Consider the following 112,633-nt stretch of genomic DNA (forward strand, 5'->3'; position numbering starts at 1 on the left):
CAACCTGAAAGGTGTCGGGCGTATTTATCAGCAGACGTTCGTTGATACGTACTCGAAAGTGGCTCACTGTAAGCTTTACGTCACCAAAACACCGATTACTGCGGCCGCCAGTTCATTCTCGCGTACTGAGGAGGTCATCTGTTGCTGTTGTTTACTGCGCCAGTTGTAGAGCCAGGATTCATACAGGCTGAGTTCACGGGCGGCGGCAGCAACACCGATGCGTTCAGCGAGTTTCAGGGCTTCATCGCGGAATTCGGGCGTGTACTGTTTACGGGCCGTTTTGCTGGTTGATGCTGGTTTTGTCATGAGTAATCACCTCTGGTTGAGAGTTTACTCACTTAGTTGCGTGTCCACTAATGGTGGGGAGGATCATATAACTCATTGTAGGCAGTAATTTTATATAAAAATTATTACTGAAAAAACTCACTATTAACAGGGGGAAGCCCTATTCCAGTAATATGATTGTCCAAAACAATCATGACGTGCTGCTACTGAAAGTATAGTCTTTCTATATATTCAATAAGAGTAAATGCATATGTCGGAGATGGAGTGCAATGTTCTGACATGGGGTTGTTATTTAATTTAATGGTAAAGAGTTCCTGCTCTGATCTTTGGTTTTTGTTATCAAACATTAAAAATTACCCATAACGATAAAATATATTAATGTCAGGTTCAAGGCGTAGCCGTGTGGCAGTATATGAGCGTTAGCTCATAAGGTAAATATATTTTCCAAAAAGAATGGAAAGCAAAAAAAATAAATTCGTACTGAATGATGAGGTAAATTTTATTTTCTTAAAATAAAAATTGCATATATTAACTATCACGAAAATAAAGTGATAATAAAAATAGCCGCAGGGCAAGCAGTGTTAGGTTCTGGAGTGACCGTAGTGGGATAACAAACTACCAATTTTTCTTCATTAGTGAAAGCATGTTGAAAGAAGAATCCACTTCTTTTAGGTGGTGGAGAAGTCAAAACTAAATGTATGTCCAAGTCAGAAGCAACTGTTAAGATCGTTAGTGTCGGGTATGCACAAGTTGAAGTGATCTGGTATGTGGATAGCTCATAGACTATACAAACCCCTGAAATTTATGTGAGAATGTATGCTCAAATAAACATCATAAGTAAAGGGAAGTTATGACAGAAAAAATTCATTTCTACGCACCAGCATCACACGACTACATAAGCCCTACGCTGCTTTGGTCAGTAGCCCGTATGACAATCAATCATGATGGTGCTAAGTGGTTAGAAACTCAGTGGGTTGGTGATCGAGACTTTCAGGGGGTAGCCCTTTATACCTCTGTTCTGGATGCAGCAATAGCGGCAGAAGTGCTAAATCAGAGTGATACACATTCAGAATGGAAAGTTTATCCACTTTCTGATTTAAACATCACTGAAATGATGATTTCAATGAAAGCCCATCAGAAAGAAGAATACAATGTCATGATTGTATTTGGATACTCAATAGACGATTTCAGAAATCTTGAATTCTATACTGATCTTTATCATAGCCTGCAATTCCCTGATTCATTCCCTATCAGCGAAGGATTAGACCCTGTAAATAATAAAGTAATTCTCAATTTTGGCACATCTAATTTTGAGTATATAAATGACTATTGGCACGAAGAATTTACAAGCTATTGTGAATATATCGAAGTTGTCAATGCGCAGCCTTTCGATTACATCAAAGAACATGCTCATCACGCTGTAGAATCTGCACAAGTAACCAGAACTCCTGTTGCGGGTTCCAAATCCCAATTCTGTGTTAGCACATACTCAATAGAAAAACAGATGTGGATCGTGTCTTCATCAGCTATTCACGGAACTAAACCAGCTAACAATCTTCATTAAGGATAATATATGGCAACTGGTCATTTTTTACGTATAGGTGACAAGACAACATGTGGCGGAACCATACTTTCAGGCTCCCCAAATCACAGCTTTGGAGGGATTGCGACTGCGAGAAATGGTGATTCTGTATCATGTGGCAAAGATGGGAAAACTTATCATATAGCGGGTGGCATTCCTACTTACACAATTCACGGAGTTTCAGCAGCAGGTACTTTGCATAGTCGTAGTACCTGCCCCTGTAACGCAAATTTCATTTCTTCGTTTCCAAATGCTTCCTATTGGGTCGAGGAAAAGAAAGCAGCTAAGGCTACTACTGTAGTTGCCGCTGCCCCTGCTCCTTTGGTAGCTCCCGTACCAGATAAAGTAGAAGAACCTATACAACATGCTCAGACAGCTAAAAAGCCTCATCAAAAGAAACGTGAACCAGTAGATGCTGGTTTTTGTGTCCTGCCTTATGGTGCTGAAACTGGAGCTTATGAAAGATTCTTATTTGAAGGTAGTTCACCAGCAGGGACAAAAGAACTTTATCGTTCTTTGAATGGAGATAGTAAGGAATATAAAGCGGGTTCTATCATGCTTCTTGTTGATCCAGAGAAACAAGACAGTGATCAGATCGCTCATATGCAAGCAGCCAAACAACGCATTGATACAGCGTTAGAGCCTCTTACTCATAAAGAAGCTAACTTTCTGCATACCCACTATGCAACTATAGCTAACTTCTCTAGCATCGCTGATAAAGGAATTGGCCTTGCTGCTGATCCAGTAGGAAAGTATTTCGAGAACATAGAAAGGATTCTCAAAGAGATTCAAGAAACATATAAAAACACCTATATGACAAGAGGTGCTTTGATTGGTGAGCAGTTCTATGTAAAACGTGCTCAACTGTTTAAGGAACTTGATCGAGAATTAAAAGTAGGCTTCCTTAATAAAGCTATGAAATTTGGTGAATACACTAAAATAAAAAATGCTCTTGGCCTGTCTACTAGTTCTATTACTCATAAATGGAATGAAACAGGGATCAAGGATATTGAAGGTTATGCAACTCACTTAGAACGATCCGCTAAATATGTTAAAGCAATGCGATACACTGGTTATGTGGGAATAGGTTTTAGTGCCCTTCACTCAATGAATGAAATAAATGAGGCTTGTTCTGTTGGTCGAGAAGCTGAATGTACGCAGAAAAAATATACTGAAATAAGTAGCTTTGTTGGTGGTACTGGTGGAGGTATCCTTGCAGGTGGTATAGCTGTTCCACTATGTATAGCTATTGGTGTTGGAACTGCTGGCGTAGGTGGTTTAGCATGTGCTGTTATAGCAGGTGGCACATTAGGTTACGTAGGGGGTGAGGCTGGCGGTTGGGGTGGAGAAAAAGTAGGAAGCACTCTTTATAATGTTATCGAAGGTTCGAAATGAAATCGATAGACATGATCATATTATGCTTAGCTGCAACATTTGTAGCTTCACTAGCATTTTATCTTATCTATGGTAAATTTACAGAGCGTAAATTCGATCTCATTGCTGATAAGTTCAAAAAACAGTTTGGGTATACGCCTTTTTCTATGACTGTTGGTAAAGGTGGTAGTTTTTTCTTTTGGGGGTATAAGGAATCTTTTCTTATGAGCGCTCTTATCTTCCCTAAGTTCCCAGCAACAAAAAGGACACTGAAAGAAGAAGAAATTTCATTCTTTAAAAATCTAAAGACTAATGAGATCTCTTGGTTCTATATAAAATACACAGCTTTGATTATAGGGTTGATAAGTTTTATTAGCTTATTGATCATCCTTAAAATGCAATCAAATTAACTAAAAAGTAGCTCTTATGGTAATCCCCCCATTTTTAACGGAGGTGATAAGTAGAATCAGGCCATGCGTTGAATATGCTGCATCGGCGTGAAGCCATTCAGTGCCATATTCGGACGTTCATGATTATAAAACCATTGCCACTGCGTGGCATAGCCCTGCAATTCGTCCAGTGAGTTAAACAGGTGCTGGCCCAGCCAGTCATAACGTACCGTCCGGTTATATCGCTCAATCCAGGCATTCTGTTGAGGTTTGCCAGGCTGAATAAAACGAAGCGTTATATTCTGCTTAGCTGCCCATGACATCAGTACCTTGCTGGTATATTCTGGCCCGTTATCGCATCGTATTTCTGCCGGTTTACCTTTCCATTCAATGAGTTGCTCGAGAGTCTTCACTACACGATTTTCTGGCAGGGAAAAATCCACTTCAATCGCCAGTGCTTCACGATTAAAGTCATCAATGACATTCAGTAAACGGACGGAGCGACCATCTGATAGCTGATCATGCATGAAGTCCATCGACCAGCATTCGTTGCGACTTTCTGGCACCGTCAGCGGTTCAGGTTTATCCCGTTTCAGTCTTTTTTTCGGCTTTATTCGCATGTTCAGCGACAGTTCACAGTAAATTCGGTACACCCTTTTGTGGTTGAAGCGGAAGCCTTTTACGTTGCGCAGGTACAAAAAGCACAGACCAAACCCCCAGTTGCGCTGACTGCCAGTGATGCGGAGCAGCCAGTCGGCAATGACCTCATTTTCCTCATTCAGTTGAGGCTGATAGCGATAGCAACTTTCGCTGACAACAAACAACTGGCAGGCAAAACTTATGCTGATATTCCGGCTCCTGACTGCATCCTGCGCCATCTGCTTTCGACTCGATGGCTTCACCACTTTTTTGCCATGGCTTCCTGAATGATTTCGGCTTTGAGGCGCTCCTCCGCATACATTTTTTTGAGGCGGCGGTTTTCATCTTCCAGTTCTTTCAGACGGGTCATCATGGAGGCATCCATCCCGCCAAAACGCGAACGCCACTTATAGAAACTGGCATTGCTCATGCCATGTTCACGACATAGTTCAGCCACCGGAGTTCCGGACTCAGCTTGCTTCAGAATGGACATGATCTGGCTGTCGGTAAAACGTGACTTTTTCATAGAGATCTCCCCGGTTCAGATTACGAGAAAATTCTACTTATAAACACACCAGTTTTTCGGGGGGATTACCTCAGGGCGTGAAGCGGACATTCATTGTAGCGTTGAAAAAAGTGCTGTTTTTGCATATAGCACCTGTTAACTTGAATCATGATGAAAACACACTCTGTATTATTCTATTCAATGATTATTATCACCTGTCTGATTCAGGTGGGATAACATTCGCCATTTTCCCGCCGGTAAGGCGGACCTTACCGGCAATAATCCAGTGAGGTACACAATGGGCACCGATACAGTAACAAGATTAGGAAAACCCACTCTGCATCTTGTATGTGGGAAGATAGCATCAGGTAAATCCACATTATCAGCGAAACTCGGTAACGCGCCGGGAACCATAATTGTATCTGAGGATCAATGGCTTGCTGCACTCTATTCAGATGCGTTGTATTCAGTGGCGGATTATGTGCAGTGTTCGCTAAAGCTAAAAGGCGCCATGAAACCCCACCTGGTGTCATTGCTCAAAGCGGGTTTATCAGTAGTTCTGGATTTCCCGGCAAACACGCGAACAAACCGCGAATGGATGATGAGTATCATTAAGGAATCAGGTGCCAGTCATCTCCTGCATTTTCTGAGAGTGTCTGATGAAGTATGTAAAGCCCGATTACGCGCCCGTAACGAAGAAGGTACGCACGATTTTGCAGCTACAGACCAACAATTTGAGGTCATAACGAGTTATTTCTCTGCGCCAGCACCTGACGAAGGATTTGATGTTATTGAATACAAATAAATTTCTTGTCTGTTTCTAAGCTGCCCCGCTGGCGGCTTTAGATTCGAATGACAATACCTGACACAAAGCGGACTGGTATCATCATTCGTGCAACTCGCTTTTAATAGCGCCACTTGCGCCTCGTTGACAAAATAAAGAAATGCGCTTTATTTAAGGCCGGAGATTACCGGCGCGGGATTTTATTGCAGCAATGAGGCCGGTGTGCTGCGTTGTCTTTTATATTCTTATCGGTAAAGCGAAAATACCCCATTTTCACCCGGTTCCATGCACTGGCGGCAAACTGAGCGCCAAGACGGTCAAGCACCTTTTCTACCGCATCCACACTGCATTGCGCGGCATCATAAACAAAAGTTAAGCTTGCAGAGGCTGACGAGTATTCCACTGTTTCCATACCCGCTAATTGCCGGATTTCACTAACCAGTGCGTCGGCCTGATCTTCGCTCACACCGGAAAGCTTCAATTTACGGGTGACCCGGTTAACATCATTAGCACCAGACTGGTGAGTAATACTGCTCATTTATACCTCTTGCGTTATTTAAGCCCACACGCTGGGATGCCCCCGGCCTGAAGCACATGGGCTTACACCAAAAAACGCGGTTAACCAATGCCGCCAGTATACAAGTGTATGGCTATTATCACACATAGCAGATGATGACAAAACCTGTGCCGTCCTGACACAGCACAGGTTCGTAATGCACAACCGTTTGATTACAATTACAGCCAGACGTACAGCCTCAAAGCCATCGCCCACAAACACCAGGGGCATGCTGCGCTCCTGCTTGCCATACATCCTGCCAGCATTTATTCACTTCCTTCAACCAGTACCAGCGTACCCGTTGCCGCATGGGTACGAAGTACTTTCGCCGCCTGATATTCGGGGCTGTAATAAAAGCGTTTTGCTTCAACAAAAGAGTCAAACTCAAAAATGACATGCTTCTCGTGGCCCTCACCTTCAAGATTTTGATACTGACCGGACCACGCAATAATTTTCGGATTAAAATCTTTCATCGCCTGACCCGCAGCTTTTGCATATTCTTCGTATGCTTGCGGGTCAGATATGGTGACATGAGCAATTAAATAACCTTTTGGCATGATATCTGTTTCCTGTTAACTCGTTGTTTTTTATTCCACAAATCGTAACGTGAAATGAGATTAGGTTGGTGTAACGGAATGAAAAGGCTCAGGAAACCGGCTGGCATCCTGGTGTTCAATCATCCACCCCGGGTAGTAAGGCGGTAACGCGCTTACATTATTAAGCTGGCGAAGTTCGTCCTCAGTGAGTTCAATTTTTGTTGCCCCGAGGTTATCCAGGAGTTGTTCAATTCGTTTAACCCCGAGGATGACACTGGTAACATGTGGTCTTGACAGTACCCATGCCAGTGCTACCTGGCTCACCGTGGCGTTGCGGGTTTCAGCAATCGCCCGCATTTGGTCAATGCAGCGCCAGACGCTATCCTGCGCAACCGGCGGAAAATCAAAATGGCTACGTCTGCCCTTTCCACTGGCTGAAGTATTCGGGGCATACTTGCCAGATAATAAACCTCCGGCAAGAGGCGACCAGACGAGCAGACCCAACCGTTCTTCAGCCACCAGCGGAATCAGCTCGCGTTCAATATCCCTTCCTGCGATAGAGTAATAAGCCTGCAAAGTTTCAAAGCGTGTGGCGTGAAGTGCCTCACTCAGTCCCAGGGCTTTGCCGATTTTGCCTGACGCCCAGTTTGAAACCCCGACATAGCGAATCAGTCCCTGGCGGGTAAGATCGTCCAGTGCGCGCAGTGTCTCTTCAACAGGTGTCAGCGGATCACTGGCGTGAATTTGATAGAGATCGATATAATCAGTCTGAAGCCTCTCCAGGCTTCTTTGAACAGAATCCATAATATGACCACGAGATGCTCCCTGATCATTCGGATGGTTCCCCATCAAGCCCCCGGTTTTTGTCGCGAGGATAATCTCACTGCGTTTTACCCCAAGATCGTTCAATGACTGACCAATCAGCCGCTCTGACTCACCATAAGAGTAAATATCAGCTGTATCGATAAAATTGATACCCGCAACCAACGCCTGTTCAATCAGTCTGCTTGCGTCCTTTTGCCCAATAGTTCCAATTCCCGCCCATATACCAGCATCAGCATTTCCCCCCAATGTCATGGTGCCCAGACACAGTTCAGAGACAAATATCCCCGTTCGCCCCAGTTGCTTATATTTCATTGTGCCTCCCGGTTAACCATCCCGATAATCCCAGTGACAGGCATGCCTCCACGGTGTTACCTGTACTGAGAACTTGAAGCACAAGTCTATTGAGTTAAAATAAATGTATAAACGATTGAAATTTAAACTAACTGTTTCCAAAAAGGGGAACAATGAAAAATCTGAACGCGCTGCTTTTGTTTACTAAAGTGGTGGAAATGGCGAGTTTCACCCGCGCAGCTGAAAGCACTGGAACACAGAAAGGGCGGGTTTCTGCGGTCATTCGTGAACTGGAACAAAGCGTGGGTGTTGCACTGTTGCACCGGACCACCCGCAGTGTGCAGTTGACAGAAGATGGACGGCTATTTTATTCCCGTGCACTGGACTTATTGGCTGAGGCAGAAGAATTACAGAACATGTTTGCCTCAAACGGCGCACCTGTACGCGGTAAATTACGTATTGATATGCCAACGGAACTGGCGAAAAGTATTGTAATACCGGCTTTACCGGAATTTCTGTCGGCGCACCCGGCAGTCGAACTCGAGCTATCCAGCACTGATCGCAGTGTCAACCTTGTTCAGGAAGGCTTTGATTGCGTTATCCGTCTTGGCCCCATAATGGATGAAACGCTGGTTGCCCGAAAACTGGGACAACTACGCATGATCAATGCTGCAAGTCCATCCTACCTGAAACGTTTTGGTACCCCGCACACACTGAAGGACCTGGTTGAACAAGGTCATCAAATAGTCCACTACACACGCTCACTGGGCTCCAAACCAACTGGCTGGGAATACCCGAATGGTGAAGGTTATGCCTTGCTTGCGCTACCAGGAGCTGTTCAAGTCAATAGTGTACAAACTTATCATGAAGCAGGGCTGGCAGGGATTGGACTGATTCAGGCAGGGTATTCAGCATTGGCTCCTTATATTGAATGTGGGGCATTAGTGGAAATACTTCCGGACAAGCCTCCTGAACCCCTCACCGCTTTCGTTGTTGTGGCGCACAGGCGCAACCTTTCTCCGCGCGTGCGAACTTTCATTCGCTGGCTTGAAAGTATCCTGGCACCCTACTTTACTTAATCCGCCTGACTGTGAGAGGCAGTACGCGCACCGGGTTTACAACCCGTTACCACACTGGATTGCATTAATCGCCTATGGTATCAACCGGTATCAGCCATACTAAAAAGGCATTGTTGCTATAACGGGAATTCATGGTGTGATCCATAGCACAAAAGCTTTTTTAATTGTATGATGAATGCATTCATTCAGGGGTTACTTAAATGCGCCATACATTGCTTATCATCTGGCAATATTGCCGGGCTTTCTTCTTTATTTATGCCTGCCTGTATGCCGGGCAGTTTATTGCCACACTGCTTCCTATTACAATTCCAGGCTCGATTATTGGCATGCTGTTGCTGTTCCTGCTGCTCTCATTACAAATCCTGCCTGCCCAGTGGGTAAAGCCTGGCTGCCACTTATTCATTCGTTACATGGCATTGCTGTTCGTACCCATTGGGGTGGGTGTCATGCAGTATTTCGACTTGCTGCGTACCCAGTTCGGCCCCATCGTGGTGTCATGTACTATCAGCACAATCGTTGTTCTGGTCGTTGTCAGTTGGACCTCTCACCTGGTTCACGGAGAACGTAAAGTTGTTGGCCAGAAAGAGGTTAAAGAGAAATGAGTGATATTTGGTGGTCATTGCCACTAACTCTGGTGGTTTTCTTTGCAGCACGCAAGCTTGGCACTGTGGTTAAAACGCCACTGCTGAACCCTCTGCTGGTTTCCATGGTGGTGATTATTCCGTTTCTTCTGCTCACGGGAATCAAATACCAGCACTATTTTCAGGGCAGCAAAATGCTGAACGACTGGCTGCAACCGGCTGTCGTAGCGCTGGCATTTCCACTATACGAGCAGCTTCACCAAATTCGCGCCCGCTGGAAATCCATTATTTCTATCTGCTTTATTGGCAGCATGGTGGCAATGATAACCGGCACCAGCATTGCACTATTAATGGGTGCCACGCCGCAAATCGCAGCCTCTATATTGCCTAAATCTGTCACCACCCCTATTGCGATGGCAGTTGGCGGAAGTATTGGCGGGCTGCCGGCAATCAGCGCGGTGTGTGTTATCTATGTCGGTATTTTAGGTGCAGTTTTTGGTCACACCCTGTTGAATGCCATGCACATTACCACCAAAGCTTCCCGTGGGCTCTCCATGGGAACAGCTTCCCATGCGTTAGGCACAGCACGCTGCGCCGAACTGGATTTTCAGGAAGGCGCATTCAGCTCACTGGCACTGGTTATCTGCGGGATTATCACCTCGTTGGTTGCTCCGTTTCTCTTTCCGGTTATTCTGGCGGTTTTAAGGTAAATTTGCGCACAATCTCGAAAATACGCAACACCATTAGCAAGTTGCATTAATAATTAGAGTTAGATCACATATTCAGATTAGTGAGAACCGTACACTACGGTTCCATTAACCTGATACAAGGCATCATGTTATGCATCCCCGTTTTGTTTCAGCCTTTGAAGCTCTGCCTGTAACTCTTCGTGCTTCCCTGCAATCTATTTTGGACGATAGCGCCTTTCCAGCCATGTTGACTCCGGAGCAAACACAGCACCTGCAACAACAAACCGGTATGGATAAGAACGCCCTGGCCTTTGCATTGTTGCCTTTAGCAGCAGCCTGCGCCTGGACAGGTATTTCGCATTTCAATGTAGGTGCGATCGTTCAGGGTGCCAGTGGAGCACTGTGGTTTGGGGCAAATATGGAGTTTCCTGGCAGTTGCATGCAACAAACCATTCATGCTGAACAAAGCGCCATAAGCCATGCCTGGATGGGTGGTGAGCAGACCTTAACCGGGATAACCGTCAACTATACACCTTGTGGGCACTGCCGCCAGTTTATGAATGAACTCAATAGTGGGTTGTCGCTGGAAATTCATTTACCAGAACGAGCACCAGCAAAACTGGGTCATTACTTGCCGGATGCCTTTGGGCCGAAAGATCTCGCTATCACTACGCTTCTGCTGGATAACGAGAACCATGGGTTCCCGGTTAAAGGACCGGCACTGGAACAAGCTGCCATCTGTGCGGCCAATCGCAGCCATTGCCCTTATAGTCAGTCTCCTGGCGGGGTAGCATTGCAAACCCATGACGGCAATATCTTCGCCGGAAGCTATGCCGAGAACGCAGCATTTAACCCCTCTCTACCTCCATTGCAGGTCGCCCTGAACCTGTTACGCTTGCGTGGCTACGGAGCTGAAGATATCGCTTGCGCAGCAATAGCGGAGCGTACCAATGGGCAGATAAGCCACCATGACAGTACTGTCTCACTGCTGAATACTCTGGGCTGCCAGAAGATAACCAGCGTAACATTAGCCTGATAATGCGAGCAACCCGTGCTTAAAATAACTGCAATCAGGCGGCGACAGCTTGCTCTTCACGGGGTGGTCAAGTAGCCTTGAAAGCACTTTAATCGCAAGCCGAGCGTTACTAATTATGTTTAAGCGTCTGTTATACAGTCTGTTAGTCCTGACAGGGTTAATGCTGATAACGGCGCTTGCCCTCGATCGCTGGATAAGCTGGCAGACAGCTCCCTACGTATATGATGAAATCCAGGACCTGCCTTACCGCCAGGTGGGGGTGGTGCTGGGTACGGCCAAGTATTACCGTACCGGCGTTATTAACCAGTATTACCGCTACCGTATTCAGGGTGCACTCAATGCTTACAACAGTGGTAAAGTAAACTACCTGTTGTTAAGTGGCGACAACGCATTAACCAGCTATAACGAACCGATGACCATGCGCAAAGACTTAATTGCCGCAGGGGTGGATCCGGCGGATATCGTGCTGGATTACGCAGGGTTTCGGACACTGGATTCCATAGTGCGTACCCGCAAAGTATTTGATACCAACGATTTTATTATTATCACCCAGCGTTTTCACTGCGAGCGCGCATTGTTTATTGCGCTGCATATGGGAATTCAGGCACAGTGCTATGCGGTTCCTTCTCCGAAAAATATGTGGTCGGTTCGCTTCAGGGAGTTCGGTGCCCGGCTGGGCGCACTGGCCGATTTGTTTATTTTTAAACGTGAACCGCATTTCCTGGGGCCATTAGTGCCCATTCCTGCGGCACATGTTGTTTCCGATGACAATCAGGGCTACCCTGCGGTGACGCCCGAGCAATTGCTTGAACTGCAAAAGAAAACCAGTGGGCCAGAAAAGAAAGCGGCTGACACACCGTAGAGTAAGGCAGCTTCACTGACCTGTTCAGGTTTTTCCTCCCCTAACCCGTCCACCAGCAACCAGGCAAAAAAAACCGCACCGGTGTATCCGGCACGGTTTTAGTCTGCAGAAACAACTTATTTTTTGCGGGTGTATTTCAGTGAATCCAGCGCCACAGCAAAGATAATGATGCTGCCTTTAATAATGTACTGCCAGTATGGGTTGATACCGATATAGGTCAGACCGTAGTTAATCACAGTAAAGATGATTACCCCGGTTACCACACCAATCACGGTTCCAACACCGCCACTGAACGAGACCCCTCCCACCACACAAGCCGCGATGGCGTCCAGTTCGTACATAAAGCCCAGGTTGTTGGTTGCCGAACCAATACGCCCGGCTTCCAGCATCCCACCAAAGGCGTAAAACACACCAGATAAGGCGTAGATCATCAACAGGTTCAGGCCAACATTCACCCCGGATACTTTCGCCGCTTCAGGGTTGCCGCCGATGGCAAAAATGTTTTTACCAAAGCGTGTTTTGTTCCACAGGATCCAGACAAAAATACTGGCTATCACCGCGTAGAAGGTAATGTACGACAACCGGAACGAGCCCATTTGTACAAACCCCTGCGTGAAGGTGGAGAATTTTTGTGCAAACCCAGAAATAGGTGATGCACCGACAAAATCGTAATACAGGGAGTTGATCCCGTAGACGATAATCATCGTACCCAGAGTGGTGATAAACGGGGTCACATTAAGGTAAGCAATGATAATCCCGTTCACCAGGCCAATCACCGCACCTATGACACACACAATCAGGATAACCATTGGAATAGACATGGTTTCCATGTGTGGGAAAACCTTGTTGACGTTCCCCATGGACTGAAGCAATGTGGCCGCAATCACTGCCGCCAGACCAACCTGACGCCCGGCTGACAAGTCAGTTCCCTGGGTGACAATCAACCCTGCCACACCCAGTGCAATGATAATACGCACCGATGACTGAGTCAGAATATTACTCAGGTTGAGCAAGCTTAAAAAAGTTGGATCCTGGAAAATAATGATAGCCAGTAAGACAAACAGTACGACGTAAATACCGCCGTCTTTCAGGTAAGTAAACAAGCTTTTCTTATTTAACGCACTCATGAGAAGCCCCTGAGATTAAAGATGCAAAGACGCAAGACGCAATATTTCGTTCTGCGTGGCGGTTTTAGTGTCAACAATGCCGGAAACGAGCCCATTGCTCATAACCAGAATTCTGTCGGTTATTCCCAGTAACTCCGGCATTTCGGAGGAAATAATAATTATTCCCTTTCCTTTTTTCGCCAGTTCAGCTATTAGCTGGTAGATTTCAAACTTAGCCCCGACATCAATTCCACGCGTCGGTTCATCCAGCATCAATATTTCAGGTTGAGTCAACAACCAACGGCCGATAATTACTTTTTGTTGGTTACCCCCAGACAACGAGCCAATTTGGGTTTTATGGCCGGGAGTTTTAACCCGCATGGCATCGATTACCCATTGGGTATCACTTTTCATGCGTGAATTATCCAATAAACCAACTTTATTTTTGTAGCGTTTAATATTGGAAATAAGCGAGTTAAAACCAATATCCAGATACGCATAAATACCGGTTGAGCGGCGTTCTTCGGTCACCAGCGCAAAACCATTATTAATAGCTTCATTCGCAGTATGGTTATTAATGGGCTTGCCATGTAACTTAATGGTCCCGGATGACTTCTCACGAATACCAAATAATGTTTCGACAATATCGGTACGTTTTGCACCTACCAACCCCGCAATACCCAGAATTTCACCCTGATGTAGATCAAAAGAAATATCGCGAATTGAAGGCTGACGCAAGGAGGTCAAATTGCGAACTTCCAAAATCACTTCGCCCGGTGAGTTTTCACGTTCAGGGAAACGTTGGCTTAAAGAACGCCCCACCATCATGGCAATGATTTTATCCATATCCAGCCCTTCAAGGGACTGAGTGGCAATCCACTGCCCATCACGCAGGATGGTTATCTCATCACATAGCTGGAAAATTTCTTCCATCTTATGAGAGATATAAACAATTCCGCACCCGCGCTCTTTCAGCTTACGAATAATGGTAAACAGGTGGTTAACTTCTTTTTCTGTCAGCGACGAAGTAGGCTCGTCCATAATGACAATTTTAGCATCATAGGAAAATGCCTTGGCGATTTCGATCATTTGCATTTGCGAAACAGATAACGTACCCACCCGTGCTTTGGGGTCAATATCAATATCCAGTTCTTCAAAAATCGCTTTGGTATCCTGGTACATTTTATCCTGATCGACAAAAATACCTTTGGTGGGATAACGCCCCAGCCACATATTGTCCATGACTGAGCGTTGTGACACCAGGTTCAACTCCTGGTGAACCATAGAAATCCCATTTTCCAGAGCTTCTTTTGCGGAATGAAATTCAATTTCTTTCCCTTGAAAAAGAATACTTCCACTGTCCTTCTTGTAAATACCAAACAGGCATTTTAATAATGTTGATTTCCCTGCACCATTCTCTCCCATCAGAGCATGAATAGAGTGAGGGCGAACTTTCAGGTTCACATTATCCAGCGCTTTAACGCCAGGAAATGATTTATTAATGTTAGACATTTCTAACAAAAACTCACCTGACGGCTGTATGTTATTGCTGACCATAGTCATCACCTGGCTACATCCCACGAATAATCACAGTATCAGATTTAGCTCAATCTGGTTTACTGGTAATTATTTTGAGTAAAGTATTTGTTGCTCATTATGTTGTAATAACAGGTGCAGTATTTTACCTGCACCTGTTATTCCCCTTACAAGTCACGCCGTACTTCGGTAGCCGGACTATTCAGGGCAAACAATATCGAAATAAAATTACTTACCTTCAAATTTCGATAAGTTATCTTTATCTACGCCAACATAAGGAACACGAACAATTTTATCGACAATCTTCCAACTGGTGCCAGCGGCAGGTGCTTTACCTTCAGCCAGGTTACGGGCTAAATCAAAGGTCGCTTTCGCCTGGTTGTTGGCATCGTTCAGCACGGTACCTGCCATCGCGCCGGATTTAATCAGCGCCATCGCTTCTGGTAATGCATCCACACCAAAGACCGGAATTGATGACTTATTGTGAGCTTTGAGCGCTTCGATAGCCCCCATGGCCATCGCATCGTTGTTCGCAATAACCACTTCAATCTTATTGGCATTTGGGCCAGATAACCAGGCATCCATTTTGTCTTTTGCCTGCGCGGTATCCCACATTGCAGTATCCAGTGCCAGCTGCTGTGTTTTCAGGCCTTTATCATGCAGGGTTTTCACCACATAAGTAGTACGTGCTTCAGCATCCGGATGCCCTGGCTCACCTTTAAGCAATACATACTGAATCACGCCATCTTTGTTCAGATCCCAGGATGGGTTCGCCGCCCAGTGCTTGGCGATCAGTTCGCCCTGAATAACGCCGGCTTCTTTTGAGTCAGTCCCTACATAATAGGCTTTGTCATAGCTGTCCAGCGCCTTACGTGAAGGTTCCTTGTTAAAGAAAACAATCGGCACATTCTGCGAACGGGCTTTCATGATCACAGTACCTGCGGCTGCCGGGTCAACCAGGTTAATTGCCAGCGCTTTTACGCCTTTCGCCAGCAAGACATCAATCTGGTCATTCTGTTTAGACTGGTCGTTCTGCGAGTCGTTCATCAGCAACTGAACATCAGGCGCATCCTTGCCATCCTTTTCAATTGCTTTGCGAACTTCTGACATAAAGTTATCATCATATTTGTAGATGGTGACGCCAATACGGGTTGCTGCGTGCGCAGCTGCGCCAAACAACATGCTTGCCATTACAGCTGACAGAGTAAGCACCTTCTTATTCATGGTATCTCCGGTTTTGCAGGGTAACGATAAAAATCAGTCAGGCGGGATATTTGTAATCAAAATGTTACATCACGCCGACTTTTCGGGAAAAAGTTAACGCATCCATGTGATATAACATTCCGTTACTGCATTTTTATGAGCGCTCAGAGGGCTTTTATACCGTAACCACCCATCCGCAGTTACATTATGTTTCACCCTCTAAAACACCGCCATAATAGTAACCGGAATGTTAAGTTACTGTGAATTTACTCACAGATTGAAACCGGTTACATCAAACTCTTTATAAAAGAAGTGATCTGGCACACACTTTACTGGCTGGGTGAAACAGAATGACGGCGAACCAGTGTTGGCATAAAGCAGTGGGTTTCTGACTGGTCAAGTGTGCCCGCAGCGCCGCGTAGTGCCAGTTCAGTTGCTGTACGGGCCATAGAAGCAATAGGGTAACGAACCGTAGTGAGTTGAGGGTCGGTATAGCGTGCGACGGGAATGTCATCAAAACCAATCACGGATACCTGTTGCGGAATATGAAAGCCATTATCTTTCAGGGCTGTCATCGCCCCGGCGGCCATACTGTCGTTATAAGCAAAAATCGCACTCAATTGTTGGTTGCTGCCAAGGAGTTCCACCATGGCCGCTTCCCCTCCCTGTAAATCGGGGGTACCACGGGCAACCCAATTTTCCCGTGCGGAAATCCCTTGTTCTTCCAGCGCCATAGCCCAGCCCTGGCGGCGTTGTGTATCGTCGTCAATGCCGTGGCTGGAACTAAGATAACCAATACGCTCATGCCCCTGCGCTATCAGCATTCGGGTCGCCATTAATGCACCGGATACGTTATCCAGGCCGACACAACGGTGCTCATAACCAGGTAAAATTCGGTTAATCAACACCATGCCCGGCACTTGTTCCATAAACAATGCCATTTCCTGGTCAGATAACGCTTTAGCATGAACGATCAGCGCATTGCAGCGCTGGCGGATTAATACTTCAATTGCGTGCCGTTCTTTCTCTGCTTCATGGTAACTGTTACCCACCAACACATATTTGTTATGCGCCTGGGCAACACCATCCACAGCTTTAACCAGTGCACCAAAAAACGGGTCAGAAACATCCATGACCACCACACCAATGGTATCACTGACCTGAGTTGCCAGTGCCTGTGCGTTGGCATTTGGCCTGTAGCCAAGTTGCGTCACTGCTTTCATGACTGCATCACGGGTATCAGGGCTCACCAGCGCACTGTTATTGAGAACGCGTGAAACTGTGGCAACGGAAACACCCGCGTAACGGGCTACATCGCGAATCGTGACCATGCAAATCATCCAGGCAGAGGTTTTTAAATTGTTGTCGCCGCGTTACCTGCAGCGTGGCGGTTATTTTGTCAGCGAGCGGGTTAACGCAGCGTGAGGAAAATCACAGGGATGAAAGCGGTTACAGCAGATATGTTAATGATTGTGATCTGGATCGTTATCTGGTTGTAGATGAAGCAGGTGAACCGGTAGCCAGAGCGGTCAATTTGCGCCACAACCACTCCAGCGGCCCCTGACGAAAAAAGTGTAACCAGCAAACTGACAACACAAGGTTAACCAGCCACACCGCAGGCACAAAGGCCAGCAGTTGTAACCGGCTGAAATGCATAAACAGCCCTGCCCGTTCAAACAGGGTAGTACAAATAACTGTTTGCAGCAGGTAATTCGTCAGAGCCATTCGCCCAACACAGGCGATAGCTATTGTGATACGCCAGGAAGCCATTGTGCGCCAGTAGCCAAAGATAAGTGCGGCATAACCAATGGACTGCAGTGGGGCGCTTAATTCCCGCGGCGACTGTAACAAAAATGCGCACCACCGGTACTGCCAGCCTAAATACCATTGTGCATACACAGCAGGCGCATTAATTAACAACCCCAGCCCCACCAGAATGACACCGGTACGCCGGTAATGAGACTGGCTGAAGCGCCCACGTAACCAGCCACTGCGCATCAGTGCAGCCCCCAGCAGCATCATTCCCGCCAGTTGCCAGCCATATTGTGCGCCAATGGCCAGTAGATTTGAGGACAACAAACTCAGGCGGTTATCAACAGCTTCCATCCCACCTTTTAATTTCCAGTAGGCCTCATATTGCAGGGGAGCGGCTTCTGGCACCCAGGAACGGCTGGTGTGATCACCAGAAATCAACCCAAGAACCAGCAATACACCCAGACCAATTAAATAGAGCACAATGCCAGTATTAAACAGCGCCTTAACACCACTGGCGTCGCGAATCATTCTCCAGCACACCAGCCCAACCAGTCCGTAAGCCAGAAGAATATCGCCATCCCATAAAAATACTGCATGGCAAAACCCCAGCATGACCAGCAAAGTCAGCCGCGACTGGATCCAGCGTTTACCACGCGGCAACAACATTTGCAGCCCTGCGCCAAACAACAAGGCAAATAGCGTAAGGAATTTAACCTGGGCGAAAAGATCGAGTATGGCCCATGTCCAGGCATCACTTAATGAAACACTGCCTGACCAGGCGGGATTAAGATAAGCGGCCTTGGGTAAACCAAAAGCCACTATATTGAGAAGCAGGATGCCCAGAATGGCAACGCCGCGAATAAAATCGAGCGTAAGGTTTCTTTCCATTGCATCCTGCCTGGCAGTTAAATTCAGTTATGGTGACGCACTGCGCGTAAAAACTCCTGCCGGGTATTCTGGCTCGATTTGAATAACCCGCCCAACGATGTGGTGGTGGTCGCGCTGGTTGCATCGCGAATACCGCGTGCTTTTACACAATAATGCACAGCATCGATGGATACAGCGACATTACTTGTTCCCAACAAAGTTTGCAGTGCTACTAATATTTGCTGAGTCAGACGTTCCTGAACCTGTGGCCGCTGAGCAAAGAACTGCACTATACGGTTAATTTTTGACAAACCAATCACCGCATCTTTTGGAATATAAGCGACGGTAGCTTTGCCATCAATAGTAACGAAATGGTGTTCACAGGTACTGGTGAGCGTAATATCACGTACTGTCACCATTTCATCCACTTTCATTTTATTTTCAATGACAGTGATTTTAGGGAAATTAGCGTAATCCAGACCAGAAAAGATCTCATCAACATACATTTTGGCAATGCGATGTGGCGTTTCCATCAGGCTGTCATCACTCAAATCCAGATTCATGAGTTGCATGATGCCTGCCATATGTTCGGCAATGCGTGCTTTGCGAGTTTCGTTATCCAGTTGCTCGGCAGGTTGGCGTAACGGTGTTTCCAGTCCTCTGGCAACCAGAGCATCGTGGACCTGGGCGGCTTCTTTACTGAGTGATGGCATCAAATTTCTCCTGCAGGTGTCTCATTCCTTACCCTGCGTGGGGTAAAGTTTGTGCTCATTTTGCGGCACTGCGCATGTTTAATCCAGTACCATAAAGGATTATTGTTGAAATAGGTGTAGCCATGCACCAGAAAAAACAATGCCGTTATTGGCTGGCGGAATGAAAGAAAAATGGATATTGCACTGCCTGTATCCATATTCAAATGTCAGAACCCGCGTAATAATAAAGCCAGCGCAAGCGCTGGCTTCAGGCTGATTACCAGGCTCATATCTGCACAATAACCAAAAGGGTTACACTTCCAGTGAGGTAGTCAGGCCGTCGATAACCACCTGAGGTGTGCCACGCGAGCAGCGCTCAATACGCCCTTTTACTCCATAGACTTCCGCCAGGCTCTCAGCCGTAATCACTGTTGCCGGTTCCCCGCTGGCAACCAGGTTGCCGTTTTTCAGCATCAGCACATGTTCGCCATGGCGCAGGGCAATATTAATATCATGCACCACGACTACCGTTATCATATTGCGCTTGCGGGTTTCACGGGCTACCAAATCCATTACGTGGAACTGGTAATTAAGATCAAGTGCACTGAGCGGTTCATCAAGCAACAATAATTCCGGGCGGCGGATCAGTGACTGTGCCAAACCAACCAGTTGCTTTTGCCCACCAGAAAGTTGGTCCAGGTAGCTCATTGCCAGATGTGAAATGCCCAGTTGATCGAGCAGGTTCATTACTTCCTGCTCATGAGATGCATTGGCATGGCCGCCAGACGCACGCTGCGCAACAATTATTGATTCCAGAACGTGCAGGTGAACGCCCGCAGGTAAACTTTGCGGTAAATAAACTACTTTCTCTGCCCGTTTCGCAAAAGGCAGCGCCATCAGGTCTTCACCGTCCAGCTCTAACTGGCCCTGCGCTTTATTCAGACCGGCCAGCGAACGCATCAGCGTGGATTTACCACAGCCATTGGGGCCAAGTAACACAGTGATTTTCCCACGGGGTAACGGCCCAACATTCAGATCGCTGATAATCTGGCGTTTCGGGTAACCGGCATGAAAATTGCGAATAACTAAACCACTCATTATACGCTCCCCCGGTGGCGCAGAATAATACTCAGGAAGAAAGGCACCCCTACCAGAGATGTCACGATCCCCACCGGGATGATGACGCCAGGAATGATATTCTTGGAAGCAACAGATGCCATCGACAACACCAGCGCGCCAATCAACACACTACCCGGCAAGTAAAAACGGTGGTCTTCACCAAATGTCAGGCGGGCAATATGTGGCGCGACAAGGCCGATAAACCCAATCGGGCCCACAAACGCCACAGATAGCGCAGACAGGATACTGATACGCAGTAAGGTTGCCAGGCGCAGGCGGCGTACATCGATACCGAAGCTGACTGCACGGTCTTCTCCCAGGCGCAGTGCGGTGAGTTTCCATGAGCTCATCATCGAAAGTGGCAAAATAACTGCAAATGCCAGCGCCAGCACACCCAGTTTGTCCCAGGAGGCTCTGGCCAGGCTGCCCATGGTCCAGAAAACCAGTCCCTGCAACGTATCTTCGCTGGCAACAAACTGCAACATAGAAACCAGCGCATTAAAGGTAAACACCAGCGCAATCCCAAACAGCACCACACCTGATGTCGCAACTTGTGTCCAGCGGGTGATGGCATCAAGCAGCAAGGCTGCGATTAACGCGAAAACAAAAGCATTAGCCGAGATAAACCACTGGTCAGGCACGCCGGGTATACCAATACCCAGGACAATAGCCAGTGCGGCACCAAATGCCGCAGCAGAAGAGACACCGAGAGTAAACGGGCTGGCAAGCGGGTTATTGAGAATGGTCTGCATCTCCGCCCCGGCGAGGCCCAGCGCCATACCCACCATTACCGCCATAAGTGCATAAGGCAGACGGATATCCCAGACTATCACCCGGGTTCCCGGGTTAGCACTGGACGGGTCAATCAGCGTATGCCACAACGTACCCAGCGATAAACCTGAAGGGCCAAGAGTAAAATCCAGCAACAGCGACGCGAGAATGGCAAGAACAATCACGCCAAGTAACCAGTAACGGTGGTACAACACCTTCTGGTAACGGCCCATCACGTTATTGGCAGATGATGATTGCGATGTTGATTGTGACATTGATTCGGAGGTTACACTCATTACATCTAAACCTTTACGGCGTCATGCTAATCATTAATTTCCCTCTGGCTCATGCCATCAGGTTCTCAGGTTAAACGCCTGCACAGGCAACAACTATTCACGCTGGCCACACGCCAGCTACAACGAAACAGAATGTTGAAACCAGGACAGGCACTGTCCAGGGTACGTCCGTAGGTGTCTGTACGATGTCTTGCTGTAAACAAAGGCTCACTGCGAGACCACCAGGCAAAAATAAATATGGCCACGGGCATATATCGAGCGCCAACGATAAGGCAAATGATAATTCTTATCAATTCTATAGTTAGAAAAACTTCATTTTTTACACGCGCAGCCGTTATAAATCAACGTATACATGTAAAAACAACACATAGTGTGTAAGTTTTCCCTGACCGGGAACAAAATTACAGCAGTTGCGCTGCCCCCTCTGCCAGCACAGAGCAAATTGCGCACCGTGCCAGCCACACTGTTTTCTCTCACCACCATCACCCGGCGCCCGCAGGGGGCACGGCCCGCCAGGCACGCCTCAACGATTTAGAGGCCACCCAAACCCACCCGTTTGTAAGTCAGCAGCAAAAAATAAATAAAGACATACCGGGCACAAATCCTCCAGCCACTCAGCACCACAAAAAAAACAGCTACTTGCAGCGGGGACAGTTCGCGTAAGACCGGTGAACCGCAGAAAGGAAGACAAGGTTATTCCGCCCGGACGGCGGAATAAGGCGAAACGAGGCATGGATGCCGAGTCGAGCCGGCCGCAGGCTGACTGCCCGGAGGTGAACGCAGTGCGCAGCACCGGTCGCCCGCGAAAACGGGGATTGCAAAGGGGGCGAGCCCCCTTTAGCCCGTTCACTGGTTGTGCAGCCACATTAACCACTTAACTTCAGGTGAACGGAACTTTCACATCAGTCCAGGTGAACGGAAACAGCCACACTGCAAGTGAACGAAACAGTCACCGCAGTAACAGTAATCTGCCAGTACTGAGCAAATTGCGCGCCGTGTCAGCCACACTGCTTCCTCTCACCCACTGCGCCCGGCGCCCGCAGGGGGCACTGGCCCCCTGCACCCCCTTTTGTGGCCAGCAAAATCGCCGCTTCGCGGACATTCGGCTTACCCCGGCGGCCTGTTCGGGTACCGCTCCGGGTCGGCTTCCTGCCTCCCGTCGCTCTGCCTGCGTCCTGCAGGCAGCCCCGGCCCGCCAGGCACGCCTCAACGATTTAGAGGCCACCCAAACCCACCTGTTTGTAAGCCAGAAGCCGCAGCAAAAACACACAAAGACATACCAGGCACAAATCCCACAACCACACCAGACAACACAAAAAAACCCCGCTACTTGCAGCGAGGGTTGTGTCGCGTAAGACCGGTGAACCGCAGAAAGGAAGACAAGGTTATTCCGCCCGGACGGCGGAATAAGGCGAAACGAGGCATGGATGCCGAGTCGAGCCGGCCGCAGGCTGACTGCCCGGAGGTGAACGCAGTGCGCAGCACCGGTCGCCCGCGAAAACGGGGATTGCAAAGGGGGCGAGCCCCCTTTAGCCCGTTCACTGGTTGTGCAGCCACATTAACCACTTAACTTCAGGTGAACGGAATCTTCACACCAGTCCAGGTGAACGGAAACAACTACACTTAAGGTGACCAGAACAACCACAAACAAACCATCACTTCTTAACCGTATCCGGAAACTCCATCTCCCCATACTTCACAAACCGCGTCCCTTTCACCAACTTGTAACCCAACCAAATCACCAGGAACAACGGAATACCAATATAGGTGGCAGCAACACTCATCCAGTCAATTTTGTCAGCTAAAAATGCCTGGTAATTCTGACCAAGTGTAATAATCAGGCAAAGCACAAACGCAAAGATAGGCCCCAATGGGAAAAAACCAGAGAGGTATGGCAAGTCACTCAGGCTATGGCCCTGATGCACATAACCACGGCGGAAACGGTAGTGACTGATGGCAATCCCCAGCCAGGCGATAAACCCCGTCATCCCGGAGGTGTTCAGCAACCAGAGATACACAGTCTGGTTACCGAACTTAGAGGTCAGGAAGCACAACCCGGCAACCACAGTCGTTGCCACCAGCGCATAGCGAGGTACACCACCTTTAGACAGGCGCGCAAAAATGCGTGGTGCTTTACCGTCACAGGCCAGGGTGTAAAGCATACGTGTGGAAGCGTACATACCGGAATTCCCCGCCGACAGTACCGCAGTCAGAATCACTGCGTTCATTACCGCCGCTGCGGACAACAAACCGGCATGCTGGAAAACCAGGGTAAACGGGCTCACGCTGATATCCGTGACATCATTACGCAGCAGGCTCGGGTCGGTATAAGGGATTATCAGGCTGATAATCAGAATAGCCAGAATATAGAACAACAGAATACGCCAGAACACCTGTCGCACTGCACGCGGGATATTTTTCGCCGGGTCTTCAGATTCACCGGCAGCGATACCGATAAGCTCAGTGCCCTGGAAAGAGAACCCGACAATCATGGCCACACCAATCATTGCCGAGAAACCACCCGCAAAAGGCGCATCGCCAACAGACCAGTTAGCCCAACCAACAGGCGTGGAGCCTTTGAAAATACCAATAATCATCAAAACACCGACAACGATAAACACAATGACCGTTGCGACCTTAATTAACGAGAACCAGTATTCTGCTTCACCAAAGCCTTTTACCGAAATGAAGTTGAGCAGGAACATAATCCCCAGGAACAGCGCACTCCAGATCCAACCAGGCGTTCCCGGGAACCAGTAGCTCATGACTAACTGCGAAGCCACCAGGTCAACAGCGATAGTCACCGCCCAGTTGTACCAATAGTTCCACCCCAGGGCAAAACCAAAGCCTTCTTCAACATAGTTTTGGCCGTAGGTTGCAAACGAACCGGAAACTGGCATGAAGGCGGCCAGTTCCCCAAGGCTGGTCATCAGGAAGTAGACCATCAAGCCAATCAGTGCGTAGGAAAGTAATGCTCCCCCCGGACCGGCCTGGGAAATCGTTGCACCAGAAGCAACAAATAACCCGGTACCAATCGAACCGCCAATCGCGATCATCGTCAGGTGGCGCGCCTTTAATTCGCGTCGTAGTTCAGGCGCTTGTGTTGTGTTTACTTCGGAAACCATAAAAAAATGTTGCCTGTCTAAAAAATGAGGCGCGATTGTAGCAGACCAACAGACCAGGAAGCGGGACAAAATAGCGGTTATAAGAGACCTTCATAATCCATGCCGGATTATTAGCAAAGGCGAAGATATAAAGGTCTCTGGCGTGACTAATATGTAAACAAACAGTATAAAATTAGTTCAATCCACGTACCGAAGCGATAAACTGCTGTAACTCTGGTGTTTCAGGCTGGGCGAAAAATGTCTTACTGTCACCTTGTTCCCACACCTTACCCTGGTGCATAAACACCACCCGATCCCCCACTTCACGCGCAAAATTCATTTCATGAGTGACCAGAATCAACGTCATACCTTCGGCCGCCAGTTGTTCCAGTACTTTAAGCACTTCACCAACTAGTTCCGGGTCAAGTGCGGAGGTAATTTCATCACACAGTAATACTTTCGGGTTCATTGCCAGTGCACGGGCAATTGCCACACGCTGTTGCTGCCCACCAGACAAATTCGCTGGCAGGTAATCTATGCGTTCACCCAGCCCCACTTTATTGAGCATTTCGATGCCCAGCTCACGGCATTCTGCAGCAGATTTTTTCAGCACCCGCCGCGGAGCCAGCATCACGTTCTCCAGCGCCGTCATATGGGGAAACAGATTAAAACTCTGAAACACCATTCCTACAGAGCGGCTGATTTCTCGCGCCTGAGATTCACGGTCAGTGATGGTCATTCCTCCCAGCTTAATGCTGCCATCCTGGTAACCTTCCAGCCCGTTCATACAACGCAGTAACGTGCTTTTCCCCGAGCCACTGCGGCCAATGATGGAAACAACCTCGCCCATTTCAATGTCCAGGCTAACGCCTTTGAGCACATGGTTGTCGCCATAGTATTTCTGAACATCATTAATGGTGATGAGCGGCATGGAATTTTTTCTCCAGATAACGACTGTAACGCGACAACGGGTAGCACAGCAGGAAATACCCCAGAGCCACCAGCCCAAACACTTTAAAAGGGGCGAATGTCGCATTATTAAGAATGGTGCCGGCTTTCGTCAGTTCAACGAAGCCAATAATTGAAGCCAGTGCAGTACCTTTAATGACCTGTACCGAGAACCCCACAGTTGGCGCAATGGCGATACGTACAGCCTGAGGGGTTACCACTCGCCACAATGTTTGACCAAAACTGAGCCCCAGGCAACGGCTTGCTTCCCACTGCCCTTTGGGCAAAGAACGAATACTCCCGTACCAAATATCCAGCAAATACGCGCTGGTAAACAGCGTTAACGCCAGTGTTGCCGCAGTCCAGGCACTGACATCAATGCCGAACAGCCCCAGCCCAAAGAAAGCCAGAAACAACTGCATCAACAATGGAGTGCCCTGAAACAACGCGACATAGCCGGTTACCAGGCGTTTCGGCCACACCCAGCGGCCCATACGTACCAGTAACAAAGGCAGCGTAACCAGTGTGCCGCATACAAAAGCTATCAGTGAAAGCATGATGGTCCAGCGCGCTGCCAGCAGCAGGTTGCGGACAATATCCCAGTCAGTGAAATTTGTCACAGGCCGTCACTCCCCAACCATTTTCGCCCGGCAACCAACAATACCTGGCGCATTGCCAGTGACAGCAACAGGTAAAGGATCGTGGTTACTACATAAACTTCAAAACTTAAAAATGTACGTGACTGAATCAGGTTGGCCTGGAAAGTCAGTTCTTCATAAGACACTTGCGATACCACGGAGGAACCGAGCATCACAATAACGCACTGGCTGACCAGAGCCGGAAAAACCCGCTTGAGCGATGGCGGTAAAATCACGCGTAAGAATGTTTGCCCACGGCTCAGCCCCAGTACACGCGCGGCTTCCCACTGCCCTTTCGGGGTAACCTGAATACCTGCCCGGATAATTTCCGTACTGTAGGCCCCAAGGTTAACTATCATGGCTATCAACGCCGCCTGCCCGGCATTCAAACGTAACCCCAAACTCGGCAAACCAAATACAATGAAAAACAGTTGCACTACAAAGGGCGTATTACGGATCAATTCCACATATCCGCCCCAGATGTGGCTCAGAACACTGGCTTTCCCACTGCGCAGCGCCGCGCCGGTTACCCCGACCGCAATCCCGCCTAATGTTGCCCAAAACGTCAGTACTATGGTGGTCCACAGGCCAGCCAGTAAGGCTGGCCAGAATGGCAACAGGGCGGCAAAATCAAGCTGCGTTGTCATTCGTTAACTCCTCAGGCACCCAGGTTCGCCGGTAACGGCGCTTTCATCCATTTTTCTGACAATTTGTTCAGCGTGCCGTCTTTGCGGGCCTGGTCAATCAGGCTGTTAACTTTGTCTTTGAGTGCCGGTTCTTCTTTTTTCATGCCGATATAGCACGGTGAGTCTTTCAGCATAAACTTCGCCACTGGCGCATGTCCCGGATCCTTACGGGCGATGGCTGCCACCACAACATTACCGGTTGCCAGATACTGCACCTGGCCGGATAACCATGCTGAAATAGTCGTGTTGTTGTCTTCGTAACGTTTCACCTGTGCGTCTTTCGGTGCAACGTCACTGAGCACCATATCTTCAACAGCACCACGGGTTACGCCCACACTTTTACCGCTCAGTGCGGCAGCATCCGGCAGCGTGGTGTCTTTCGGGCCAAATACGCCAAGGAAGAAAGGTGCATAAGCTTTGCTGAAGTCGATCACTTTTTCGCGTTCTGCATTTTTCCCCAGACTGGAAATCACTAAATCCACTTTATCGGTTTGCAGATAAGGCACACGGTTGGCACTGGTTACCGGCACCAGCTTCAGTTTCAGTTTCATCGCTGTAGCCAGATACTGCGCCATATCGATATCGTAACCTTCCGGTTGCAGATCAGTACCGACTGAGCCAAAAGGAGGAAAATCCTGGGGAACTGCAACACGTAACACGCCGCGTTTTTCGATGTCCTGTAATTGGTCAGCCATTGCCTGACCTGCCTGCACCACTAACAGTACCGCCCCAGCGAGGGACAACAGCCATTTTTTCCGCAACATCACTCACCTCATTCAAAGGATATGAAACAAAAGATTCTTGATATTGTGATTTGCAACTAATGTGCCAACGCAGCAGAAATAAAAAAAAGCCGCTTTTTTGCGGCATGTACTATAGTAAACAGGGGATTTAGGAAGTTAACAAAGTTGCACTGCATCACAATCACTCACCATAACAGCGCCATCGCACCATTTTGGCGCAACTATTTTTCGCAATAGGCCAAAAAACGGCTCAGTGCACTGGATAAGTGCTTTTGCCGGTGATGGATACGCCACAGTGTTCTGATAAGGGGAGGTAACGGGACGGCAACCCGTGCCAGAGTGCGGTTTTCCAGCTGTTCAGCAATCACCCGCCGGGACAAACAACTAATCCCCAGACCGTGGCGTACCGCGTGTTTAATTGCTTCGGAATTGCCAAGCTCCATTTCAAGGTTGAATTGCGGTAAATGAGCCAGCAGCAAATAATCCACAATTTCCCGGGTGCCGGACCCTTTTTCACGCAGGATCCACGGGGCGGCGGACAGCATTTCCAGGGTAACCGGCCCCTGGCACAACGGAGATTGTGGGGCAGCAAAGACAACCAGTTCGTCTTCAATCCAGGGTTCCGCCACAATGTCCGGGCTATGGCACGGCCCTTCAATCAGGCCGATATCGACACGAAAATCGGCAATAGCGTTAATGACGTCCTGACTATTACCCACACTCATTTCCAATGGCAGGTTTGGGTGGTCTTTGCGGTAATGGGCAATCACCTGCGGCAAAATATAATTACCTATGGTGCTACTGGCATAAACCCGGATGGCGCCTTTATCTTCCTGAAACAATTGTTCCACATCGCGGGCCTGATCCAGCAGTGACACCACGCGTGGGAACAACAGGCGCCCATGTTCATTAACCACCAGCCGTTTACCCACGCGGTCAAACAGTTTTACGCCCAGTTGCCCTTCCAGGTCAGTCAACGCGGCACTTACGGCCGATTGCGATAACGCCAGCATTTGTGAAGCCTGTGTTGTGGAACCACTTTTCAATACTTCCGCAAACACTTCCAGCTGCCGCAATGTGATATGCATGTTGTGTCTCACCCACCGTAATCTACCAGTTATTTCGATTAGTTATAAATATATAATCAATTTTATTTTTAAGCCAGCCACCCGTAGGATCGCTACATCGAAACTAAGGGGGTGACATGAGCACACTAACTATCAGCCAGCGTAAAAAGCACGGCGTAACGCACTTCATTCCCGGCCTGTTACTGACCGGGGTTATTACAGGATTTGCTCTGTGGGCAGGCAGTTTTCCGCGTGTTGCTGGTGCGGGCCTGAGCGCACTCACGCTGGCTATTCTGGTGGGCATGGTCATTGGCAACACACTCTACCCTTCTCTTAGCAGGCCCTGCGATGGTGGCGTACTGTTTGCCAAACAACACCTGTTACGCCTGGGAATAATTTTGTATGGTTTCCGCCTGACATTCACCCAAATAGCCGATGTCGGTGCCAGTGGGATCATTATTGATATTCTGACACTGAGCAGTACTTTCTTGATGGCCTGTTGGCTTGGTCAGCGTGTCTTTGGTCTGGATAAGCACACCTCCTGGCTAATCGGTGCCGGAAGCAGCATTTGTGGCGCGGCGGCAGTATTAGCCACGGAACCGGTAGTCAAAGCCGAGGCCAGCAAAGTCACGGTGGCAGTCGCTACGGTGGTTATCTTTGGTACCCTGGCAATTTTTATCTACCCGATGCTTTATCCGCTACTACAGCATGTGTTCAACGAAAGTACTTTTGGGATCTATATTGGCTCAACGGTACATGAAGTGGCACAAGTTGTTGCCGCTGGTCATGGTGTCAGCCCGGTAACTGAAAATGCGGCGGTCATTACCAAAATGATTCGCGTAATGCTGCTGGCTCCTTTCCTGTTACTGCTGGCCTCACGGGTTAAGCAACTGGCACCGGCGGGTGAAGCCCATGGCAAAATCACCATTCCGTGGTTCGCGATTATTTTTATCCTGGTGGCGATTTTTAACAGCTTTCACCTGCTGCCTGCTGTAGTGGTTAAATCACTGGTAACGCTTGATACTGTCCTGTTAGCCATGGCAATGGCGGCTCTGGGGCTGACAACACATGTCAGCGCACTGAAAAAAGCGGGTGTACGCCCACTGTTAATGGCGCTGGTATTGTTTGGCTGGCTGATTGTTGGCGGCGGACTGATTAACGTAGCGGTTCACCACCTGCTCTGAGACAGGACCTGCAATCTCTGGGTTAACCCGCTATGATAGAACGCTTGTTAATAGTGGGTTAACCAGGAAAGTCATGATGAAATATGTGGGAGCGCATGTCAGCGCGTCAGGTGGTGTGGAAAATGCGGTTGTCAGAGCCAGCGAACTCGATGCCACCGCTTTTGCCTTGTTTACCAAGAACCAGCGCCAGTGGCGTGCCGCACCATTAAGCACGGAATCCATCGATAATTTCAAAACTGCCTGTGAAGAATACCACTTTACCCCAGGGCAAATTCTGCCTCACGACAGTTACCTGATTAACCTGGGGCACCCGGTTGAAGAAGCTCTGGAAAAATCCCGTAATGCCTTTGTTGATGAGCTGCAACGCTGTGAACAACTGGGGCTGACATTACTTAACTTCCACCCCGGCAGCCACCTGTTGCAAATTTCTGAAGACGACTGTCTTGCGCGTATTGCAGAATCAATCAATCGGGCGCTGGATGTCACCACAGGCGTTACCGCGGTTATCGAAAATACAGCGGGCCAGGGCAGTAACCTCGGATTTCGTTTCGAGCACCTGGCTGCCATCATTGATGGCGTTGAAGACAAATCCCGTGTGGGTGTCTGTATTGATACCTGCCATGCTTTTGCTGCGGGCTATGACCTGCGCAGTGAAGAAGCCTGCCAGAAAACCTTTGAAGACTTTGAACGCATTGTTGGCTTCCAGTATTTACGCGGTATGCACCTGAATGATGCGAAAAGTGAGTTTGGCAGCCGGGTGGACCGCCACCACAGTCTGGGTGAAGGCAACATCGGGCATACGGCTTTTAGCTGGATCATGCGTGACCCTCGTTTCGATAATATCCCGTTAATCCTTGAAACGGTGAACCCGGATATTTGGGCGGAAGAGATAGCCTGGTTAAAAGCACAACAGCATTCGGCTAATGCAGCATAAATGATCCACTCCCCGGCCCGGCCCCGGCTGCAGGGCCGACGCCTTTTCCCTGGCACTTCCTGCCTTATTAAACAGACTGCCACGCCCATCAAAGAAAACCATTAACTCACTAATTTATAATGTAAAATCAAAAAATCATACTATTTCACATACTGACCAGGCGTAAAACACCTGGTAGTCCTCTCAAATAAACTGCCCTTACGTGTGCCCGTAAAGGCAAAAAGCCCCGGCAACAGATGTTGTCGGGGCTGTTATTCTCAATACAAACTGACCGAATTATCCTGGTGTGGCGCCGGTCATGTTGCATTAACTGTCATCAGGCCGCTGTTTTTACCAGCTCACTTTCAGGGCGTTTAATAACTGCGTACACCAGACCAGTCAGCAACGTACCGGCAATAATCGACATCAGGTAACCCAGAACCGGTGTAATCGCCCCTGGAATCAGCAGTACGAACAAACCACCATGCGGAGCCATCAGCTGTGCACCAATCGCCATTGAGATAGCACCTGTCAGCGCACCGCCAGCGATACAGCAAGGGATGACACGGATAGGATCACGGGCAGCGAACGGGATAGCACCTTCACTGATAAAGCACAGGCCAAGTATCAATGCTGCTTTACCACCTTCCTGCTGCGCTTTATCGAATTTATTGCGCGCAACCAGGGTAGCCAGGCCCATTGCCAGCGGCGGAACCATACCCGCAGCCATAATTGCAGCCATCGGACCATAGGTTTGGGTACTGAGCAGGCCTACGCCGAATGCATAAGCCGCTTTGTTAACCGGCCCACCCATATCGGTACACATCATGCCGCCCAGGATAGCCCCTAACAGAATTGCATTAGCGGTACCCATAGTTTTCAGCCAGTGAGTCAGCCCGTCCAGCAGGTGTGCCACCGGCGTACCGATGATATAAATCATCGCCAGACCAACAATCAGGCTGGAAAACAACGGAATGATCAGGATTGGCTTCAGGGCTTCCATGCTCGGTGGCAATTTCACTTTCGTGCTGATTGCTTTTGCCACATAACCGGCCAGGAAGCCTGCAATGATCCCGCCAATAAAGCCAGAACCCCCGCTGACAGCCAGCATACCGCCGATAAGGCCAGGCGTCAGGCCAGGACGATCAGCAATGGAGAACGCGATGTACCCGGCCAGAACAGGCACCATCAACGCGAAGGCTGAACCACCACCAATTTTCATCAGTGCTGCAGCCAGAGTGCCTTCCTCTTTAAATGCCTGAATACCAAACACAAAAGACAGAGCGATAAGCAACCCACCGGCCACTACCATCGGCAGCATGTAAGATACGCCAGTCAGCAGGTGGCGATATGGCCCACCAGACTCTTTCTTCGCTCCGGTTTCCGATGCTGCCAGGGAACCTGAAGGTTGGTAAGGTGTGGCTTCGTTTACTGCTTTATCCAGCTCTGATGCCGTTTTCTTGAGTGCCAGACCAGTGGATGTCCGGTACATCGGTTTGCCAGCGAACTTCGCCAGGTCCACTTCGATATCGGCAGCCACTATCACCAGGTCAGCCTGAGCCACTTCTTCTGGTGTAATAGCATTACCGGCACCAACGGAACCACGGGTTTCAACTTTAACCCACCAGCCACGTTTTTTCGCTTCGGTTTCAATGGCTTCAGCCGCCATAAAGGTGTGAGCCACACCCGTCGGGCAGGCGGTTACCGCCACCACGCGTTTAACACCACCGGCTACCGGTGTTGCTGCAGCCACTGCAGGCGCAGTGTAAACAACTGCTTTTTCCTTTGCTTCGTTCAGGAACAACTCGGGGTGCTGTACTGCACGGTCAATATTGCCTAAAAAGACTTTTTTTCCGTTCAGCGCTGTGTCGGGCTTAATCTCAGTACCAACTACCACAGCCATTTCCGCTTCATTGGGATTATCAATAATCTCCAAATTTGCTTTTTTTGCTGCGGCAGCCACCAGGGTCTTCGCGAGGTAGCAACGGGCCTGGCCTAAGCCTGGGTCGATAATCAGCAGCGTTTTCATTATGTGCCTCTCCTGCTGTTAATTTACGGGTTTAAGGTCGACTCGCGCCATCATCGCGGCCAACTGGGTACGATCGGTAATACCCACATTACTCTGGCTCACAGCCAGTGCAGCCACCGCTGTCGCCAGGCGTAATGTGTGTTCACTGGACTCACGCATCAGCAGGCCATAAATCAGCCCACCGACCATTGAATCCCCCGCGCCAACTGTGCTGACAACTTCACAGGCAGGCGGTTTGGCGATCCATTCGCCGGATGCGTTAACCCACAACGCGCCTTCTGCTCCCAGAGAAATCACCACATGAGCGATACCCTGTTCACGCAAGGCATGTGCAGCTTCAATCACATCCTTAAGGGTGGGTAACGAATGCCCCGCCCAAATCTCCAACTCACGGCGGTTAGGTTTAACCAACCATGGCGCTGCTTTCAGCCCGGCATTTAATGCTTCACGACTACTGTCGAAAATAATGCACGGACATTCACTACGCAGGCGGGTCATCCAGTCCGTAAAGGCTTCCGGGCTGACACCTGCTGGCAGGCTGCCACTGACACACACCATATCGAACTGCCCAAGCCAGCTCAGGGAGTCGCTCACGAAACGCTCCCAGTCTGCTGGTGTCACTTCAAAGCCGGAGAAGTTTAAATCAGTCACTTCACCGTCTTTTTCTGTCAGTTTTACGTTAATGCGTGTACGGCCATTCACTACCTGAAAACGGTTAGCAATACCGAGCTCACTGAATAACTGTTGAAATCCGTCCTGGTTTTCTTTGCCGAGAAACCCCCCGACAGTCACGTCGATCCCGAGGTCTTTGAGCACTTTTGCGACGTTGATGCCTTTACCCGCAGCGTGCAAACCAGTCGTACGCACGAGGTTAACTTCGCCGCGCTCGATATCTGCGCAGTAACCTACCAGGTCATAAGCCGGGTTGAGAGTAATAGTGGCGACACGTCTGCTCATGCTGCGCCCTCCCCAAGACCTGCAGCAATAGCTTCACCAACCGCTGCCAGAGCCTGTTCGGCGTCATCACCCTGAGCAGTGAAACGCAGGCGATGCCCTTGTTTAACACCCAAGGCAACCACTTTCATCAGGCTGCGACCATTGGCTGGCTTTCCTGAGCCATCAAGGTTGGTGACTGTAATGTCACTGGTAAACTGTTTGATGGTGTTTACCAGCACTGTACCCGGGCGGGCATGCAGACCATGTTCATTTCGCACCACAAATTCAGCACTGAGTACATCTTCCGGTAATGCCGCATCACTGGTCAGTACGGCCAGCAATGTCGCAGCATCTGCTTTTACCAGGCTCTCAGCCTTCTGGTTGATAAGCAAGTCACTCAGGCGGTTCAGCACCTGCAGTGGCTGATCATCTGCAACGGCTACGGTCAGCAATAAGCCCACTGGCAGGCCATCTTCTTCAACGCTCTGAGCCGGGCGAGCAATGGCAACGGCGCTTGAAAGGTTGCCATCTGTGCTATCGTTCAGCCAAATGCCTTGCCCTAAATAGAGGGGTTTACCGGCAACAGCCTGGGCCACAAAGCTGGCATCTGCGGCACCAGCAGCTTTCAGGCGGCCAGCATTCAATGCCTGCAGAGTCACCAAATCTGTTGCATTCACATCCAACGACAGGGTGTCGTTATCCAGTTTCAAGTCTGCGGCCTGGGTTTCGCCCATCAAAATCGCCCGCAACGCTTCGGCCGTTTTGGCATTTTTGAGTTGTTCAGCAACACTGTCGTCGCTCAGCACATGAGTCAGTTGGCGTAGCAAACCGAGATGTTCATCTGAACTGGCTGCAATACCAATTGCCACATACGCAACCTGGTCGTCTCCCCAACGAATCCCTTCCGGAAACTGAAAAACCTGAACACCGGTTTTCAGTACCTGATCACGGGTATCCGTTGTCCCGTGAGGAATAGCGATACCGTTACCTAAGAACGTGGACGTTTGTTGTTCACGCGCCAGCATACCTTTGAGGTAGCCATCAGCAACATTACCAGCCTGAACCAGTGCACCAGCAACAAGGCGAATAGCCTCTTCTTTATTTGCGGCTGCCGCACCGGGGTGAATATCGTGGACAGATAGTTGAAACATGAATAATTTCTCCCGCTGAAAGTGAATCGTTTCAGCTCTTACTTGAAGAATCGCGCTGCAACATTTGGATTAAGTCCAAAGGTCAGCGCTGAAACGTTTCAAGGAGTCTGATACTACTGAACGCCTTAAGCAAGTTTTCGGCAAAATCTGATGTTTAAAATTAGAGGTTCCGCACATTTCAGCAATTAGCATCGGGAAGTTGCTGAACACATCACAATTCCTCCTCAATTGTTCAGCTCTGACTTCAGCAATGGCTCACGGGAACGCCGGATCCTGTTGTTTCTCCAACGTAACATGCTGGTTTTACATTATTTTTGGTATTGGTAGCGCTATGGCTGTCTATTTGGGTAAAAGGCGCGTAAACTCCGCGGGTTTCTTCTCCATCAATACCTGTGATACCCATGTACAACCAACCCGCTACGACACCACGTCGCACGTTCAATTTTACTAACAGCGCATTCTTGATTGTCGCGTTTCTGACGGGCATTGCCGGTGCGCTGCAAACGCCTACGCTGAGCCTGTTTTTAACCAACGAAGTGCATGCCCGCCCGGTGATGGTGGGGTTCTTTTTCACTGGCAGCGCCGTAATTGGTATTTTGGTAAGCCAGTTTCTGGCAGGCCGTTCAGACAGGCGTGGCGACCGGAAGAATTTGATTATTTTCTGTTGTGCGCTGGGGGTACTGGCGTGCCTGTTATTTGCCTGGAACCGGAATTATTTTATTTTGCTGTTTGTAGGGGTATTTCTGAGCAGTTTCGGTTCTACTGCCAACCCGCAAATGTTCGCACTCGCCCGCGAACATGCCGATAAAACGGGCCGGGAAGCCGTGATGTTCAGTTCAGTACTGCGGGCTCAGGTTTCGCTGGCCTGGGTGATTGGCCCCCCTGTTGCTTATGCGTTATCTGTTGGGTTCGGGTTTGATGTCATGTACCTGTGTGCAGCCGTTGCCTTTGTCGTGTGTGGTTTAATGGTATGGGGCTTTTTGCCTTCAATGCAAAAGCAGGCTCCACGCCATGCCGCCAGTGCACCTCTGCAGGCACCACGATGTAACCGGCGTGATACCTTGCTGTTGTTTATTGCCTGCACGTTAATGTGGGGCACGAACAGCCTGTATATCATCAATATGCCGCTGTTTATTGTCGATGAATTACACCTGTCGGAGAAACTGGCCGGATTTATGATGGGCACTGCGGCAGGGCTGGAAATCCCGACGATGTTGATTGCCGGTTATTATGCCAGGCGCATGGGTAAACGTTTTTTGATGCGTATTGCTGTTGTCGCCGGGCTTGCCTTTTATACAGGTATGCTGGCAGTCTCCCATCCCTGGGCTTTACTGGCTCTTCAGTTACTCAATGCCATTTATATTGGGATCCTCGCAGGCATTGGTATGATCTATTTCCAGGATCTGATGCCAGGCCAGGCAGGAGCCGCCACTACGCTCTACACCAATACCACACGCGTCGGCTGGATAATTTCAGGCTCTTTTGCGGGGATTATTGCTGAGATTTGGAGCTATCATGCGGGTTTCTGGCTGGCACTGGCGATGTGTGTGACCACCTGTATTTGCCTTGCACGAATCAAAGATGTTTAGCTGGCCTGTAAAGGGTGTGCTCCGTGGATGCAGGTGCAAGCGCCTTCCGGCTAAAACAACACCACCAACCAAATGATGACCGTCATCACAATGGTAACCAATTGCGCAGAACCGCCTAAATCTTTTGCTCGCTTCGATAGTGGATGTATTTCCAGCGAAATACGGTCCACTACCGTTTCAATAGCAGTGTTAATTAATTCAACAGCCAGCGTCATGAAACTGCACATGATTAATAACACACGTTCTGTTTTCGTAATATCAAGACAGAATGTAATTATGAGTAACATAATATTAATAACCACAAGCTGCCGGAACGCATCCTCGGTAAAAATGGCATTAACAATACCAGCCCATGAATGGTTAATACTGCTGGTCAGGCGACTGAGGCCGGTTTTTTTGGGAATAGGCATGGGTATTTACTCAGCTAACACTGTTTACTCGGCTAACACTACAAACAGAGGTGGTATAAATAGAGTTTCCTCTTGGGATTATTAACGGCCCCTATCCTGTTTGCTGGTGTGGTGCGGATAACAACAACCTAAGGCATGATGGCCAACAAATACCAGCTGAACATTCTTGTTCAGCACTATATTAGCCTGCCAGACTGGTCTGTTTTGGTTATTCTGCCTGGAGTTTTTTCTCATATAACCGGTAACGTTTATATGGTTCTGCACCAATTCTCTCCAGAATCGTGCGCATACCTGTATTGGTCTCCAGTATCCAGGACATTTCCAGCGCATCAATATTTCGTTTTGCAAAAGGGTCACGCAGCGCTTCAATAAGCAACAGGGCAATAATAGGCCCAATGCGGCTAAACTGGTATTCCTGGCGAACACCCATTAATGGAACGCGGGCAGTACGCACACCACTGACTTTCAACCGCCATAACAGTTTTGCCCAACCAAAGGGTAATAAGCGCCCGTGTAAACCAGAAATCGCTTCATTGATATTGGGTAACCCCACAATGAAGGCACAAGGCACGGAATCCACTTCAGCAATATGAATCATGTCATCTGGCACCAGATATTTAAGCTGGTCTCCCATAGTGGCAAATTCACGCTCAGTGAAGGGAACAAAACCCCAATTATTCTGCCAGCCAGAGTTAAATATTTCGCGCAATACCTGCATTTCTTCCGCGAATTTTTTACGATTGAGCGCACGCAAAGTGACTTTTTTACGTACCTGATCCATCAGCCGGGTTAATGAAGGTGAAAAGAAAAGGTCAATACGCTTCATCCAGTATGCCAGCAAATCTATACCTTGAGAATAACCAAGATGCTCCAGGTGGCTGGCATAATAAGGTTTACCATGAGGCATTAATGCCGATGGCGGGGTCTCAAATCCATCAATCAATAAACCACTTTCCTGATTAATATTCAGGCTGAATGGCCCAGTGATATTCTGTGCTCCTTGTGACTTCAGCCATGTTTCAGCTGCTGCAAAAAGTGCGTCAAAAACTTCTGGGTCATCAATAGCATCAATCATCCCGAAGTGACCAGTATCGGCCCCATATAACTCGCGGTGCAGGGAGTCTGTTTGCGCTGTAATACGTCCAACAACAGTTTCGCCTTTCTTTGCAATCCATGCCTGCCACGTTATATGGTCTGTACCCGGATTTTTCTCTGAAAGATGTTCTTCACGCTCAACAAATAAAGGGTCAATCCAATGAGGATCATCACTAAAGAGGGAGCAAGGAAACTGTATAAATGCTTTCAGGGCATACTTATCCTGAACCTTTTCAACTTGAATCATAAACAACCTTAGCTTTCAGAATCTACTCGAAAAAACACTATCAAAATGCCTGTTTGGGGCTAATTACAGCAACCAACTGATGTCATTACAGTCAATAAATAGCGACAGTCTGGCACGGTATTTGATATCACCAAATAGCAGCAACCATAACAAATCGGCAATTTGGCCGTGAACGCGCTACACTGCATGAGAAAGGCTATACTCTGGGAAAAAGATTACTGATGACAGTAATTTTATTTGTGCCATAAATCAACGCATTAATCAAAAAACATTTCATATAAGAGTAATAAAAAGCAAAAAAATCAAACTATTACATAAGGTTTATCTGTTTGCCATTCTCGCTGGCATTATTGAATGCAATTAATTTAGCACAGTAATTATCTGCAATAAGACAATCTGATTAATACTTTCATAAAAGCCACCCAACTCACTAAACAAATAATGCTCTTATTTCAATTTATGGCACTTTTCGCAAAAAAATATTTTTTTATTTTTGAAAATTTTATCCAAAAGCTGCTTTTTTTAGCAGTTAATGCTTTCAGGTTCTTTAGGTATAAGATGAATTATTCACTTTTATGAAACTTGATGCATAATGTTTACTGTATGTTAAGTAAGAGGGCAATATGCCAGACTCTCTGAATCAGCCTTCATTTTCTCCTGGCTGGTAAATACTGCTTCATCATTGGTGCGCTGCTATTGCCGATTACAGGGCCGCCAGATCCCGATTACCAGGGGATTATAACTTACTTACGCCACATAATGCGCTCAATTAAGTCAGTTGTAAGTTTCATCATCAGTTAATTCTGGTATGGCGATATTTTGCGGCTGCAGATGCGACTTATGGAATGGAAATGGTTGAATAAAAAATTTTCAAAAAGTTTTCATAGTAATAACTTCAACTCCTTCACCAGCTGCTGTTATTGGTGATTTTGAATCTATGGCCAATTTGTCTATGTCTGAAACAAGCTCTATTCATTCTCTTCCAATGCGATATGCTGACTTTCCATCTCTCGTTGAGGCGCTCGATTACGCGGCTCAGGGAGAAACCGGAATGAACTTCTACGACCGCAGGAACCAACTTGTGGCAGTGCTGGAGTACCGTACTCTGAAAGAGCGTGCAATGCTGGGGGCCCGCCGACTGCTATCACTTAACCTGAGAAAAGGGGACCGTGTCGCACTCATTGCTGAAACCAGCACAGGCTTTGTTGAGGCGTTTTTCGCTTGCCAGTATGCTGGTTTAATCGCCGTGCCTCTGGCTATTCCAATGGGCGTAGGGCAACGCGATTCATACGTTGCCAAACTGCAGGGTTTGATTCATAGCTGCAACCCTGCTGCCATCATCAGCAGTGAAGAGTGGACTCCACTGATTAGCTCAGTCACTGCCAATGCGCAGCAAGCGCATATTCTCAGTGACAACGATTTCCATACGCTCCCTGCGCAAGATATGGAACTGCACCTTCCTGCTCCGGATGATATTGCCTACCTGCAATATACCTCAGGCAGTACGCGCTTCCCGCGCGGGGTGATTATTACTCACCGTGCAGCGATGTCTAACCTGCACGCTATCAGCCACGATGGCATCAAATTACGCGCCGGTGACCGCTGTGTCTCATGGCTGCCTTTCTACCACGATATGGGACTGGTCGGGTTTATGCTGACGCCAGTTGCCACTCAGTTGTCAGTGGATTATTTGCGCACCCAGGATTTCGCCATGCGCCCGCTACAGTGGTTAAAACTCATCAGTAAAAACCACGGAACAGTCTCTGTTGCGCCGCCCTTTGGTTATGACTTATCACTGCGCCGGGCCAGTGAAAAAGAACTGGCTGAACTGGATCTCTCCAGCTGGCGTGTCGCCGGTGTGGGAGCTGAGCCCATCCCGGCCGAACTGCTGAGCCAGTTTGGGGAACACTTCAGACAGGTTAACTTTAATAAAGATGCATTTATGCCTTGCTATGGCCTTGCTGAAAACACCCTTGCAGTAAGCTTTTCCGAAGCTGACAGCGGTGCACAGGTGAACGAAGTTGACCGTGACATTCTCGAATATGAAGGCAAGGCTGTTGCGCCGGGGAAAAACACCCGGGCAGTATCCACTTTTGTCAATTGCGGCAAGGCGCTTCCCGGCCACCATATTGAGATTCGCAATGAACTGGGCGCGGTGCTGCCAGAACGCCAGGTTGGGCAAATCTATATCTCCGGCCCAAGCCTGATGAACGGCTATTTCCGTGATGCCGCTTCACAAGAAGAGATTCAGTCTACCGGGTGGATGGACACTGGCGATTTGGGCTACCTGCTGAATGGCTACCTGTATGTCACCGGGCGCAAGAAAGACCTGATTATTATTCGTGGCCGTAACATCTGGCCGCAGGATATTGAATACGTAGCAGAATCTGAACCAGAAATCCGTTCAGGTGATTCCATTGCTTTTGTCAGTGAAGAGCATGGTGATGGTGAGAAAATTATTCTTCAGGTGCAATGCCGGGTGACTTCAGAAGAACGTCGCCAGCAGATAGTGCATGCTTTAACGGCACGTATCCAGAGTGAATTCGGCGTCGCGGTTAATATCGTGTTGCTGCCACCGCACAGCATTCCCCGAACATCTTCCGGGAAGCCTGCCCGTGCGGAAGCCAGGAAACGCTATCTCACAGAAGCTATTCCGGCGTCACTGCAATTAGCAGGTTTTGCGCAATGAGCCATACCGTTGCGGTGACGGGCGCGACCGGTTTTATTGGTCGCCACATCACCCAAAACTTGCTGGCGCAAGGGTTTACCGTGCGGGCCCTTACCCGGACCGCAGGTAAACCGCCAGCAGCCAACTTAAGCTGGGTGCCCGGTGACCTGGATAACCGCGATTCACTCGCGGAATTACTGAATGGTGCAGATTACGTTGTTCACTGTGCGGGCCTGGTTCGCGGGCATACAGAAGAGATGTTTACACATTGCAATGTGACGGGCAGCCTGCGTCTGATGCAGCTGGCCCGGCAAACCGGCAGATGTAAACGCTTTTTATTTTTATCCTCGCTTGCCGCACGCCACCCCGAGTTGTCCTGGTATGCGAATTCAAAATACGTTGCCGAGCAACGTTTAATCGCAATGGCCGCCGCACATATGTCGCTGGGCATTTTTCGCCCAACAGCTGTCTACGGGCCGGGTGATAAAGAACTGAATCCACTGTTTAGTTGGTTATTACGTGGGTTACTTCCCCGCTTAGGAGGCGAAGACTCAACGCTGTCTTTTCTTCATGTGAGTGATTTAGCACGGGCTGTAAGCCAGTGGTTACTGGCGGATAAACCGCAGTCTGATTGTTATGAGCTGTGTGATGGTTTTGCCGGTGGCTATACCTGGCGGAGCTTACAAGAAATTGGTGCACGGGTGCGCCATGGCCATGTGCGCCTGGTTGCCATCCCTTTTCCCCTGCTTAAACGCCTGGCAGATATCAGTATCCTCGCCAACCGCCTTGCCCGGAAAGAGCCGATGCTGACACACAGTAAACTACGCGAGCTCACGCATCCCAACTGGTCGGCAAGCAATGAACGCTTATCTGGCGATATTAACTGGTTTCCTGAGATCAGTTTGGAAGACGCACTGCGTGAAGGGTTATTTTAATTTTATCGAGTAGAGGTATGCCAAGATTTCTATGGTGAATCGCGATGCTGTTATGGAGTACATCCTTTCCTGCTTAAGAGAAACGCTGGAAAACGGACCTGAAGTTAAACCGGATAGCGACCTGGTCAATGATCTTGGTCTGGAATCCATTCGTGTGCTGGATCTGTTAATGAAACTGGAAGATGAATTTGATATTTCCATTCCTATCAACATCTTGTTGGATGTCAGAACACCAGAGCAGTTACTGAATGCGTTGATCCCTCATCTGGAGAAAGCTCATGGGACTTTATGATAAGTTTGCACGCCTTGCTAACGACCGCGAGCAATTCCAGACTTCAGGGCTGAACCCGTTCGGGACCTGTATTGATGAAGTGTACTCGGCAACTCAGGGCCGTATTGGCAACCAAAAAATTGTTCTGGCGGGGACGAATAATTACCTTGGGCTGACATTTGACCAGCAAGCCATTGCCGAAGGCCAGGCAGCATTAGCCGCTCTGGGTACCGGCACTACAGGTTCCCGGATGGCAAACGGTAGCTATGGTTCACATCTCACACTGGAACATGAACTGGCAGAATTTTTTGACCGCCCCACCGCTATCGTGTTCTCAACAGGTTATACCGCGAACCTGGGCGTTATCAGTACACTTGCAGGTCCTGGTTCAGTCGTATTAATCGACGCCGACAGCCATGCCAGCATTTATGATGCCTGTGCACTGGGCGGTGCCGAAATCATTCGTTTTCGCCATAATGATGCCAAAGACCTGGAACGCCGCATGGTTCGCCTGGGTGACAGAGCCAAAGAAGCATTGATTATTGTCGAAGGCATTTACAGCATGCTGGGCGATGTTGCCCCACTGGCTGAAATTGCGGAACTCAAACGCCGTTATGGCGGCTATCTGTTAGTCGATGAAGCTCACTCTTTCGGTGTAATGGGCCCAACCGGCCGTGGTCTGGCTGAAGATTTGGGTGTTGAAAAAGACGTGGATATCATCATGGGGACATTCAGCAAAAGCCTGGCCTCCATTGGTGGTTTTGCCGTAGGCAACAAAGAAATGGACGTTTTGCGCTACAGTAGCCGCCCGTATATATTTACCGCATCGCCTTCGCCATCCAGTATCGCTTCTGTTCGCGCTTCCTTAAAACGCATTGCACAACACCCAGAGCTACGTGAAAAATTGTGGCGCAATGCGCACCGCCTGTACCATGGTCTGGCTAAACTGGGCTATGAACTGGGCCCCCGTATCAGCCCGGTAGTACCAATTATAATTGGCTCAAAAGAAACAGGCCTTCAACTCTGGCGTGATCTGATTGCCCATGGTGTTTATGTCAACCTGGTTCTGCCACCAGCGGCACCTGCCGGTATTACATTGCTGCGTTGTAGTGTTAATGCGGCGCACAGTGATGATGAAATCGACATGATTATTCAGGCTTTTGCAGAGCTGAAAAAATAGTTTTTTTCTGCACGCAGATAAATGCTGCCATGGATTACCAAAACCGGGCAGCATTTATTACAGTCAAATACCCGCGAAGAGGGAATCTGCGTAAAGTAAAACTAAGTATCATTAGCGGTGTTGATGTTCTTCGACGCCATCTGCGTATTTATTTAATTTTATCACTACCCTGTGCTGAGCAAAATGCCGAACATAGCACCAGCTCCCCATAACGAAAAATATCGGTATTGAAACAGTGATTTTCATATAAAAATGATGAAGAATTACCTGATTGTTGCAGGTTCAATATTTTTTGAACACGAATAACCACGACTTTGCATAAATTGCGCAATTGCCGCCTCGGCTGCAGCAATCACTTGATCAACCGGTTTATTAGCATCAATATTCACGATGTCAGCCCCGGAAAAAGTGAGTTGTGGTGTAATCGCAATTTTTTTCGCCAGTGATTCTCTGCGATGATCGGGTTTACGGGCACAAGCAACATCCAAATCCACATTGAGTTTTATCACTAAATCGGGCTTATAACTTGCCATCCAGTGAAATGCGTTACTTTCTTTGCCCGCCAGCCATTGAACAAAACGACTGCCTTTGGTTTCCACCGGAAATGAAGTGCCATCATAGGCTCCTGGGATCTGGTCCTGCGGATAGCGGTCAGCAAGGATAATCAACCCCTGGCGGCGAAATGCCAGCATACGCCGAAAACGCCATAATCTGCGTAAAACAAAGGAATAAATTACCAGTGCTGGCAGCAAATTAACCTCGGCTTTTGCTGATTTGATCTTCTTCGTGTTACTGGCAATCGACTTGCCAAACACCTTACCAATTAGTGGCAGTTGTGAAACAGCGCGCCCTACATTACCTGCCTGCTTTCCCAGGTGAACTTTCACGGCCGGACCATATTTTTTCACATAGACAATAAGGTGCTCACTAACCGTAGACTTGCCAGAACCGTCACTGCCAATAATCGCAATGAGCGGAGAATTTGGTTGATTCATAATAATTCACTCTTTTTAGTTACCAGAGAAATGTACCATTTTTCAGTGAAAAAGTCGCTGAGACTTGTTATTTCATTAACATTTAATAAATAGAATGTGTGCCATACAACAAAAAAATGGTAATTAGCACGAATGAATAAGAAAAATAGCATAAAATGTTAATCAGATTTCTGAGATTATCCATAAATTGCGGTTATCCCAAAACTCTCTTTTCACTCTGCATATAAACCAATATAATATTCCTTTTATTGTTGGATCTATTATTGTGAGTCACAAGATAATCCCTGCCGCTCCTCACCCAACAGTTCGTGTAATAGCAATTACTGGCTGTGATGGGTCAGGGAAGTCGACTTTGGCTACCAGCCTGGTCCACCATCTTTCACAACAAGAACCTACAGAGTTGCTTTATCTGGGGCAGTCTTCCGGGCGAATAGGTGAGTGGATAAGTAGTTTACCTATTATAGGTGCTCCCTTTGGGCGTTACTTACTTAAGAAATCGGATACTGTTCACGAAAAACCTTCCACACCACCGGGTAATGCCACTTCACTGGTTATTTTTCTGCTTTCCTGCTGGCGGGCATATAAATTTCGCCGCATGCTGAAAAAAAGCCGCCAGGGGACACTGCTGGTCACCGACCGTTACCCCCAGGCAGAAGTGGCTGGTTTTCGTTTCGATGGTCCTCAGTTAGCCAAAACCGTTGGAGGAAATCAGTGGGTACGCTGGTTACGTAATAATGAACAAAAATTGTACCAATGGATGGCATCTTACCCACCGTTATTGCTGATTCGACTGGATATTGATGAACAGACAGCCTTCTCACGCAAGCCTGACCATAAGCTTTCCGCTTTGCGCGAAAAAATCGCGGTTATTCCGGACCTGACATTTAATGGTGCCCAAATTCTGGACCTCAATGGTCGCGAACCAGCAAATAAAATACTGAGTGAATCTTTACAGGCCATTCAGATTTCGCTCGCATCGACAAAGCGGTAATCACTTAGCCAATATGTTGTATTGACACCCATGAAAAAAGATAACGAAAACAGCAAAAATACCTCACCCATTACCTGTATCTCCGGGCTGGTTGCCGTAGTCGGTAGCGATGGCACAGGCAAATCGACACTCACTAACGATTTAGTAAAAAACCTTAACAAGCAGGTTGTTACTGAAAGGCGTTATTTGGGCCTTATTTCCGGAGAAGATGGCGACAAAATAAAACGCCTGCCGCTGATTGGTACCTGGCTTGAACGTCGTCTGGCAGCAAAGTCAGACAAAACACAGCGCATGAGCAATAAAGCTCCGCCACTGTGGGCCGCACTGATTATGTATGGTTTTTCTTTGTGGCGCGCCGCTAACCTCAGAAAAGTACAGCGGCTTGCACAAAGTGGGGTGCTGGTGATTAGTGATCGCTACCCTCAGGCTGAAATATCCGGTTTCTATTATGACGGACCGGGCATTGGGCCGGAGCGAGCTAAAGGCTGGTTATTAACCCGCCTGGCAGAACGCGAGCGCCGCCTGTATCAACAAATGGCCCTGTTCCGCCCGGAGTTAATTATCCGCCTTGATATTGATGCGGATACCGCATTTTCACGCAAGCCCGATCACAGCTACGAAGAACTGAAAGATAAAATCGCCAACATGGTAAAACTAAATTATAACGGTTCCCGAATAATTGAGTTGGATGCCCGCGCACCTTACTGTGAAGTGCTTGAAAATGCACTCAATGCGATATACCCCGTTATAGAAAATTCGCAACGCAGGAAAGTTAATGCATGACGTCTTTAACCGCGTGGGGACCAGATAATGATATTATATTGGCTGGTCGCTTTTTCCATTTAACAGTGTGCTGAACAGAGTGCCGGTAAATAGCATCTATGAATAAAATTACCCAGGGCATAACGGAGTATCATCGAAAAGTTCCTTTGCCCTGTATCTTACCCGGCAAAACTGTTACCAGCCCCCGATGTAACCAAATCTGTTACAGGCTGTGACCAGATATCTGTTTACCATATTACGTTTGCCACGCCAGAGGAACCCCTTGCAAGGCGTGGTTATAACCTGTTAGTGATTACCAACCGGAATTACCGGATATGGCTGGTTTTTATTATGAAGCATTGGTTTTCTGATGGTGCGTTTCGGGCCATTTTACGTAACGCCGCTTATCTTGGCTCCGGAAGTGTAGTCAGCGCACTACTCGGTTTACTCGCCCTCTCCTGTGCGGGTAAAGGTATGACACCCGCGTTATTTGGTGCGCTGGTCGTTATTCAGGCTTATGCAAAAGCAGTCAGTGATTTTATTAAATTTCAAACCTGGCAATTTGTAGTCCAGTTTGGTACGCCAGCACTGGAAAAGCAGGACACAAAACGGTTCCGTAACGTTATTTCTTTTTCATTTGGTCTCGATATTGCCAGTGGTCTTGTTGCTGTTCTCGGCGGTATGGCCTTATTGCCTTTTCTTTCGCATGCTCTTGGGCTGGAAGGGAAAAATTTTTGGCTGGCACTTTTATACTGTACCTTAATACCTTCAATGACAGCGGCAACGCCAACGGGAATTTTACGTGTTTTTGATCGCTTTGACCTGATTGCCATTCAGCAGGCAACAAAACCATTTTTACAAGCCGCTGGTAGTGTGATTTCTTATTATTACAATCTGGGTTTCACTGGTTTTGTTATTACCTGGTATGCTGCTAATTTATTTGGCGGGACATTATTTTGGTGGTTTGCTGCAAGAGAGTTACGCGCCAAAAATATTCATAACGCATTAAAACCACAACTTTTCAAAGCTGCACGCAATATAGACGGAGCCTGGAATTTTGTGTGGACAACTAATTTTGCCCACACTATTTGGGCCGCACGTAATTCATGCAGCACCGTACTGGTTGGTCTGGTTCTAGGACCGGCGCCTGCTGGCTTGTTCAAAATCGCCATGACATTCTTTGATGCCACGGGTACGCCGGCCAAATTGATGGAGAAAAGCTTCTACCCTGAAATCATGCGGTTAGACCCAAGAACAACCAAGCCCTGGTTACTGGGGCTGCGTTCAGCATTACTGGCCGGTGGTATTGGCATCGCTGTAGCCCTACTGGTGATTCTGGTTGGTAAGCCATTAATTTCATTTATCTTCGGTTACAAATACCTTGAAGCATATGATTTAATCCAAATAATGTTGGGTGCCATTATTGTCTCTATGGTCGGCTTCCCCCAGGAATCCTTGTTATTTATGGCTGGGAAACAACGAGCGTTTCTGGTCGCACAAACTATTGCTTCGGGTTCATATATTGTTCTGCTGGTTGCCATGTCGCACCTGTTTGGCGTACAGGGCGCTGCCTTTGCTTATTTTGGTGGGCAATGTCTGGATGTGTTGTTATCACTTGTTCCAACATTAAGTGCTTACCGTAATCGTTATTTACTGGGGTTCAATGTCCCCAGAGAGAGTAATCAATGACGAAAAAAATGTGGGAAAAATTCCCCGAAGACACCCTGGCGTTGTTATTCACAGCAGTAGAAGAGGACGACAATGTTGATGATCACACCAGCCTGCCCAGTGTGATTGATTTGCAATGCCCACGCGAAAATATTTATCAAAACTACGCCCTGTGCCTGCAGTTTTGGCGTGATGGTTTTACCCGTGAAGAGCTGCTGGGTTTGGTAGACAAATTCACCAGGAATCCAGATTTACCTCAGGCCGTACGGATGCGTTACAAATATATACGTGCACGCTATAAGCATTTGCGTTTTGCCCAGCGTTTGTACAGTAAAACACACCAGTCATTTGGGCTATTTAATACCACCACGGTTGTGTTGGGCCATTTTCAGGATGCGTTTCGCAATGGTAACCAAAAAAACCTGAGATATTACGGTGCTATTTTACGCATCCTGCTCAGTAACCCCGTCTGGTCACTGGTCAACTATGCAATGAGCCACTTTCAGTTAGAAACTGAGAGCGGGTTTATTGCCTACCGGCAGTCACAAATTCGGACACTGGGTAGGCTTATCAAACGTCCGCAGCTTACCGGGGAAGAATTCCACGATGTGCGCAAAATTGTCAGCCAGCAGGTCTCTTTTTATGACACCCTGCGTTCAATTAATCCTGGCGATCAGCAGGCGTATGAGATGTCCAGATTCCTGGCGGCAATTAACGGCATTATGGGCGACCAGCACGATGTGATGGTGGCAGATAAACTCGCGGGGGGTTCGATGTATGACGAAACAACTGCGCTGGAACCGGATTTACGCCTGCGTCTGGAACAGCTTCTGGCCCGCTACCCCTTGTGATCCACTGGCCGTAAGCGCCCTTTTACGACCATGCACCTTAGCAAGAGCGCAATCCGGGTCAGGTAAAGGGATGTAATAACTTCAGAATGTTGTTTACAGCCATTGGGTAAAAAAAACGGAAAAATATTTATTATCAAAAAGTTGTTGGTTATCGACTTACCAGTAATAAGGAGGCGGATATGATTTTAGGTAAATTTTTGGCAGTGCCATTCCTTCTTTTGCTTCCGGTAATCGCCTGTGCGCACAACTTTGTTATTGGTCAACCCGTTACTCCGGTGATGATTAGCGAAAAGGGTGAATTAATCCTCAAAGATGGCGACTTCAACTACAGGCGCTGGGATAGCGCGGAACTCGCCGGAAAAGTACGGGTAATGCAATATATTGCAGGCCGAAAATCCGCAAAAAAGAAGAATTCGCTACTGATTAACGCAGTTAAAGACGCTCACTTCCCTGAAGACCGTTTCCAGCCCACCACTATTGTAAACACTGATGACGCAATCCCGGGCTCCGGTTTTTTTGTTCGCGGTAAAATAGAAAAAAATAAAAAAAACTACCCCTGGGCGCAGTTCATTGTAGACAGTGATGGCCTGGCCCGTAAGGCCTGGCAACTTAAAGAAGAAAGTTCCACCATCGTTGTACTGGATAGCCTTGGCCGGGTCCGATGGGCAAAAGATGGTGCGCTAACGCCTGATGAAGTAGCACATGTGATAACTCTGGTACACCAGCTTATAGCGGACGAAAATCATAACAGGGCCATCCCTCTTGTTGATGAACGGTAAACACATTGGTTAATAAAGGGTGTACAGAAGCGATGTTTTTAATTGAGCGTTATATCCTGACAGAGGTTCGTCGGTTAACCATTATCATTGTGTGTTTTCTGGTCTTCATGTTTGCCTGTTTTTCCGCACAACGTTACCTGACGGACGCGGCGAATGGCACGCTGGCATTGGAAGTTGTTTTCAATGTTGTTTGTTACAAGGTGCTGATAGCCCTGGAAATGCTGCTACCTGTTGGGCTGTATGTTGCGGTATCTGTGGCGCTTGGACAGATGTACACCGATTCAGAAATCACCGCTATCCTGGCCGCAGGCTCCAGCCCAATGCGAATCTACCGGGCAATTCTGGTCCTGGCTATCCCACTGGGTATCCTTGTTACCTTTATTTCGTTATACGGTCGCCCCTGGGCCTATGGGCAAATTTACCAGTTAGAACAGCAGTCCCAGTCAGAGCTGGATGTCAGCCATTTACAGGCCAATAAGTTTAATACCAACAGTGATGGCAGAATGGTGCTGGCAACGAAGATAGACGCAACGCACAACCACCTTACTGATGCACTGATTTATACCTCTTCGCCGAACAAAACCAGTATCTATAAAGCCGGGTCAGTTGATGTAATTGACCCATCGCCACAACACCCCGCTGTAATGCTGCACAATGGTACCGGCTATGTTCTGGACAGAAGCGGGCAGGATGACAGGAAAATGGTGTACCACAACCTGCGAGTGACTCTGAAGCCTGTGGTTCAGAGCCTGGATGTAAGGCGAAAAGCCGCTTCTGTGGCACAACTGGCACGCTCATCTGACTCCGCAGATTATGCCGAACTGCAATGGCGCGAAAGCCGTGGGTTAAGCACACTACTAATGGTGTTGCTGGCAATACCATTAAGCAGAACCCGGCCCCGCCAGGGGCGTTTTGCCACCCTGTTACCGCTGACGATTTTATTTGCCGCGATTTTCTACGGCAGTAATATTTGCCGTACGTTGATTGCGAATGGTTCAATTCCTGGCGTTCCCGGTATGTGGTCGGTGCCGTTAATTATGTTATTCGGGCTGCTGGCGTTGCTTGCTTCTGAATTCTCTTTGCTGAAGAAAAAATCCCGATGAACATTTTCAGCCGCTTTTTAATCCGCAATGTCTTTATCGGATTCGCTGCCGCCGCCGGGTTGTTAATTCCGTTGTTTACCACATTCAACCTGATTAACGAGCTGGAAGATGTTACTCCTGGTGGCTACCTCTGGACTCAGGCGCTGTGGGTTACATTGATGACGCTGCCACGCACGCTTATCGACCTGGGGCCTTTTGTCGCGCTTTTTGGTGGGATAATCGGCCTTGGGCAGCTATCGAAAAGCCTGGAGTTAACCGCTATACGCGTGGCGGGCGTGTCAATTATGCAAATAGCCCGTGTTATTCTGTGCGCAGGGCTGATGCTGACGGTCACATTTGCCGCTCTTGATGAGTGGGTGGCATCCCCGTTGCAGCAATACGCATTGCGTCTTAAAGATGCGGCGCTGGCGCACTCGGGCAAAACCGACAATGCCGGTAATGAACTGTGGGCCAGAAATGGCAATGAATTTGTAACAGTAAAATCACTGGATGAACACAATAACCCGCAGGGCATCGAAATTTTCTATTACCAGCCGGACCTGTCTTTGCAATCTTATATTTATGCCAGGACAGCCACGATTGACGACAAACACACATGGACACTGCACCAGGTTTACCAAAAAACCTGGAGTGGTGATAAAGAGAGTGTGAAGACTACAGACTCACTGCATTGGCATTCTGTCTTTACCGGCATGAGCCTCGCTGAACTAACCATGCCCGGCGACAGTTTCTCTATTGTTCAGCTAAACCGGTACATTAAGTATTTGCAGGGCAGTGGGCAACCGAGCATGGAGTTCAGAATTGCGCTGTGGCAAAAGCTGGGCCGCCCAATATTAATTCTGGCAATGATCCTGCTGGCCGTACCCTTCACCTTTGGTAATGCGCGTGAACCCGGGTTAAGCAGCCGCCTGGCTTTGGGTGTGGTCGTTGGCCTGCTAACCTACATTGCCTACCAGATTGCTGTCAATTTAGGGTTATTGCTGTCACTCAATGTTCAGTTCACCACCCTTTCTCTGCCTGTGGTACTGCTGCTTGTGGCTCTGGGCTTAGTCTGGCGATTTGATAAACGCCATTAACATTTTCAGCGCTTCTGGCGTTCCCGCTATCAGGGAGCGGTTGCCTGCTCAAGGTTTATCAGCCAGGTCATTGCGGCTTCGCGGTTGGTGGAGCACATCTCTAAGGACGGTTGCAGGCTCGCGCAAACGGCCGGGCGCAAATCGGAACCAAAGATGTTACAGCGGTTATCCTCAGATAACTGGATACACCTCACGTTCGCCGGTTTGCCATCAGGCATGCCAGGAATGGGGCTGCTAATTGAGGGCGCGGTACAACAGGCTCCACAGTCTGGGCGGCAATGCATAGTCATTCTCTTTTTATACTGGCCCGCTACTCTACCAGCCGATGGCAATAAGAGAAATCCCTCCAGCAGCCATTACAGCACATATATGGCGAATTCCACTTGCCTGAAACCCAGGGCGCGAGTAACGTGTCGCGATATTTTAATCAACCCTGGCCCGCCAGGACGACCAGACAGGATAGCCCCATGGCAAGAGCGAATGAAATCAAACGCGGTATGGCTGTGAATTACAACGGCAAGCTGCTGTTAGTGAAAGATATTGATATTCAGGCACCCAGTGCGCGCGGTGCTGCAACACTGTATAAAATGCGTTTCTCCGATGTCCGTACTGGCCTGAAAGTTGAAGAACGTTTCAAAGGCGATGACCTGCTGGACACCATTACACTTAGCCGCCGTGCCGTTAACTTTTCCTATATTGATGGCAACGAATATGTGTTTATGGATGACGAAGACTACACGCCATACATCTTCAATAAAGAACAAATTGAAGAAGAACTGCTGTTTATTCCAGAAGGCGGGATCCCGGGAATTCAGGTTCTGACCTGGGATGGCCAGGTACTGGCGCTTGAACTGCCGCAAACTGTCGATATGGAAATTGTTGAAACTACGCCTGGGATCAAAGGGGCTTCTGCCAGTGCCCGCACTAAACCCGCAACGATGGTTACCGGCCTGACCATTCAGGTTCCTGAGTATTTAGGTAACGGCGATAAAATCCGTATTCATATTGCTGAACGCCGCTATATGGGCCGGGCAGACTAACGCGAGGCGTTATTTACCGGTTCTGCCTCTTCGGGTAGCTTCTGGCTCCCGAACAGAAAAAGAAAAGCACTGCCCTGCGGCAGTGTTTTTCTACACTTTCGTTCAGCGCAGCACAAAAAACGCGCCGGGCCAAAAAGGCACGGCGCGCATCTTCACCCAAAAACAGCATGGCGAGTTTGAACACAACCCGCCTGCGTTTTATCAGAGCAGGTCAGGGAATAAGGTTTTTTTCAGTGCCAGCTCAACACCACGCACTTCAGCCAGGCCTTTTAAGCGGCCAATAGCCGAGTAACCTGGGTTAGTTTTTTTACGCAGGTCATCAAGCATCTGGTGGCCGTGATCAGGGCGCATTGGAATAGCCCGTTTATCACCCGCAGCCACACGGCGTTGCTCTTCTTTCAGAATGGCGTGCACCACGCCAACCATATCGACATCGCCCTGCAAGTGCGCCCCTTCATGGAAGGTTTTCGGGTTGTCCTCGCGACAGGTCGCGCGCAAGTGAGTAAAGTGAATACGGTCAGCAAAGGTTTCAACCATAGTCACCAAATCGTTATCCGCACGGACACCATAAGAACCAGTGCACATAGTGAAACCGTTGTTAATGCTGTCTACGGTGTCTTTCATCCACTGCATATCTTCGATAGTTGACACAATACGCGGCAGGCCGAGAATGGGACGCGGCGGATCATCCGGGTGCACAGCAAGGCGCACACCACTGGCTTCTGCTACCGGCACAATCGCCTTCAGGAAATACGCCATATGTTCGCGCAAACGCGCTTTATCAATGCCATCGTATTCCGCCAGGCGGGCACGGAACTGGTCCAGAGTGTAGCCTTCTTCTGCGCCAGGCAAACCAGCAATGATATTGCGGGTCAGCAGGTCGATGTCGTCTTGTGACATCGCCGCGAAATAATCCTGAGCCTGGTTTTGTTCTTCTGCAGTGTAATCGGCTGCTGCTCCGGGGCGTTTAAGGATACACAATTCAAAAGCCGCAAAAGCGATTTGGTCAAACCGCAGTGCCTTCGAGCCATCTGGCAGCGTGTAAGCCAGGTCGGTACGGGTCCAGTCCAGTATCGGCATGAAGTTATAGCACACCGTATCTATCCCACATTCCCCCAGGTTGCGAATACTCTGCTGATAATTTGCAATCCAGGTATCATACTGACCCGTGTGGGTTTTAATGTCTTCGTGCACCGGAATACTTTCCACGACAGACCATGTCAGCCCTTTTTCCGCCAGTAATGCCTGGCGAGCCTTAATCTCTTCCACCGGCCAGACCTGGCCATTTGGAATGTGGTGCAGAGCTGTGACAACGCCTGTTGCGCCTGCCTGACGCACATCATCCAGCGATACAGGATCATTCGGTCCATACCAACGCCAGGTTTGTTCCATGACAGATACCTCAGTTTAAGCTGTTATACCAATTTCATTTTGACTACTACCATACATGCCTGACTGGCAGAGTCAATGACATGCCATGTCAAGAATTGATCCAGTTCACAATCCACCTGAATTTTGCGGTATGCCAATTTCATTTGTTGTCATATAACTTTAGACTAGAGATGTTAATTAATCGTTAAACAGGATTCTGTTATGGCAACTGTCGCATCCGTTTCCCTTCCCGCTTTTGTTCAGCTTCCTCAGTATGACCGCACAGCTCTGGCATCGCGCATTGTGCATTTAGGTTTTGGGGCCTTTCACCGTGCGCACCAGGCATTGCTGACCGACCGGGTGCTTAACCAGAGTGGTGGAGACTGGGGAATTGCGGAAATCAGCCTGTTCAGTGGCGACATTATGATGCAGGCATTACGCGAGCAGGATCACCTGTTCACTGTGCTGGAAAAAGGGCCGGACGGGAATCAGCCTATTGTTATCGGCGCCGTGAATGAATGCCTGAACGCAAAACTTGATGGTATCGAAGCCATTATTGAGAAATTTTGCGAACCTCAGGTTGCCATTGCCTCGCTGACAATTACCGAAAAAGGCTACTGTATCGACCCGGCGACAGGAAAACTGGATATCGCGAACAGCCGGATTGTGCACGACTTAGCTAACCCTCATGAACCCCACTCTGCTCCCGGTTTATTGGTTGAAGCACTGTACCGCCGCCGTGCGCGTGGTCTGCCGCCATTTACTGTACTGTCGTGCGATAACATTCCCGAAAATGGGCATATCGTTAAGCATGCTGTGCTGGGTATGGCAAAGAAGCGGGACAGTGCGCTGGCAGACTGGATTGAACAGCATGTTACCTTCCCTTCAACCATGGTTGACCGTATTGTTCCCGCAGCCACTGAGGAAAGCCTTAAAGAAATTGCCGACCTGCTGGGTGTGCCAGACCCCTGTGCGATAAGCTGTGAACCCTTTATCCAGTGGGTGGTTGAAGATAATTTTGTGGCTGGTCGCCCGCAATGGGAAAGCGCCGGTGTGCAAATGGTGAGTGATGTTCTGCCCTGGGAAGAAATGAAACTGCGCATGCTCAATGGCAGCCACTCTTTCCTGGCCTGGCTGGGCTATGTCGCCGGATACCCGTATGTGAATGAGTGTATGGAAGATGCGGCATTTCGCACAGCTGCATTAAAGTTGATGCTGGAAGAACAGGCTCCCACACTGCGCATTACCGGGGTTGATTTAGCCGACTATGCCAGCCAGTTAATTACGCGGTTCAGCAACCCGGCGCTGCACCATCGTACATGGCAAATTGCAATGGATGGCAGCCAGAAGTTGCCACAACGTATGCTGGACAGTATTCGCTGGCATCTTAACCAGGGCACGCCCTGGCCTTGCCTTGCTTTGGGTGTGGCTGGCTGGATGCGTTTTGTCAGTGGTGTCGATGACGCAGGAAAGTCCATTGAAGTAAAAGATCCTCTGGCCGATATCATTCAGCAAAAAGTCCAACAAAGTACTATGGAAAACCGGGTAGCCGCACTGCTTTCACTGACCGCTATCTTTGGCGACGATTTAGCAAATAACGCTGAATTTACCCGCCGGATTGAACAGGCCTGGCAGTTACTGGCAAGTAAAGGGGCTCATGGCGCGGTTGCCGCACTTCTTGCGGGTGATTAACCGCACAGATAGATCTTCACTTCATTCGTTTTTTTCGCCATGATCAACACGTTTTTCTTTATTCCTGGGGGAAAACAGGAAAAACGTGTTGCCTGCAACACCCCTTCCCCCAGGTACAGACAGCCTATTTGACGGTCAATGACATCACCAGAGCCTGCTTCTGGTTATGGCTTTTGTTCGTACAGGGAGAAGATGTGACAAAAACCAATCTGATTACCGGCTTTCTTGGCAGCGGTAAAACCACCACCATTCTTCATTTGCTGGCAAACAAACCAGAAAATGAAAAATGGGCGGTGCTGGTGAATGAATTTGGTGAAATTGGTATTGATGGTGCGTTGCTGTCTGACCGTGGCGCGCTCTTAAAGGAGATCCCCGGCGGATGCATGTGCTGTGTGAATGGCCTGCCCATGCAGGTGGGGCTGAACACATTATTACGCCAGTACAAACCTGACAGATTACTGATTGAGCCAACCGGACTGGGTCACCCACGGCAGATTCTGACCATGCTGACGGCACCAGTATATGAACCCTGGATTACTCTCCAGGCCAGTTTTTGCCTGCTTGACCCACGCCAACTGGCTGATGAAAAAGTACGCGGGAACGAAAATTTTCGAGACCAACTGGCAGCCGCCGATATTATTGTCGCCAATAAGCAGGACCGGTCAGATGCCACGGCGCAAGCGGCTCTGGATGCATGGTGGGCTGAACAGAGTAATGGCCGTTTACTGGTGCATTGCTCACAAGGCGAGATAGAACCAACCCTGGTGGATACCCCCCGGACCCACGATACCCTGCCCCCGGAAAGTGCAGCACACCGCCACCAGCATGCCGCCCTTGCGGCTGGGCTGGCCGCACTATCTCTGCCTGACCATCAACGCTGGCGCCGTCTGCTTAACCAGGGCCAGGGGTATACGGCCTGCGGGTGGATTTTCGATGCCGACACAGTCTTTGATACCACCGGAATTCTCGAGTGGGCCCGCCTTGCACCGGTGGAGCGGGTAAAAGGGATTTTCCGCATTCAGGAAGGTCTGGTGCGCATTAACCGCCAGGGCCTGGATTTGCATATTGAAACCCAGGCAGTTGCCCCACCGGACAGCCGGGTTGAAATGATTACGGCACAGGAAACCGACTGGAATGCCCTGCAAACAAGCTTGTTGAGGTTACGTTTAACCATACAGGTGTAGCCTGGAAAGTTATTGTCAAAAGAAATTATTACCTGAATATTTATGAAACGTACTTACTTATTACCCATTCTGGTGATGAACCTGCTGGGTTTCGCGCTGTTTTTTTCCTGGTATCTGCCTCCTTCTCACGGGTTCTGGTTCCCCATTGATAGTGGTTTATACCACTTTTTCAACCGGCTGATTGTTGAAAACCACACATTCTTGTGGCTGGTTGCCATTACCAATAATCGTGCGTTTGATGCCTGCTCACTACTGTGTATGGGGCTGGTAATGCTGCATTACTGGCGGGCAGAATCCGCTTATGGGCGCCGCCGCATTGTAATTATTGGACTTGTTATGCTGCTGACTGCGGTTGTGCTCAACCAGTTAGGGCAAAATCTACTCCATTTACAACGCCGTAGCCCGTCTCTGGTCTTTACCGATACGGTTCGCGTCAGCGAGTTGTTGCCTTTTCCAACCAAAGATGCCTCAAAGGACAGCTTTCCTGGCGACCACGGTATGATGCTACTTATTTTCTGTGGCTTTATGTTGCGTTATTTCAGCGTACGGGCGTTCGCTATTTCTCTGGTTATCTTCGTCGTGTTCTCACTGCCACGGATGATGATTGGCGCACACTGGTTCACTGATGTTTTTGTGGGCTCATTAACCGTGGTACTTGTTGGCTTACCCTGGTGTTTATTAACCCCGCTGAGTGACAAACTGGTTAACTGGTTTAATTTACGCCTGCCGGGTAAAAATAAACATCCGGCTAACAATTGATTGAAAAACGCCCAATAAGTTGCGCTATTAGTTATATTGCTATTTCTGATGGCGCAACTTAATTCAAACTGGTTACTCAGTTGTTTTCTCCCTTTCGCTTTTTTTCTTTTGATTCATGGTATTGCTATCCCTCTTTTCTGAATGGTCATTATTTAACCACATCCATTCAACACGACAAAACATCACAATTTCTTATAAAATTCTGTGCAAAATGACTCGCTATGTCTTTTTTGATCGGGTACTCTCGGGAATATTCTGTGCAACGTGTTATGCAAACGCTTCACACGAATAAAATTGTGCGTTTTGCCACATTTTTATCCAGAAAGTATTGTTGTTGTACAGATTGCTAATTAGTCTCGTCACGTTTGGCATTTTTCTAGCGGCTCTGTCGCTAAGGACATCAAGGGATAATAAACAATATGGTCAAGTCTCAACCGATCTTGAGATATATCTCGCGGGTGTTACCCGCCGTTGCTGTGGCGATTTTGCTTTCAGCATGTAGCGCAACGAATAGCGCGAAAAATATGCGTACTGAGACGCATGCAGTTGGCGAAAAAGACAGTTATTTACTGCAAGCTTCTCAGGACGAATTTGAACAGATGGTGCAAAACCTCGACATCAAATCCCGTCTGATGGATCAATACGCAGACTGGAAAGGTGTTCGTTACCGTCTGGGTGGTGACACCAAACGCGGTATTGATTGCTCTGCTTTTGTTCAGCGCACTTTCCGGGAACAATTTGGTCTTGAACTGCCTCGCTCCACTTATGAGCAAGAAACCACTGGCAAACATGTAGCGAAAAACGCACTGCGAACCGGTGATTTAGTCCTGTTCAGGGCAGGCTCTACGGGCCGTCATGTCGGTATTTATATTGGTAATAATCAGTTCGTTCACGCTTCCACTTCCAGTGGTGTGATGATTTCCAACCTGGATGACCCCTACTGGAAAAGGCGGTATAACGAAGCGAGACGTGTACTGACCCGCAGCTAAACATTTTTAATCCCTTGATAATGCGAAGCTGAGATTGTTAAAAACGCCGCCCAAAGCGGCGTTTTTTCATTTAGTTACTCCCCATTCTCTCCAGACTGTTTTATTCTTAACACAATAAAAATAACTGCACCGGCTGGTAGCCGTAGCAATGGGGTTTTGTGACTGTGGTGTCTCCCTCCAATAAACTGCATTTTTTCCCTGAACAAGGAAAAAACCTTGCCACAAGTTCACTCCTGGGAGTCGTGGTAGCCATTTGTATCAGCGCCCTGGTGCTGGCGATAACACATTTTCAACGCATGAGCCGGCTCGATACACTTGCTAATAATTTCAGCCACTATATTTACAGCTATACAGCCGATTTACAGGATTCATCATATAAATTATTCCCACTGGCACAACAGCCATGCGAGCGTGTTACTCCGGAACTCACCAGCTCTGCAGCCTTTAAACTCCATGTGCGTGCAGCGTTGCTGGTGAAAGACTACACAGCAGTATGTTCCTCTGCGACCGGGAAAATGTCCTATCCACTGGCGAAACTGGTGCCTGAAATTGATATCAGCAAACGCCGGGATCTGGCGATTTTACCGGAAACCCCGTTAATGCCCGGCAAACCGGCTCTGGCATTTTGGCTGGCAGACCCGCACCACCCGGGTAATGGCATTATTACAACCATCAACCTGAATATTCCCCCTTATTTATTGTTCAGTGCGCAGGAAGACGGTGTCTCCGGAATTGCTCTCGCCGTACGTCAGGTAGCCATTGATATTTACACCGGGCAGGTCACCCCGGTAACACAATTAGGTAATCCCCGTTTGCAACGCACCCTGCAGGATTTTCCAGTCAAACTGCTGGTTTTTGCTCCTCACTGGCAACCCCAGTTAATTCAGTTTTCCCTGCTGGCCGGGCTGGCCGCCGGAATTCTGAGTACGTTATTGTGCTTCTATTATTTAACAATACGGATGAGTTCAGGTCGTGAGATCCTGGCGGGTATTAAGCGCCACCAGTTTTCTGTCGTTTACCAACCAGTTCTGGATACACAGCATCAACATGTTAAAGGTGTAGAAGCACTGATGCGCTGGCATCACCCGGCTGTTGGCCCTATTCCTCCTGATGTCTTCATCCAATATGCTGAAGCTCAGGGGCTCATTGTTCCACTGACTCGTCATTTATTCAGCCTGATAGTCAAAGATCTTCCGGTATTACAGCAATGCCTGCCTGCTGGCGCTAAGCTGGGGATAAACCTTGCCCCATCACATCTCAAAGCTGCATCTTTTCAAAGTGATATCACCCAATTTGTTAGCCAGCTTCCCGGCAACTATTTCAAATTATTGTTAGAAATGACAGAGCGCGCCATGCTGGAAGGCGACGAGGTACTGGAGAGTTTCAACTGGCTACACGAACAAGGTTTTGACATTGCGGTCGATGACTTTGGTACTGGCCATTCCGCGCTTATCTATCTGCAACGTTTTCCCTTTGACTACCTGAAAATCGATAAAAGATTTATCAGCACTATTGGGCAGGAAACCGTGACATCACCTGTACTGGATGCTGTACTCAATCTGGCCCAACGCCTGAAAATGGAAACGGTAGCCGAAGGTGTTGAAACCGCAGACCAGGCGGCATGGCTTGCCAAACGCGGTGTAACCTATATGCAGGGGTACTATTTAGGCCGACCTGTGTCGGCACAACGGTTGAATGAATGGTACTGTAAACTACCCTCGAACTCTGACGGGTGATACAGTCAACACTCTCTGCCCGCAAATGCCAAAGCAGAGGTCTGGTTGCTGTTTTTATTGCGTGTCATATTGCTCCGTTACTGTGTGACGGTTGCCTGATAAGGATCTCACTGACGATGTTGCTGCGTTGTCTGGCTGCTTGTTTACTGGTTATTGCCAACCTGAGCTATGCCGCTCCCAAAATTGAAGAAAGTTATTCTTTTGCTGTATTGGGTGAACCCAAATACGCAGTGGATTTTACGCATTTTGATTACGTAAACCCTGTGGCCCCCAAAGGGGGAAGCATGACACTTGCCACCATTGGCACATTTGATAACTTTAACCGTTTTGCCTTGCGCGGCAATCCGGGCATCCGTACAGATTCACTGTACGACAGCCTGTTTACCACCTCTGATGATGAACCTGGAAGTTACTATCCGCTGATTGCTGAAAAGGCTCGTTACCCGGATAACTTTGCCTGGGCAGAAATTGCCATAAACCCGGAGGCCCGGTTTCAGGATGGCTCCCCGGTGCGCGCCAGCGATGTCGCTTTCACCTTCCACAAGTTTATGACGGAAGGCGTTCCTCAGTTTCGCCTTTATTATAAAGGCGTAAAAGTTAAAGCCATCTCGCCACTTACTGTGCGTATTGAACTGGCTTCCCCCTCCAAAGACATGCTGTTAGGGCTGTTGACACTGCCTGTTATGCCGGAGTCATTCTGGAAAAACCACAAGCTGAGCGACCCTTTATCAACGCCTCCGCTCTCTGGTGGACCTTATAAAATCACCGCGTGGAAAATGGGTCAGTACATTGTTTATTCGCGGGTAAAAAACTACTGGGCCGCAAATTTACCCGTTAACCGCGGGCGGTTTAACTTTGACACATTACGTTATGATTATTATCTGGACGACAATGTCGCCTTTGAAGCCTTCAAAGCCGGTGCCTATGATTTTCGCAGTGAAAGCAGCCCGAAAAACTGGGCGACGCGCTACACCGGCACCAACTTCGACAAACATTACATCCGCAAAGAGTCCTGGCCCAACCAGGGCGCTGTTGATACACAATGGCTGGCATTCAATATACAAAGGCCAATATTTAGTGACCGCCGGGTGCGCGAAGCCATTGGCCTCGCCTTTGATTTCAACTGGTTGAACAAGGCATTGTTTTACGGCGCTTACCGCCGGCCAGACAGCTATTTCGAAAATACTGAGTACGCAGCTCGCAACTACCCGGATGCCAGCGAGTTAACGTTGCTGGCACCAATGAAAGCACAACTACCTCCAGATTTATTCACTCATATTTGGCACCCGGCACAATCACAAGGTGATGGCTTCGACCGCGCTAATTTGCTCAAAGCGATGGCACTGCTGAAAGACGCAGGCTGGGAGATTCGCAACCAGCAGCTTGTGAATACTAAAACTGGCGAGCCCTTTCGGTTTGAGTTACTGCTGGGTAATGGCGGTAATGACCAGTGGGTACTGCCATTCCAGCATAACCTGAGCCGCCTTGGCATAGCGATGAGCATCCGCCAGGTTGATAATTCTCAACTCACCAACCGCCTGCGCAAGCGGGATTTTGATATGCTGCCTTCCCATTACCAGGCCATGCCCTGGCCCTCTTCCGATCTACAAATTTTGTGGGCATCGCAATATATCGATTCAACCTGGAACCGCCCGGGTGTGGCAAACCCGGTGGTGGATAAACTGACAGCAGATATTGTGGCTCACCAGGGGGATAAAACCGCGCTGGTAACCCTTGGACGAGCACTGGACCGGGTGCTGACATGGAATTATTACATGATCCCCATGTGGTACATGCCCACACGCCAGTTAGCATGGTGGGATAAATTTTCTCATCCGGAAATTCAGCCTGTTTACTCTGTCGGGCTGGATTCCTGGTGGTATGACGTCAATAAGGCCGCTTCATTGCCGGCACAACGACGCTAAGGAGACGGCTCTGTGGGTGCATACCTGATTCGCCGGTTGCTACTGGTTATCCCAACATTGTGGGCCATCATCACTCTGAATTTTTTCATTGTGCAGATAGCGCCAGGTGGGCCGGTAGACCAGGCCATCGCGGCCATTCAGTTTGGCAACACCAGTGCAATACCAGGACTGAGTAATAACTCGATGGAGAGTACCCACCGGGCAACCGGAGTCAGTAATGCCGCTGAAGGGCAGTACCGCGGGGCGCGCGGTCTGGACCCGGAGATTATTGCTGAAATCACTCACCGTTATGGTTTTGATAAACCCTTGCATGTGCGTTACTTCAACATGCTCAAAGACTACCTGAGCTTCAATTTTGGTAACAGCCTGTTCCGTAGTGCTTCAGTTATCAGCCTGATTAAAGACAGTCTGCCGGTTTCAGTTTCTTTAGGGTTGTGGAGCACACTGATTATTTATCTGGTTTCCATCCCGTTGGGCATCCGCAAAGCTGTGCATAACGGCAGTACATTTGATGTGTGGAGCAGCGCGCTGATTATCATTGGGTATGCGGTTCCGGCATTTTTGTTCGCCATTATGCTGATTGTGGTGTTTGCTGGCGGGAGCTACCTTGACTGGTTCCCGTTGCGCGGGCTGGTTTCCGCACATTTCGATACACTCCCCTGGTATAAAAAAATTGCCGATTACCTGTGGCATATCACTTTGCCGGTGCTGGCGACAGTGATTAGCGGGTTTGCAGCGCTGACTATGCTGACCAAGAACGCCTTTCTGGATGAGATCCGTAAACAATATGTTGTCACAGCCCGCGCCAAAGGGCTGGGTGAAAAGCAAATCCTTTCGCGCCATGTGTTTCGTAATGCCATGTTACTGGTTATTGCCGGCTTTCCGGCCACCTTTATCAGCATGTTCTTTACGGGGTCGTTACTGATAGAGGTGATGTTCTCACTTAATGGCCTTGGGTTGCTGGGTTACGAATCCACCATTTCGCGGGATTACCCGGTGATGTTTGGCACACTGTATATTTTTACTTTGCTTGGGTTGCTGCTCAATATTCTCAGCGACATTACCTACACGCTGGTCGACCCACGCATTGATTTTGAGGGGCGCAAATAATGGCACTTAGCCCTTTAAACCAGGCCCGCTGGCGCCGCTTTAAACATAACCGCCGTGGCTACTGGTCTTTCTGGATTTTTATCGTATTGTTTGCCATCAGCCTGTGTGCAGAACTTATCGCTAACGATAAACCCCTGGTGGTTCATTACGATAATCACTGGTATTTCCCGGTGGTTAAAAACTACAGCGAGCAGGATTTTGGTGGCGTATTCCCCACATCCGCAGATTACCAGGATCCCTGGCTGGCAACACGCCTGGCGCAAAAAGGTTGGGTCTTGTGGGCCCCGATTCGTTTTGGCAACCAGTCGATTAATTTCGCTACTACTCAGCCCTTCCCTTCTCCACCTTCAGCCCAAAACTGGCTGGGTACTGACGCAACAGGCGGTGATGTGCTGGCGCGGGTTATCTACGGCACACGTATTTCACTCATTTTCGGCATTATGCTGACACTGTTTTCCAGCGTTATTGGCGTGATGGTTGGTGCAGTACAGGGCTATTACGGTGGTCGTATAGATTTATGGGGCCAGCGGCTGATTGAGGTGTGGTCTGGTATGCCAACCCTGTTTCTGATTATTCTGCTTTCCAGTGTGGTACAGCCAAATTTCTGGTGGTTGCTTGGCATTACCGTATTATTTGGCTGGATGGGGCTGGTCGGGGTGGTGCGCGCGGAGTTTTTGCGTACCCGCAATTTTGATTACATTCGCGCAGCTCAGGCTTTGGGTGTGAGTGATGGCACCATTATGTGGCGCCATATGCTGCCGAATGCCATGGTCGCCACACTCACTTTCGTGCCATTTATACTGTGTGGTTCTATCACCACACTGACCTCGCTGGATTTTCTGGGTTTTGGTTTGCCCGTTGGCTCGCCTTCATTGGGCGAATTGTTGTTGCAGGGCAAAAACAACCTGCAGGCTCCCTGGCTTGGGATCACCGCATTTATCGTACTGGCGTCGCTGCTGTCTCTTCTGGTGTTTACAGGCGAAGCAGTCCGTGACGCGTTCGACCCAAATAAGGCAGGTTGATATGTCCACGCCTTTACTAGATATACAGAACCTTTCCATTGCTTTTCGCCGTGATGATACAGAACAGCGCGTGGTTGAAGGGGTGTCTCTGCAACTGGATGCCGGGCAGACTCTCGCTCTGGTGGGGGAATCAGGTTCCGGGAAAAGTGTCACAGCATTGTCGGTGTTACGCCTGTTGCCATCCCCTCCGGTCAGTTACCCTGAAGGCGATATTCAGTTTGCCGGGCAGTCTCTGCTTCGGGCACCTGAATCCACACTGAGAGGGATTCGGGGCAATAAAATTGCCATGATCTTTCAGGAGCCGATGGTTTCGCTCAACCCACTGCACACAGTGGAAAAACAATTATATGAAGTGTTATCACTGCACCGTGGAATGCGTAAAGAGGCTGCCCGGGGAGAAATACTGGATTGTCTGGATCGGGTGGGCATTCGCCACAGCAGGCAACGGTTAAATGACTACCCACATCAGCTTTCCGGTGGTGAGCGCCAGCGCGTAATGATTGCCATGGCGTTACTGACACGCCCGGCGTTGTTAATTGCTGATGAACCCACCACGGCACTGGACGTCACTGTACAGGCACAAATTTTACAACTGCTGCATACCCTGCGCCAGGAACTTAATATGGGGATGTTGTTTATCACCCATGATCTGAGCATTGTGCGCCAGTTGGCTGACGATGTTGCGGTGATGCGCCACGGTCGCTGTGTCGAACACAATGCGGCCCGGATTTTATTTCATTCACCTCAACACCCTTATACCCAGGAATTATTAAATGCCGGGCCACAAGGTGAGCCCGTTCCACTTGATGAATCTGCCGAACCACTGCTCCGGGTCAACAATCTCGACGTATCGTTTCCAGTCCGTAAGGGTATTCTGCGCCGCACTGTGGGTTACCATCGTGGTATCTCGGGGCTCTCTTTTGCTTTACGCCCGGGGGAAAGCCTGGGCCTGGTAGGGGAATCCGGCTCCGGGAAAAGTACTTCCGGGCTGGCTATTTTGCGCCTGATTCATTCCCAGGGAGACATTGTGTTTGGCGGCCAGGCATTAAGCGGCCTCAGCCGTAAACAACTGTTACCCGTCCGCCGCCGTATTCAGGTTGTTTTTCAGGACCCTAACTCTTCACTCAACCCGCGGCTGAATGTGCAGGATATCATTGCTGAAGGGTTAAAAGTTCACCATCCCCACCTGGATGCTTCAACCCGTGAACAGCGGGTTATTACAGCTATGGAAGAAGTCGGGCTGGATCCGGCAACCCGGCATCGCTACCCGGCTGAATTCTCCGGCGGGCAACGCCAGCGTATTGCCATTGCCCGGGCGCTTATTTTGCAGCCTTCGCTGATTGTGCTGGATGAACCCACCTCATCCCTTGACCGCTCTGTGCAGTCGCAAATTCTGGCCTTGTTAAAAGACCTGCAGGCACGCCATAAGCTGGCGTATATTTTTATCAGTCATGATTTGCAGGTAGTCCGTTCACTCTGCCATCAGGTGGTGGTGTTACGGGCGGGAGAAGTGGTTGAACAAGGCGAGAGCCGGCAAGTGTTTACCAACCCACAACAGGACTACACACGCCAGTTAATGGCGGTGCGCCCCCCCGGTTCTTCAGCGAGGTAATTCACAAAAGGGTTCGGCAATCGCCACACCAAAATTTTTCAGGCGGCAGGTTGCTGCGAACTCATCCTGTTGATTGACAAACAGACAAGGCTCGCCTTCACACTCAACAACACAGCACTCCAGTGCAATGTCATTCAGTGCCTGGCTTAATTTGTACATCACAGGCCAGGCTTTCTCTCCATCATGGCTGAGCAGTTTGAGGCCGACAAGGTTATCCTCTCCCGCCAGGCCATTTTGCGGAATCGGTTCAACTTTTGAGCCAGCGAAACCTGCGGACCATTGATAGCCCTGTGGTAAACGGCTGACGATAGAATGTTGTAACGTATTCACTGTTTGTCCCCGGAAGTCACAATAAAAACCGCATGATTTTTACTTAAAGGTTAATACATTGTTGCTAGATTGCTTCTTATCAGAATAGAAAAAGGCTCCTGAAAATCGCTTTCCAGGTTACCACCTTATTATCCAGTGGTTATTTTTAGCGACAGATCACATTTTCGGGCTATATGTAACCTTTTCTTTCCGTCATTACAACCATTTTCACTACAAATCTGTGACTTTTTGCACAATCAATTTTTACATAATTTAAACAAATATGCATAATTCTGCCAGCCGGAGGGTTGACATAGATTAAAAAACAAAGCGATAAAATGGATGTTTTGTGCTAAACCGCCACTTGCCGGCCCAAACCGGCAAGGGCACAAAAGGCGTGTTCAGGAAGAATGACGATGTTTGCGCCGGGCAATGAGGTAGAAAAATAACGATGCGGCGGCACAAGAACTGATTGCTGCCACCATGGGCCAGGCCGTGTTCATCGTCGTGAGAGATAACAGGGCTCCAACCAATGCACCAATTCCGAAACGAAACGTTCCGGCAAGGGAAGAGGCCGTTCCAGCCATATGAGGAAAAGCATCAAGAATAGCGGCCATGGCATTCGAGGATACCATTGAAACGCACCCAATATATACAGCCACACCAAGCACCATAGCCCAGAAACCAAGCCCAAACAAACTACTTCCCACCAGCCAAATCGCCATCAAAAACTGTACACACAACCCGAAACGAAACAGTGCAGTTACACCAAAGCGCCGTACGCAACGACTGTTGATTGCCGTCATCATAAACAGGAACACTATATTCAGCGCAAAGTAGTAACCAAAATGCTCCGGGCGCACATGATTGAGTTCAATGTAAACAAACGGACCGGTGGTCAAAAAGGCAAATAACCCGGCAAAACTGAACCCACTGGCAAGCATGTAACAAAGCACCTGACGGTGACGAAACAAGGCTGCAAAGTTAGTCAGAGTGGTAGCCAGACGAAAACGCTGGCGGCGCTCGGGAGGCAAGGTTTCGGAAATCAACAAGAGGATCATGACACTGGCAAGCAAGGCGAGGCCCGCCAGTATCCAGAAAATACTCTGCCAGCCAAACCAAACCAGCACCAGCCCCCCGGCGATAGGGGCAACCAGTGGTGCAATAGTGGTAACTAACATGACAAACGACATCATGCGGGAAAACTCTTCCCGAGGGTAGATATCGCGCATTAGCGCATTAATCACAACACTGGCGGCAGCAGCTGAAAGGCCGTGCAAAAAACGCATAAAAATCAGTTGTTCAACCGACTGCGACAAGGCACAGGCAATAGCAGCACAAGCGAAAACCAGGGTTCCCCCCAGAATAACAGGCTTACGCCCCAGACTGTCGGCCATCGGGCCATACAGCAACTGCCCCACCGCAAACCCAAAAATATAGGTACTGAGTGTCATTTGCGTACTGCCAGCAGAGACACCAAACTGGTTGGTTATCACGGGTAATGCAGGCAGATACATATCAATGGAAAGCGGCATTAACATTGCCAGCAGACCAAGAATAAACACAATACTTACTGAGGAGCGCTGGGGGGACGACACGTAATCCGTTCCTTAATCAGGTTACTGGCAGGCCAATACTGGCCACTTCATCTGCCGTTAATGGGCGATATTCACCTTCTTCCAGTTGGCAGTCCAGTTCAATGCCACCAATCCGTTCGCGGTGCAGAGCTTCAACATGGTTTCCCACGGCAGCAAACATGCGTTTAACCTGATGATAGCGGCCCTCACTGATAGTCAGGCGCACATCTGTCGGCCCCAGGATTTCCAGGATAGCCGGTTTTGTCAGGTCTTTTTCGTTATGTAGCTGAATGCCATCAGCAAACACACTAACCAGCGATTCATCAACCGGAGACTCCAGGGTAACCCGGTAGGTTTTTGAACAATGGTGACGCGGCGAGGTAATACGGTGTGACCACTGCCCGTCATCCGTCAGTAACACCAGACCCGTGGTGTCAATATCCAGCCGGCCAGCTGCGTGCAGCTTATGAGCCGCTGGTTCATCAATGAAATACAGAATAGTTGGGTGATCCGGGTCATCCGTAGAACACACATAGCCCTGGGGCTTATTCAGCATAAAGTAACGCGGGCCATGTTGTTGCGCCAGCGGGGTGCCATCGTAGGCCACCTGATGTTCTGGCTTCAGTTTAAATGCGCTGTCTTTCACAACCTCGTCATCCACCGTAACGTTGCCACCACGAATTTCACGGCATGCAATCGCCCGGCTGATGCCAAGCTGATGGGAAAGGAATTTATCAAGTCTCATGGGATTTCACTGCCTGTCATACCGTGCCCTGATTACAGTAGTATCGTATTTACTGTAGTGGATGCCGGTGTCGATAAGAGAACCAGTGCGCAAGTATAACGACACGCAGTCTGGTCACAAGGCAAAAATAAGTTTGTGCGAAAATCATGGCATAATTTACACGTTTTCTCTTACAGGCAGGTTATTACCTTCACAACGTTATGTCTTTTATACTGCGTCCGTATCAACAAGAAGCCGTCGATGCCACTGTGCAATATTTCCGCCACCATACATCCCCGGCAGTTATTGTGTTACCTACAGGCGCAGGCAAAAGCCTGGTGATTGCCGCATTAGCTCGCCTGGCGAAAGGCCGGGTTTTGGTGTTAGCGCATGTAAAAGAGCTGGTGGAGCAAAACCACGCCAAATACGAGGCGCTGGGCCTGAGTGCAGATATTTTTTCTGCCGGGTTGTTGCGCAAACAGAGCCAGGGCAAAGTGGTGTTTGGCAGCATTCAGTCGGTTGCCCGCCATCCTGAAGCCTTCAATGACGCCTTCTCTCTGGTTATCATTGATGAGTGCCACCGTATTAGTGACGCCCAGGGTAGCCAGTATCAACAACTGCTGGCGCATTTGCGCAGCCATAACCCGTCACTGCGCCTGCTCGGGCTCACAGCTACGCCATTTCGCCTGGGTAAGGGCTGGATTTACCAGTACCATTACCATGGTATGGTGCGCGGCGACGACCAGGCATTTTTCCGCGACTGTATTTATGAACTGCCATTACGCTACATGATTAAACACGGCTACCTGACACCGCCAGAGCGCATGGACATGCCCGTGGTCAGTTATGATTTTAGTCAGTTGCAGGCACAGAGTAATGGTTTATTCAGTGAAGCGGATATCAATGCTGAGCTGAAAAAACAAAAACGTGTTACCCCGCAAATCATCCGTCAGATTATCGATTTTGCCGCCAGGCGCTGTGCGGCCATGATTTTTGCCGCCACTGTCGAACATGCAAAAGAAATCACTGCGCTGTTGCCCGAAGGTGAGGCCGCTCTGGTCACCGGTGATACGCCTGCTCGTGAACGCGACCAGTTAATTCAGGATTTCAAACAACAAAAGCTGCGTTTTCTGGTGAATGTTTCAGTGCTGACCACAGGGTTCGATGCCCCGCATGTTGACCTCATCGCTATTTTGCGGCCGACAGAATCAGTGAGTCTTTACCAACAAATCGTTGGCCGGGGTTTGCGCCTTTCTCCGGGCAAAACTTCGTGCCTGATTCTGGATTATGCCGGTAATCCCCACGACCTCTATACTCCCGAGGTAGGCCAGGTGAAAAAAGCCAGTGACAATGTTCCCGTTCAGGTGTTTTGCCCGTCCTGCGGCTTTGCCAATACCTTTTGGGGGAAAACCGCCCAGGATGGCACACTGATTGAGCATTTTGGCAGGCGCTGCCAGGGCTGGCTGGAGGATGACGAAGGCAACAGAGAACAGTGTGATTTCCGTTTTCGCTTTAAAAACTGCCCCAATTGCCACGCTGAAAATGATATTGCGGCCCGGCGCTGTCATGCCTGCGAAACAGTACTGGTTGACCCCGATGATATGTTAAAAGCCGCATTGCGTTTAAAAGACGCACTGGTATTACGCTGTTCGGGCATGGTTCTGGCAGGTGGGTCCGACGCCAAAGGGCCATGGCTGAAAATCACTTACTACGATGAGGACGGTGCAGATGTGAGTGAGCGCTTTCGTCTGAATACCTCCGCGCAGCGAACCGCTTTCGAACACCTGTTCCTGCGTCCGCATCAGCGCGCACCTGGTGTGGCATTTTCATGGTCAACGCCGGAGTCAATCATTGCGCAGCAAGGCATGCTGCGCCATCCGGATTTTGTCGTCGCACGCAAACAGGGGCAATTCTGGCAAGTACGCGAAAAGATTTTTGATTATGAAGGCCGTTTCCGCCGCGCTAATGAATTGCGTGGCTGATACCCGCAGGGTAAGCATTTACATATACAACAGAGCAGAGATAGCAGCCCACCAGGTAATAGTAAAGAAAGTGGCGCTAACGCTTTATTGCCCGTTGGCAGATTACCCGCTATAATGCCGCCCGCTTTTGCATCCGTAAAAGCTGAATATTTACCTGCTACTGGGTCGCCTGTTGCAGGTCTACTATAGAGAGATTGTGATGTTAACTATCAATGCAGAAGTACGTAAAGAGCAGGGTAAGGGTGCGAGCCGCCGCCTGCGCACAGCGAACAAGTTCCCGGCCATCGTTTACGGCGGGACTGAAGCGCCTGTTGCTATCGAACTGGACCACGACCAGGTTATGAACCTGCAGTCCAAACCTGAGTTCTACGAAGTACTGACTCTGGTTATCGAAGGCAAAGAAGTGAACGTAAAAGCTCAGGCTATGCAACGTCACCCGTTCAAGCCGAAACTGATGCACATCGATTTCGTTCGCGCTTAATCGTTCGCTTCAAATAAAAAACGCCGCTTAAGCGGCGTTTTTTATTGTCTGTCATTTGTGCGGCCCCACCTGAGGCCGCAATGCTTAGTTACCGCCAGATGTCCGGCGCTGTAACTGGTCGCGCAAATTTGGAGGAGTGCCTTTAATTGTCAACGTATCCGTTGCCGGGTCCCAGAATACACGTTCCCCTAATAACATAGCATCGAAGTTAATCGTCAACCCGCCGCCACTACCCGCAAATTTGGTCAGTTGTTTTAGTGTACTGCGATCTGCCGGGAAAGTTTCTTCCAGTTCGTACCCTTGTGTTTCAGCAAAAGACTGAAAGTTTTGCTCGCCCAACACCGGGATTTCACCTGCCAGCGCCGAAAGCGCAATTTCTTCACCCGATTGCAGTTGCTCGTTACAGTAGGTGTAAACCTGCTGGCGCACATTCTGCCGCTCGCTTTTATCGAGTTCTCCTTGCGCTGCGTAATCTTCCACTGCCTGAAGCAGGCCGCGGTTTTGCGCTTTAGTATCCAGGCCTTCACTGGCACCCAGGAAATCCATAAAGAAGTCAGAAACTTTACGCCCTACCCGCCCTTTCAGGAAAGTCAGGTAGCGTTTGGATTCCGGGTTGGTTTCCCATTCGGTGAGATCAATACGCGCCACGATATCGGCATGATTAATATCCAGATAATGCGTGGTGCTCAGATCTAACTGTTCATTTACCCGCATACTGCTGAGGTTATTCAGCACAGCGACTAACAAATACTCCACCGCCAGATAACGATACTGGCAAAACAGAACGATACCGCCATCGGCAAACGGGTATTTGCCCAGCTCATCACGCAGGCGACCGGTTGCGGCGCGGCTGAAGGCCAGAAAATCATCTTCGCCTTTACGGCAATTTTGCAAAGCGACAGCCAGCTCGCTTTCTGGCGAAAACAGGCCATAGGCTTTGCTTTTCGCGCTATATACCCGATGCAGTTCCGCCATCATGTCGACCACGACGCCTGCCGGTTCGAGCAGTGTGTCGCGCAACACCAGCTCGAGATTTTGTTCATCACGCTTTATCAGTTGATGTAAAGCTAACTGGTCGATATCCAGACTCATGGTACACTCTCCTTTAAAGGCGGTATTCAATCACCAGTCTCGCCCCGGTGCAACCTCAGATAAAAATGCGGAAAACCTGACGTCATTACGGTAATATGACGCACTTTAATAAAACTGAATGATACTGATTTATGCCACAAACATCCCGTTATAGTGACGAACGTGTTGAAAGCCTGCTTACTGAGCTGGCGAATGTTCTTGAACAACACAAAGCCCCGACTGACCTTTCACTGATGGTGCTGGGGAACATGGTGACTAACCTGATAAACTCCAGTGTCGCGCCTGCCCAGCGCCGGACCATTGCCCGTTCGTTTGCTGAAGCATTGCAATCTTCAGTGCGGGACGAGAGCGCACATTAAAAGATAACAAGGACTGAACGCATCACTATGGTGAACAGGCATCAGCGTTATCGTGAAAAAGTCTCCCAGATGATCAACTGGGGGCAATGGTTTGCGCTGTTTAATATTTTACTCGCCATTGTGCTGGGTAGCCGTTACCTGTTTGTCGCCGACTGGCCTGCAACACTCCCGGGCCGGTTATACTCATGGTTCAGTCTGGTTGGGCACTTCAGCTTTTTGGTGTTTGCTGGCTACCTGTTGATTCTGTTCCCGCTCACTTTTGTAGTCATGTCGCAACGCCTGATGCGTGTATTGTCCGTCACCCTTGCGACCGCGGGAATGACACTGTTACTGGTAGACAGCGAAGTATTTACCCGCTTCCATCTGCACCTTAACCCCATCGTCTGGGAAATTGTGGTTAACCCACAACAGTCTGACATGGGCCGTGAAGGGCAGATGATTTTTATTGCCGTACCGGTCATTCTGCTGATTGAAATGCTGTTTGCCACCTGGAGTTGGCAAAAACTACGCAGCCTCAACCGCCGCAGCCACTTCGCCAAACCCCTGGTGGTGACGTTCTTTGTTGCTTTCTTCAGTAGCCACCTGATGTACATCTGGGCAGATGCTAATTTCTACCGCCCAATCACCATGCAGCGGGCCAATCTGCCCTTCTCTTACCCAATGACTGCCCGGCGCTTCCTTGAGAAACACGGCCTGCTGGATGCCCAGCAATACCAACGCCGCCTGATTGAACAAGGAAGCCCTGAAGCACTGTCTGTACAATATCCGCTGGGCGACCTGAGTTATAGCGGTATGGGAACCGGGCAAAATGTTCTGCTGATCACAGTCAGTGGCCTGAACTATGACAGCTACACGAAAAATATGCCTTCGCTGGCCGCTTTCGCGAACCAGAATATTCGTTTCACTCACCACATGAGTGCCGGTAACCAGGCTGATGATGGCGTATTCGGGCTGTTTTATGGTATTTCACCTACCTATTTTGATAGCGTGCTGTCTGCCCGAATACCTGCAGCACTGATAACAGCATTCAACCAACAAGGTTACCAGTTGGGATTATTTGCCTCCGATGGCTTTAAAGGGCCGTTATACCGCCAGGCACTGTTGTCTGATTTTTCACTGCCGGAAGCACGTTCCCGTACCGACAAACAAACTGCCACCCAATGGATCAACTGGCTTAACCAATATGCTTCGGAAGATAACCGCTGGTTTTCATGGGTGGCATTAAATGGTACAGATGGTGCCAACGAGAATACCCTGCCCACTGCTGAGGGCCAGGTAGATACACAAATTAACCGGATTCTTGATGCCTTACGGGCACAAAATAGCCTTGATAATACCGTAGTTATTATTACTGCAGACCGGGGGATTCCGGATAAACAACACCAAAATACCTTTGCCTGGGACCGCGACCGTATTCAGGTTCCGCTTATCATTCACTGGCCGGGTACACCCGCCCAGCAAGTATCAAAACTGACCAGTCACCAGGATATTATGGCCACTCTGATGACCCGGTTACTGGACGTGAAAACTCCGGTAAATGAGTACTCTCAGGGGGAGGACCTGTTTGCCGCCACTCGCCGAAATGACTGGGTAATTAGTGCAGATAACAATACGATGGCTATCACAACACCGAAGATGACACTGGTTCTGGATAACAACGGCAATTACCGGGCCTGGGACCGCTCTGGTGAAATTATTACCGATAAAGCACCACAATTACGTCTGCTGTTACGTGCACTGACCGACGAAAAACGCTTCATTGCTAACTGATTGATTAATTAACCCCCACTCAGTTAGCTCCCCACTTGCAATGCAGCGGAAAACGGGTAGTATTAGCGCCCATCGGCACGTAGCGCAGCCTGGTAGCGCACCGTCATGGGGTGTCGGGGGTCGGAGGTTCAAATCCTCTCGTGCCGACCAAATTCCCCAAGAAAACCAGCCTGTTAAGGCTGGTTTTTTTATGCCTGTTTTTCATACGGGGAAAAATTGGGGAATTACTGGGGAAAAACCCCTGACAAAATCACCGTTCTAACCTTATTTTCTCCGCCATCCACTTGAACTGTATATGTACACAGGCGTAGTCTAAATACTGTATATTAAACCAGTAATTAAAGGACTACACTATGCGCGTTGAAATCAGCATTGCAAAAGAAAAGTTCAACAGTCTGCCAAAGAAAGCACCAGGCGCACTACAGGAAGAAATGACACGTCGCCTCAATAAAAAATATGACGATGTCGAGGTGATCGTAAAACCTGCCAGTAATGATGGGTTGTCAGTTCTCCGTGCAGCGGATAAAGATGAAGCGAAGAAATTTGTTGAGAAGACTCTCCAGGATACTTGGGAATCAGCCGAAGACTGGTTCTATCAGTAAAATAATGAGCAGTAATTTTGCCCGTGTCGCCACGGGCTTTTTTTAGCAGGTGGATGCCGGAAATTTTTTATACAGTGTTGAAACGCCAACATCGAAAATCAATGCCACAGTTTTCCGTTACTCTCCGGCTGCGATAAGTCTCCCGACCTGCTCCCATTGATCCGGCGAAAGCTTTGGCCGCCGACCACCTATACGCCCTTCTTCTCTCGCTGCTGCGAGTCCGGCGCGGGTACGTTCGACAATCAATTCGCGTTCCATTTCAGCCAGGGCACCCATGATATGAAAGAAAAATCGTCCCATAGGTGTGCTGGTATCAATGCTGTCGGTCAAACTGCGAAAGTTAACACTACGCTGTCGCAGATCCTCAATCAGAACAACCAGGTGACGCATGCTGCGTCCTAACCTGTCGAGTTTCCACACCACCAACGTGTCGCCGTCAGAAAGCATCCTGAGAAGCTTTTTTAACCCGGGTCTGTCTGATGTCTTCCCACTGATTTTATCCTCAAAAATTAGCTCACATCCTGCGCACTCAAGCGCATTTCGTTGTAATGCCGTGTTCTGGTCATTTGTTGACACCCTCACATAGCCTATCAGCACAAGTCTTTCTCCCGGCAAAAGCCGAAAGCATGCCAAATAGCGGGCGAACGGTCATTCTCTTAAACCTTGGTTTGGGAGGAAGTCACGGCATACAGACGATAATAACCAGTGCAAGTTTCACAGTTCCAGACAATATCTACGACATATACATATCAGCATCCGGTGCAGGTGGCGGCGGTGGCGGCGGTTATTCAAGTTCATATAGTGGTTCTGGTGGCGGAGGTGGTGCCAGTATTTACAGGCAACATTTTTCAGTAACTCCCGGGACGGTGCTGAGTGTTGTCATCGGTTCTGGTGGTGCTGGCGGTTCGGTTGGGATTGCCGGTTATTCAGGCGGAGCTACTTCCGTAGGCAGTCTTTTTTCTCTGGCTGGAGGTGGTGGGGGCAACCCTGGGATATCAGGCGCAGGAGGTAATTCGGCTGGCTTGCCTGGTGGAGTTGGCTCGGTTGCAGGTGAAGATGCCTTTAATAATGTTCCTGGATCTGGTGGAGGAAACTTGTTAGGCGTGGGAGGTGTTAAGCGTGCCGCAGCTGGCGGTGCCGGAATTTATGGTGGGGGTGGTGCTGGCGGTTATTCCGGTAATGCTGGAGGTGCTGGCGATGATGGCGTTGTGATTATTGAGTGGGAGCGATAAGTCATGGCTAAGTATGCAATTGTTGTTAATGGACGGGTAACCAATATTGTCCAGTGGGATGGAACCGGAAATGTATTCGAAAGTAACACTGTAATAGAACTAACTGATTCTGTTACTGCAAATATTGGTGATGCTGTTGCTTCTGGAGTTGTTTACGAAAAACCAACAGACGGTTTTGAATATACGTTTAATGATACTTCTCTTTCCTGGGAATTGACTGCTGCGGGACAGAGTGCAAAAACGAGCACTGAGATTGCTGCAGCTACAACAACGAAAACAGCATTACTCGAATCAGCTCAGTCAACAATCAGTCTCTGGCAATCAGAGTTACTCCTCGGCACTATCAGTGATTCCGATAAATCGTTACTGACAAACTGGATAGCCTACATCAAACAACTGCAGGCTATAGATACGACATCATTGCCGGTTACATGGCCTGCAGTGCCGGGGGTATCAGATTAACTTAAAGATTCAGGGGCATCAGGCCAGGCGAATGCGTCATAGCTGGCTTCATCTGTTATTGAGCTGAAGTCCAGCGCCTGGAGTTCTTTGATATAAGAAATCCAGACTGTTAGTGTTGCCTTGTCCGCATCACTGATGATGCCAAGCAGTAGCTCAGACTGCCATACGGATATGGTGTTTTTCGCTGAGGTCAGTAACGATTCCTGCTTTATCTTAGCCTGGGCAATAAGCTCACTGGCAGTGGGAGCTGGAAGGTCGACCCACACAGGCATTCCATCGCTGTCAACATCCAGCTTTTTACCCAGTGGTGCCTGAGCGTTGTATGTGTCCCTCACATTGTCATCAACCTCAATCACATCATCAGGAAGTGTACCTGCATTGATGTAAGCCTGTTTATCAGCTACGGGATAAAAGCCCAGTGTTGTTTTGGAAAAGAGATACATATTAATATCCTATCGTTATTACAGCGACACTCATTGGGTTATTGCAGTAAAGCTGCCGGCTGACCTGAGACACATTTCCACCATTCACTAAAGCCGTACCAGAACCACCAGGTAATACTGCATCGGCAAGAAAAGTATTTGGAAACGGGATTGGGAAATTTACAGTGATGGCCCCAGCCTGTGTTGCTATCGCTGTGTACCACTGCATAATCAGCTCCTTTCTCTCACCATCAATTATCCCAGGAAATTTCCAGTATCCATTGCTGCTCTGACCTCCCAATAATCCCGTCCCCACCCCTGCCAGGGCGATATCTCCCAAACCAAGGTTTACGAGAGCGGTGGCAATCGCTGCAGCACCATCAGTAGCAATGTCAGAAAATGGGTTTGAACGTGAGAGGAACAATTTTTTCAGTCCAGTAAGCACCTGAGTTTGATCATCAATACTGAGCGTAAGTCCAGCTGACTCAACAATATTGGCCAGTTCCTCCTGGATGGCATTAAAAGCAGCGGCACGTAAACGCGTTGCCGCAACACCACCCGCAACACTCCCGTCGGTATATTTATCGTCGGATGTTGCAGTGGTTTCAACTTGCCCGATTCGGAGCATAGATAATCCTCACTTGTTTAAGCGATATGTCGTGAAACAGATATGTCGATTACGAATAGCTGAAAATAATATTCAGATGGGAGGGGGCGATTTTATTAATGGAACACTCAAGCTGTTTATTACCCCAGGAAGCGAGTGGATCGCCACAATACGCACCTCCTGCAACGGCATAGTTGATTGTTGTTTTTGGTGCGTTAATCCTCCAGGTGAACGGCCACTCGTCGCGATTTAACGCATCACCACAGACAGACATGCCCGCCATTGCCGGGCGAAACTGCGTGATGGTTATCGTGTAGCCCAGTGCTGCGGCAACCTGTATGTAATAACCTCGGTTCAGGCCGCCAGTACTGATGAGTTTTGATATCACCGCACGCTGCCGATCGGTGATGCTACCAATTTCACTGATAGCACAGTCATCAGGCAGCCCCAGCGTACTCTCCCACTCCGATAACATGATCGTTGCCGTTGGAGGAAATGCACCAGAGAGCAGGCGCTGGGCATCATTATCTGAACGCTGAAATGAACTGGCCAACGCACGCAATACGGCCGCCTGTACAGAAGAAGAGGCACGGGGCCACGCTCTGCCCGGCGGCATAAGCGCCTGAAGTGCTGAGGTGTAATTCTCAACAGAAAAAAGGCTCATACAAAACTCACTGTACCCAGGACAGGGATTTCACCAACGTTAAAGGTGATATTTTCTGATGGCGAATTGAGAATGTAACCCGTCGTTCCACCGACACTGCTGATCGCCAGATTGATGTCAGACAGGTACACAATCCCGGTTCCATCCGGTTGTGCGGTATCAAAAAACAGGTCTGTCAGTGCCGTCTTGATGGCTGTGACAGTGGTACTGTCTGCATCGTTCAGTCCTGCGATGACCAGATTGATAGTTTTCTGAATGGGTGAACAGACGAAAACGATCGCTGTATCGGCCTGCCGGGGGTAAATATAATCTGCGACTGCAAGCTGATCCCCTGTGGCCTTTACCGCGCCCCAGTCCTCATTCTGTGAGACACCATCTGTACCCACCGGGAAGCCACCATTGCTGTTTTTGTCACACATGATGTATACGCCAACAGTGCCTGCGCCGTTCAGGCGGCGTTTCACCCAGGCACGCGTGACACCGGAAACCGCCAGCGCCCAGGATTTATAATCTGCATCACTACCACCCTGCGGCGGATTCTGGAATGCCAGCAGCCCTCTGCTTCTAAAATCTTCTTCATCTTCAATATCTGCGCCGCCGGTCGCGGCCACCAGTAGGGTTAACTGATTTTCTATTCCTGGCACATTTGAATCGAGGGTGAGAATAGTTCCTGCGTCAGCGTTTCCACTGGCCCCGCCCCCCGTTGCATCATCGCTGATATCAGGGAGAACCGCTGTTACTGAGGCTGTGCCATAACCTGTTGAGGCGATGATCAGCTCTGTGTCCGTGGTGTACTGATAGCTGTCTGATCTGTTGAGAACAGTACCGGCGGGAAGGATGGCACCAATCGTTCCTTTCGCCTGAACAGAAGGCGACTGCGCGGCGCTGGCCGGTTTACGATAAACACTCTTCATCGCCATCCAGCCTGCCAGATTTTCGTCCGTTGCATTGAATGGCGTGGACTGTTTCGCGATGTAATCCAGATAGGCATAGTGCAGATGTGCCATACCAGCATCCATGTCCGCCAGCACCTTAAGGTTTGAAAAACGCAGTAACTGACCGATGGCTTCCAACTCTGACTGCATAAAGGCGCGGTTCTGATCACGCAGTTCCGATAATGTGGCTCGTTTAAACGGCATTTATCTGTGACTCCCACACCCAGTAAAATTGTAAGGTTTCCCACGCGTTGTTTTGCGGGATCAAGTAGCGGATAAAGAGATTCAGGCGGTTCGGGTAGACAATCCGTGCAACCGGTTCAACCTGCATTACCACACCGTCATCGACGAGCCATTTCAGGGCTTCACGCGCATATTCCTCACTACGCAATGCCACCTCGCGGGTGAGTTTTTCACGCCGGATTAACCACAGGCGGGAGCCAAGTTGACTGTCTTCTGTCGAATCTCCCCACCAGCCACGGCGGTCGTTATCTTCATATGGATCATCTGCACGGGCTACACGGTCGGTGAAAAGGCTGATAATGACGGCGGTCTGAAAATCATCTCCGCTGGTAAGCGCGCCGGGGTTTTCCAGCCAGTCGGCGTGTAGCTCATCGACATTCCAGAGACTTTTAATATCAGCCATCAACAGGACTCCCGGTTTTTTCCGAAGTGACAGTACTGCTTCCCGCCTGCACTTCTTTAACGTCGTGATTATGCAGGTTATAGGCGTCACGCAATTGTTTAAGGGTGACGGAATTAGAGTCGCAGTTATCGATGATATCCCCGGTACATAGAAGTTTCGGGGTGATAAATTTGGCCGTTTCGGTTGCCGTCGCGGTCAGGTTTCTGGCGTTATTAATCGTCACATCCTGCCCGGCCGCCTCAATGGTTATTCCACTTTCGGTGAGTAGTATCGACATCCCCCACTGGTTATAAATGACCGTTTCACCAGGATTTAACCCGGTATGGCGATAACTCTGATGGCCGGAGGCAATAACCACCGGACTTGACCGATCCCCGCCAACAAAGGCGATCACAACATCGCTGCCAACAGGCAGGCCGGAAGAAAAGCCAAAATCAAGCAGGCGGTGCGCACTGGCAACTTCCAGCGGCGTCTGGTACTGAATTTTCTGTGCTGTACCGGAGTCATCCTGCCCGGTCACCCGGCCAATGCCGAACATATTCGCGATGCGCGTCATTAAATTTGCCATGTCTTCCTCACTGGTTAAGACCCGGAATGACCTGGTAAAACTCGTAGGGCTGGACAGAGAATGCTGCGGGAGGCATCAGTAAAAGCTGAGCATGGGTACCACGCTCATCCCGCAAGAATGTCACCTCAGCGATAAGCAACTCCGTGTTTTCCAGTTGCAATGTCGGGAGATTCACCGGGATCAGGGTATTAGGCTCCCACAACTTCCCGGCGCTGTCGCGCCAGCTGTCGATGGTGACATTCAGTTGCTGCGACCTCCCATATCGCCGGTTCATCTCCCAGTCGATACAGTTCTGTGCCCGGTCTTTCGCGAGCATGGTGGATTCGACCAGAATAATACGTTTGCGGTAACGCATGCTCGCTGCATCTGGATCGCGCGCGGTTGCCAATGTGACCGAATCATATGCCGAACCCGGAGCCCAGCCGGAAATGGGAGACACACCGAGTGAAACACCGACATAATCGGAGAAACGGTCGGCCATAGATTTGCGGTAATACGCATCCTCGACGTTAACCCCCTCTGCGACTCCGCTCGCGGCTTTCTTCGTCCCGACACGGGTAAGCAACAGGCTTCCATCGGGTTTGTCGTAATAAAGCAGTGCCGCCCAGCGGCAGACCCTATCAAGGATCTCCTGTGGCGATTCTCCCCAGTTAATTGTGAACTGTGGAACCGTTTGAAGTTCACCAACATCACAGTTCACTTTAATCCCGTAAAAAGATGCCAGCCGTGTGGCAATGTCCATCACAGTACAGTTGCTGATAACGTTATTCGGCCACTCTGCTGAGCAGTCAACAAGATCCTCACACTTCCCTCTTCCGGTCGCCCGTATCTCATGCCTTGCCCGGTTTATTGAAGGCAACCAGTCGTCCACATATCCGGTTATCACCAGGTCTCCGCCAATTTTTACAACACAGGTATTTCCCTCTTTTACGAGCTGCTTTTCGTCGCTTCCGGGGTAATAGTCCATCAGACCGAGATCAAAGTCGGAGGGAAAACGCTCAATTCCCCGCGTGACACGGACAGAGTCCCACCCAGAAATGATTTTCCCGTTAACTTCCAGCGTCACTTCATCCGTCATTTACGAAGCACCTTCATTTTTGTGGGCATAAAGGCAGGATGAGGAACAGACGTGGCGGCGATCAGTTCACCGGCGCGACCAACATCCTGATACAGGCGGTTAGCCAGCGTGAGTGCGGGAAGGGATGCCCCGGAACTGTACTCAACCAGGTTAACAAGCCCCTGGGATGTGGTACCCATTGTTGCGATAAAGGACTCACGCAGATCGAGCAGCGCCTGATAGATATCATCATCACCGCGATCCCCTGCTTTCACCAGCGCCAGATCAAGCTGAGCGGAGACACGATCCGTAAGTGCGTCGGCCTCATCGCGACTTCCCGGACTGGCAGAAACCGCAGCATTAACCATCGCTCCGGAACACAGCACCAGAATGACAGTGTTTATGCTGTCAGCGACATCCTGATCCGCACTGGACTGTTGATATTGTGTGCTCAGCGAGTTTGCCAGAGTTTCCAGCGCTCGCAGGCGTTCATTTACGCCGCCAGTGGCATCCAGAACTGAGCCGACCACATCACTGACCCGTTGTACAAACTCATCAATGGTGGTTGAATTATTAAGGGAAGAAACGCCATCAGAGATATTCTTCCTGTCCGTAATCGCTTGGGCCATAGCCTGTTTTACAAGCGCACCGGGATCACTGGTATCGTCCGCAGAAATTTGCCCGTTAGCTCCCGATGCCCCCCCTGTTGAGCCCTGGCTATAGCGCCCATAACGGGTATTGCCGAATGTCGATTTCAGCGTGTTGCCGATATTGGTCACCTCGCTGATGGTACTTTCAACGGTATTCGTCCAGAAAGCGATCGTGTTTTTGATGGTTTTAATGCCCTGGGTAACGCCACGTATTTCGCTTTTTATTCTGGCTATGGCACTGAGGACAGTGGTACTGGCCAGTTTCAGATAGTTTGTTTTTACCGCCGTTGCGGCAGCCGTCGTTGTCGTGACAGCAAACACCTTCAGCCCGGACTCGATACAGGTCAGCGTAAACTCAAAGGATCTGCCGCTGCTCAGGCTTTCGCCAATCCGCAGACCATTTTCAGGAATGGATACCGTCATTTCACCGAGTGTGGGGTGAATAAGCGTGCCGGCATCTTTTGTTTCACAGGCGGCGATTAACGCCAGGCGTTGCTGAATAACATCCCCGCCGCCGTAGACCACACTGTCCTGAATGATAAAGCCACGAACAGTGATTTTACGGACGCCCCGCCCCATATCTTCTATCCATGCGGTATCACGGTAAGGGTATTCATGCACAGCAACACGCCTGCCGTGGCTCGTTTCCCCGGCAAGCACCGCGAAGGAAACACCGCGAAAACTGGCCTGCCGCAGGGACTGATACCAGGGAGTGGAGCCCGAATCCGTACCCAGCAGTGATGAAAGTGCATCGGTAACTATTGCCATCGGTTCTCCGAAAATAAAAAACCGCCATAAGGCGGCCTGTACTCAGTTATTGCTCATGGGGAAAACAACGCGACCGCCACTCCTTACCGTTGCACTTTTACGCGCGCCCGTCTGGTCGTTTGTAATGGTCACATCCAGTTTCATTGGATTATCGTCAAAGGCCGTTTTAATAGCCTGGCTGATATCCCCACCAGCATCAGAACCGCGCTGCTGCGCGAGAATATTTCCATCTCTCAGACTACTCCATCGGTCGTCAAAAATGGCAGTGTTGACCCCATCGGCAATTTGATCACGGCTGTATGGCTGAGCACCATTTTCATGTTTTATCATTGCAGCCATAAGCCGCTGCAACACCTCGGGATTATGAAGATTTAAGCGTTCTGTGGGCTTATAGCCTGTTATCTGAGAAACATCGTCAATGTAAGCACGGGTTTTATTCTCCGACGATGGCGCATACGTATGAAGAATGCCGTTCAGGGTGTTATTGCCCCGATCTCCATAAAGCATGAGCTGGCGCGCCTGAGCGGAAAGCCCATCTTCATCGTTATTAAACTGAACAAAACCACCATCAGTACCTGTCGCATTTGGAGCGTGCCGCAGGTTTCCTGGGTTGTGGTTGCGCAGTCCACGGGCATTATTAGGTTGCTGATCGTAGGGAACCACTGAAACGCCGGGAACTGGCTGTAAAGCACCGTTAAGGTCCGCCTGCAATTGTTCAGCCGCATTAACTGGCCTCATCCAGTCGTTATAACGCTGCCGGAACCCGTCGGTCATCACGCCAAAATCGAGAGCAACCTTATCCGTCGTCCCCAACGACTTATAAAACTCAGGGTTGTTATAGCCCCAGCGCAACTGATCGGCTTCTTTACCCCGTGTGGCACCGAGAAAATGTGACAAAGAGATACTGTCCAGCCCATTTGTCAGAATATCTTCAACCCCTTCCAGACCGTCTTTTACTGATCCATCAGACAAAACAGCTCCGGAAATTTTCTGGCTGGTACGATTTTTAAGACCGTCCCAGGCTGCGCCAAGCTCATTAATAGTCTGGTTGAGCTCGGTAAGTTGGTTATTGATAGCCGGATCAACGGTCAGGCCAAATTTATCGGATTTGGCCAGCAGTTCTTTCAGGCGGTTTCCTTCCCGCATTAGTGACAGCGTTTCAGGGGTAAGCCCCAGTGCATCCGCCACAGTTTTCTGCATCTCCGGGCGCAAACTGGGAAAAATTTGGGCGATGGACTCGATGGTTTTCAGTACATCAACGGTGCCATTTTTGTTTTTAACGATCTGCGCCCCAATCTGGGACATCACCGCCAGTACGCCCGAATTATTTCCAGCGGCAGCATCGTTGAAGGTTTTAAACAACCCCTCAACCGATGCATGTGCCGCCTGGCTGTCAGCACCGAGTATCTGCATGGCACCTGACAGGCGGGAAAAATCATCGACGCGCATACCGGCATTTTTAGCAGAAATGTCCAGATCGTAAGCAGTGCGTGATACCTGCTTAAGTGCATCAGCAGCGGCCATACCGCCTTTCGCCATGCCATAGGCAGCGGCACCTGCCAGCCCAAACCGGCCTGCCGTTCCACCGAATTTAAGAGCGAGCTCCCCTACCATTTTCAGTGGAGGAACCATATCGCCAATAAACTGCACATTGTCCCGTGCAGCGCGGGACATATTCGACAGGCGGCTGGAAAGCCCATCCAGTTTATCGTCTGATTCCTGGCCGCCGAATTTGAGTCCCTTTCGGGTTTGCTCAATCTGTGGGTTTAGCTTCTTAAGCGCCTCATCAATCCGGATAATTGTCGCTGTGGCCTTGTCCCCGGCGGTCAATTCAAAATCAAACGAATTACTCATCTGCAGATCCTCGCCTTATTTTATTAATCCGCTTAGCCTGTCCGACCCACCACATCAGACGATCGAGCGTCATCCCCCACGCCCGTTCATCTGACCAGCCAAAGTAAGCCGTTATGTCTGCGGCTCGCTCTTGCCAGAGGGTGAGGATCTCCAGGTCAAAAAACCCATAAGGAAGTCCTCACACTTCCGGAAATCAATGAAATCCATTTTTTGTAATACGGACTCGGGGATACCCCCTGAAGTGAGCGCGATCAGTAATCGCATGGCTGCAAGGGAGGTTTTTACCGCCTGCTTTTCGTAGAACTGTTCCGCCTGCGATAACGTGGGAGCCCGCAGCGTCAGCGATTCATAACGAATATTCTGCGTTGCGTCTTCGAACGGAACGTCCAGTGGGATTTCTTTAACTCGTTCAATTTCTGCCATCATCAGCTCTCCGTCACATCCGCGCCTTCCCAGCGCACATCAAAGGTTGCTTCTTCGCTTTCAACTTCCTGCACGTTGACCGTCCAGAGCGATTTGCCAATGATTGTTTTACCGTTGGCCAGTTCCGCAATCACGTTGACGTTAGTCTGCCCGTTGAAGCCGGAAACTATCGTTCCACCGCTGTCACGCACCTGACAGGAGATATATCCAACAACGGGTTTTTCTTTATACCCATGGACACCATCCATACCCGTCAGAGAGGAACGATTAACCTTCGATGGACTGTATTTAAATTGTCCGACAACCATAATTGTCACCCCATCGACAGTGACATAGGCTGTCCCGGCGAGACGGTTTGAAGTATCTCCGGCCATGGTTATGCTCCTGTGCTCGCCTGAAGGCGGAACTGGTTAAGCAGCGCGAAGATGCGCAACTGGTTGATAAGTGTCCCGGTCCACAGTACATCGACACGGTTCGGGTTACTGGCGTTTTGTTCCACGATAAGCCCTGCTGCAAACCCGGCGGAATCCTGGACGTAACCCTGGTACTCCAGCGTCTGGTATTGAGCAATCTGATCCGCGCGGATGATATTTGGCGTGACGATCGCGGCGCCAGGCGCAAAACGCGTACCATTGGCGGCCAGTTTCATGCGGCCAAAACGGCTGGTTACCTGCGTGCGAAGAAAACGCACCACGAAAGCAAGGGTGAACAGCGTTTCAACCTGAAGATAACTGTCGTCGGCATCCCCATAGCTGTTTTTCTGATAAGTGGTGATCAGGTTTTCAATGCGGACCGTACCATCATCATCCACTGTGAATGTTGAAATACCGCTGTAAAGGAGATTGTTACGCTCAGTAAGGTTGAAGCGATCTTCCAGTGCCGGAGCCAGCACACCGGAAATCGCCAGGCTTTGCAGGGGACGTCCCGGGTCATTGCGCAGGCTTACGGCTGCTGCGCCAGTGTATCCCGCCGACCAGACCCACGGGGGCGATGGCGACTTGTTCACACCCATCATCGTTTCGTGCTGGTTGTTACGCGATTCCCCCTTAGTCCCCAGCGTTGCATAGGTTCCTGTTGTTGTGGTAAATGCGTGTCCGTAAAGCTGCTGATCCCACGACCAGCGCCCGCCACTGTCGGACAGAAACGCTTTCAGCGTATCAATGGAGGTGGTGTCATCGTAGGCGCTGACGATGAAATCAAACGTCCGGTCCTGAAGGTTAGCCAGCGCACCTGTTATATCCGGTGCTCCAGCCCCACCGGCCATCGGGGTAATCGTCAGAACAAGGCCTGCCGGTGTGGCTTCACCACCCGGAGTACCTTCAAAGTTCAGTCGGATATCAATGTTGTTACCCTGTAAACCAAGGTTTTTCGCCGTCAGCGTAATGGTGTCGGTCGCCGCTGAGGCAGTAACGGGAAGCGATGTTTTGGCATTAATCGCTGCCGCCAGCGAAGTGGCAATGCCTGCGACCGTATCCGTCGCCACAACGGTCAACTGAATACGGATGCCTGCGATATAGAGCGAGATAACCCCGGTATCTGTTGGCGCGCTGGAAACTTTAATCGTGCCGGTAGCTGCGACCATTGAACCGGAATCTTCCTCCAGCGGCAGGATCCAGATTTCAGCGGCAGAATCATTGGCCTGATACGCTGTCATCATGGCGTGCAGTAAGCTGCCCTTCCCGGCCAGTTCGCCGACGGTATTGGGCGATGAGACACGCTCTGGAATGCCTTCGGTCGCCGTACCTGCAGACAACATGCCGCCGATAAGTAACGTGCGCTGCGTCGCAGTCGCCGTGTTTGCCATTGAATTATCAAACTCGACGTAAAACAGAGGGGTGCGCAGGTTATTGGGTACGCGTGCAAACGGAACTGTCATTCTGTGCCTCCCTCATTTTTCTCTGTCGTTGACTTTACCGTGGCCACTAAGGGAGTTACTGGTTTTTCAGTGATGGAAACATCACCATCACTCAACCGGCGGCGCCAGAAAATAGTATTTGGGACTTCCGCGCCTTCTGCAGGCAAAGGGGAGCCCTTGACAGGGTCGCGAACGCTGAGCCCGTCTTTCGGTTTAACAAACATGGGTTACTCCTGAAGGTTGGTATTAGCGCCTGGCACGGGTGTGCCGTCGGGCATTTGAACCCGAATATCGATGCCCTCAAGTGGCACGGATTCAACCGGATAAAAATCCTCTGGCCCCTGGTAATATTCGATGTCGATTTCATAAAGAAGCTGACCGAGGTGCGCTTCTCCATCGGCACTGACATTGATGGTTGAACGGATTTCGCGGTACCGCTGAATAACCCGGGTCAGTTCGTAGCTGTTAACCACAGCCCGATCGATTTGCTCGCGCAGGGCTTCAAGAGCCAGTTCAGCATCCAGAGCACCATCGTCATCGGTTTCACCGTCATATTCCTGAATGCGACCGGAAATACGAACTGTGGTTATGGTGGTAAAAGCGGGGGTATTTCGCCCCTGTGAATGCTTGTGATCAAAAGGAGTCTGCACCAGCAGGCATGGATACATTGCGCGGGTTGTGGGAAAGTCGCGGGGGGAAAATACATTTTCTCCGGCACTTGTCTTTCCCTTCAGCGCATCCACCACCAACTGGCGAACATTGGCTGCGTTCATTTTGCCTTCACTATCGTCAGTACCAGCTTCATCCCGCCGTGGCTGTCTGGCTGAACATCAGCAATATTAAAGAGCTGATTCACCGCCACGCCGCCGACAATCTGAATAAACACGCGATCACCCTGTACCGGCATTGAATACCCATAAAATTCTGCATCACGCACACCGAGCACTGGGTTAGTCGTGTTGATTTCCGATTCTCCATCAAGGTTTTCAGACGCCTGAACATAGCCGCGATCAAAAATCCCATTCACAGGGAACGGGGCTCCATTTTTTGGCCGGTATTCATGTTCATCGCCGAAAACATGATGCAGGGGAGCGAGAAGGTGCTCATCCCAGTTGACGCCCATGCCTTACTCCGGTGTCACGCTGACCGAAGGCTTGGCCTCCAGTACCCGCTGGCGTAATACACTGACATCAGCAATGACGCCCACCAGCAAAAGACGTTCTGCATCCTTACCAGCGACCGGAATAATGGTGTTTTCACGATAAATTTCACCATCATGGCGAATATGATTACCTTTCAGGACAACATATTCAGGCTTTACGTCATGGCTGTTCTGCCCGGCATATTCCGGGTCGGAATTTTCATCACCTTCATCACGGTTAAGAACATCCCCTGTAGTAACAGGTCCCGGTGACGGTGACGCCCCTTCTGCGTTCAGGTCCTGCGGCACACCCTCAGCGTTCAAATCCAGCGTTGCCCCTTCCGCATTCAGATCTGCCATATCTGGCTTAGTCGTATCGGTTTTAGCCATATCACACCACCGTAGCGCAGAGGGAAGCGTTTACCCGGCTCGGGATAACCAGTGGTGCAGACTGCATCATCAGTAAGCGCTGAGCAGGATCTTCTTTCACCCAGGTTTTAGGAGCGAAAGCGAGAGGACCATAATTGAAGGCCGGATCGAGAATGACGCCAAAGGCTCGCGTCCCCATCAAATCTGCACAACTCATGATAACGGCACCATCCGGAATCAGCGGTTCTTCGACGCCGGTAATGGGATCAATCGCCCAGTCGTTATACAACCAGAGGTCAAAATTACCCCAGCGCCCCTTATAGACCGCACCTTTCTGAATTTGTGCGCCAGCATTAATCTGGTTACCAAACGGACTCAGGGCTGGAAAAGTGATGGCGTTGTCCTTGATCGTGGTATCCAGCCTGAATGCACGCCAGGCCGAATTGGTGAATACCAGATCTGTCGGAACCGCACCGGATTCTTTCAGGAACTGGGTTTGCCAGACTTCAATGTCATCAGATGGTTGAGTGTTGGTAGCCCCAGAGGCAACCGTTAACGGCCATTTATCAGACCCACTGAGGGTAATAGTCAGATCTGCAGATCGACCAAAATCCACTACCTTGGTTTCATACCCTTCACCGGAAACAGTGACCGTACCCGATACCAGTGCGCTGGCAGCCATCCATTCCAGTCGACGGTTAATCATGTCGATCTGGTCCGCCATCTCGAACTGAAGATTCAGCATCTCGCGTTCGGCAGCGGTATATTCACCACCAATACGTTCGCCAATCTGACGACGAATAGGTTTACGTAAATCGGGCGCACGCTTATCTTTGATGTAAGCCGGTTTGAAGGTATTGGTCTGGTATTTGCGTGATTCAACCAGTTTACCCTCCACCAGCGGAGACACGAAGGGCGCCATACGGCGGACACCCACATCCACATCAATCGCGACTTCTTCCGTTTCGTAGGTCACTACATTGGGAAAAAAGCGGTCCAGCAACCAGTTCTGACTGAGTTTCAGGTTAGGAACCACCTGCACCAGCACACCGGTATCAAAAATATTATTCATATGCGATCTCTTGATGATGCCGGTTATCACACCGGCATAATTTAAAAATGAGCGCAACCCTGCCGCGACCGGCAAAAGGTAAGCTGTGAGTGAGTGGGGAAAAATCAGGCGGTGGTGACGGGAGCCTGAATGCTGTCACGCAGGAAAATGGCCAGAGGCCGTAAGGCTACTTTCATATCTGCAATCGTCCACGAATTATCAATAGTGACGTAATTCTGGTTGAATTCCCCCATCAGATATACACCGCCAGTCTGGTCAGAGGTTGATGCGTCAACATCATCGACCAGAATTGCCAGCGGTGTTTCGCTGCCATCCGTCGCTGTTTTAACGCAATGCGTGTATTTACCACTGGCGGTGATAGCCCCCAGGATAGTTCCACGCTTGTAAGGACCTCCGGTAATTGTCACGCTGTCAGTCACTAACTGAAGTGTGCCGGCGATAAGCTGATCTGGCACAAACAACGAGCTATTCATGCCTGGTACAAACGAGTTTGTTCCAAACTGATCCATTATTTACCCCCTGCGGCGCCACGGCCGGTTGCACTGTCATAAAGGCCCATCATCTGTGTTGCCAGGCCTGCGTTACCGCCGGTTTTCTGAGCACCATCTTTACCCAGGCGGACCTGTTCAGCATCCTGCATGCGCTCATCAAGAGAACGACGCCCTTTTCCCTGTGGCTGTTGAGGGCGATTGCTCCGCAATACATCAACAGCAGCGGCGGAACTCATGCCAGTATTGAATGCCAGCGATGCAGCCAGCGCGACATTGTTCACCGCAAACTTACTGCCGAAAATACGGGCGCAACGACGGCGCTCAGCCTGACGCGCCTGGCGGCTGGCTTTGTCGTCCTTGCGATCATCACCGTCATCGTCTTCCGGATCAGTGTCGTCATCGTCTTCAGCATCAACGTCGTCATCGTCGTCTTCGGCGTCATCCTTGCGCTCATCGTCTTCGGCATCAACGTCATCTTCATCGTCTTCGGCATCATCCTTGCGCTCGTCGTCTTCGGCACGACCTTTTGCCTTGCGGGCTTTTTTGGATTTTTCATCATCCTCTTCCGACGCTCGCGCACCACCAAAGAAATGAGCAAAATTAAACGGTTTAGCTTTAGCCATATCAGGCTCCTGTTAATTTCAGTAAATTTCGAAATGCCGCATCTGGCGTCATGACCATATCTGCCAACCCCAGCGCGACGCCATCTGCGGCCATAAAACAGGCCGCTTCGGTGTCACGTACCACCTTCTCTTTCATCCCACGGTTGCGGGCGACCGTACTGACAAACAATTCCCCCATCGCATTGATATCGTGCTGAATAGCGGCAAACGCGGTATCTGACAGCGGTTGATAGGGATTAGACTCGGCTTTACGGTCACCGAACGTGATGATCGTGACAGCCACGCCGGCATTTTTAATCTGTTGTGACCAGTCAACGTGCATCGTGATCACCCCCACCGAACCCACCCCACCGGTTCGCGGGACACAAATACAATCTGCCGCGCTCGCAATGGCATACGCAGCGGAATAGGCGCTTTCCGTCAGAATAGCGTGAATAGGTTTCTGCCCACGGGAGTTATAAATCACATCGACCAGATCAAAGCACCCGGCAACCTCCCCCCCAGGCGAATCGATGTCGAGGCAAATAGCCTCCACTTCAGGATCATTTAATGCAGTTAAAAACGCCTGGCGAATACCGTTATATCCCGTCATACCACTGTACGGTCGCAGGCTACCGAGTTTCTGTACCAACGTCCCCTGAATGGTGATAACGGCTACCCCTGAGACATTGTCATAGCCAGGATCAGAACGAGTTTCCCGCTGGCTGCTCCAGTCGTAGCCGTCGTCGTCATCCTCCATCGCAAAATTTGACTCTATCCTGGTAATACCCAGCCGGTCGGCCAGTGCTGCCATCACCACTTCTGCCTTTTTGGGATGGATGGCCAGCGGCGTGTTAAACATCCGCTGCGCTAAATACGGCAGATTCATTTTTCCTCCGGATCGGTAATTGTCTGACTGGCGAACTTATCCGCCTGCGCCCAGCTTGGGAGCGGAAGCCCCCGCTTGAGGCATGATTCGATTTCGCGCTGGCGCTGATCGAGGACTTCTTCCCAGTCTTCCCCGACGTTTTCCCCAACCTCAATTTCAAGCGTGGAAAGCCCGGCATCCAGACCAAGGATTGCCCCTTTTTTCTCTGCAACCGGATCCACCCATCCACGACCCGGCCCCATCCAGCGGGCGCGAGAATAGGCTGCACGCGCATCAACGAAATCAGGTGCGCCAGCAGGCAGCGGCAGATCTTCGTTGTCATGAACTTCTTCAACGAAAGCAGTAAGCACCGGCTGCGCTGTTCCCATAGAAAAATCATCACGGCGCCGTGTCAGCGTTTTCCAGGCTTCGAGCAGGGAAGAACGCGCGGAACTGTAGTTAACGTCAGACCAGTCCTGCGTCACCTGTTGTGGAGATAACCCGGTTCCTGATGAGAAATTACGCAGGACCGCAGATTCAAACACTTCAAAATTGCTGTAAGGGCGTGCGGCATTGACCGTCGTAATTTTTTCACCGGGGTACAGAATAGGCATACGAGCACCGTTCTGAAGTGTCAGCCTACGATCATTGTGAAATTCTATGCGCCCGTCCTGGTAGGCACCCAGGCTGCTGTCATCGAAGCTTTCCCCCATGGCAGCCTGCACCATTTCAGAGTCGTAAGGCGACTCAATGTAGGCGGCGAAAATGGCATTCAGGATAGCCGCTTCCAGCTCGCTCTGGTCATATTTGACCAGCATTTTCAGACGCTGAACTACGGGTGTCAAAATGCCGTTCCCCCTGTGTTGCGCACCACGTTCATGGTCAAAATCATGCACAACGTGTGGTCGACCCCAGGCTGTTTCACGCGGGATACGGCGCCATGTCAGCGTTTTTGCGCCACTCCACCAGTCACCGATATGAGCCTCGCGGATGTGATAGGCGATCGGCGCACCGTCAGCATCAATTTCAACGCCACCACGAATATTCGGCAGGTCAAAATTCTGCTGCGGATTACTGAGCCTGTCAGGATCAACCACCTGTACGGTAGTGGCATATCTTCCCCGCCCACGTCCAAGCCTGTCAGTGCGGTACTGCAACACCATCAGCGCATCCCCATCTATGAGCTTGTGGCGAAATGCGAGACGCAACATCTGCGGAACAGTGAGCTTACGCTCCACATCGCAATAACGCCCCGTGTCATAAGCCCAGGTTCGCCAGTGCGCCTCCAGTGCCTTGCCGTATTCTTCCGCCCAGGTCGAATCAAAGGTTTTTTTCCCGGTCATCATTCTGAGCACGCGATAATCGGGCTTCATAATCGGGCGAAAATTGGCCCCGACGGCATTATCGAGCAGACGGGTTATGGCACCGCTGGCCCATCCATCATTACGTACCAGGTCACGGGCTCGCGCGACGATGCGATCCCGGTAAATGTTGATTTCGTTGTCAGGCGACCACAACGCAGGCTGCCAGTTTGCCAGCTGATCGCTGAACGAATCGGCGGCATCATACGGAACGCGGCCACCACTGGTGAGCATGGACGGGCGACTCTGACGGAAAGGTGTCCCGTCCGGCCCGAGAATTTGCACTTTGTTCATCAGAATCTGAACCTCACAGGTTTTCTCGGACGGGCCACAATACCAAGTTGTGCCTGAAGCAGCTGTATCAGTGCCAGCAGGTCGGCAAGGGAGCTTTGCTGATAAGAGACCGATCGGGTACCGTCTCCCTGTGAATAGGAAAACGAAACACCGCGGCTCCCGGTTGTTAAATCGATATACGCCTGCTGGGCTTTCGCCAGCGCATCCCTGAGTTGTTCATCCGTCATCGCGCCCGCAAGTAAACTGGTGTTCCGGTTAAACATGGTTATCCTTATTTCGGCAGGAGGTTTGACAGTCTTTTCCGCTTCGGTGCCGTTGTTTCCTCAACAACAACACCAGGAAGTTCGTAGCTAATTTTTTCTTCAGACGCTGACGGAGGTGGCAACAACCTGTCCGGGTTCGCTTCAAGATTGGCGGCGCGAACGTTCAGTTTCAGGCCCATGTGCATGAGTCCGCACAGCGCGGCATACCCATAAACCCGGCAGTCCAGTGCCTCATTCGCGCGCCCGGGGATCTGTTCCCAGACACTGAACCGTTGCCCGGCAACAACTTTGTAGACGAGGCGTTCCGCCAGAAGCTGGTTGAAATAGCCAACATCACGATCATCAGGGAAATGCATATACCCCGGCGCTGGTTCATCCTGTTTGGGTGGTTCGAGATGCAACCTGCCGCGCACAACATCCTTGGCCGCGTTGACGCCGATGATGATTGGCCGGAACTGCGCTTTGCTTTTTGACGAGGGTCGTTTTGTCGGCCAGACAGGATTACGTTTGCCGCCCTGAGCGGACTCCCCCTTTATGGCCCAAATGCGACGGGCAAGGCGCTCTTTCGCGAACTCGTAGACTTTCTGGGTATGATGACCACCGGAGTCATGGCAGGCCGCCATGATGGTCAGTCCCCTGCCATCATTCCGGCGCCAGACCTGTTTCAGATATGCGTCAAGCCGTTTCCACGGTTCATCGGTCTCCAGATCCCCATAAATAACATCGTGCGCCACCGACCAGGATTCTTCGTTTTTCCCCCAGCCAATTACCTCAATTTCGAAACGATCGTCCTGGGTATCAATCCCGGCGGTGAGCACTGCCACCCTGTCATGCACCGGCGCAGGAAAGACTTCCCGGCGCGCCAGTAAGATATCGACAGGAAGCTGCTTGCCGTGGTTTGGCCGGTGAGGCAGACCCATCTGGGTGTTCCACCAGGCCTGTTCTTTGTCCGGGTCGCCTTTCGCTTTGATGTACTTCTCCGCGATGTCAGATGGCTTATCTTTCTGCCAGGGGCTGAAAAGTTTTGATGCCTGATAACCAGCGTGTGTATTTTCAACGGCTTCCCGTCCGCATGCCGGGCAGATGGCGCGGTATACTGCGTGGCGCTCTGATTCCGACCAGCACCACACGGTATCCACACTGCCTTCATCCTCTGCCCGCCAGGCATTGTCATAAGCCATCAGCGGTGAGTGCCGCTCTCCGCAACATTCAAACACCTTTGTCTGATGCCAGCGGATGGTCTGTAACGCGCGCAGTCGCTGCCCTTCCGACCAGCCAGCCCCGCAGCACTCGCAGTGGATCATGGCTGATTTGGTGAGGTGCTTATCCCCCTCTTTTGGCCACTGGACGTGTTTAAAAAAATCCAGGAACTGCCGGTGCCCGCAGTGAGGACACACCACAGACGCCCGGCGCTGATCTGAATCAGCGTAGCTGTCCGCTATCCGGCTTTCATCTTCGACCGTCGGGGAGCAGGCACGGACAGACAACCAGGTCAGACCAAACGTTGCCGTTCGTTCTTCTGCCAGCGCAATAGGATCGCCCTCGCGCGTTATTGGGTATTTGTCCACCTCATCTGCCAGCAGGATACGAATCGGTCGGCGAGCAAGGTTGTCCGGGCTACCAGCCCCTGCCAATGCAAGAAATCCGCCAGTAAAGGATTTATAGAGAATGGTTTCCTTGGAGCTTTTCTGTTTTGAGTCGCCAATGATGTTGCGAAGAACGGGCGTTACGCGCACCAGTGGGCTGATTCGCTCTTTTGAAAACTGCTCTGCCGCTTCCTCTTTCGGTTGCAGCAGCAATATCGGGCAGGGATCAAGGTGTGCGAAATACCCGAAGAGGTTTTCCAGCAATGCAGTTTTCATTAACTGGGTGCAGCACATCACCGTGATGATGTGAACACCGGATTCAGTCGCCGCCAGCATCGGTCCTCTGGCGATCTCAACAGTAGATGTCTCCCAGTTCCCCGACGTGCTTCCCGCCTCTTTTGCCAGTTTCCGGTAATCATCCGCCCATTGCGGCACGCTGATCCTGGGTGGCGGCGTCCAGCCTTTCCGCGCACTCAGTTTCAGGCGCTCAATCTTCTGTTGGCTTAAACTCTGGCTCTCCGAGGACTGAGATATGTTTGTGGACATGTTCAATCAGCACCTCTGTCATCCTGTCCGCCGGTACATCCAGATCAGCAGCCATGAGCGGAGCTACCCTGGACGGCCAGTTAAGCCAGGCATCACGCTGTTGGCGAAAGGCGTTGAAAAGAACCTCCTCGGCGACAGTCATTTCAATGAGCTGACCATCTTTTTGCTGAAACTCTAATTTTGTGAGTAATGCCAGATAGTTCTCTTTAATACGGCGGGCTTCATCCAGGGATAATTCAGCCCCGTTCTGAAGAATAAAATTCATGGCAATGCTTTCGGGTGAAGCACCATCATCCTCTTCTGTCTTTACTGCCTGCGATGAAGTGGGGGCAGCCGCTTTTTTTGCCGGTGACGCTGCTTTTTCTGATGTGGGGCGATTGATCGTTTTCCTGTATTTTTCCAATAGCGCATTCGAGGCGTTAACATCGATATCATCGCCGGAAATAACCAGCCATCCTCTGCTCTTCCACATAGTAACTGTTTTACGACTGACGCCATGCAGCCTGGCAAAATCGGACTGATTCATTGTTACCCCAGTGTGTTACCTGGATCTGTTACCCTGGAAGAAAGGTAACACCTGAGGTAACAGATCATTTTTCAAAAAGTTATTTACAAACAAAGACAAACAAGAAAATGAAACAAAGTGTAACTGTTACCTGTTACCCAAATTTGAAAACCTGTAGCTAGGAAAACAACGCGGCGCGCAATGCCCGTGCAATAAAAAGGTCCCCGGAAGGACCCAAATGATAATGATTATCACGAACACTCTTCAGAACTTTACCTTTCTCGGTAATCGTCACCAGGTAGCAGACAGGTAGGCGATAATTGCCAGTGCACCTGTCGTGTATCAATGGCACAAAACACACTCCCATCATCACGCAGCAGGTAAGAAGGGAAATATGCGCCTCTGTCATCATGAGCAATGGTGGAAACCATGGGCATGCCCTTATACACGCCCTGAAATGTTCCGTCATGAAGAAAGCGCTCTGTAACATGAAGTAAATCTTTTGGATCTCTCCATGTTATTACGTGTAACGCTCTAGCCTGTGCCCACGCGTCTGCGCTGTAATAAAGCGTCGATGTTTTATCATCGAAGTAATTGATTGTTAGGTTTTCCACAGATTTCTCTGGTGTCTCCATCCTTACACCAGCCTGATTCTGGAATAAAACGGCGGAACTTGTTTGTCTACCATTATCGGCAAGAAGAATAATTCTTCCATGATAATGCTTTTCGCTGTAGACACTGACAAAGAATAGCGAACCGCTACCGTTGACTAGTGAAAAAGCCCCTGTAATTTTATCATCAGGATATCGCTTTAGCTTTTCGCTAATATCCCGTCCATTAAAACAAACACCCTCTGGAGTAAAAAAATAGGGTTCTTCATCTTTATTACCCCCTTGGGGTGCCGAAAACCCCGGCCTCTGGGGACAGGTGATTGCATACGAATACAGAGGCAATAGAAGTAAGCACAGCGCCAGTTTTACTTTCATGGATTCTCCTTGTGGCTAAGCCATTAGCGTCTATAGTGAAGCATGGTTATCTGCCCTAAAAAAGCTCTTATTTTGCCGTTCTTATTGCTTCACGTATGGCCCTACTTAGCTCACCGGGCATTAATGCGTTTGCCATTGTGCTTGCTCGCTGCATATATCCCAGCGTCGGGGATACGGCCAGTGCATTACCAAACCGTATCAGCAACTTTGGTGCTGGTTTTTTCATACGATCACGGCGCGTACCGTTTGGTGACCGCTTTGCACGCTTCGCTGCTTTTTTGCTTTTCCTGGTCTTTCTGCGCTGCCAAACACCATTCACATCGCCAACTGTGCCAATGAACACGTCCGGCTTCGCTTTGAGTTGAGCCATTTTTGTGCGTGGCAGGTTACCGTATTTATTGAGTTTGATGTTCTTGGGGTTGAGCAACGCCTGACCGTTCAGCTTGTGTTGACCACCGAACTCGAACGGCTCCAGGTAAGCAGCAGCTGTGTCACGAACAAACACTCTTGCCCGCAAGTTATTCTTGCGTGCGCCTTGTGAACCAACAGACTTGACGGTAAACGGTGTCGGGTTGTCCAGATGGCGCTGGAGCGCTGTGCGTTCTGCTCCCTCTATCTGACGCGCAACTTTCGTTAATGCTTGCGCCATAGCGAAAGGGATTTGTTTTTGAAGCTGGTGTAACTGTTCAGAAAGATCATTCAGGTCTGCCATATCACGCCAATTCTGTCTTTTATATGCCAGCTATCTGAAGTTGAATAACGTTATCGCGAGCCAGCGAAATAAGCAGGCGAAAATAAAGCGATATCAGTGCATAACAGACACCCGTAAAAATCCACCCGCTATATGCCAGAAGGCAGCAGATTAGGATCAATTTCAGCCACCCGACAAAACGGCTGAACGGATTATTTTTTTTCGCTATGCCGCCAATAATTTCCAGCATCCTACGGCGAGACTCTTCATCTTTTGCGCTTTTAGTTGCATAACTAAGAATGTAAATCAATGGACCAACAAAAAAGGCCAAAGCCATAACAATCCAGTAAGCTGCGGCTGTTAGCCCCAATAAAGATTGAACACCGGTTATTGCTGAATAAAACAATATAATCAGCAGCGCATAGTCAGTGGTATTTGTAATCAGCTTGGTGAAAAACTTTTTCATGACGTTACCTTTTAGATGTTTACCTCTAGCACTGCTAATCCGCCGAGAGATAGAGGTTTGTCCGCCCTAACGGACAGTTGAAAGACTTTCTTCGATGTTCGCGTACGATACGCATAAAAAAGCCCCGCATAAGCGAGGCGTATCCATAACTTCCGATAAAATCACTACTAGCGGTGGTGATTAGTTCAATCAGAGAATGTTATCTATTTTTTTCTGAATGAACCCATCCAGTAAGCGTTTAGAAACATCAACAAGTGTTCCCATGCTGGCTTCTTTAAAACCAGACTTAACTGTATTCCAGACTTCTTTGTTTTTTATCGCTTCGAGGAAATCATGACCATCAGCAGTTAACCTTAATGGCATAACAGCCCAAGATACATAGCCATCGAGTGATTCAACTACCCCAAAACCGCTTGAACCGTCGCTCTGGCAAATCAGCCCCCGATCATCCAGCAGGCGCATATGAAAAAGAAATGCTTCAGTAGCGTAATCGAAACCCTGTTTTTTCAGTTCATTAATATCAGTTTGTGGGCCTTCTGATGCCTCGAATGCCTCTAGCAAGCCTTTAAGGTACTCATGATCAATTTTCATAAAAATCCCCTTGGTAGAGTAAGGGATTACAATAGCATTATCACAGGCACTCAGTGAATGCCTGCTGTAATGCCTTTAGGATGCGCTGCCAGTCTGTGGTGATACATCACCAGTCACTGTGGTAGATGTCTGCCCGGATTTAGCGGCATCTTCCTGCAGTTTCTTCAGCAACTCCTGCGCCCTGGCTTCTGCCTTTTCTTCCAGTGCCTGAGCTTCTGCTGCGGCCTCTTGTGCTTTGTTTGCTGCGTGGGCTTTAATCCAGTTGCGAATTGCCGTCCAGCCGCCAGTAATAAGCAGCAGTGCCACACCAGTGACTGAGAAGTACAACAATACAATTTGAATCGGTGTCATTTGGTAGTTTCCTGTCGTTTCTGTTCAGCTTTTCGAATATCGGCTTTGTCCTGATTACATTGCTCAATGACACCAAGCAGGCGTTCGTTGAGCTTCAGGCTGTCGCCATAGGTCATTTGCTCAGGTATCTGGGGGATTACGCAGTCAATCAGCAGGTTCGCTGGTAGTGGTACCGGTTGAACCGGAACGTATTCGATTTGCGTGCTCGCGCAGCTGCTCAACAGCAGCGGAAGGAACAGGCTGTTTAGCGCAGTCATCACTGGCGATGGCCTTTTCAATGATGACAACCCTGTCCTCTGTCTGCTTTTCAATTCGCTGCTTTGCATCTGCATTAGCCTGAGAGATGGTGTTGAATATAGACAGTGTGGTCATGACATTCGCTGTCACGGTTTTGGCCTGGGTTAGCGCTTTTTCCGCAGCATCTGCCCGGTTGCTGTTGCTTTGATACTGGTAGCCGACAAAACAACCTGTACCAACAATGAGAAGAAAAAAACCAACGATAATTGTCGCCTGGATGGATTCGCTCATTTCTGACCCCATTCGCACACTTCACGCTCAATAGCACGGCGGGTAATCAGCCCTTTCCACTGTCTGCCACCAGCATAAGTCCAGTGACTCAGTTGCTCACATGCGCCTTTCTGGTCACCCTGGTTAATTTTTCGTAGCAGCGTTGATTTCTGGAAATTCCCGACACCAACGTTATAAGCAAATGAGTAAAGAGCCCCACGCATGGTTTCAGGAATGGGCTTCCTGATGTACGGGTTAATTTGACGGGCTATAGCGTTCAGGTCGTTGCTGAGTAGTGACCGACACTCTTGCTCGGTGTAGGTTTTTCCGGGCATGATGTCTTTGCCTGTATGTCCATAACAGACTGTCCAGACACCAACTACATCCTTGTATGGGTTATATCGGACACCCTCAAGACCGTCATTACCTGTTGGGCCGGTAATTAAAACCGAAGCTATTGCTATGGCACCGCCCCCAACAGCGGCCAGTATGCTTTTTCGCAATGCAGGAGACATTATTCACCCCGCGCGGCTTTGCGCCGATCCTCTTTAATTTTGAAATAAAGATTTGTCAGGTACGTAAGCAGGCCAAAAAGAAGACTGCCAAGCACTCCGATAGCCGCCCATTGTGATGGACTGACTTTGTCGAGCACCTGGAGCATCCAAAAGCCAGCACTCCCGGCTGATGTGCCATAGGAAACACCCGTTGTTAGTTTGTCCATTCGATACATGCTCTCACCTCCGATTTATCGGGGTGCTGTGTGTAAGTTGAGGAAGGAACAGGCCAGCAGACACAAGGTGAAAGGGATATCTGTGAGTGAATGTCTGTGACCTGAATGCGAGAGCTCACTGAGGTGAGCTAATTAGGATGTCTATTCGACTCATTCTGTGAGGCAAATACGCAAAAACCCCGCCGAAGCGAGGTTTTATATTTAAAAGTTTAATTCTTTTACGCCGCGTGCAATTCCAGGCTCTTGCCCATTGCCACCAGCGCTTTCTGTATGGTGTCGATCTTAGTCGAATGCTGAAGGTTAAACAGCCTTGTCACTTCCTGTTTTTTGATACCCATGCGGGCGGCCAGCTCAACCTGAGTTAAGCCGGACGCAAGAAAGGTATTAAGCAGAAGCACCTTCGCCACCACGCTCGATGGCACCTGCACAAAATCACCTGAAACATTTCCTGGCGGCGGTACAGGCTCGTTATCCTCGAAGTAGAACTCAAAGGATGTAATGAGCGCATCAAGCGCATTTGCCAGTGCTTCTTCCCGCGTATTGCCCTGAGTGTGAGCCTCGGGGATGTCAGGAAACGAAACCACATAGCCGCCGCTGTCTGGCGTTAAAGTTACTGGATATCGCATATCGTCCTGATGAAGCTTTGCGAGTAACCAGCCCCGGAGGGCTGGTTTGTTAATTAAGGCCTAACTGTTTAAGTATCGCCTTTCTCAGTGGCTCTTTAATCTCATCGCCCGGGTGTCTCGGCATCACGCTTCGTTTCCCGTTGTATCTCAGTTTCAGGTGGTTAGTACCGTTTGAAACTTCGACTCCCTGAGATTCAAGCCACCGCCTGAACTCGCTTTGCTTCACCACTCCTCCATTCTGTTGAACATGTAATTATAGTAAGCATTATTGCTTACTATGTCAACATTTTTGTTTACACCAGAAGAGGAGAGAACTTATGCAGTGGTGTGCGCCGGTCTCACACTTCACGACTCAGGTATTACCAGAACCGATCATGGCAGGACTTTTAATCCTATCTGTTCTTTCACTGCAAATAAAAAACCCCGCCGTGGCGAGGTTATAAGTTTTTGTGAACGGTAGACACACAATGCCCATCGTTAAGAAAATCCTAACCATTATTTTTGAATATTGCAAGCATCATGCAGACAAAATTCACAATAATGTTGCTATCGTGTGACTTTCTTCAATTTTTTCTCTGCGTATGCTTCTTCCTGCCAGCACTTCGTAACCAGCATATTGATCACTGATGCATAACCGCTGTACCACTGGTAACTGGTCAGGTCCGGAACCAGTTTTTCAATCACTGCTTTAGCCAGTGTCGTTGGTACCCGACTGTAGCGATTGCCGTTACAACGACCACAGACTTTCATGGTTGGGACACCTATCAACCTGGTTCGCTTCTCATCCAGAACAGTGCCCTTTCCTTTACACCCACGGCAGGCTGTACTGACTTCACCTTTACCATCACAGTAGGAACAAAGCATTTCCACTTCCTCATGGCGAACTGTGGGTTCTACACCTTTTACGCCAGGGTGTTTCATCACATCTCGCATCGACCGGATCACGCCTTTCCCGTGGCAATGTGGGCATTCGCTTTTACTGGCTGCGGAACGTGAATAATCGGCATAGGCAAACTTAACCAGGCAATCCACAATCTCCAGCCGGGTGGATTCTGTCAGCTTGTTCAGTACCGGATTATCAAGTGCCATCGCGTAATTCGTTAAACCGTCAATGGCTGGCTGTGGATCCTGAATCCCCATCTTTGCCAGGAAGAGGTTAAACCCAAGTGGCGCTTTTGACTGAACCATGCCCTGAGCCGCCATCACATCAGTAATGGTGAGGGATGCACTCCCGGTAGCCGGGGTCTCGTCATTCAGTTTTGGTGATTTCGGTGAGTAAAATTTCGGTAATGCTTCCAGATTCATACGTATTCTCCACTTAAGCCAGAACGCCAGTTGCCAGCGCACGGTCAATAAAACGAAACCACAGGGCCAGCTGGCTCCCGTACTTTTCCTCAAATGCCACGGTATCGGCGTGTAACTCGTCGTGGTGCGCCCTGCACAGCGGTATCACGAATAAGTCATGCGCCTTGGTTGCCATCCCACCCTGCCCGTGGCCAATAATGTGGTGGGGGTCGTCTGCGGGTTTTTTGCAGCATTCACAGGGCTGCGACTTCGCCCACTTCGTAAATGTTTGATTTACCCAGCGCCTGCGCTTTGGACGCAACATGAAGGATTCCGGTGTTTCCGGGTCAACCGCCAGGGTAAGCACCGGTTTTACGTGTTCCTCTATCACGCTGGTGGCTGGTACCGAAGGCATCAGGTCACATTCGCGGTAGACAGATTTGATGGGCTCCACCTGCCAGCCCAGCGCCTGTTCAGCCATTGGCTCAGGAAAGGCATCGGATACGCGCTGGCGAACAGCCCACCAGCAAAGCTCAGGCAGTGTGAGTGTGTGGCTTTCATCAAAGTGAAGCGCAGCCCTGGCTTTATACACTACCCACTCAACCACGTTCTGCCTGGCGATATCGGTAAGTGCCTTAAATGACTGATCACGAAACTGGGTGTCGCAGTGCCAGCACAGGCGTAACGCGCCTTCGGCTTCTCTGCGGGTGGTTATCTCATGGTGATGATAGTCACCCTCGCCCCACTGGCAGGTGTTCCCGTTCATCAGCAGCCAGGCCTCAAGGGCACGGACGCCACCAGCAGCCTGAATAACCCGTTCATCAAGAAAGAAACGAAGCAGATACGGATCTTCCGTAAGTGGCTGCCTCACGGGTGGTACCAGGCCGGTAGGCAAATCCGCCATATCGGCGGGCTCATGCTCCACCAGCACACGGCCACGGGAAAAGAGTGGCATCAGCTCTGGTCCGGGACGTAACAGCACAATGCCCATTTTCCGGGCAATATCCGGTGTTAACAGTGCTCTCAAGATCACCTCAGTGCACGGTTTCGAGCAGTCGTATTAATTCAGGAAACTTCGATTCAAAGAAGTGAGGTTGTGTTTCCCGGGGATTTGCCGGGCTGGTGATGTTTTTGCCGTACATACACCCTTTTGCAGTAAGCGACCAGAAACGCTTAACACCATTGGCACCTGAACGGCTCTGTCGTTCTTTATGCTCAACAATGCCCAGCTTCGCCAGTTGCTGGTATGCCTGGGAATCCGTCATTCTGATGCTGTTAGTTTTCAGTAATGCGCTCAGTGACTGAGTTGGACGACTGGAGCCATCATGTGCACCAGCAGGAGCATCAATGGCGTACTGAGGCATCAAATCAGGAAGTCCGGCAACCTGAAGCAATTTTTGGTACGCACCGAGCTTTGATGAATTTGACAGGTTGAGCATACGGGATGCCGATTCAAGGAGAATAACACCGGCCTGCACCTGATCAGATTTCAACGAAACAGCACTAGCACTTTGAATTTCATCAAAGGTACGAATAACTTTCAAATTGAAGGATGCGCTGATCCACATGGCATAGGCATATACCAGCTCTTTACACACGTAAGTTCCCTGGTTGTTACCGCCACGAATGGTATCAACAGGAGCGATACCCAAATTTTGGGTAACGGATAATTCCTCGATAAGTTCAAGTGTTTGCGTACTGGAAAGAAATTTGGCAGGTTCTTTAGTTCGCTCATTTGCTCCGGTAGCAACCGCTGCACGGTGCAAATCATTAAGGCAGTAGCGACCATCAAGATCACGGCGTACGGAAACGCCATCAATTACGAATAACTGATTCATAGTTTCTCCACTAGTTTTGTTAACCGGGGCTGCACCCCCAATTTGCTCACGCTGTTCAAAATTAACGCCTTATGGTTATTCTTGCAACAAGAACTGAACAGATATCCAGTATGGTTAAACATTCAGCCTCCACTGTTCAGGCGGCTGCACCCGCCGGTTTGTACAGACTTATCGTGATTTCGACCTTTCCCCCCTTCACTACCGGTCCCCACTCAATCAGCATCTTTTTAACCTGGCTGTCGTCTTCCCATACCCCGGCATGAGTCAGGGCATCGAACAGGGCCTTGTTGTAGTTATCCAGGTCACGGCGCTGGTTGTTCGGCGGGAACAAAACAATTTCAACCTCTGCCAGCTCGCTGGATGGTTTTGGCAAACGGCGTAACTGTTCGATGATGGCGGCACAGGCAGCACTCTGATATTTACGGCCCTCAGCACTGACCAGGATACGGCCAGCCATCGGCCCTTTGTTCGGGGATCGCCAGTAGGCGTTAACGCTGGGTGGAAATGGCAGGATAAGCTTCATGCGGCCTCCTGTTTTGACTGACACATTTCAGGCAAATTCGCTCTTACCAGAGCCTCAGCGAATGGTGGTGGTACCGCATTACCGCACCGGGCAACCTGCTTGTCTTTCGCATATTTCACGCCACGATAATCCATGTCGATGATGTACCAGGATGGGAACCCCTGAGCTGCGTAAAGCTCATGGGGCTGTAGCATGCGCATGCCAATATCAACAATTTGATAGGCCACTCCATCGATGTGAACCAACCCAGTACTTTCCGGTCCGCAATATTTTTCCAGGAAAGTGCGCACTTCACCTATATGCAGACCACCAGCAGTAACTGTCGGCATGGGTTGATCAACTGGCTGCCCGTCCCGGCATGTCCCGCGAAGTTTTACCAGGTGTGAGGCAACAACAGCATGGTGGTCTACTGTCGTCACTGAATGTGCTGGCTCGTCCATCCCGACACCTGCCCCCTGATAATTACCCCCATAGTGTTTAATCAGGTGAGCGGCAGCGATAGCGAATTTATTACCACCCGCGGTGACTGTTCCAAGTGGTTTTTCTAACTGCAACACCCGTGGAGACTGCCCGGGACGTTCTCCATACCCCATTTGAATAAGAGTGGTGGATACCAGTTGCGACTTACCGCCACCACCCGCTGTCACAGTAGCGCTCGGCTCATCTGCCCGGTGACCGGTACTGGCACCAAACTGGCGTGCAATCACCGGCGCAACAATACAGGCGCGGGACTCTTTGAGGATTGTGTGTGCGGGCTTATCTAAAGGCCTGGGTTTCGCCTGATACTCACTGCCCCCATTGCCAGCCAGGAACGGAGTAACTACCGGTGTCGCAACAGCATAACCATGGGTTTTAGTGATGGTCTGTAACGGTTCTTCCAGTGACTGTCCCCTGAAACAGTCATAGTTACCCTTGCTGGTAGTGTGATTGCACTTCACGATGAAAGGCGATGCACTGTCGATAACAAACCGCTGTATGCCACGGGCAATACGTTTCAGGGTGTTTTCAGCAAGTGGCTTTTTGCGATCGAAAATTGACGGGCACGGGATTGACCAGTCAATGCATTCAGCAGCTGTGCGCCAGGGTTTCAGTTTCCCGCTACGCACATCACTGGATTTAGGGTCGCCATGCGTTGCATCAGGCCACGATACTGGTTTTCCATCACAGCGCATGACCATGAAGAAACGCTTTCTGATAGTCGGTGCACCATAATCACAGGCGCGCATTTCGCGATAATCTACGTTATAGCCAAGCCCGACAACGAGTTTACTGGACTGTTTACTACCCGGGTCAATACCAAGGAACTCACAGGCCTCGAGTAAAGCAGGATGATTAGCCGGGATGCCACCGGAAAGCATGCCGCAGAATGCTTCGAATGTTTCACCAATACGGGCAGGATCCGGACGCATTTCCCCGGCCAGAAGTGGCCCCCATGTTTTAAACTCTTCGACGTTTTCCAGCATCATGACGCGTGGTCGCACTGCCAGAGCCCAGCGAAGAACAATCCATGCCAGGCCCCGAATCGCTTTCTCTACTGGTTTTGCACCTTTGGCTTTTGAGAAGTGCCGGCAGTCAGGTGAGAACCACGCCAGGCCAACAGGTTTCCCGGCAGTTGCAGCACACGGATCAATATCAAATACGCTCTCGCAATAATGCAGGGTATCAGGGTGATTGGTGGTGTGCATCGCAACCGCATTCGGGTCATGATTAATCGCAATATCCACACTATGGCCAGTCGCCAGCTCAATACCCGTACTGGCTCCGCCGCCACCAGCAAAATTATCAACAATGATTTCGCGCATCAGGCTTCCACTCCCATAGCCTGGACCAGGCTGTTTGCTGACTGAATGATTTCAACGGAGGGCATGCGTTCCAGCCACATGCGGTTTATGTGTGACTTAAGTTTGTTTTGTAGGGGCTCGGTAAGCAGATCCGCCTGCCCGACCTGACCAAAGATAACGTCAACCTCTCCCGGCCAAACTGAGTAGGGTTTTATGGCTTCCCTGACAGCGACACGCAGATGACGAAAGTTCTGCCAGGCTGCATGGTCAATATCATCAGCGATGGCAATGAATTGCCCGACCGATAACCCATACTCTTCTGCACACTCTTTACTGACGGTGATCAGACGCTCTGTAACAGACTGGCGAAGGTCGTCATTGTCGAACCCCTGACTGGCAACAAACTCACGTAACGTGTTGTTCGCCTGATCCTGTTGAATAAATGCCAGGGCTTTGCTGATGGTTTCCTGTGGAATCGTCACCATAGTGGGATTCTCAACGGAGTCCGCCGCCCAGGTATGGGCATACCGGGATTCAGTGAAGGTGTAGGCCTCTTTATCGCCGAACGCCGCCACGGCACATGCCAGTACAGTGATGCCACTTTGGCTGAGAATATCTTCCCGGGTCAGTGGCATCTCTGGTTTTTCCGCCTCTTGAACTTTGGTGGGAGCCGGTTTCTCTTGCTCTGCCGGTTCCTCAATAACAGGTAAGTGTTCAGGCTCTTTTGCCATACGGGCCAGCATGCGTTCAGCCTCAAAGCGAACCTGACTCATAAAGGCATTGCCGCTCGCTTCCAGATCCGCACGGTTGATATAGCTGACTGCCGGGCCTTTCCAGGTCTTGTCGAACACCGCCACGGCCCCGGCAAAAAATGCGCCAGTCGGTTTTTGCTTCTCATCTTTCGGGATAAACCAGGACGGCAGATCGAAACCAAGACGCCCACGAATAAAGGCAATATGGTCAGCCTCTTCAGGCCACCAGACCTCACTGGTTGCAGCCTTGATCAGGAATACATAACGACCGCCCTTCTCACGCATGGCCATGGCATGTTGCATGATGTAGCGCATCCCGGTGATGTAATCCCCTTCATGCTGAGTGGCACGGCTGTACGGAGGATTGGCAAAGGCAGCACCGCCACCCAGTGTGCTCAGTTTCTCTGACCAGTCCTGCTGCATGGCGTTATCTTCTGCGGTGTACCACGCAGGGCATTTCGCATTACTTGCATCAGCAAACAGGTCCAGCACCAGCGGGCCAAACATGGCGTTAATGCCCCAGAAGATGCCATCGGGTGTACACCATTGGTCACCCACTTCTTTAAGTTCGTGGCAGGGCTTAGAACGCAGGGATTCAAGAGCCTCGCAGTATGCATTTGTCATGAGCGGAATCCCGCCGGAACCTGGCTATAATCAGTACCGTCATAGCTGCCCTTGAAGGTGTCCACACGACCAGGCTGTCTGCTACTGACTGGCAATGAACCCAGTTTCAGTACCAGTTCATCCCACTTCTCACGCAGTTTTGACGGGCTAAGGATGTTCCTGCACCAGAAAGGGTCTTTGTTTGCTTTGAGGAAAAGCTCACATATTTGCTTGTGAGTACGGAGATCCTGAACACGCATCAGGCGAACTTCATTTGCCCAGGCTGTCCAGTTTGGCTCTTTCGGGCGGGTTAATTCTCCGTCAGTCTCGGCAGCATGCTCGTACATTCGCGCAATGCGCTTCCAGATGTACTCTGCACAGGTCAGGTCATCCTGAGTTCCCCACTGGCGTTTAGCCTGGCTGTACACAACAGCCTCAGGGTGACGGGTAATAAAATCATTAGGAGAAATATCGCCGTCCGGTTGCGAAGCGTCCGGACTAGAAGGGTTTATGATCTGTTTGTGGTGATCTGAGTAATGATCTGTATAGAGAATAGGTTCCGCGACTTCGCGGTTAGGGTTCCGTGATTCTGCGGTTTCGGTTCCGCGATTCTGCGGAATGGGTTCCGCAACTTCACGTTTCCCGTTCCGCGATTCTGCGGAATCCAGTGCTGGCGGGAACAAAGCACTAATTAACGCATCACCATCAATGCGGTAATGTGTCTTTTTCGTACCGTTAACCTGCTTCTGTGCTTTCTCAACAATACCCGGCAACCAACGGGTGCATATCTTGTTTACCAGGCGCTGTACCTGGTCGTCACTGACACCCCGGATCTCTGCTGCCAGTTCGCTATGCTCTTTGTAGAACCAGCCGTCCTTGAGGTCAGATTTGCCCGACCAGAAGACAAGCTGATTCAGCACCGCACCAAGCGCATGTGCCTGCTGGTCACCAGAAAAAAAGTCGAGGTAAGGCACCGGGATAGTAATACTGTTCCGTTGCCCAGACAGCGACTGTACGATTTCAAATATCTGGCTCACGGATCCACCCTTTTAAACTTTTCCCTGAAACGCTCAACGGGCTGCATGCACTCATGCGGGTAACCCTGGCGCATGAAAATGACCTGCTGTTTTTCCCGGTCGTAACCAATGACGTGGACAAGGAAACCTCGTGGGTCTTTGTACTGGCGGTCAAGTTCCTGCATAACGCTCTGGCCCTCCGGTAAAACACCCCCACGACACCCAGCGCCCGGCTGTGGTTACATGCCACCCAGCGCCCTGATACCATTCGCTCATACCGCCATTGCGTCGTTCCTGAAATATGAAACGACCGTAGTTGCGGTAAGCGGCTGTTAGCCGTTAAACTGTTCATGCGTTAGTTTCTCCACGAAATATCGACGCCACGGCGCCCGGAGCTGCACACTCGCGGGCGTCACCCTTTTCTGGCTCACAGAAAACGCGATAAACCAGGCTGGTGTGTTCCTGCAACTTCACTATCGATTTGTAGAGTTCAGTGTTAATAGCTTCACGTTCATGCGGCTCAATCACCCCGTCTTCGATTGCTACCCTGATTTGCTGTGAGTACTTAGTGATCTGCTCAATGGCTTCCAACAGCCGCTGGTTGATATCACCGTTGTCCACATCTTCAACGTCAGTCAGTGGAACAAATACCCCGCCAGATGCCCGGGCGACTGCATGCGCCACATGGTGTGTGTTACCGGCTTTTTGCATGACCATGGCCCAGCCCATTGGGAACATCTGATCGCCACCAGCACGCAAGCGGTTAAAAAGCGCGTCTTCAGTGACATCCAGCCACTCGCCTGCTTCGACATATCCGCCAGGCAATGCAGAGATAGCTTTCCTGATTGCGGCCACCAGCCAGGCGGGCTGCTTTTCTACTTTCCAGTGCTGCTTATCCACGGTTAACCCCTTCTGTCTGTGGTTGTTTTAAGCTGCTGTTTCGCTAGGCTTGCTATCATCTGATTTGCCATACAACAGCCAATGCGGGTCACAGTTGAGTGCCATTGCCAACTCAAAGATGAACCGGGGCCGTTTAGTTAAACCGGCTTCAATGGCTTGAAGAGATTGCTGAGTCATACCGACCATTTCAGCTAATTGCGATTGAGATAAATTCATCTCTTCGCGTTTTTTTCTGAGTCTTTGAGAAATTGTTTCCATATCACCTCCACAGTTTTATCTGTATTTTTGAACAGACAATTCTGTTTGTCAATCACAGTTTAAACTGTGAGGATTAAGGCACGCGGAGAGGGGAAACCATGAGCCTTGCAGAAAGAGTCAAACAAAAACGGATAGAGCTCGGCCTTACACAAGAGCAAGCTGCTGAAAAAGCAGGGATACGCCAACAGTCATGGGCAAGTATTGAAGATGGGAAAACAAAGAAACCCAGGAATATCGTTGGTATTAGCAAAGCATTAAGTTGTGATCCCACCTGGCTGATGAATGGCGGGACATTCATGCCTGTTGGTGATGTGAATACAAGGAAAGTGCCTTTGATTAGTTACGTTCAGGCTGGTGCCTTAGCTGAAAAGGCACCTATCAACGCTTTTGATGGAAATTTTGAGTACATCATGACTGACGTTGAGATGTCTGATTATACGTTTGCCCTTCGTATTGAAGGTGACTCGATGGAACCTGATTTTAAGGCCGGAGACATAATAATTGTTGATCCTGAATTAGAGCCTATGCCCGGTGAATTTGTAGTAGCTAAAAACGGGAACAACGAAGCCACATTCAAAAAATACAGGCCAACATTCACAGATATGAGCGGACACCAGCACTTTGAGCTCGTTCCACTAAACGATGACTATCCCACTATCAACAGCAATGAACACCCATTAAAGATTATAGGTGTCATGATAGAGCACAGAATTTACAGAAGAAAACGCTAATCCCCACAAACCGGCACTCGCCGGTTTTTTTATACCTACAGAAATTAACTCCATAAATACAGATTCTTGTGTAACCTCCAAAATAAATACAGTTTTATCTGTTGACATAATAACAGTTTTATCTGTAATCTTAATTTCATCAACAGCAGCCAGCCGTTGATAGCTAAGACTGACAAGTTGCACCATCCCTGTTCTGGCGGCCCGGCTTCCCTTGATGGTCGGTAACCGCCAGCTTTTTCAGGGCGCAGGAGTCTGGTGTTTATCCATGACCCCAGACCACTGCGAAGGAACGCAAATGCTGTGTAGACCTTTGGCGGTACCAGATCTTCAACCCAACACCAGGAGGATGAAGATAGTGTTCTGACTGGTACCGCAATTTTTTACACAACACACAAGGGCATCACCGGGTGACGGGCTCATTCCCCAATCCGCCCGGGTGGTTGCAGCCACAGGTGCCCTTTTGTGTTGTGTGGAGAAACTAACCGGCGGTGATGCCGCCATTCTGAGGGTAAACCGATGGACAAAGAGCGCTTAACCAATGTCCCAGACTTCTTTGGGGAGCTTGATGGCGGAGTCTTCGAAACAAAATCGCCGCCGTTCTCAATGATGTGGCTTCTGGCGTACTCAATAACCGTGCAAAGGGCAAAGTCACTATCAGCCTGGAGATCAGCCCGTTCGACGATAACCGGGTAAAAATTTCTCACAAGTTGTCTTCCGTGCGCCCAACTGCCCGCGGCAAGTCGTCTGAAGAAGACACCACGGAAACACCGATGTACGTCAACCGGGGCGGCAAGCTCTCGGTATTACAGGAGGACCAGGGGCAACTGTTCACCCTGGCTGGCGAGGCTGACGCGAAATTACGCGGCACCAATTGATTTATTACTTACCCGACAATTTAAGGATCGTTCATGTCACAGCAACTTGATTCAACCGCCATTGACCAGGTACGCGAACTGGTAATGAGCCAGCTGGCAGAAGAAAAGCTTGCCGGTGCTGACTGCCCGGCAGTGGCTCTGCCTAAAACTGTTAATGTTCAGTCACTGGAAAATCTCTATGCCGGGCGTTTTCGCTTTCGTGGGCAGATGGAAACAGCCAGCATCGACGACTTTGTCCGCTATTCCACTGGCTATGCCGCCGAAGGTACCCGCTGTTTTATCAATGCCGACAAAATGCGGGCGGCTTCCGTATTCAACCTGGGTACGCTTGATGAACCCGGCCATGCTGATAACACTGCCGTTCTCGCACTGAAGCGCACCGCGCCCTACTCTGCGCTGCTGAATATCAACGGCGAGCGTAACAGCCAGAAGCAGCTGGCCGAGTGGCTGGAAGACTGGTCCGATTATGTCACTGGCTTTTCGGCTGACGGTGAAGTCATCGATGCCAAAAAGGCTGCAGCTTCTGTTCGCAAAATCACAATTGATGCCGTCCGCAGTGCTGACTATGAAGATCAGGACTTCAGTGGCAAACGCAGTGTGATGGAAAGCGTGGAAGCCAAAAGCAAAGACATTATGCCGGTGGCCTTCGAGTTTAAGTGTGTGCCGTATGAAGGGCTGGAAGAATACCGATTTAAAGTGCGCATGAGCATTCTTACCAGTGATTCTCCTGTTCTGGTTCTGCGTATTGTCCAGCTTGAAGCCTACGAAGAAGAAATGGCCCAGGAGTTTCGTGACCTGCTGGTTGAGAACTTCAAAGACAGCGCCGTAGAAACCTTTATCGGCGTATTCCAGGCCTGACTGCCCAGCCTTAAATGCCCCACCCGGGGCATTTAGTGAAGCGCATTCAATTTAATTATCGCCACCCGGCGAGGGATCCACTCAACCAAAATTCAGCGCGGTGCAGCGCGTAAATAATACGGAGAACTGCCATGAGCTTTATTCAGACACTGTCTGGTAACCATATTGATTACCGAAATATCAGCCATGATGCTATTTGCATTGAGGATATTGCTACTGCCCTTTCCCATGCCTGCCGGTTCGCAGGGCACCTGCCCGAGTTTTATTCCGTCGCCCAGCATTCAGTTCTGGTAAGCCAGCTGGTACCCGGTG

Annotated in this window: 116 protein-coding genes, 1 tRNA gene and 5 pseudogenes (2 of these 122 only partly in view); 46 read left to right on the forward strand and 76 right to left on the reverse strand. The window is 49.7% G+C overall.

All coding sequences use genetic code 11. The annotated features are described in order from the left end of the window. Positions 1-106: pseudogene (locus MPHASIOC01_RS12225) on the forward strand (helix-turn-helix domain-containing protein) (its annotated part extends 524 nt beyond the left edge of the window); the annotation flags it as partial. Here MPHASIOC01_RS12225 and MPHASIOC01_RS12230 read toward each other — a convergent pair. Next, positions 97-306 (reverse strand): annotated as a pseudogene (locus tag MPHASIOC01_RS12230) (transposase); the annotation flags it as partial. The pseudogenes MPHASIOC01_RS12225 and MPHASIOC01_RS12230 overlap by 10 nt on opposite strands. Positions 307-1,135: 829 nt before the next feature. On the opposite strand from MPHASIOC01_RS12230, the gene MPHASIOC01_RS12235 reads away from it, so the two are divergent. Genes MPHASIOC01_RS12235 through MPHASIOC01_RS12245 form a run of 3 tightly spaced genes read left to right on the forward strand, consistent with a single transcriptional unit; the run spans position 1,136 to position 3,651 of the window. Then, positions 1,136-1,849: a hypothetical protein gene (locus MPHASIOC01_RS12235; protein WP_353614741.1), complete on the forward strand. Its 714-nt coding sequence runs from the start codon at positions 1,136-1,138 to the stop codon at positions 1,847-1,849. Positions 1,850-1,858: 9 nt separating this feature from the next. Further along, entirely contained in the window at positions 1,859-3,262 is a 1,404-nt protein-coding gene (locus MPHASIOC01_RS12240) for a PAAR domain-containing protein (RefSeq protein ID WP_064594998.1), read from the forward strand. Then, the gene (locus MPHASIOC01_RS12245; protein WP_231889149.1) at positions 3,259-3,651 is read left to right on the forward strand and encodes a hypothetical protein; all 393 of its coding nucleotides are present in this window, start codon (positions 3,259-3,261) and stop codon (positions 3,649-3,651) included. The genes MPHASIOC01_RS12240 and MPHASIOC01_RS12245 overlap by 4 nt, the downstream gene beginning before the upstream one ends. A 56-nt stretch (positions 3,652-3,707) precedes the next feature. Here the strand turns inward: MPHASIOC01_RS12245 and MPHASIOC01_RS12250 are convergent. Further along, positions 3,708-4,795 (reverse strand): IS3 family transposase gene (locus tag MPHASIOC01_RS12250; protein ID WP_353614742.1). Its coding sequence is split into 2 segments (ribosomal slippage): positions 3,708-4,543 and positions 4,543-4,795, totalling 1,089 coding nucleotides; the frame shifts between segments, so codons are not numbered across the junction. Positions 4,796-5,072: 277 nt separating this feature from the next. Here MPHASIOC01_RS12250 and MPHASIOC01_RS12255 point away from each other — a divergent pair. Beyond that, on the forward strand, positions 5,073-5,579 hold the full coding sequence (locus tag MPHASIOC01_RS12255) for an ATP-binding protein (RefSeq protein WP_353614743.1): 507 nt from the start codon (positions 5,073-5,075) through the stop codon (positions 5,577-5,579). 163 nt (positions 5,580-5,742) lie between these two features. Here the strand turns inward: MPHASIOC01_RS12255 and MPHASIOC01_RS12260 are convergent, their stop codons facing one another. The 3 genes from MPHASIOC01_RS12260 to MPHASIOC01_RS12270 all read right to left on the reverse strand — a co-directional run bounded on the left by MPHASIOC01_RS12260 (position 5,743) and on the right by MPHASIOC01_RS12270 (position 7,787). Beyond that, complete coding sequence (locus MPHASIOC01_RS12260) at positions 5,743-6,096, reverse strand: cation transporter (protein WP_353614744.1); 354 nt, start codon at positions 6,094-6,096, stop codon at positions 5,743-5,745. A 284-nt stretch (positions 6,097-6,380) separates the two neighbouring features. Further along, on the reverse strand, positions 6,381-6,671 hold the full coding sequence (locus tag MPHASIOC01_RS12265; RefSeq protein ID WP_064595009.1) for a DUF1330 domain-containing protein: 291 nt from the start codon (positions 6,669-6,671) through the stop codon (positions 6,381-6,383). A gap of 60 nt (positions 6,672-6,731) precedes the next feature. After that, positions 6,732-7,787, reverse strand: coding sequence for an aldo/keto reductase (locus MPHASIOC01_RS12270; RefSeq protein WP_064595011.1), 1,056 nt, complete (start codon positions 7,785-7,787; stop codon positions 6,732-6,734). Between the two features lie 152 nt (positions 7,788-7,939). On the opposite strand from MPHASIOC01_RS12270, the gene MPHASIOC01_RS12275 reads away from it, so the two are divergent. The 5 genes from MPHASIOC01_RS12275 (at position 7,940) to sanA (ending at position 12,013) form a co-directional block, all read left to right on the forward strand. Beyond that, a complete protein-coding gene (locus tag MPHASIOC01_RS12275) occupies positions 7,940-8,845 on the forward strand; it encodes a LysR family transcriptional regulator (protein WP_064595013.1) in 906 nt (301 codons plus the stop codon). 200 nt (positions 8,846-9,045) lie between these two features. Beyond that, a complete protein-coding gene (locus MPHASIOC01_RS12280; protein WP_064595014.1) occupies positions 9,046-9,447 on the forward strand; it encodes a CidA/LrgA family protein in 402 nt (133 codons plus the stop codon). After that, positions 9,444-10,136 carry a CidB/LrgB family autolysis modulator gene (locus MPHASIOC01_RS12285; RefSeq protein ID WP_353614745.1) on the forward strand — a complete coding sequence of 231 codons (693 nt, stop codon included), beginning with the start codon at positions 9,444-9,446 and terminating at the stop codon, positions 10,134-10,136. The genes MPHASIOC01_RS12280 and MPHASIOC01_RS12285 overlap by 4 nt, the downstream gene beginning before the upstream one ends. A 130-nt stretch (positions 10,137-10,266) precedes the next feature. Further along, positions 10,267-11,151 carry a cytidine deaminase gene (gene cdd, locus MPHASIOC01_RS12290; RefSeq protein WP_353614746.1) on the forward strand — a complete coding sequence of 295 codons (885 nt, stop codon included), beginning with the start codon at positions 10,267-10,269 and terminating at the stop codon, positions 11,149-11,151. Between the two features lie 115 nt (positions 11,152-11,266). Beyond that, positions 11,267-12,013: an outer membrane permeability protein SanA gene (gene sanA, locus MPHASIOC01_RS12295; RefSeq protein WP_064595020.1), complete on the forward strand. Its 747-nt coding sequence runs from the start codon at positions 11,267-11,269 to the stop codon at positions 12,011-12,013. Positions 12,014-12,129: 116 nt separating this feature from the next. Here the strand turns inward: sanA and mglC are convergent, their stop codons facing one another. The 14 genes from mglC to yieE form a co-directional block, all read right to left on the reverse strand. Continuing rightward, a complete protein-coding gene (mglC, locus tag MPHASIOC01_RS12300) occupies positions 12,130-13,140 on the reverse strand; it encodes a galactose/methyl galactoside ABC transporter permease MglC (RefSeq protein WP_064595022.1) in 1,011 nt (336 codons plus the stop codon). 15 nt (positions 13,141-13,155) lie between these two features. Further along, complete coding sequence (gene mglA, locus MPHASIOC01_RS12305; protein ID WP_064595024.1) at positions 13,156-14,676, reverse strand: galactose/methyl galactoside ABC transporter ATP-binding protein MglA; 1,521 nt, start codon at positions 14,674-14,676, stop codon at positions 13,156-13,158. 207 nt (positions 14,677-14,883) lie between these two features. Next, entirely contained in the window at positions 14,884-15,879 is a 996-nt protein-coding gene (gene mglB, locus MPHASIOC01_RS12310; protein WP_064595026.1) for a galactose/glucose ABC transporter substrate-binding protein MglB, read from the reverse strand. Positions 15,880-16,187: 308 nt separating this feature from the next. Continuing rightward, positions 16,188-17,189: an HTH-type transcriptional regulator GalS gene (gene galS, locus MPHASIOC01_RS12315; protein ID WP_064595029.1), complete on the reverse strand. Its 1,002-nt coding sequence runs from the start codon at positions 17,187-17,189 to the stop codon at positions 16,188-16,190. A gap of 154 nt (positions 17,190-17,343) precedes the next feature. Further along, the gene (yeiB, locus tag MPHASIOC01_RS12320; protein ID WP_064595031.1) at positions 17,344-18,501 is read right to left on the reverse strand and encodes a DUF418 domain-containing protein YeiB; all 1,158 of its coding nucleotides are present in this window, start codon (positions 18,499-18,501) and stop codon (positions 17,344-17,346) included. Positions 18,502-18,524: 23 nt separating this feature from the next. Beyond that, complete coding sequence (gene folE, locus MPHASIOC01_RS12325) at positions 18,525-19,193, reverse strand: GTP cyclohydrolase I FolE (RefSeq protein WP_064595033.1); 669 nt, start codon at positions 19,191-19,193, stop codon at positions 18,525-18,527. A 291-nt stretch (positions 19,194-19,484) separates the two neighbouring features. Further along, positions 19,485-20,273 carry an ABC transporter ATP-binding protein gene (locus MPHASIOC01_RS12330; RefSeq protein ID WP_156518982.1) on the reverse strand — a complete coding sequence of 263 codons (789 nt, stop codon included), beginning with the start codon at positions 20,271-20,273 and terminating at the stop codon, positions 19,485-19,487. Continuing rightward, entirely contained in the window at positions 20,270-21,337 is a 1,068-nt protein-coding gene (locus MPHASIOC01_RS12335) for a FecCD family ABC transporter permease (RefSeq protein WP_369938657.1), read from the reverse strand. Before MPHASIOC01_RS12335 ends, MPHASIOC01_RS12330 begins: the two co-directional genes overlap by 4 nt. Before the next feature lie 1,676 nt (positions 21,338-23,013). Further along, a complete protein-coding gene (locus MPHASIOC01_RS12340; protein WP_353614747.1) occupies positions 23,014-24,483 on the reverse strand; it encodes an amino acid permease in 1,470 nt (489 codons plus the stop codon). Positions 24,484-24,655: 172 nt separating this feature from the next. Continuing rightward, on the reverse strand, positions 24,656-25,393 hold the full coding sequence (locus tag MPHASIOC01_RS12345; RefSeq protein WP_036111638.1) for an amino acid ABC transporter ATP-binding protein: 738 nt from the start codon (positions 25,391-25,393) through the stop codon (positions 24,656-24,658). Continuing rightward, the gene (locus MPHASIOC01_RS12350) at positions 25,374-26,030 is read right to left on the reverse strand and encodes an amino acid ABC transporter permease (protein WP_036111636.1); all 657 of its coding nucleotides are present in this window, start codon (positions 26,028-26,030) and stop codon (positions 25,374-25,376) included. The genes MPHASIOC01_RS12345 and MPHASIOC01_RS12350 overlap by 20 nt, the downstream gene beginning before the upstream one ends. Next, entirely contained in the window at positions 26,027-26,695 is a 669-nt protein-coding gene (locus MPHASIOC01_RS12355; RefSeq protein WP_064595044.1) for an amino acid ABC transporter permease, read from the reverse strand. The genes MPHASIOC01_RS12350 and MPHASIOC01_RS12355 overlap by 4 nt, the downstream gene beginning before the upstream one ends. Positions 26,696-26,706: 11 nt before the next feature. Next, positions 26,707-27,498 carry a transporter substrate-binding domain-containing protein gene (locus MPHASIOC01_RS12360; RefSeq protein WP_064595046.1) on the reverse strand — a complete coding sequence of 264 codons (792 nt, stop codon included), beginning with the start codon at positions 27,496-27,498 and terminating at the stop codon, positions 26,707-26,709. Positions 27,499-27,698: 200 nt separating this feature from the next. After that, the gene (gene yieE / locus MPHASIOC01_RS12365) at positions 27,699-28,565 is read right to left on the reverse strand and encodes a DNA-binding transcriptional regulator YeiE (RefSeq protein WP_064595048.1); all 867 of its coding nucleotides are present in this window, start codon (positions 28,563-28,565) and stop codon (positions 27,699-27,701) included. 116 nt (positions 28,566-28,681) lie between these two features. Between yieE and MPHASIOC01_RS12370 the strand changes: the two genes are divergently transcribed. Together MPHASIOC01_RS12370 and nfo are read left to right on the forward strand one after the other, a co-directional pair. Beyond that, the gene (locus tag MPHASIOC01_RS12370) at positions 28,682-29,728 is read left to right on the forward strand and encodes a YeiH family putative sulfate export transporter (RefSeq protein ID WP_064595049.1); all 1,047 of its coding nucleotides are present in this window, start codon (positions 28,682-28,684) and stop codon (positions 29,726-29,728) included. Positions 29,729-29,804: 76 nt separating this feature from the next. Next, a complete protein-coding gene (nfo, locus tag MPHASIOC01_RS12375) occupies positions 29,805-30,662 on the forward strand; it encodes a deoxyribonuclease IV (protein ID WP_064595050.1) in 858 nt (285 codons plus the stop codon). A 316-nt stretch (positions 30,663-30,978) separates the two neighbouring features. Here nfo and fruA read toward each other — a convergent pair whose 3' ends face one another. From fruA to fruB, 3 genes are read right to left on the reverse strand one after another with little or no spacing between them, the layout of a single operon-like run. Next, positions 30,979-32,670 (reverse strand): PTS fructose transporter subunit IIBC, encoded by a 1,692-nt coding sequence (gene fruA / locus MPHASIOC01_RS12380; RefSeq protein ID WP_064595052.1) that lies wholly within the window; start codon positions 32,668-32,670, stop codon positions 30,979-30,981. 18 nt (positions 32,671-32,688) lie between these two features. Further along, entirely contained in the window at positions 32,689-33,627 is a 939-nt protein-coding gene (gene fruK, locus MPHASIOC01_RS12385) for a 1-phosphofructokinase (protein WP_064595054.1), read from the reverse strand. Next, positions 33,624-34,757 (reverse strand): fused PTS fructose transporter subunit IIA/HPr protein, encoded by a 1,134-nt coding sequence (gene fruB / locus MPHASIOC01_RS12390; RefSeq protein WP_064595056.1) that lies wholly within the window; start codon positions 34,755-34,757, stop codon positions 33,624-33,626. The genes fruK and fruB overlap by 4 nt, the downstream gene beginning before the upstream one ends. Positions 34,758-35,158: 401 nt before the next feature. Between fruB and setB the strand changes: the two genes are divergently transcribed. After that, the gene (gene setB, locus MPHASIOC01_RS12395; protein ID WP_353614748.1) at positions 35,159-36,346 is read left to right on the forward strand and encodes a sugar efflux transporter SetB; all 1,188 of its coding nucleotides are present in this window, start codon (positions 35,159-35,161) and stop codon (positions 36,344-36,346) included. Between the two features lie 50 nt (positions 36,347-36,396). On the opposite strand, the gene MPHASIOC01_RS12400 is transcribed toward setB, so the two are convergent. Both MPHASIOC01_RS12400 and MPHASIOC01_RS12405 read right to left on the reverse strand, forming a co-directional pair. After that, entirely contained in the window at positions 36,397-36,756 is a 360-nt protein-coding gene (locus MPHASIOC01_RS12400) for a diacylglycerol kinase (protein WP_064595060.1), read from the reverse strand. A 208-nt stretch (positions 36,757-36,964) separates the two neighbouring features. Next, positions 36,965-38,098, reverse strand: coding sequence for an N-acetyltransferase (locus MPHASIOC01_RS12405; protein WP_353614749.1), 1,134 nt, complete (start codon positions 38,096-38,098; stop codon positions 36,965-36,967). A gap of 952 nt (positions 38,099-39,050) precedes the next feature. Between MPHASIOC01_RS12405 and MPHASIOC01_RS12410 the strand changes: the two genes are divergently transcribed. From MPHASIOC01_RS12410 to spt, 4 genes are read left to right on the forward strand one after another with little or no spacing between them, the layout of a single operon-like run. After that, positions 39,051-40,787, forward strand: a complete 1,737-nt coding sequence (locus MPHASIOC01_RS12410) for a fatty acyl-AMP ligase (protein ID WP_353614750.1) — start codon at positions 39,051-39,053, stop codon at positions 40,785-40,787. Beyond that, entirely contained in the window at positions 40,784-41,701 is a 918-nt protein-coding gene (locus tag MPHASIOC01_RS12415; protein WP_353614751.1) for an NAD-dependent epimerase/dehydratase family protein, read from the forward strand. The genes MPHASIOC01_RS12410 and MPHASIOC01_RS12415 overlap by 4 nt, the downstream gene beginning before the upstream one ends. A 31-nt stretch (positions 41,702-41,732) precedes the next feature. Next, complete coding sequence (locus tag MPHASIOC01_RS12420; RefSeq protein ID WP_036111580.1) at positions 41,733-41,993, forward strand: acyl carrier protein; 261 nt, start codon at positions 41,733-41,735, stop codon at positions 41,991-41,993. After that, entirely contained in the window at positions 41,980-43,152 is a 1,173-nt protein-coding gene (spt, locus tag MPHASIOC01_RS12425) for a serine palmitoyltransferase (protein WP_064595068.1), read from the forward strand. Before MPHASIOC01_RS12420 ends, spt begins: the two co-directional genes overlap by 14 nt. Before the next feature lie 263 nt (positions 43,153-43,415). On the opposite strand, the gene MPHASIOC01_RS12430 is transcribed toward spt, so the two are convergent. Then, positions 43,416-44,147 carry a hypothetical protein gene (locus MPHASIOC01_RS12430; RefSeq protein ID WP_064595069.1) on the reverse strand — a complete coding sequence of 244 codons (732 nt, stop codon included), beginning with the start codon at positions 44,145-44,147 and terminating at the stop codon, positions 43,416-43,418. Between the two features lie 280 nt (positions 44,148-44,427). On the opposite strand from MPHASIOC01_RS12430, the gene MPHASIOC01_RS12435 reads away from it, so the two are divergent. The 7 genes from MPHASIOC01_RS12435 (at position 44,428) to lptG (ending at position 51,377) form a co-directional block, all read left to right on the forward strand. Then, positions 44,428-45,138: a dTMP kinase gene (locus MPHASIOC01_RS12435; RefSeq protein WP_369938154.1), complete on the forward strand. Its 711-nt coding sequence runs from the start codon at positions 44,428-44,430 to the stop codon at positions 45,136-45,138. Positions 45,139-45,168: 30 nt separating this feature from the next. Beyond that, positions 45,169-45,921 carry a hypothetical protein gene (locus MPHASIOC01_RS12440; RefSeq protein ID WP_064595071.1) on the forward strand — a complete coding sequence of 251 codons (753 nt, stop codon included), beginning with the start codon at positions 45,169-45,171 and terminating at the stop codon, positions 45,919-45,921. Positions 45,922-46,251: 330 nt separating this feature from the next. Next, on the forward strand, positions 46,252-47,589 hold the full coding sequence (locus tag MPHASIOC01_RS12445; RefSeq protein ID WP_064595552.1) for a lipopolysaccharide biosynthesis protein: 1,338 nt from the start codon (positions 46,252-46,254) through the stop codon (positions 47,587-47,589). Further along, on the forward strand, positions 47,586-48,419 hold the full coding sequence (locus MPHASIOC01_RS12450; protein WP_353614752.1) for a hypothetical protein: 834 nt from the start codon (positions 47,586-47,588) through the stop codon (positions 48,417-48,419). The genes MPHASIOC01_RS12445 and MPHASIOC01_RS12450 overlap by 4 nt, the downstream gene beginning before the upstream one ends. A 179-nt stretch (positions 48,420-48,598) precedes the next feature. After that, entirely contained in the window at positions 48,599-49,198 is a 600-nt protein-coding gene (locus tag MPHASIOC01_RS12455; protein ID WP_353614753.1) for a YtfJ family protein, read from the forward strand. Between the two features lie 32 nt (positions 49,199-49,230). After that, positions 49,231-50,301 carry an LPS export ABC transporter permease LptF gene (gene lptF, locus MPHASIOC01_RS12460; protein WP_064595077.1) on the forward strand — a complete coding sequence of 357 codons (1,071 nt, stop codon included), beginning with the start codon at positions 49,231-49,233 and terminating at the stop codon, positions 50,299-50,301. After that, positions 50,298-51,377 (forward strand): LPS export ABC transporter permease LptG, encoded by a 1,080-nt coding sequence (gene lptG / locus MPHASIOC01_RS12465; protein ID WP_353614754.1) that lies wholly within the window; start codon positions 50,298-50,300, stop codon positions 51,375-51,377. The genes lptF and lptG overlap by 4 nt, the downstream gene beginning before the upstream one ends. Positions 51,378-51,406: 29 nt before the next feature. On the opposite strand, the gene MPHASIOC01_RS12470 is transcribed toward lptG, so the two are convergent. Beyond that, entirely contained in the window at positions 51,407-51,661 is a 255-nt protein-coding gene (locus MPHASIOC01_RS12470) for a YkgJ family cysteine cluster protein (protein WP_064595082.1), read from the reverse strand. 183 nt (positions 51,662-51,844) lie between these two features. Here MPHASIOC01_RS12470 and yeiP point away from each other — a divergent pair, with 183 nt between their 5' ends. Next, positions 51,845-52,417, forward strand: a complete 573-nt coding sequence (gene yeiP, locus MPHASIOC01_RS12475) for an elongation factor P-like protein YeiP (RefSeq protein WP_036111555.1) — start codon at positions 51,845-51,847, stop codon at positions 52,415-52,417. Between the two features lie 201 nt (positions 52,418-52,618). Here yeiP and uxuA read toward each other — a convergent pair whose 3' ends face one another. Continuing rightward, positions 52,619-53,809, reverse strand: coding sequence for a mannonate dehydratase (gene uxuA / locus MPHASIOC01_RS12480; protein WP_064595084.1), 1,191 nt, complete (start codon positions 53,807-53,809; stop codon positions 52,619-52,621). Positions 53,810-54,010: 201 nt separating this feature from the next. On the opposite strand from uxuA, the gene MPHASIOC01_RS12485 reads away from it, so the two are divergent. From MPHASIOC01_RS12485 to yejF, 9 genes are all read left to right on the forward strand, one after another. Then, on the forward strand, positions 54,011-55,480 hold the full coding sequence (locus MPHASIOC01_RS12485; protein WP_064595086.1) for a mannitol dehydrogenase family protein: 1,470 nt from the start codon (positions 54,011-54,013) through the stop codon (positions 55,478-55,480). 194 nt (positions 55,481-55,674) lie between these two features. Next, the gene (locus tag MPHASIOC01_RS12490; RefSeq protein ID WP_064595088.1) at positions 55,675-56,664 is read left to right on the forward strand and encodes a GTP-binding protein; all 990 of its coding nucleotides are present in this window, start codon (positions 55,675-55,677) and stop codon (positions 56,662-56,664) included. Positions 56,665-56,706: 42 nt separating this feature from the next. Beyond that, a complete protein-coding gene (locus tag MPHASIOC01_RS12495; RefSeq protein ID WP_064595091.1) occupies positions 56,707-57,423 on the forward strand; it encodes a phosphatase PAP2 family protein in 717 nt (238 codons plus the stop codon). A gap of 419 nt (positions 57,424-57,842) precedes the next feature. Continuing rightward, positions 57,843-58,412 (forward strand): bifunctional murein DD-endopeptidase/murein LD-carboxypeptidase, encoded by a 570-nt coding sequence (mepS, locus tag MPHASIOC01_RS12500; RefSeq protein ID WP_064595093.1) that lies wholly within the window; start codon positions 57,843-57,845, stop codon positions 58,410-58,412. A 167-nt stretch (positions 58,413-58,579) separates the two neighbouring features. After that, positions 58,580-60,148 (forward strand): cyclic di-GMP phosphodiesterase, encoded by a 1,569-nt coding sequence (locus MPHASIOC01_RS12505; RefSeq protein ID WP_405027774.1) that lies wholly within the window; start codon positions 58,580-58,582, stop codon positions 60,146-60,148. A 116-nt stretch (positions 60,149-60,264) separates the two neighbouring features. Continuing rightward, on the forward strand, positions 60,265-62,073 hold the full coding sequence (locus MPHASIOC01_RS12510; RefSeq protein WP_353614755.1) for an extracellular solute-binding protein: 1,809 nt from the start codon (positions 60,265-60,267) through the stop codon (positions 62,071-62,073). A gap of 12 nt (positions 62,074-62,085) precedes the next feature. Continuing rightward, positions 62,086-63,183 (forward strand): microcin C ABC transporter permease YejB, encoded by a 1,098-nt coding sequence (locus MPHASIOC01_RS12515; protein ID WP_353614756.1) that lies wholly within the window; start codon positions 62,086-62,088, stop codon positions 63,181-63,183. After that, complete coding sequence (locus tag MPHASIOC01_RS12520; RefSeq protein WP_064595099.1) at positions 63,183-64,205, forward strand: ABC transporter permease; 1,023 nt, start codon at positions 63,183-63,185, stop codon at positions 64,203-64,205. The genes MPHASIOC01_RS12515 and MPHASIOC01_RS12520 overlap by 1 nt, the downstream gene beginning before the upstream one ends. A gap of 1 nt (position 64,206) precedes the next feature. Beyond that, positions 64,207-65,817, forward strand: coding sequence for a microcin C ABC transporter ATP-binding protein YejF (gene yejF, locus MPHASIOC01_RS12525; RefSeq protein ID WP_353614757.1), 1,611 nt, complete (start codon positions 64,207-64,209; stop codon positions 65,815-65,817). Here yejF and MPHASIOC01_RS12530 read toward each other — a convergent pair. The 3 genes from MPHASIOC01_RS12530 to rsuA form a co-directional block, all read right to left on the reverse strand. Next, on the reverse strand, positions 65,806-66,147 hold the full coding sequence (locus MPHASIOC01_RS12530) for a YejG family protein (RefSeq protein WP_064595103.1): 342 nt from the start codon (positions 66,145-66,147) through the stop codon (positions 65,806-65,808). The genes yejF and MPHASIOC01_RS12530 overlap by 12 nt on opposite strands. Positions 66,148-66,527: 380 nt before the next feature. Beyond that, positions 66,528-67,667, reverse strand: coding sequence for a Bcr/CflA family multidrug efflux MFS transporter (locus MPHASIOC01_RS12535; protein ID WP_064595556.1), 1,140 nt, complete (start codon positions 67,665-67,667; stop codon positions 66,528-66,530). Positions 67,668-67,740: 73 nt separating this feature from the next. After that, positions 67,741-68,448 carry a 16S rRNA pseudouridine(516) synthase RsuA gene (gene rsuA, locus MPHASIOC01_RS12540; RefSeq protein WP_353614759.1) on the reverse strand — a complete coding sequence of 236 codons (708 nt, stop codon included), beginning with the start codon at positions 68,446-68,448 and terminating at the stop codon, positions 67,741-67,743. 200 nt (positions 68,449-68,648) lie between these two features. Here rsuA and MPHASIOC01_RS12545 point away from each other — a divergent pair, with 200 nt between their 5' ends. Together MPHASIOC01_RS12545 and rplY are read left to right on the forward strand one after the other, a co-directional pair. Then, complete coding sequence (locus tag MPHASIOC01_RS12545) at positions 68,649-70,409, forward strand: DEAD/DEAH box helicase family protein (protein WP_353614760.1); 1,761 nt, start codon at positions 68,649-68,651, stop codon at positions 70,407-70,409. Positions 70,410-70,608: 199 nt separating this feature from the next. Beyond that, a complete protein-coding gene (rplY, locus tag MPHASIOC01_RS12550; RefSeq protein ID WP_064595108.1) occupies positions 70,609-70,890 on the forward strand; it encodes a 50S ribosomal protein L25 in 282 nt (93 codons plus the stop codon). An 84-nt stretch (positions 70,891-70,974) separates the two neighbouring features. On the opposite strand, the gene yejK is transcribed toward rplY, so the two are convergent. Continuing rightward, on the reverse strand, positions 70,975-71,982 hold the full coding sequence (gene yejK, locus MPHASIOC01_RS12555; protein ID WP_064595110.1) for a nucleoid-associated protein YejK: 1,008 nt from the start codon (positions 71,980-71,982) through the stop codon (positions 70,975-70,977). Positions 71,983-72,113: 131 nt separating this feature from the next. Between yejK and MPHASIOC01_RS12560 the strand changes: the two genes are divergently transcribed. The 4 genes from MPHASIOC01_RS12560 to MPHASIOC01_RS12575 all read left to right on the forward strand — a co-directional run bounded on the left by MPHASIOC01_RS12560 (position 72,114) and on the right by MPHASIOC01_RS12575 (position 74,713). Further along, positions 72,114-72,341 (forward strand): YejL family protein, encoded by a 228-nt coding sequence (locus MPHASIOC01_RS12560; RefSeq protein WP_036111504.1) that lies wholly within the window; start codon positions 72,114-72,116, stop codon positions 72,339-72,341. A 27-nt stretch (positions 72,342-72,368) separates the two neighbouring features. Further along, on the forward strand, positions 72,369-74,111 hold the full coding sequence (gene yejM, locus MPHASIOC01_RS12565; RefSeq protein ID WP_353614761.1) for an LPS biosynthesis-modulating metalloenzyme YejM: 1,743 nt from the start codon (positions 72,369-72,371) through the stop codon (positions 74,109-74,111). 73 nt (positions 74,112-74,184) lie between these two features. Further along, a tRNA-Pro gene (locus MPHASIOC01_RS12570) sits at positions 74,185-74,261 on the forward strand. Between the two features lie 203 nt (positions 74,262-74,464). Continuing rightward, positions 74,465-74,713 carry a DinI-like family protein gene (locus MPHASIOC01_RS12575; protein ID WP_353614762.1) on the forward strand — a complete coding sequence of 83 codons (249 nt, stop codon included), beginning with the start codon at positions 74,465-74,467 and terminating at the stop codon, positions 74,711-74,713. A gap of 42 nt (positions 74,714-74,755) precedes the next feature. On the opposite strand, the pseudogene MPHASIOC01_RS12580 reads toward MPHASIOC01_RS12575, so the two are convergent. Further along, positions 74,756-75,310: pseudogene (locus MPHASIOC01_RS12580) on the reverse strand (recombinase family protein). Between the two features lie 29 nt (positions 75,311-75,339). Here MPHASIOC01_RS12580 and MPHASIOC01_RS12585 point away from each other — a divergent pair. Continuing rightward, positions 75,340-75,795 (forward strand): annotated as a pseudogene (locus MPHASIOC01_RS12585) (glycine-rich domain-containing protein); the annotation flags it as partial. A gap of 153 nt (positions 75,796-75,948) precedes the next feature. Then, positions 75,949-76,407 (forward strand): tail fiber assembly protein, encoded by a 459-nt coding sequence (locus MPHASIOC01_RS12590; RefSeq protein WP_353614763.1) that lies wholly within the window; start codon positions 75,949-75,951, stop codon positions 76,405-76,407. On the opposite strand, the gene MPHASIOC01_RS12595 is transcribed toward MPHASIOC01_RS12590, so the two are convergent. The 44 genes from MPHASIOC01_RS12595 to MPHASIOC01_RS12810 form a co-directional block, all read right to left on the reverse strand. Then, a complete protein-coding gene (locus MPHASIOC01_RS12595) occupies positions 76,404-76,850 on the reverse strand; it encodes a tail fiber assembly protein (RefSeq protein ID WP_353614764.1) in 447 nt (148 codons plus the stop codon). The genes MPHASIOC01_RS12590 and MPHASIOC01_RS12595 overlap by 4 nt on opposite strands. A gap of 1 nt (position 76,851) precedes the next feature. Further along, positions 76,852-77,457: a hypothetical protein gene (locus tag MPHASIOC01_RS12600; protein ID WP_353614765.1), complete on the reverse strand. Its 606-nt coding sequence runs from the start codon at positions 77,455-77,457 to the stop codon at positions 76,852-76,854. 49 nt (positions 77,458-77,506) lie between these two features. Beyond that, on the reverse strand, positions 77,507-78,100 hold the full coding sequence (locus MPHASIOC01_RS12605; RefSeq protein WP_353614766.1) for a YmfQ family protein: 594 nt from the start codon (positions 78,098-78,100) through the stop codon (positions 77,507-77,509). After that, positions 78,097-79,239, reverse strand: coding sequence for a baseplate J/gp47 family protein (locus MPHASIOC01_RS12610; protein ID WP_353614767.1), 1,143 nt, complete (start codon positions 79,237-79,239; stop codon positions 78,097-78,099). The genes MPHASIOC01_RS12605 and MPHASIOC01_RS12610 overlap by 4 nt, the downstream gene beginning before the upstream one ends. Beyond that, on the reverse strand, positions 79,229-79,681 hold the full coding sequence (locus MPHASIOC01_RS12615) for a phage GP46 family protein (protein ID WP_353614768.1): 453 nt from the start codon (positions 79,679-79,681) through the stop codon (positions 79,229-79,231). The genes MPHASIOC01_RS12610 and MPHASIOC01_RS12615 overlap by 11 nt, the downstream gene beginning before the upstream one ends. After that, a complete protein-coding gene (locus tag MPHASIOC01_RS12620) occupies positions 79,674-80,249 on the reverse strand; it encodes a phage baseplate assembly protein (RefSeq protein ID WP_353614769.1) in 576 nt (191 codons plus the stop codon). The genes MPHASIOC01_RS12615 and MPHASIOC01_RS12620 overlap by 8 nt, the downstream gene beginning before the upstream one ends. A 7-nt stretch (positions 80,250-80,256) precedes the next feature. Further along, positions 80,257-81,327: a phage baseplate assembly protein gene (locus tag MPHASIOC01_RS12625; protein ID WP_353614770.1), complete on the reverse strand. Its 1,071-nt coding sequence runs from the start codon at positions 81,325-81,327 to the stop codon at positions 80,257-80,259. Continuing rightward, entirely contained in the window at positions 81,324-82,724 is a 1,401-nt protein-coding gene (locus MPHASIOC01_RS12630) for a DNA circularization N-terminal domain-containing protein (protein ID WP_353614771.1), read from the reverse strand. Before MPHASIOC01_RS12630 ends, MPHASIOC01_RS12625 begins: the two co-directional genes overlap by 4 nt. Positions 82,725-82,766: 42 nt before the next feature. Continuing rightward, positions 82,767-84,578 (reverse strand): hypothetical protein, encoded by a 1,812-nt coding sequence (locus tag MPHASIOC01_RS12635; RefSeq protein WP_353614772.1) that lies wholly within the window; start codon positions 84,576-84,578, stop codon positions 82,767-82,769. 111 nt (positions 84,579-84,689) lie between these two features. Next, on the reverse strand, positions 84,690-85,004 hold the full coding sequence (locus MPHASIOC01_RS12640; RefSeq protein WP_353614773.1) for a phage tail assembly protein: 315 nt from the start codon (positions 85,002-85,004) through the stop codon (positions 84,690-84,692). Continuing rightward, complete coding sequence (locus MPHASIOC01_RS12645; protein WP_036102390.1) at positions 85,004-85,375, reverse strand: phage tail tube protein; 372 nt, start codon at positions 85,373-85,375, stop codon at positions 85,004-85,006. The genes MPHASIOC01_RS12640 and MPHASIOC01_RS12645 overlap by 1 nt, the downstream gene beginning before the upstream one ends. Positions 85,376-85,377: 2 nt before the next feature. Beyond that, a complete protein-coding gene (locus tag MPHASIOC01_RS12650) occupies positions 85,378-86,877 on the reverse strand; it encodes a phage tail sheath subtilisin-like domain-containing protein (RefSeq protein ID WP_353614774.1) in 1,500 nt (499 codons plus the stop codon). After that, complete coding sequence (locus MPHASIOC01_RS12655; protein WP_036102385.1) at positions 86,874-87,080, reverse strand: DUF2635 domain-containing protein; 207 nt, start codon at positions 87,078-87,080, stop codon at positions 86,874-86,876. The genes MPHASIOC01_RS12650 and MPHASIOC01_RS12655 overlap by 4 nt, the downstream gene beginning before the upstream one ends. A 3-nt stretch (positions 87,081-87,083) precedes the next feature. Then, complete coding sequence (locus MPHASIOC01_RS12660) at positions 87,084-87,629, reverse strand: ATP-binding protein (protein ID WP_353614775.1); 546 nt, start codon at positions 87,627-87,629, stop codon at positions 87,084-87,086. After that, entirely contained in the window at positions 87,626-87,979 is a 354-nt protein-coding gene (locus MPHASIOC01_RS12665) for a hypothetical protein (protein WP_353614776.1), read from the reverse strand. The genes MPHASIOC01_RS12660 and MPHASIOC01_RS12665 overlap by 4 nt, the downstream gene beginning before the upstream one ends. Positions 87,980-87,982: 3 nt before the next feature. Further along, the gene (locus tag MPHASIOC01_RS12670; protein ID WP_353614777.1) at positions 87,983-88,387 is read right to left on the reverse strand and encodes a hypothetical protein; all 405 of its coding nucleotides are present in this window, start codon (positions 88,385-88,387) and stop codon (positions 87,983-87,985) included. 1 nt (position 88,388) lies between these two features. After that, positions 88,389-89,438, reverse strand: coding sequence for a major capsid protein (locus MPHASIOC01_RS12675; protein WP_353614778.1), 1,050 nt, complete (start codon positions 89,436-89,438; stop codon positions 88,389-88,391). Between the two features lie 104 nt (positions 89,439-89,542). After that, positions 89,543-89,947, reverse strand: coding sequence for a head decoration protein (locus MPHASIOC01_RS12680; protein ID WP_353614779.1), 405 nt, complete (start codon positions 89,945-89,947; stop codon positions 89,543-89,545). Continuing rightward, complete coding sequence (locus tag MPHASIOC01_RS12685) at positions 89,947-90,552, reverse strand: hypothetical protein (RefSeq protein ID WP_353614780.1); 606 nt, start codon at positions 90,550-90,552, stop codon at positions 89,947-89,949. Before MPHASIOC01_RS12685 ends, MPHASIOC01_RS12680 begins: the two co-directional genes overlap by 1 nt. 1 nt (position 90,553) lies before the next feature. Further along, on the reverse strand, positions 90,554-91,420 hold the full coding sequence (locus MPHASIOC01_RS12690) for a S49 family peptidase (RefSeq protein WP_353614781.1): 867 nt from the start codon (positions 91,418-91,420) through the stop codon (positions 90,554-90,556). Next, positions 91,417-93,054 carry a phage portal protein gene (locus tag MPHASIOC01_RS12695; RefSeq protein WP_353614782.1) on the reverse strand — a complete coding sequence of 546 codons (1,638 nt, stop codon included), beginning with the start codon at positions 93,052-93,054 and terminating at the stop codon, positions 91,417-91,419. The genes MPHASIOC01_RS12690 and MPHASIOC01_RS12695 overlap by 4 nt, the downstream gene beginning before the upstream one ends. Then, positions 93,054-93,317 carry a gpW family head-tail joining protein gene (gene gpW / locus MPHASIOC01_RS12700; RefSeq protein WP_036102357.1) on the reverse strand — a complete coding sequence of 88 codons (264 nt, stop codon included), beginning with the start codon at positions 93,315-93,317 and terminating at the stop codon, positions 93,054-93,056. The genes MPHASIOC01_RS12695 and gpW overlap by 1 nt, the downstream gene beginning before the upstream one ends. 8 nt (positions 93,318-93,325) lie before the next feature. Beyond that, positions 93,326-95,449 (reverse strand): terminase gpA endonuclease subunit, encoded by a 2,124-nt coding sequence (locus MPHASIOC01_RS12705; RefSeq protein ID WP_353614783.1) that lies wholly within the window; start codon positions 95,447-95,449, stop codon positions 93,326-93,328. Next, positions 95,391-95,975: a hypothetical protein gene (locus MPHASIOC01_RS12710; RefSeq protein ID WP_353614784.1), complete on the reverse strand. Its 585-nt coding sequence runs from the start codon at positions 95,973-95,975 to the stop codon at positions 95,391-95,393. The genes MPHASIOC01_RS12705 and MPHASIOC01_RS12710 overlap by 59 nt, the downstream gene beginning before the upstream one ends. 251 nt (positions 95,976-96,226) lie before the next feature. After that, positions 96,227-96,940: a hypothetical protein gene (locus MPHASIOC01_RS12715; protein ID WP_353614785.1), complete on the reverse strand. Its 714-nt coding sequence runs from the start codon at positions 96,938-96,940 to the stop codon at positions 96,227-96,229. Positions 96,941-97,007: 67 nt separating this feature from the next. After that, positions 97,008-97,652 carry a hypothetical protein gene (locus MPHASIOC01_RS12720; protein ID WP_353614786.1) on the reverse strand — a complete coding sequence of 215 codons (645 nt, stop codon included), beginning with the start codon at positions 97,650-97,652 and terminating at the stop codon, positions 97,008-97,010. A 19-nt stretch (positions 97,653-97,671) separates the two neighbouring features. Next, positions 97,672-98,097, reverse strand: a complete 426-nt coding sequence (locus MPHASIOC01_RS12725; RefSeq protein WP_353614787.1) for a hypothetical protein — start codon at positions 98,095-98,097, stop codon at positions 97,672-97,674. Positions 98,098-98,286: 189 nt separating this feature from the next. Next, on the reverse strand, positions 98,287-98,688 hold the full coding sequence (locus MPHASIOC01_RS12730) for a DUF2513 domain-containing protein (protein ID WP_353614788.1): 402 nt from the start codon (positions 98,686-98,688) through the stop codon (positions 98,287-98,289). Positions 98,689-98,763: 75 nt separating this feature from the next. Next, entirely contained in the window at positions 98,764-99,039 is a 276-nt protein-coding gene (locus MPHASIOC01_RS12735) for a DUF1378 family protein (RefSeq protein ID WP_353614789.1), read from the reverse strand. Positions 99,040-99,183: 144 nt separating this feature from the next. Beyond that, the gene (locus tag MPHASIOC01_RS12740) at positions 99,184-99,567 is read right to left on the reverse strand and encodes a DUF2570 domain-containing protein (protein ID WP_353614790.1); all 384 of its coding nucleotides are present in this window, start codon (positions 99,565-99,567) and stop codon (positions 99,184-99,186) included. Further along, positions 99,564-100,061, reverse strand: a complete 498-nt coding sequence (locus MPHASIOC01_RS12745) for a lysozyme (protein ID WP_353614791.1) — start codon at positions 100,059-100,061, stop codon at positions 99,564-99,566. The genes MPHASIOC01_RS12740 and MPHASIOC01_RS12745 overlap by 4 nt, the downstream gene beginning before the upstream one ends. After that, positions 100,061-100,276, reverse strand: a complete 216-nt coding sequence (locus tag MPHASIOC01_RS12750) for a class II holin family protein (protein WP_353614792.1) — start codon at positions 100,274-100,276, stop codon at positions 100,061-100,063. Before MPHASIOC01_RS12750 ends, MPHASIOC01_RS12745 begins: the two co-directional genes overlap by 1 nt. A gap of 218 nt (positions 100,277-100,494) precedes the next feature. Beyond that, entirely contained in the window at positions 100,495-100,902 is a 408-nt protein-coding gene (locus MPHASIOC01_RS12755) for a type II toxin-antitoxin system HicB family antitoxin (protein ID WP_353614793.1), read from the reverse strand. Between the two features lie 49 nt (positions 100,903-100,951). Beyond that, complete coding sequence (locus MPHASIOC01_RS12760; RefSeq protein WP_353614794.1) at positions 100,952-101,128, reverse strand: type II toxin-antitoxin system HicA family toxin; 177 nt, start codon at positions 101,126-101,128, stop codon at positions 100,952-100,954. 320 nt (positions 101,129-101,448) lie between these two features. After that, positions 101,449-102,207: an antitermination protein gene (locus MPHASIOC01_RS12765; RefSeq protein ID WP_353614795.1), complete on the reverse strand. Its 759-nt coding sequence runs from the start codon at positions 102,205-102,207 to the stop codon at positions 101,449-101,451. Positions 102,208-102,220: 13 nt separating this feature from the next. Beyond that, a complete protein-coding gene (locus MPHASIOC01_RS12770; RefSeq protein WP_353614796.1) occupies positions 102,221-103,213 on the reverse strand; it encodes a DUF968 domain-containing protein in 993 nt (330 codons plus the stop codon). 7 nt (positions 103,214-103,220) lie between these two features. Further along, positions 103,221-104,024 (reverse strand): KilA-N domain-containing protein, encoded by an 804-nt coding sequence (locus MPHASIOC01_RS12775; RefSeq protein WP_353614797.1) that lies wholly within the window; start codon positions 104,022-104,024, stop codon positions 103,221-103,223. Positions 104,025-104,160: 136 nt separating this feature from the next. Beyond that, positions 104,161-104,547: a RusA family crossover junction endodeoxyribonuclease gene (locus tag MPHASIOC01_RS12780; RefSeq protein ID WP_353614798.1), complete on the reverse strand. Its 387-nt coding sequence runs from the start codon at positions 104,545-104,547 to the stop codon at positions 104,161-104,163. Beyond that, positions 104,544-106,349, reverse strand: a complete 1,806-nt coding sequence (locus MPHASIOC01_RS12785; protein WP_353614799.1) for a DNA cytosine methyltransferase — start codon at positions 106,347-106,349, stop codon at positions 104,544-104,546. Before MPHASIOC01_RS12785 ends, MPHASIOC01_RS12780 begins: the two co-directional genes overlap by 4 nt. After that, positions 106,349-107,704, reverse strand: a complete 1,356-nt coding sequence (locus MPHASIOC01_RS12790; RefSeq protein WP_353614800.1) for a phage N-6-adenine-methyltransferase — start codon at positions 107,702-107,704, stop codon at positions 106,349-106,351. The genes MPHASIOC01_RS12785 and MPHASIOC01_RS12790 overlap by 1 nt, the downstream gene beginning before the upstream one ends. Beyond that, positions 107,701-108,720, reverse strand: a complete 1,020-nt coding sequence (locus MPHASIOC01_RS12795) for a replication protein 15 (protein ID WP_353614801.1) — start codon at positions 108,718-108,720, stop codon at positions 107,701-107,703. Before MPHASIOC01_RS12795 ends, MPHASIOC01_RS12790 begins: the two co-directional genes overlap by 4 nt. Further along, a complete protein-coding gene (locus tag MPHASIOC01_RS12800; protein WP_072006879.1) occupies positions 108,717-108,884 on the reverse strand; it encodes a DUF4222 domain-containing protein in 168 nt (55 codons plus the stop codon). The genes MPHASIOC01_RS12795 and MPHASIOC01_RS12800 overlap by 4 nt, the downstream gene beginning before the upstream one ends. Positions 108,885-109,047: 163 nt before the next feature. After that, entirely contained in the window at positions 109,048-109,599 is a 552-nt protein-coding gene (locus tag MPHASIOC01_RS12805) for a YmfL family putative regulatory protein (protein WP_353614802.1), read from the reverse strand. A gap of 27 nt (positions 109,600-109,626) precedes the next feature. After that, the gene (locus tag MPHASIOC01_RS12810; protein WP_353614803.1) at positions 109,627-109,857 is read right to left on the reverse strand and encodes a helix-turn-helix transcriptional regulator; all 231 of its coding nucleotides are present in this window, start codon (positions 109,855-109,857) and stop codon (positions 109,627-109,629) included. Between the two features lie 98 nt (positions 109,858-109,955). Between MPHASIOC01_RS12810 and MPHASIOC01_RS12815 the strand changes: the two genes are divergently transcribed. The 4 genes and pseudogenes from MPHASIOC01_RS12815 to MPHASIOC01_RS12830 all read left to right on the forward strand — a co-directional run. Continuing rightward, positions 109,956-110,588 (forward strand): S24 family peptidase, encoded by a 633-nt coding sequence (locus MPHASIOC01_RS12815; protein WP_353614804.1) that lies wholly within the window; start codon positions 109,956-109,958, stop codon positions 110,586-110,588. Between the two features lie 516 nt (positions 110,589-111,104). Next, positions 111,105-111,463 (forward strand): annotated as a pseudogene (locus MPHASIOC01_RS12820) (hypothetical protein). Positions 111,464-111,496: 33 nt separating this feature from the next. Continuing rightward, positions 111,497-112,321 (forward strand): DUF2303 family protein, encoded by an 825-nt coding sequence (locus MPHASIOC01_RS12825; RefSeq protein WP_353614805.1) that lies wholly within the window; start codon positions 111,497-111,499, stop codon positions 112,319-112,321. Positions 112,322-112,452: 131 nt separating this feature from the next. Next, a protein-coding gene (locus MPHASIOC01_RS12830; RefSeq protein WP_353614806.1) for an HD family hydrolase crosses the window boundary here: on the forward strand, positions 112,453-112,633 show its start. It continues 350 nt past the right edge of the window; the window shows 181 of its 531 coding nt (coding positions 1-181); its start codon is at positions 112,453-112,455; the stop codon falls past the right edge of the window.

It is taken from the genome of Mangrovibacter phragmitis (genome assembly GCF_040429585.1).
Taxonomy (GTDB): domain Bacteria; phylum Pseudomonadota; class Gammaproteobacteria; order Enterobacterales; family Enterobacteriaceae; genus Mangrovibacter; species Mangrovibacter phragmitis.

Coding starts and splice junctions, on each gene's coding strand:
- MPHASIOC01_RS12415 (WP_353614751.1), top strand. CDS start 40,784: ATGAGCCATACCGTTGCGGTGACGGGCGCGACCGGTTTTATTGGTCGC.
- MPHASIOC01_RS12575 (WP_353614762.1), top strand. CDS start 74,465: ATGCGCGTTGAAATCAGCATTGCAAAAGAAAAGTTCAACAGTCTGCCA.
- MPHASIOC01_RS12235 (WP_353614741.1), top strand. CDS start 1,136: ATGACAGAAAAAATTCATTTCTACGCACCAGCATCACACGACTACATA.
- sanA (WP_064595020.1), top strand. CDS start 11,267: ATGTTTAAGCGTCTGTTATACAGTCTGTTAGTCCTGACAGGGTTAATG.
- MPHASIOC01_RS12450 (WP_353614752.1), top strand. CDS start 47,586: ATGACGAAAAAAATGTGGGAAAAATTCCCCGAAGACACCCTGGCGTTG.
- MPHASIOC01_RS12785 (WP_353614799.1), bottom strand. CDS start 106,349: ATGCGCGAAATCATTGTTGATAATTTTGCTGGTGGCGGCGGAGCCAGT.
- MPHASIOC01_RS12695 (WP_353614782.1), bottom strand. CDS start 93,054: ATGAACAAAGTGCAAATTCTCGGGCCGGACGGGACACCTTTCCGTCAG.
- yejK (WP_064595110.1), bottom strand. CDS start 71,982: ATGAGTCTGGATATCGACCAGTTAGCTTTACATCAACTGATAAAGCGT.
- spt (WP_064595068.1), top strand. CDS start 41,980: ATGGGACTTTATGATAAGTTTGCACGCCTTGCTAACGACCGCGAGCAA.
- setB (WP_353614748.1), top strand. CDS start 35,159: ATGTACAACCAACCCGCTACGACACCACGTCGCACGTTCAATTTTACT.
- gpW (WP_036102357.1), bottom strand. CDS start 93,317: ATGTTTAACCGGAACACCAGTTTACTTGCGGGCGCGATGACGGATGAA.
- MPHASIOC01_RS12405 (WP_353614749.1), bottom strand. CDS start 38,098: ATGATTCAAGTTGAAAAGGTTCAGGATAAGTATGCCCTGAAAGCATTT.
- MPHASIOC01_RS12645 (WP_036102390.1), bottom strand. CDS start 85,375: ATGGCCGGAGATACTTCAAACCGTCTCGCCGGGACAGCCTATGTCACT.
- galS (WP_064595029.1), bottom strand. CDS start 17,189: ATGGTCACGATTCGCGATGTAGCCCGTTACGCGGGTGTTTCCGTTGCC.
- MPHASIOC01_RS12740 (WP_353614790.1), bottom strand. CDS start 99,567: ATGAGCGAATCCATCCAGGCGACAATTATCGTTGGTTTTTTTCTTCTC.
- MPHASIOC01_RS12765 (WP_353614795.1), bottom strand. CDS start 102,207: ATGAATCTGGAAGCATTACCGAAATTTTACTCACCGAAATCACCAAAA.
- MPHASIOC01_RS12360 (WP_064595046.1), bottom strand. CDS start 27,498: ATGTTGCGGAAAAAATGGCTGTTGTCCCTCGCTGGGGCGGTACTGTTA.
- mepS (WP_064595093.1), top strand. CDS start 57,843: ATGGTCAAGTCTCAACCGATCTTGAGATATATCTCGCGGGTGTTACCC.
- MPHASIOC01_RS12750 (WP_353614792.1), bottom strand. CDS start 100,276: ATGTATCGAATGGACAAACTAACAACGGGTGTTTCCTATGGCACATCA.
- fruK (WP_064595054.1), bottom strand. CDS start 33,627: ATGAGCAGACGTGTCGCCACTATTACTCTCAACCCGGCTTATGACCTG.
- lptG (WP_353614754.1), top strand. CDS start 50,298: ATGAACATTTTCAGCCGCTTTTTAATCCGCAATGTCTTTATCGGATTC.
- rplY (WP_064595108.1), top strand. CDS start 70,609: ATGTTAACTATCAATGCAGAAGTACGTAAAGAGCAGGGTAAGGGTGCG.
- MPHASIOC01_RS12335 (WP_369938657.1), bottom strand. CDS start 21,337: ATGTCACAATCAACATCGCAATCATCATCTGCCAATAACGTGATGGGC.
- MPHASIOC01_RS12545 (WP_353614760.1), top strand. CDS start 68,649: ATGTCTTTTATACTGCGTCCGTATCAACAAGAAGCCGTCGATGCCACT.
- fruB (WP_064595056.1), bottom strand. CDS start 34,757: ATGTTTCAACTATCTGTCCACGATATTCACCCCGGTGCGGCAGCCGCA.
- MPHASIOC01_RS12660 (WP_353614775.1), bottom strand. CDS start 87,629: ATGAACGCAGCCAATGTTCGCCAGTTGGTGGTGGATGCGCTGAAGGGA.
- MPHASIOC01_RS12730 (WP_353614788.1), bottom strand. CDS start 98,688: ATGAAAATTGATCATGAGTACCTTAAAGGCTTGCTAGAGGCATTCGAG.
- folE (WP_064595033.1), bottom strand. CDS start 19,193: ATGCCATCACTCAGTAAAGAAGCCGCCCAGGTCCACGATGCTCTGGTT.
- MPHASIOC01_RS12775 (WP_353614797.1), bottom strand. CDS start 104,024: ATGAATCAGTTATTCGTAATTGATGGCGTTTCCGTACGCCGTGATCTT.
- MPHASIOC01_RS12420 (WP_036111580.1), top strand. CDS start 41,733: ATGGTGAATCGCGATGCTGTTATGGAGTACATCCTTTCCTGCTTAAGA.
- MPHASIOC01_RS12825 (WP_353614805.1), top strand. CDS start 111,497: ATGTCACAGCAACTTGATTCAACCGCCATTGACCAGGTACGCGAACTG.
- yieE (WP_064595048.1), bottom strand. CDS start 28,565: ATGCATATCACATTGCGGCAGCTGGAAGTGTTTGCGGAAGTATTGAAA.
- MPHASIOC01_RS12725 (WP_353614787.1), bottom strand. CDS start 98,097: ATGAAAAAGTTTTTCACCAAGCTGATTACAAATACCACTGACTATGCG.
- MPHASIOC01_RS12680 (WP_353614779.1), bottom strand. CDS start 89,947: ATGGATCAGTTTGGAACAAACTCGTTTGTACCAGGCATGAATAGCTCG.
- mglB (WP_064595026.1), bottom strand. CDS start 15,879: ATGAATAAGAAGGTGCTTACTCTGTCAGCTGTAATGGCAAGCATGTTG.
- lptF (WP_064595077.1), top strand. CDS start 49,231: ATGTTTTTAATTGAGCGTTATATCCTGACAGAGGTTCGTCGGTTAACC.
- MPHASIOC01_RS12755 (WP_353614793.1), bottom strand. CDS start 100,902: ATGCGATATCCAGTAACTTTAACGCCAGACAGCGGCGGCTATGTGGTT.
- MPHASIOC01_RS12685 (WP_353614780.1), bottom strand. CDS start 90,552: ATGGCTAAAGCTAAACCGTTTAATTTTGCTCATTTCTTTGGTGGTGCG.
- MPHASIOC01_RS12240 (WP_064594998.1), top strand. CDS start 1,859: ATGGCAACTGGTCATTTTTTACGTATAGGTGACAAGACAACATGTGGC.
- MPHASIOC01_RS12340 (WP_353614747.1), bottom strand. CDS start 24,483: ATGGTTTCCGAAGTAAACACAACACAAGCGCCTGAACTACGACGCGAA.
- MPHASIOC01_RS12590 (WP_353614763.1), top strand. CDS start 75,949: ATGGCTAAGTATGCAATTGTTGTTAATGGACGGGTAACCAATATTGTC.
- MPHASIOC01_RS12780 (WP_353614798.1), bottom strand. CDS start 104,547: ATGAAGCTTATCCTGCCATTTCCACCCAGCGTTAACGCCTACTGGCGA.
- MPHASIOC01_RS12710 (WP_353614784.1), bottom strand. CDS start 95,975: ATGAATCAGTCCGATTTTGCCAGGCTGCATGGCGTCAGTCGTAAAACA.
- MPHASIOC01_RS12630 (WP_353614771.1), bottom strand. CDS start 82,724: ATGGCAATAGTTACCGATGCACTTTCATCACTGCTGGGTACGGATTCG.
- MPHASIOC01_RS12345 (WP_036111638.1), bottom strand. CDS start 25,393: ATGCCGCTCATCACCATTAATGATGTTCAGAAATACTATGGCGACAAC.
- MPHASIOC01_RS12275 (WP_064595013.1), top strand. CDS start 7,940: ATGAAAAATCTGAACGCGCTGCTTTTGTTTACTAAAGTGGTGGAAATG.
- MPHASIOC01_RS12470 (WP_064595082.1), bottom strand. CDS start 51,661: ATGCATTGCCGCCCAGACTGTGGAGCCTGTTGTACCGCGCCCTCAATT.
- yeiP (WP_036111555.1), top strand. CDS start 51,845: ATGGCAAGAGCGAATGAAATCAAACGCGGTATGGCTGTGAATTACAAC.
- MPHASIOC01_RS12245 (WP_231889149.1), top strand. CDS start 3,259: ATGAAATCGATAGACATGATCATATTATGCTTAGCTGCAACATTTGTA.
- MPHASIOC01_RS12265 (WP_064595009.1), bottom strand. CDS start 6,671: ATGCCAAAAGGTTATTTAATTGCTCATGTCACCATATCTGACCCGCAA.
- MPHASIOC01_RS12670 (WP_353614777.1), bottom strand. CDS start 88,387: ATGGCTAAAACCGATACGACTAAGCCAGATATGGCAGATCTGAATGCG.
- MPHASIOC01_RS12620 (WP_353614769.1), bottom strand. CDS start 80,249: ATGGCAAATTTAATGACGCGCATCGCGAATATGTTCGGCATTGGCCGG.
- MPHASIOC01_RS12280 (WP_064595014.1), top strand. CDS start 9,046: ATGCGCCATACATTGCTTATCATCTGGCAATATTGCCGGGCTTTCTTC.
- MPHASIOC01_RS12705 (WP_353614783.1), bottom strand. CDS start 95,449: ATGTCCACAAACATATCTCAGTCCTCGGAGAGCCAGAGTTTAAGCCAA.
- MPHASIOC01_RS12255 (WP_353614743.1), top strand. CDS start 5,073: ATGGGCACCGATACAGTAACAAGATTAGGAAAACCCACTCTGCATCTT.
- MPHASIOC01_RS12690 (WP_353614781.1), bottom strand. CDS start 91,420: ATGAATCTGCCGTATTTAGCGCAGCGGATGTTTAACACGCCGCTGGCC.
- MPHASIOC01_RS12430 (WP_064595069.1), bottom strand. CDS start 44,147: ATGAATCAACCAAATTCTCCGCTCATTGCGATTATTGGCAGTGACGGT.
- MPHASIOC01_RS12745 (WP_353614791.1), bottom strand. CDS start 100,061: ATGTCTCCTGCATTGCGAAAAAGCATACTGGCCGCTGTTGGGGGCGGT.
- MPHASIOC01_RS12520 (WP_064595099.1), top strand. CDS start 63,183: ATGGCACTTAGCCCTTTAAACCAGGCCCGCTGGCGCCGCTTTAAACAT.
- MPHASIOC01_RS12625 (WP_353614770.1), bottom strand. CDS start 81,327: ATGACGGATGAAGTGACGCTGGAAGTTAACGGGAAAATCATTTCTGGG.
- MPHASIOC01_RS12270 (WP_064595011.1), bottom strand. CDS start 7,787: ATGAAATATAAGCAACTGGGGCGAACGGGGATATTTGTCTCTGAACTG.
- nfo (WP_064595050.1), top strand. CDS start 29,805: ATGAAATATGTGGGAGCGCATGTCAGCGCGTCAGGTGGTGTGGAAAAT.
- MPHASIOC01_RS12535 (WP_064595556.1), bottom strand. CDS start 67,667: ATGTTAATGCCGCTTTCCATTGATATGTATCTGCCTGCATTACCCGTG.
- MPHASIOC01_RS12640 (WP_353614773.1), bottom strand. CDS start 85,004: ATGATGGCAGAAATTGAACGAGTTAAAGAAATCCCACTGGACGTTCCG.
- mglA (WP_064595024.1), bottom strand. CDS start 14,676: ATGGTCAGCAATAACATACAGCCGTCAGGTGAGTTTTTGTTAGAAATG.
- yejF (WP_353614757.1), top strand. CDS start 64,207: ATGTCCACGCCTTTACTAGATATACAGAACCTTTCCATTGCTTTTCGC.
- MPHASIOC01_RS12735 (WP_353614789.1), bottom strand. CDS start 99,039: ATGACACCGATTCAAATTGTATTGTTGTACTTCTCAGTCACTGGTGTG.
- MPHASIOC01_RS12600 (WP_353614765.1), bottom strand. CDS start 77,457: ATGCTCCGAATCGGGCAAGTTGAAACCACTGCAACATCCGACGATAAA.
- MPHASIOC01_RS12605 (WP_353614766.1), bottom strand. CDS start 78,100: ATGAGCCTTTTTTCTGTTGAGAATTACACCTCAGCACTTCAGGCGCTT.
- MPHASIOC01_RS12635 (WP_353614772.1), bottom strand. CDS start 84,578: ATGAGTAATTCGTTTGATTTTGAATTGACCGCCGGGGACAAGGCCACA.
- MPHASIOC01_RS12455 (WP_353614753.1), top strand. CDS start 48,599: ATGATTTTAGGTAAATTTTTGGCAGTGCCATTCCTTCTTTTGCTTCCG.
- MPHASIOC01_RS12650 (WP_353614774.1), bottom strand. CDS start 86,877: ATGACAGTTCCGTTTGCACGCGTACCCAATAACCTGCGCACCCCTCTG.
- MPHASIOC01_RS12810 (WP_353614803.1), bottom strand. CDS start 109,857: ATGGAAACAATTTCTCAAAGACTCAGAAAAAAACGCGAAGAGATGAAT.
- MPHASIOC01_RS12260 (WP_353614744.1), bottom strand. CDS start 6,096: ATGAGCAGTATTACTCACCAGTCTGGTGCTAATGATGTTAACCGGGTC.
- MPHASIOC01_RS12560 (WP_036111504.1), top strand. CDS start 72,114: ATGCCACAAACATCCCGTTATAGTGACGAACGTGTTGAAAGCCTGCTT.
- uxuA (WP_064595084.1), bottom strand. CDS start 53,809: ATGGAACAAACCTGGCGTTGGTATGGACCGAATGATCCTGTATCGCTG.
- cdd (WP_353614746.1), top strand. CDS start 10,267: ATGCATCCCCGTTTTGTTTCAGCCTTTGAAGCTCTGCCTGTAACTCTT.
- MPHASIOC01_RS12440 (WP_064595071.1), top strand. CDS start 45,169: ATGAAAAAAGATAACGAAAACAGCAAAAATACCTCACCCATTACCTGT.
- MPHASIOC01_RS12720 (WP_353614786.1), bottom strand. CDS start 97,652: ATGGCAGACCTGAATGATCTTTCTGAACAGTTACACCAGCTTCAAAAA.
- MPHASIOC01_RS12485 (WP_064595086.1), top strand. CDS start 54,011: ATGGCAACTGTCGCATCCGTTTCCCTTCCCGCTTTTGTTCAGCTTCCT.
- MPHASIOC01_RS12715 (WP_353614785.1), bottom strand. CDS start 96,940: ATGAAAGTAAAACTGGCGCTGTGCTTACTTCTATTGCCTCTGTATTCG.
- MPHASIOC01_RS12615 (WP_353614768.1), bottom strand. CDS start 79,681: ATGGCTGATATTAAAAGTCTCTGGAATGTCGATGAGCTACACGCCGAC.
- MPHASIOC01_RS12790 (WP_353614800.1), bottom strand. CDS start 107,704: ATGACAAATGCATACTGCGAGGCTCTTGAATCCCTGCGTTCTAAGCCC.
- fruA (WP_064595052.1), bottom strand. CDS start 32,670: ATGAAAACGCTGCTGATTATCGACCCAGGCTTAGGCCAGGCCCGTTGC.
- MPHASIOC01_RS12815 (WP_353614804.1), top strand. CDS start 109,956: ATGAGCCTTGCAGAAAGAGTCAAACAAAAACGGATAGAGCTCGGCCTT.
- MPHASIOC01_RS12400 (WP_064595060.1), bottom strand. CDS start 36,756: ATGCCTATTCCCAAAAAAACCGGCCTCAGTCGCCTGACCAGCAGTATT.
- MPHASIOC01_RS12675 (WP_353614778.1), bottom strand. CDS start 89,438: ATGAATAATATTTTTGATACCGGTGTGCTGGTGCAGGTGGTTCCTAAC.
- yejM (WP_353614761.1), top strand. CDS start 72,369: ATGGTGAACAGGCATCAGCGTTATCGTGAAAAAGTCTCCCAGATGATC.
- MPHASIOC01_RS12595 (WP_353614764.1), bottom strand. CDS start 76,850: ATGTATCTCTTTTCCAAAACAACACTGGGCTTTTATCCCGTAGCTGAT.
- MPHASIOC01_RS12495 (WP_064595091.1), top strand. CDS start 56,707: ATGAAACGTACTTACTTATTACCCATTCTGGTGATGAACCTGCTGGGT.
- MPHASIOC01_RS12370 (WP_064595049.1), top strand. CDS start 28,682: ATGAGCACACTAACTATCAGCCAGCGTAAAAAGCACGGCGTAACGCAC.
- yeiB (WP_064595031.1), bottom strand. CDS start 18,501: ATGGAAAGAAACCTTACGCTCGATTTTATTCGCGGCGTTGCCATTCTG.
- MPHASIOC01_RS12410 (WP_353614750.1), top strand. CDS start 39,051: ATGTCTGAAACAAGCTCTATTCATTCTCTTCCAATGCGATATGCTGAC.
- MPHASIOC01_RS12510 (WP_353614755.1), top strand. CDS start 60,265: ATGTTGCTGCGTTGTCTGGCTGCTTGTTTACTGGTTATTGCCAACCTG.
- MPHASIOC01_RS12665 (WP_353614776.1), bottom strand. CDS start 87,979: ATGGGCGTCAACTGGGATGAGCACCTTCTCGCTCCCCTGCATCATGTT.
- MPHASIOC01_RS12445 (WP_064595552.1), top strand. CDS start 46,252: ATGAAGCATTGGTTTTCTGATGGTGCGTTTCGGGCCATTTTACGTAAC.
- MPHASIOC01_RS12800 (WP_072006879.1), bottom strand. CDS start 108,884: ATGCAGGAACTTGACCGCCAGTACAAAGACCCACGAGGTTTCCTTGTC.
- MPHASIOC01_RS12285 (WP_353614745.1), top strand. CDS start 9,444: ATGAGTGATATTTGGTGGTCATTGCCACTAACTCTGGTGGTTTTCTTT.
- MPHASIOC01_RS12355 (WP_064595044.1), bottom strand. CDS start 26,695: ATGACAACGCAGCTTGATTTTGCCGCCCTGTTGCCATTCTGGCCAGCC.
- mglC (WP_064595022.1), bottom strand. CDS start 13,140: ATGAGTGCGTTAAATAAGAAAAGCTTGTTTACTTACCTGAAAGACGGC.
- MPHASIOC01_RS12610 (WP_353614767.1), bottom strand. CDS start 79,239: ATGCCGTTTAAACGAGCCACATTATCGGAACTGCGTGATCAGAACCGC.
- MPHASIOC01_RS12655 (WP_036102385.1), bottom strand. CDS start 87,080: ATGTTTGTTAAACCGAAAGACGGGCTCAGCGTTCGCGACCCTGTCAAG.
- rsuA (WP_353614759.1), bottom strand. CDS start 68,448: ATGAGACTTGATAAATTCCTTTCCCATCAGCTTGGCATCAGCCGGGCG.